A 115,343-nucleotide genomic window follows, 5' to 3' on the forward strand; every position below is an offset into this window, starting at 1 on the left:
TTACGTATCGAAATCAAAGCCGTGGCCTACGCCCCCCTCAACGCTTAAGGACGACTCAATGGACAAGCATCACTTCAGTCCACCCCTGAACTTCAATCGCTGGATCGAGGAACACGCACACCTGCTCAAGCCGCCGGTAGGCAATCGGCAGTTGTGGAAAGACAGCGACACCATGGTCACGGTGGTCGGCGGTCCTAACCAGCGCACCGACTTTCACGACGATCCGGTGGAGGAATTCTTCTACCAGTTCAAAGGCAACGCGTACCTGAACATCTGGGACCGTGGTCAATACGAGCGCATCGATTTGCGCGAGGGCGACATGTACCTGATGGCCCCCCATGTAATTCATTCACCACAGCGCCCAGAGCCGGGCAGCCTGTGCCTGGTGATCGAAAAAGCCCGGCCTCCAGGCCAGTTCGACGCCCTGCAGTGGTCATGCGCGCATTGCGGCACGCTGGTCAGACGCTATGAGCTGCAGCTGCAGAGCATCGTCAACGACCTGCCGCCAGTCTATGAACAGTTTTATGCCACCAGCGAAGCCGAACGACGCTGTAACGGCTGCGGGGAAATCCATCCCGGGCGTGACTGGCAGACTTGGCACCGAACTCTGGAGGCAGTCAAACGCCCATGAAAATCGACATGCATTCGCATTTTTTCCCCACCATCAGCCAGGCCGAAGCCGCCCGCCTGAGCCGCGATCGTGGCCCGTGGCTGCACGCCAGTGGGCGCACCGGCCAGATCATGGTCGGCGACAAACCGTTTCGCCCAGTACACGACGTGTTGTGGGACATGAACCGGCGGATAGAACACCTCGACGAGCAGGGCCTGGACGTGCAGGTGATGTGCGCCACGCCGGTGATGTTCGCCTACGACGCGCCCATCGAACGTGCCCTGCCCTGGGCGCAATTGATGAACGACCGTGCATTGGAAATGACCGCCGTGTCGCCGAAGCGCCTCAAAGTCCTGGCTCAGGTGCCATTACAGGACATCGACGCCGCCTGCCGCGAAGCAAGCCGCGCCAAGGCTGCCGGCCACGTGGGTGTACAAATCGGCAACCACGTGGGCAATCTTGACCTCGACCATGAAGGCCTGGTCACGTTTTTCACCCACTGTGCGCAGGACGACATTCCGGTGCTGGTGCACCCCTGGGACATGATGGGTGGCGAGCGCATGCGCAAGTGGATGCTGCCGTGGCTGGTGGCGATGCCGGCGGAAACCCAGCTGGGCATTTTGTCGTTGATCCTGTCTGGCGCCTTCGAACGCATTCCGCCATCGCTGCGCTTGTGTTTTGCCCACGGCGGTGGTGGGTTTGCCTTTCTGCTCGGGCGCGTGGACAACGCCTGGCTGCACCGCGACATCGTCCGTGAAGACTGCCCAAACCTGCCGTCGAGCTACGTCAAACGTTTCTTCGTCGACTCCGCCGTGTTCGATCCGCGCTCTTTGAAATTGCTGGTGGACGTGATGGGCGCCGACCGGGTGATGCTCGGCTCCGACGCACCGTTCCCGTTGGGCGAGCAAAGCATTGGTGCCGGTGTCATCGAACACCCTGAACTGGATGACGCGACCAAGGCGCGAATTCTGGGCAGCAACGCCCAGGCGTTCTTCGGGCTCTGAATACTACAGCGGTAAAAAGCCCCGCTGCGAGCGATCGCAGCGGGGCTTTGTCATTTAGCTATCTATCAAAACTTGTAGCGCACACCCATCTGCAACCCTTCGGGGTTTTCGTTGCGCAGCGGGCTTTCCAGGTTCCAGCTGACCGGATAACGCACTTCCGAATCGCGGTTGTGGTGGACATAGCCATACACCGCGTAGAGGTCGGTCTGTTTGTTGAAGTTGTAGATGTACGCCAGGTTGATGCCACTGGCGTCGCTCAATGCCTGGTTCTTGCGGTCATCTTTGTAGACCACACTGACCGCAATATTCTGGGTGTCCCAGAAGTTGTGCCGAACGCCCAGTTGCAGGTCACTTCCGTTGGACTCGAAATCCACCCAGGGCGCATAGGCGTAGTAACCGACGTAACGGTGATAGACCGCTGTCAGGTCAGTGGTGCCCATGGTGTAGACCACAGTGAAGTACGCGTCGGTGGCCTGCTCCATGGTGTGTTTATCCCACAGATTGCGCTGGTATTTACGGTCCACGGCGGCGGCGAAGTACCACGGGCTGTCCGCCCAATAATCGATGCTGGTGCTATAGACCACGCCGTCGCGGCTGCCGTCGTTTTCCCCCAGGGTCGCCATGCCGCGAAACTGATAACCCGCGTATCGCGGGCTGATGTACATCAGCGAATCGTTCTCCCGCCACGGTGCGTAAAACACCTGGACGTTGTTGATCAGGCTGTAGTCGTTGCCGTACAGCGGATCGGCGTAGCCATAGCTGTTGGCAGAGGGAGTGTCCTGGCGACCGGCGCTGAGAGTCCCCCAACGCTCGGAAATCACCTGGTAATAGACTTCGCGTTTACCGGTCGAGTCGTCGGAATGAGGGTTGTACATGGCTTCGTAGACAGCATTGAGTTTGATGTCATCGGTCACCTCCTGCGTCCACTTGAACTGGATGCGGTTGGCGCTCAGGCCCGCTCCCGTCAACCGATCAACGGTGTCGCCTCCCGAATGGGCGACTTCGTACGTCAGGTCGACCACCCCGGACACCTTGAACTCGGCGTAGCAAGCACCACTCATCAATGGAATGGCGAACAATAGGTTGCGCATGAAAAACTCCGGACACTGCGAAAGTGCTGGTCGGTGGCCTGTCACCAGGCCACCTCCAGACTTTTCTTATTTATTGTTATGGTGAGTCGTCAGTCACTGCGTGTTCAGTCGCGGGCTGGCCACGGTTTGCCCGGGGCGTCGAAACTCGGCTTGCCCAGCAACGGCGTCGACAATGCGTAGAAGCCATGGTTGGTGAAGACCCAGATCAAGTTGCGGTCGTACTCGGTATAGGTACCGTGGGTCAGGTTGCCCATGGCGTAACTCGCCACATTCTTGGTATCGAACGGCGGCACGAAGTACGCGCCAATAGTCGGTTTACCGGGCTGGCGCACATCGAACACCTGCACCCCGGCGTTGTAGAACGCGTACGGCAGGATGCCCTCACGGGAGATACCCGGTTGGGTGTAGTAACCCGAGCGTTTAGGCCCGAAGCTGCCTTTGCGTTGGCAGTAGTCGGTAAACGCAGCCTCCTTCGGCGGCGTCGGCCGCGGCAGCACATACTCGATGGACGGCTTTTGCGGGTTGCTGACGTTGACCGCAAAAATGTCCTTTTTGGCCTCGAAGCAATCTTCCGACAGCGGGTAGCCACTGAAATAAATGATCCCGGTTTTCTCAACCTGAGAGACGTCGATGTTGTCGCCCTCAGTACCCGCCACGCTGACCGGAAACTCCAGGTGACCGACCACTTTCATGTTGTCGGCCTGGGTGATATCCACTACGTAGAGGCCCATGCCGCCCATCGCGGCGTAGCCATATTTACCGCCCTGCTCGACGGTTTTCGGAATAAACAGCGACATGCGTGCGCCCATCCACGAAGCCCTGTTGCCAGCACGCGGGTTGGCCTTGAACACGGCTTCGTGCTGCGGGTCGCCGACGATTTGCCCTGGCACGGTGAGCATCTGCAATAGTTTCGGGTTGCCTGGGTCCGACATGTCCCAGGACTGGTAACCGGCGTTGTACAGGTCGTTGGGGTATTCGGTGAGTGCGTACTTGTCGCTGGGTGCTGCGGCCACGTACATCACATCGCCACCGAAGTAGGCAGGGATGTCCCGTACGCCGGAGCCCTGCTGCTCGCCAATCGGCGCATCCGGATGCTCGATATCCGTGGTGCGGGTGGCGATCAGTTTCCAGTCGGCCGGTAGCGGACCGTTCATCTCGTAGACCTTGAACCCCTTGAGGTGCTTGGACTTGCGGATGGCTTCAACTTTGTCCGGCTCGCGGTATTTGTCATTCAACACGCCAAAGCGCCGTACTTCGAAGGACTGGACCATGATGTTTTTGCCCAGCTTCTTGTTCCATTGAACCGTGGCCGCGCCGAACATATCGTCGGGGGCGTACGGGTTTTCTTCCGCACCCGGACCGTCCGGGCCCCAGGTCGACCCCTTGGTGAACACCAGCTTTACATCCTTGGGATGGGTGATATCGAACACCTTGAGATTGCGGCGCACGTACTGGTAGAGGTAACGCTTGCCGTCGAAGTCGACGATGTTTTGCCAGGTGTGAAACGGCTCGACCGTGATCGGGTAATACGCCTCGACGGTCATGTTCTTGATGTAGCTTTTGGTATCCCAGTAATCCAGTTCCCCTGCAAACGGCTCGCCCTCGTGACTGAATGGAGTGGCCGCCGGGTGGGTGAATTTGCCTGTCGCCTTGTCCATGCCATAGCTGCCTGGGGCGGGCATGGGTGGGGTCTTGTCCACGGACAACGCGGTCTGCTGTTTGACGAACGGGTCAGTGATGTTGACCGGGGCCGAGCTGTCCGCGTAGACGCTGCTCCACAGCCCCAGCATTACGCAGGTGGTCAGCGCGCTTTTGAGGAACGGCGCACGGGGTTTGTTGGGGAGTCGCATTGTTTTCATTGTTCACTCCAGGGGTGGTGCCCGGTTGGGCAGTAAGGTCATTGCAAATGGTTGTGCTGAGTTGAAAAAGCGCATGCCGGTGGCGCTTACCGGCCCTACAAAATGTCGATGGGGTAATCAGTGATCAGCCGGAAATCATCCAGGTCGCCGGAGCCCTGGTCGCTGTTCGCCCGATGCCAGGCCTGGCGAGCGCGCACGCTCAAGCCTTTGGCGGGCCCGGACTGGACCACGTAGCGGACTTCCAGATTGGTCTCGTGATGTTTGCCGTGACCGCCGTAGCGTCCGGAATAAGGGCCGGTGGCTGCGATGCCACTGCCATCGATGCCCCACCCGCGCACGTAGCGACTCATGAAGGTCAGCCCAGGCACGCCGTAAGGCGCCAGGGACAGGTCGTAGCGCACTTGCCAGGACTTTTCCTGCGGGCCGTTGAAGTCGGAAAACTGCGCCGCGTTCGGCAGCTGAATCGAGGCGCCCTGATCGTTGCCGTTGCGACCATTGCGGTCTTTGTCACCCACGCCCAGGTAATCGAACGGGGTGTCACCGTCTATCTTCTGCAATCCCAGGAGCCAGCGGTGCGCGCCGTGGCGCCAGAAGGTCGACAGACCGACACTGGTGTTATTGATCTCACCGGCCCTGGCTTGACCCTCGTCGAGCGTGCGGTAGGTCGTCAGGCCGAGCCCGAACTGATTCACCGCACCGACATCGATGCGGCTTTCGAGATTGGCGTAGTACTGGTTCCAGAGGTCTTCGAAACGCGAGCCATACAGGCTGATGGACAGCCCCGGCGCCAGTTGATAACTGCCACCCAAGTAGTCGGCAGTTGGCGTGGTGACGCCGGCCATCACCGCCCACAGGTCGCCATCGGCGTTGGTAGTGACCGGGCTGGTGCCAGAGGTGAAATGCCCGGCTTGTACTTCGAGCCCCTCGACCTCGCGACTGACCAGCGACAAACCAGTGGCCGTCTGCGGCACGATACGGAAATGGCTGACGCCAAACACCGGTGTTTCCGGCCGTTGTTCGCCGTACTTCAGAATGCTGTTGGACAGACGCAGCTTCAGCGCCGCACCAGCCTTGGAATAATTATCTGCAGGTTGCCCATCATCGTGCACCGGCAAATTACCGGTGCCGGATTTGTCGGCGGGCGCATCCAGTTTTAAACCCAGATACGCAAACGCATCCACGCCAACGCCTAAATCGCCTTGGGTAAAACCGGAGGTGTATTGGCCGAGCAGGCCCTGGGTCCAGTCGCGTGCATCGCGACGCCCCTCTTCCTTGCTGCGGTTGAAGTAGGAATTGCGCAGTAATAACTCGACTGCGCTGTCCGGGACGAACCCGCGCCCAGGTGCTGTCAGCTGAGCCGCGAACGAAGGCAACGCGCACGCGCTGGCCAACAACAGAACAGTGGTTCTGGTGTGATTCATGACAACCCCATGTGTAAGGCGAGCCGAAGGTGTTTTATCGGTGCGCGCAATCGGCCGGGGCACGCAGGTGCCCGGTCGATGCATCAGCCGGAGAAAAGTGCCCGACCTCCCTGGTCAGGCGTAGCCACTTAGCGTCGCAGTGGCAAAGGCTTGGGCGCGTCCGTCAGGACGGGGGCCTTTTGCCGAAAACGCAGGAAGTAGATCAGCAGGATTACCGCAAGGAACGGCACCCCGCAGAGCAGCGTTGGGGCAAACTCTTCGGTGAACAGGGTGGTCGTCATCACCGCGAGCATCAGCAGCAATCCGCCGAGGCTGGTCCACGGGTAGCCCCACAGTTTGAAAGCCAAAGGTTGCCCGGCCTGACGGCGACGGAAAAACAGGTGCGTGAGGAATATACCTGCCCAGGTGAACATGGCCCCGAACATCGCGATGGACATCATCAAGGTGAAGGCTTTTTCCGGGTAGGCCAGGTACAACAGCGTCGCCAGGCCGATCCCTACCGATGACAGCAACAACGCAGGCAACGGCACGCCTTTACTGTTCAGACGACCAAACAATGTAGGAGCCTGGCCGGCCCGCGACAAACTGAACATCAATCGCGTGGTGATGTAGAGCTGGCTGTTCATCGCTGACAGCGCCGCGATCAGAATGACTGCGTTAAACACCGCGCCCGCATAAGGCACGCCGGTCGCCGCCATGACTGTGACGAACGGGCTCTGACCCCCGCTGTTCTGGCCCCAAGGCACAATCGCCAATACCAGAGCGATGGTCAGCAGATAAAACACCACCAGGCGCACCACAGTGATACGGAACGCACGGGTCACCGCGCGCTGCGGATCCTTGGCCTCCCCGGCCGCCACCGCGATCATCTCGATGCTGAGGTAACTGAAGAACGCGACGATCACCGCCACCCAAGTCCCCCACCAGCCGTTGGGGAAAAAACCTCGGTCATTGGTGTAGTTGGCAAAGCCGATGCTGGTATCTGCAGGAGCACCGTATACCACGTAGGCGCCCAACAGAATGAACACCACAATCGCGCAGAGCTTGATCAGCGAGAACACATATTCAATGGCACCAAACACCTTGACGCTGAATGCGTTGGCGACAATCAGCGCCATGGAAAACGCGACCATCCAGTAACCGCCGGGCACGTCCGGGTACCAGTACTTCATGTACATGGCAGCGGCGGTGATTTCCGTGCCGACCGCAAACACGATCGACGACCAATAGGCATAGCGAATCGCGAAGCCAAACCATGGGGCGACGTAGAACTCGGCGAAAGATCCGAACGATCCCGAGGTTGGGTGGCGCACGGTCATCTCCGCCAGGCAGCCCATCAACAACAAGGCAATCAGGGCGCCGATGCCATAGCTCACCAGAACACTGGGGCCGGCAAAACCAATGGCGAAACCGCTGCCCAGAAACAGCCCGGTGCCGATGGCGCCACCAATGGCGATCATCGACAGCTGACCGCTGGTGAGGCTTTGCTTCAAGCCTTTTTCGCGGTCTATCAAGTGTTCGAAGGTGCTGGTTGTTTTTGTCATTGCACTATTGCTCCGAATCGGTGGGAGGGGCTCAGGTCACTGACTTGCGGGCCAGGAACTCCGGGCGATCCCATTCTTTTTGTTCGAGGATTTCACGCAAGGCGACCACGCTGTCCCAGATATCCACATAGCGGATGTACAGCGGAGCAAAACCAAACCGCAGGATGTCGGGCGCACGGAAATCGCCGACGATGCCGCGAGCGATCAATGCCTGCATCACTGCGTAAGCCTGGTCGTGGGCGAGCGACACCTGACTGCCCCGCTGTTCGCCGTCACGCGGGGAGCGCAACTCGATGCCCAGGCCGGCCAGCTGCTGATCGCACAGGGAAATGAACAGGTCGCCCAAGGCCACGCTTTTTTCTCGAAGCATTTTCAGGTCGACGCCGTCGAACACTTCCAGTGCCGCTTCCAGGGCCAACACACCCAGTTGCGGCGCAGTGCCCGTGAGCATCCGGTCGATGGTGGGATGAGGGCGGAAGTGATGGTCGAAATCGAACGGCTTGGCATGGCCATGCCAGCCTGTGAGCGGTTGGCGAATATGCGGGATATGGCGCTCGGCGACGAACACAAACGCTGGCGCACCCGGGCCACCATTGAGGTACTTGTAGCCGCAACCCACGGCGAAGTCGGCATTGACCTCGTTCAGCGCGATGGGCATGGCGCCAGCCGAATGGCAAAGATCCCAGACCACCAGAGCGCCGACTGCTTGGGCCCGTTCGGTGATACGCGCCATGTCGTAGCGCTTGCCGGATTTGAAGTTGACATGGGTCAGCGAAACAATCGCCACCTCTTCATCCAGGGCATCGAGAATGTCGTCCGGCTCGACGCAGCGCAATTGACTGCCCGTGAGCTCGGCCACACCATCAGCGATGTAAACGTCAGTTGGAAAGTTGCCGCGCTCGGCCAGAATAACGCTGCGTCCGGGACGCAGGCGGATGGCCGCGACCAGCACCTTGAACAGATTGATCGAAGTCGAGTCGGCAACAATCACTTCGTGGCCCTGCGCGCCGATCAACCCAGCAATCTTTGCCCCAGCACGCTGTGGCGCGGGGTACCAGTCGGCATCGTTCCAGGAGCGAATCAGGCCTTGAGCCCATTCCTGCTTGAGAACTTTCTCGATCCGCGCCGGAATGTGCCGCGGCATTGCGCCCAAGGAGTTGCCATCAAGGTAGATTTCGCCCTCGGGCAAGTCGAAACGCTCACGGGAGTTACGCAATTCATCTATCTGATCGAGGTGTTCAAAGTCCGCTCGGGTGGCGGGGGTGGACGTGGACATAAACGCTCCTTCTGAGTTTTTCTTCTTCTTGTGGGGCTGACGGGCCGCCTGCTGATCGGACCCGCGACGGGGGGCGATCCTCATGGCATTGCAAACGGACCTGTAAGCCACTGCGAAGTGTCCTGATGCTAACCGCACAGGCCATTACCCGAAAATAGAAAAGCCCGCGCCAAGTATTCTCGACTGTTATAGCTGGCGGCGTCGGGCGGGGAGCTGGGGGGATGCTAGATAGGAAAGAGGCACAAATCCGTAGGAGCCTGGCTTGCCGGCGATGGCGAATGTTCCGCCGCCATCGCTGGCAAGCCAGGCTCCTACACTTGAACGGGGTGTTCGCGGGGGTTGGGGGACGGCACAAATCCGTAGGAGCCCGGCTTGCCGGCGATGGCGGTGTTATGCCGGGGGGGATGCCGCTATTTCCACACAACCCGCCTCATGCGCACAAAAAGCAGGCAAAAAAAAGGGGCGGTTTGACCCGCCCACATTTTTTTCCCTAGTCCCTGTGTTCCTTTTCATCATCCTGATGAATCGCTCCTGCGATATCCTTTCCCCTTCATCCTGAGGGGCGTGTCTATCCGTCGACACAACCCAGATACTAGACCTTACCCAGCCATGAGCAACGCATGGAAAATGCTCAAGCGCCTGAATAACCAACTCCCCAAAAAAAATATAGGCATATAAATCATATGCTTACGAAAGCCCTCAAGCGAACGCAGCCAAACATTCACCTGTAAAAATAACGAACACTTACGACAGAGTAAGCAAAGACTTACGCCACCTGACTACAAACCCGAGTCTCCCCCGCCGACTCAAATCCCGCCCACAAAAAACCCCGAACCAGTCGGGGTTCTTCGCTGCCTGCCTGCAATACGCTTATTGGAACAGCGACTCGCTCGACAAACCGTTCTTCTCCAGGATCTCCCGAAGACGCTTGAGACCTTCAACCTGGATCTGCCTGACCCGCTCCCGAGTCAGACCAATTTCCAGGCCTACATCTTCCAACGTGCTGCTCTCATGACCGCGCAGGCCGAAGCGGCGAATCACCACCTCGCGCTGCTTGTCGGTCAGCTCGGACAGCCACTGGTCAATGCTCTGGGACAGGTCGTCGTCTTGCAGCAGCTCACAGGGATCGGTTGGACGATCATCGGTAAGGGTGTCCAGCAGGGTTTTATCCGAATCCGGACCCAGCGAGACATCGACCGAAGAAACCCGCTCGTTCAAGCCCAGCATGCGCTTGACCTCTCCTACCGGTTTTTCCAGCAGGTTGGCGATTTCTTCGGGTGAGGGTTCATGATCAAGTTTTTGCGTCAGTTCCCGGGCTGCCCGCAAGTACACATTCAGCTCTTTGACCACATGGATCGGCAACCGGATTGTCCGGGTCTGATTCATGATCGCGCGCTCGATGGTCTGACGAATCCACCAGGTTGCGTAGGTCGAAAAGCGGAAGCCGCGTTCAGGGTCGAACTTCTCTACCGCCCGAATGAGTCCGAGGTTGCCCTCTTCGATCAGGTCCAGCAGCGACAGGCCACGATTGACGTAGCGCCGGGCGATTTTCACCACCAGCCGCAGGTTGCTTTCAATCATGCGCTTGCGCCCAGCCGGATCCCCACTTTGCGACAAACGCGCAAAATGCACTTCTTCTTCGGGGGATAACAGAGGGGAAAAGCCGATTTCATTGAGATACAGCTGCGTGGCATCGAGTGCGCGCGTGTAGTCAATGTACTTGTGTTGCTTCAACGACGCGGAGTGTTTGGATTTAGTACGAACGGAAGGTGGAGCTGCCCCTTCATCATTCGACACCGAATCCGTCCCGATGTCGGTCTCCATAAGGAGAACCTCATCGTCGATGTCAAACTCCGGCACTTCTTTACTGAGAGCCATTGTTATAGTCCTTTGGTGAGTTCGACCTCAAGCTCAAGCGACGCCTTTATCCTTGGCAACGCTGGAGCCTGTTCCCTCTACGCGACGGAACAGGCTGGTAACAAATCAACGACGTGGCAGGAACTGCAGTGGATCTACAGGTTTACCTTGGCGGCGAATCTCAAAATGCAGTTTCACCCGGTCTGTACCCGTTGACCCCATTTCGGCAATTGTCTGTCCGACCTTGACCTGCTGCCCCTCCCGAACCAACAGCCTGCGGTTATGTCCGTAGGCACTGACGTAGGTGTCGCTGTGTTTGATGATGACTAATTCACCGTAGCCCCTTAAGCCACTCCCGGCGTATACCACCGTCCCATCAGACGCAGCTAAAACAGGCTGTCCCAAATCTCCGGCGATATCAATTCCTTTATTCAAACTCCCGTTTGAAGAGAATTTTCCAATAAGAATGCCATTAGAAGGCCATCCCCAGCCGGTCGGGGCTGGACCTGCTGGAGGCAGTGAAGCGGGTGCCGGTTTGTTCGCGACGGACGGTACAACCACTGCAGTCGTTGGCCCCGACCCGTTAACCGGACGCTTGAACACCGTGGTTTTACTCGACGATGAAGGCGTTGAACTGGATGAACTGGAAACCGTTGAAGGCGTTGAACCGGTGCGCCCGTCGAAGCGAATCGTCTGACCCGGATGAATGGTGTAGGGCGCCGGAATATTGTTACGGGCTGCCAGTGCCTTGTAGTCCCAGCCGTAGCGGAAGGCAATGGAAAACATGGTGTCCTTGGGTCGCACGACATACTGACCCGTGGTCACTGCCGGCCGTTGAGCCACGGCCTTGTTGCGATCGACGACGCGCACGTCACTCGATTTGTTGCTGGAACATCCAACCAGCAAGGTGCTCAAGACAAGGCCAGTCACCAGGCGCTGAAAGCTCGTGATACCAATTCGCTGCGCAATGACTTTGAGACTCACCCGCCGCTCCCTTTGTGGTGGCTGAAAATTTGAAGTGCCAAGTATCGGCAGGAAATGACGCAAGTATAACGGGCCGTGCCGGCTTTACCTTAGTGAACTACCGCACACGTTTGCTGACTGACGATGAATCTGTTTAACCCGATGTTGCCGCTGTAAGACAGGAGCAATCGAATAGAATTCAGCGCGTTTAAACAAATGCTCAGGCCAGCGGCCCATTCAACAGTGGGACGAACCGGACGGCGCCCAGCACATGCCTGGAAAAACCCTGTTCTTCGCGGATGATCAGCATCAGTTGCTGGACCTCTCCCGAGCCGACCGGAATCACCAGGCGTCCACCCGGCGCCAACTGGTCGAGCAGCGCCTGGGGTACGTCCGTTGCGACCGCCGTGACGATAATGCCGTTGTATGGCGCCAGCGCCGGCCAACCTTCCCAGCCGTCGCCCCAACGAAACACCACGTTGCGCAGGTTCAATTCGACCAGGCGCTCCTTGGCCCGGTCCTGCAGGACCTTGATGCGTTCGACCGAGAACACCCGCTCCACCAACTGCGACAGCACCGCCGTCTGGTAGCCCGAGCCCGTGCCAATCTCGAGGACCTTGTCCAACGGCCCCGCCTCCAGCAGCAGCTCGCTCATGCGCGCCACCATATAGGGTTGGGAAATGGTCTGGTTATGGCCGATCGGCAATGCCGTGTCTTCGTAAGCGCGGTGCGCCAGCGCCTCATCGACGAACAAATGACGCGGAGTACGGCGAATCACCTCCAACACTTTGGCGTTGGAGAGCCCTTCGTCATACAGGCGCTGGATCAGGCGTTCGCGGGTACGCTGAGAAGTCATCCCGATGCCGCGTCGCAGAATATCGTCGTGCTCACGAGCCATTAGCGCAGGCCCTCCAGCCAGCCATCAAGACTTCTGAAGGCATCATTGAAGGTTCGGTCCAGCTGCAGCGGAGTAATCGACACATAGCCTTGCACCACCGCATGAAAATCCGTCCCCGGACCGCCGTCCTCGGCGTCTCCGGCAGCTGCAATCCAGTACCCGGATTTGCCGCGTGGGTCGACTACTTTCATCGGCGCGGCAGCCCTGGCGCGATGGCCGAGGCGTGTCAGCTGGATGCCGCGAATATGATCCAGGGGCAAATTTGGAATGTTCACGTTCAGCACCGTGCGCGGGGGCAGCTCGAGGTCAGCGTGGGCTTCTACCAGTTTGCGCGCAAAGTAAGCCGCTGTGGGAAGGTTCTCTACTTGCCGTGAGACCAGCGAGAACGCGAACGAAGGCCGCTCCAGGAAACGCCCTTCCAGGGCTGCGGCAACCGTACCGGAATACAGCACGTCGTCCCCCAGGTTGGCACCGAGGTTGATGCCCGAGACCACCATATCCGGTTGGCGCTCCAGCAGGCCATTGAGGCCCAGATGCACGCAATCGGTAGGGGTGCCATTGAGGCTGACAAAACCATTGGCCAGGGTTTGCGGGTGCAACGGACGGTCGAGCGTCAGCGAGCTGCTGGCGCCGCTTTTGTCCTGGTCAGGGGCGATAACCACGCACTCGGTGTAATCCGCCAGCGCAGCATAAAGCGCGGCGAGTCCGGGCGCAGTTACCCCATCGTCGTTAGAAATCAGAATACGCATGGGCTGTCCGTCTGCCCCACCGGCACCAGATCGACTAGCTCGCGCACCAATACGGTGGCAAAGCATCCGGCCGGCAGGACGAATTCCAGTTGCAGAATGTCAGGCTCCGGATAATGCCACGTCAACCCACCAATGGGCAGTCGCAGGATGCGACGTTCGTGGCTCATTCCGGCGTTAACCAGCCAATCGCGCAAGTCTGCTTCGCGAGTGGCGATCGCCTGCTCCAGTTCATGGACAACCCCAGCGGCCGGTGAGTCACCTTCGCCCCACTGCGGGCCGGTCGGATGCAGGTCAAGAATATCCAGGCGCGGGTCGCTGCATTCAGCTTCGCCGGCCGGGAAAAAGCTGCGGCTGTCGGTAAACGCCAGCAGATCGCCGACCTGGGCACGCTGCCAGCTGCCGTCGGCAACCCGCGCCGCCAGGACCTGGTTGAACAGAAAACTGCGGGCGGTCGAGAGCAGGCGCGAACGCACGTTGCGCTGTTCCGGCAAGGCCTTGCGCGCGGCCCAGGCACGGGCATCGACTACGTTACCGCCGTCGAAGCCGAAACGCTGGGCACCAAAATAATTGGGCACGCCTTGCTTGCTGATCAATTGCAGTCGTTCTTCAATTGCCGCCTTGTCGCCGGCGAACTGGGTCAGGCGCAAGGTGAAACCATTGGCCGAGTGAGCGCCGCGTTGCAGCTTGCGTTTATGGCGGCCGGTCTTGAGGATTTTCAACGTGTCGTTTTCTGCGGCCGACAAATCCGGATCGGCCTTGCCTGGCAATTGCACGCTGAACCATTGGCGAGTCAGCGCCTGACGGTCCTTCAGCCCTGCGTAACTGACGGTGCGCAACGAAACGCCCGCAGCCTTGGCGATCCGCCGTGCCGCTTCCTCCGTGTTCAGGCCGCGCTTTTCGACCCAGATCCAAAGATGCTCGCCATCGCCGCTCAAGGGGATGTCGAGCACTTCATCGACCTGGAAGTCTTCGGCGGTGGCTTTGAGCACTGCAGTGCCGAGCGCGTCACCATAGGCCCGGGGGCCAAGCAGTTGCAGTTCGTTCATGCGCGCAGCAACAAGGCAACGGAATGCACGGCAATACCCTCTTCGCGCCCGACAAAGCCGAGCTTTTCGGTAGTGGTGGCTTTCACGTTCACCTGATCCAGTTCAACTTGAAGATCCGCAGCGATCAGCGCGCGCATCGATTCGATATGCGGGGCCATTTTCGGCGCCTGGGCGACGATGGTGTTGTCGACGTTGCCGACTCTCCAGCCCTTGGCGTGGATCAGACCGACGACGTGACGCAACAGCACGCGGCTGTCGGCGCCCTTGAAAGTAGGGTCGGTGTCGGGAAAGTGCTTGCCGATATCGCCCAGCGCTGCCGCGCCGAGCAAGGCATCGCTCAAGGCGTGCAGCAGGACGTCACCGTCGGAGTGAGCGAGCAGCCCGAAGCCGTGTGCGATACGCACGCCGCCCAGAGTAATGAAATCGCCTTCAGCGAAACGGTGCACATCATAGCCGTGGCCAATACGCATAAAAAAACGCCCCGAATTTTGTCAGGGCGTGATTCTACCTGCATTACACGCCTAGGGCGCGTCCGTGATGCCGCAAGTGGTCATCGATGAAACTGGCGATGAAAAAATAGCTGTGGTCGTAGCCCGGTTGCAGGCGCAACGTCAGTGGATGAGCAGCCAGCTTGGCCGCCTGCTGCAGGGCTTCAGGCTTGAGTTGGGTGGCGAGGAAGTCGTCGCGGTCACCTTGGTCAACCAGCAACGGCAGCTTTTCGTCAGCCTCGGCAAGCAACGCGCAGGCATCCCATTCGCGCCACTTTGACCGGTCCTCTCCCAGGTAACGGGAAAAGGCTTTCTGGCCCCACGGGCAGTCCATCGGATTGTTGATCGGCGAGAACGCCGACACCGACTGGTAGCGTCCCGGGTTGCGCAAAGCGCAGACCAGCGCACCGTGGCCACCCATGGAGTGACCGCTGATCCCGCGCTTGTCCGACGCCGGAAAATGCGCCTCGACCAGTGCCGGCAGCTCCTTTACCACGTAGTCATGCATGCGGTAATGCCGGGACCAGGGTTCCTGGGTGGCATTCAGGTAAAACCCCGCGCCCAGGCCGAAGTCCCAGGCGCCATCCGGATCCCCCGGTACATCGAGGCCGCGAGGGCTGGTGTCCGGCGCGACGATGATCAACCCGAGCTCGGCGGCCATGCGCATCGCGCCGGCCTTGTGCATGAAGTTCTCGTCGGTGCAGGTCAGGCCGGACAGCCAGTACAGCACGGGCAGCTTGCCGCCCTGCTCCGCTTGTGGCGGCAGGTACACCGCAAACACCATGTCGCAGCCGAGCACATCGGAACGATGGCGGTAGCGTTTGTGCCAGCCGCCGAAGCTTTTCTGGCAGGAGATATTTTCCAGGCTCATGAGCGACCTCAGAAATGAATGACGCTGCGGATGCTTTTGCCTTCGTGCATCAGGTCGAATGCCTTGTTGATATCTTCCAGGCCCATGGTGTGGGTGATGAAAGTATCCAACGGGATTTCCCCGGTTTCAGCCATTTCGACATAGCTTGGCAGCTCGGTACGACCACGCACCCCACCGAACGCCGAACCGCGCCAGACTCGACCGGTCACCAGCTGGAATGGACGGGTGGCGATTTCCTGGCCTGCACCGGCGACGCCGATGATCACCGACTCGCCCCAGCCCTTGTGGCAGCACTCAAGTGCGGCGCGCATCAGTTGCACGTTGCCGATGCATTCAAAGGAAAAGTCCACTCCGCCATCGGTCATGTCGACGATGACTTCCTGGATCGGCCGGTCGAAATCTTTCGGATTCACGCAGTCGGTTGCGCCCAGCTGCTTGGCGATCTCGAACTTGGCCGGGTTGATATCAATGGCAATGATGCGCCCTGCCTTGGCCTTGACCGCGCCGATGATCGCAGACAGACCAATACCGCCGAGGCCGAAGATGGCGACGGTATCACCAGGTTTCACTTTAGCCGTATTGAGTACTGCGCCGATCCCGGTGGTAACCCCGCAACCCAGCAGGCAGACCTTTTCCAGGGGCGCTTCCTTGGCGATCTTGGCGACAGAGATTTCCGGCAGCACGGTGTACTCGGAAAAAGTCGAAGTCCCCATGTAGTGGAAAATTTGCTGGCCCTTGTAGGAGAAGCGCGACGTGCCGTCAGGCATCAGGCCTTTGCCCTGGGTTGCACGAATGGCCTGGCACAGGTTGGTTTTGCCCGACAGGCAGAATTTGCACTGACGGCATTCCGGCGTATACAGCGGAATCACGTGATCGCCAACTGCAACCGAAGTCACGCCCTCGCCGATCGCTTCAACCACTGCGCCACCTTCGTGCCCCAGGATCGACGGGAAGATGCCTTCCGGATCGGCGCCCGACAGGGTGTAGGCATCGGTATGGCAGACCCCGGAGGCCACTACGCGCAGCAGGACTTCACCAGCCTTGGGCATGGCGACGTCGACTTCAACGATCTCAAGAGGTTTCTTGGCCTCAAAGGCAACGGCAGCGCGCGACTTGATCATGGGGATACTCCAGTGAATAAACGAGACGAGCAGTGTAATACATCCATTTACAGTGAATAATCCGGACAAAAGCAAAACATTATTGCCACACAGGGATAATCTTCAATGTCCGAAAATCGTTGGGAAGGCATAGACGAGTTTGTTGCCGTGGCCGAATGCAGCCAGTTCACCGCAGCGGCAGAGCGTCTTGGTGTTTCCTCCTCGCACGTCAGCCGACAGATTGTCCGCCTCGAGGAGCGCCTGCAGACCCGCCTGCTCTACCGCAGTACTCGACGGGTCACGCTGACCGAAGCCGGGCAGACGTTTTTGCAACATTGCCAGCGCCTGCAGGATGGTCGCGAGGAAGCCTTGCGCGCAGTCGGTGACCTGAGCAGCGAGCCCAAGGGCATGCTGCGCATGACCTGCGCTGTAGCCTACGGCGAACGGTTTATCGTGCCGCTGGTGACCCGATTCATGGCGTTGTATCCGCAACTGCGCATTGATATCGAACTGAGCAACCGTCAACTCGACCTGGTGCATGACGGTATCGACCTGGCCATCCGCCTCGGCCGACTTCAGGACTCGCGACTGGTGGCCACGCGCCTAGCACCACGGCGCATGTACCTATGCGCCTCGCCTTCCTACGTGGAACGTTATGGTCGCCCGCACAGCCTGTCCGAGTTGAGCCGCCATAACTGCCTGATCGGCAGTTCGGACCTGTGGCAACTGGAGCAGAACGGACGGGAGTTTTCCCAGCGGGTGCAGGGAAACTGGCGCTGTAACAGTGGCCAAGCGGTGTTGGATGCGGCGTTGCAAGGGGTCGGGTTATGCCAGTTGCCGGATTATTACGTGCTGGAACATCTGCAAAGCGGCGAGCTGATTTCGCTGCTGGAAGCGCATCAACCGCCGAATACGGCGGTGTGGGCGCTTTATCCACAACAACGGCATCTGTCGCCGAAGGTGCGCAAGTTGGTGGATTATTTGAGGGAAGGGTTGGCGTTGCGGCCGGAGTACCGGGTTTGAGAGTGGTGTTGCCTGATCCACCGCTATCGCGAGCAGGCTCACTCCTACATTGGATCGGTGGCGCAAACGGAAATCGTAAACGACACCAACCACTGTAGGAGCTGTCGAGTGCAACGAGGCTGCGATCTTTTAGCGGCGGTTAGCCCAACGCAGCCGTAACCACTCAAGGTCTTCAGGTCGAGTGACCTTCAGGTTGTCCGACCGCCCTTCGATCAACCGCGGCGCCAACCCCGCCCACTCCATGGCCGAAGCTTCATCCGTAATAATCGCATCCGCCACCAGGCTGTCCGCCAGCGCCCGATGCAATGCACCAAGGCGAAACATCTGCGGTGTATACGCCTGCCAGATCACACTGCGATCCACGGTTTCAACCACCCGGCCGTTTTTGTCGACCCGCTTCAACGTATCCCGCGCCGGCACCGCCAGCAGCCCGCCGACCGGATCATCCGCCAGTTCACTCAGCAACTTATCGAGATCATCACGACTCAGGTTGGGCCGGGCAGCATCGTGCACCAGCACCCAGTCTTCGTCGTTCGCTCCCAGTGCATGCAAGTGCAGCAAGGCGTTCAACACCGAACCGGAACGCTCGGCACCGCCGTCGACTCGCTGGATTCGCGCATCGCTTGCGCAGGCGAGGTTCGGCCAATAGGGATCATCTGCAGCAAGACTGACCACCAGCCCCTTCAGGGATGGATGATCAAGGAAACAGCCAAGGCTGTGTTCGAGAATAGTGCGCCCGCCCAGTTGCAAGTATTGCTTGGGACGGTCTGCGGCCATACGGGCACCGACGCCCGCGGCAGGAATCACGGCCCAGAAGGCCGGGATCGAGGAATTCATTGAGCCAACTGGTAAAGGGTTTCACCGTCCTTGACCATGCCCAACTCATGACGAGCCCGCTCTTCAACGGTCTCCATGCCTTTTTTCAACTCACTGACTTCGGCGTCCATGACCCGATTGCGTTCCAGCAAGCCCTCATTCTCAGCGTGTTGATCAGCGATCTGCTGAGTCAGCTCGGCCACTTGCGCCAGGCTGCCATTACCCACCCAAAGGCGGTATTGCAGGCCAGCCAGCAACAGGAGCAAGACGAGAAACAACCAATTGGGACTGCGCATCGAATATCGGGTTTCCAGTGAAAAAGACAGCCATGCCAAAACTTGAAGCATCTGATAGCACGAAGCCTGGAAGACCCAGGCTTGTGCTGATAAGGCATCAGATTAGTGGCAAATCCATCGCCGTTGCGATTTTTTAAGCACTATCCGCTGACTTTATATCAGTAGACGATCAACCGCGGAATTCGCTGCGACCGTTGTACTTGGCTTTGCCGTTCAACTGCTCTTCGATTCGCAGCAGTTGGTTGTACTTGGATACTCGATCCGAACGGCACAGGGAGCCGGTCTTGATCTGGCCAGCCGAAGTGCCCACGGCCAGGTCGGCAATGGTCGAATCTTCGGTTTCGCCCGAACGGTGCGAGATCACTGCAGTGTAACCAGCGGCCTTGGCCATCTGGATGGCTTCCAGGGTTTCGGTCAGGGTGCCGATCTGGTTGAACTTGATCAGGATCGAGTTGGCGATCTTTTTATCGATGCCTTCTTTCAGGATCTTGGTGTTGGTCACGAACAGGTCGTCGCCTACCAGCTGGGTCTTCTCGCCGATCTTGTCGGTGAGGATTTTCCAACCAGCCCAGTCGGACTCGTCCAGGCCGTCTTCGATCGAGATGATCGGGTAACGCTCGGTCAGGCCTTTCAGGTAATCAGCGAAACCTTCAGCGGTGAACACCTGGCCTTCGCCGGACAGGTTGTACTTGCCGTCTTCGTAGAATTCGCTGGCCGCACAGTCCAGGGCCAGGGTCACGTCAGTGCCCAGCTTGTAGCCGGCGTTGGCCACGGCTTCGGAGATCACTTTCAAAGCGTCTTCGTTGGAAGCCAGGTTCGGTGCGAAACCACCTTCGTCACCGACTGCAGTGCTCAGGCCACGGGCCTTCAGCACAGCTTTGAGGTGATGGAAAATCTCGGTGCCCATGCGCAGGCCTTCCGAGAAAGACTTGGCGCCAACCGGCTGAACCATGAATTCCTGGATGTCGACGTTGTTATCGGCGTGCTCGCCACCGTTGATGATGTTCATCATCGGAACCGGCATCGAGTAAACACCCGGGGTGCCGTTCAGGTTGGCGATGTGAGCGTACAGCGGCAGGTCCTGGTCCTGTGCTGCTGCCTTGGCTGCTGCCAGGGAAACGGCGAGGATCGCGTTGGCGCCCAGGGAACCTTTGTTTTCAGTACCGTCAAGCTTGATCATCGCGTGATCCAGCGCTTTCTGGTCGCTTGGATCTGTGCCTTTCAACAGGTCGCGGATCGGACCGTTGATGTTGGCGACGGCTTTGAGTACGCCTTTGCCCAGGTAACGGCTCTTGTCGCCATCACGCAGCTCGAGCGCTTCGCGCGAGCCAGTGGAAGCACCGGACGGCGCGCAAGCGCTACCGATGATGCCGTTATCGAGAAGCACGTCCGCTTCCACGGTGGGATTGCCACGGGAGTCGAGAACTTCACGACCTTTGATGTCGACGATTTTTGCCATTGTTGTAAACACTCCAAAGTTGACGAAAACGACGCAGCTAGAGGAAATCTTTTACCGTCGGCAAGTGGTGTGCAGCGGGCAGACTTGCGGACGATAAGGCTCAGGCCCGAGGGCCTGAGCAACAAATCGTGCGGTACTTTACCGGAGAAATGAGGTTTACGCGGTTTCTACCGTCGGAAAACTCTTCACCAGTTCGTCCAAAGCTTTGAGCTGGGCCAGGAATGGCTCCAGTTTGTCCAGGCGCAAGGCGCAAGGGCCGTCGCACTTGGCGTTGTCCGGGTCCGGGTGGGCTTCAAGGAACAGACCAGCCAGCGACTGGCTAATGCCAGCCTTGGCCAGGTCGAGGACCTGGGCGCGACGACCGCCGGCGGAATCGGAGCGACCGCCGGGCATTTGCAGCGCATGGGTCACGTCGAAGAACACCGGGTATTCGAACTGCTTCATGATGCCGAAGCCGAGCATGTCGACGACCAGGTTGTTGTAGCCGAAGCTCGAACCGCGTTCGCAGAGGATCAACTGATCGTTACCCGCTTCCACGCATTTGTTCAGGATGTGTTTCATTTCCTGAGGTGCGAGAAACTGGGCCTTCTTGATGTTGATCACCGCACCGGTCTTGGCCATCGCGACCACCAGGTCGGTCTGGCGCGACAGGAAGGCCGGCAGCTGGATGATGTCGCAGACTTCAGCAACGACCGCAGCCTGCTCAGGCTCGTGGACGTCGGTGATGATCGGCACGCCAAAGGCTTGCTTGATGTCCTGGAAGATGCGCATGCCCTCTTCCAGGCCGGGGCCACGGTAAGAGGTCACGGAGGAACGGTTGGCCTTGTCGAAGCTGGCCTTGAACACGTAAGGGATACCGAGTTTCTCGGTGACCTTTACGTATTCTTCGCAGACCTGCATCGCCATGTCGCGGCTTTCCAGCACGTTCATGCCACCGAAAAGCACCATTGGCTTGTCGTTGGCAATCTCGATATCGCCTACGCGGATGATCTTCTGCGCCATTGGAGTTACGCCTTCTTCTGGTGTTGAACCAAAGCTGCTTTGACGAAACCGCTGAACAACGGGTGACCGTCGCGCGGCGTCGAGGTGAACTCAGGGTGGAACTGGCAAGCGACGAACCATGGATGATCCGGAGCTTCGACCACTTCAACCAGCGCGCCATCACCGGAGCGACCGGAGATTTTCAGACCGGCTTCCATGATTTGCGGCAGCAGGTTGTTGTTCACTTCGTAGCGATGACGGTGACGCTCGACAATCACGTCCTTGGCGTAGCAATCGTGCACCAGGGAACCTGGCTCGAGCAGGCAATCCTGTGCGCCAAGACGCATGGTGCCGCCCAGGTCGGAGCTTTCGGTACGGGTTTCGACCGCGCCGGTGGCATCTTCCCACTCGGTGATCAAGCCCACGACCGGATGACCACTGGCACGATCGAACTCGGTGGAGTTGGCGTCTTTCCAGCCCAGCACATTACGTGCGAACTCGATCACGGCCACTTGCATGCCCAGGCAGATGCCCAGGTACGGAACCTTGTTTTCGCGAGCGTACTGAACGGCGGTGATCTTGCCTTCCACGCCACGCAGACCGAAGCCGCCTGGCACCAGAATCGCGTCGACTCCTTCCAGCAGCGCGGTGCCCTGGTTTTCGATGTCTTCGGAATCGATATAACGCAGGTTGACCTTGGTGCGGTTGCTGATGCCGGCGTGACTCATCGCTTCGATCAGCGATTTGTAGGCGTCCAGCAATTCCATGTACTTGCCGACCATGGCGATGGTGACTTCGTGTTCCGGGTTCAGCTTGGCGTCAACCACGGCTTCCCACTCGGACAGGTCGGCACCGCCGCACTGCAGGCCGAAACGCTCGACGACAAAATCATCCAGGCCCTGGGAGTGCAGGATGCCCGGGATCTTGTAGATGGTGTCGGCGTCTTCCAGCGCGATCACCGCACGTTCTTCAACGTTGGTGAACTGCGCGATCTTGCGACGCGACGAGATGTCGATCGGGTGATCGGAGCGGCATACCAGCACGTCTGGCTGCAGGCCGATGGAACGCAGTTCCTTCACCGAGTGCTGGGTTGGCTTGGTCTTGGTTTCGCCGGCAGTGGCGATGTACGGAACCAGCGTCAGGTGCATCAGCATCGCGCGCTTGGCGCCGACTTCGAAACGCAATTGACGGATGGCTTCGAGGAACGGTTGCGACTCGATGTCACCCACGGTACCGCCGATCTCGACCATGGCTACATCGGCATCGCCGGCGCCCTTGATGATCCGGCGCTTGATTTCGTCGGTGATGTGCGGGATCACCTGGATGGTTGCACCCAGGTAGTCACCACGGCGCTCTTTGCGCAGCACGTGCTCGTAGACACGGCCGGTGGTGAAGTTGTTGTTCTGGGTCATGGTCGTGCGGATGAACCGCTCGTAGTGGCCCAGGTCCAGGTCGGTCTCGGCGCCGTCGTGGGTGACGAACACTTCACCGTGCTGGAACGGGCTCATGGTGCCCGGGTCGACGTTGATGTACGGGTCCAGCTTCAGCATGGTGACCTTAAGTCCCCGCGCCTCCAGGATCGCCGCCAATGAAGCCGATGCAATGCCTTTCCCCAATGAAGAAACAACACCGCCCGTGACGAATATGTAGCGCGTCATGAAAAACCCTAGAAGTCTGCGTTAAAGCGGTCCGAGCCGCCGGGGAAAGCGAAGGAAGGCCGAAGCCCCCGATCACCTGCATTAATCACAGTGCACCTTTCAAAAAAACCGCCGCGTTGGGACAGACCGGCAGGTGAAACACCGGTACGTTGCTCGCTACACATTTTTTGGAATCGCCCAGCAAAGACTGCTTGGTAATCGGCAACTCCTGCAATTCAGGCGAATCCACAGAAGTTGTATCAAGAAGGGAGCGTAGTCTACCGGAAAGCCCCTTTCAGCTCAAACCTTGATCTTCGCTCAGTGGAGCCCAATGCAAATGCCAGCCGTCTTGCTCGTTGCCACTCAAGTCCCGCAGGTTGGCCACCCCGAGCAATTGCGCGCCTCGGTACAGCAGCGGCAATCTGCCACGGACGAAGCCTGGAACACTGCGCTCGTTGAGCAATCGCTTGAGGTCGCGATGACCGCGATCGCCCACAGCCATCACTTCGCCCCCCTGACGATAGCGGATTTGCAACGGCCCATCGGCAATCTGGCCGCTGAAGCTGAGCACTCCGTTATCCGGCAGCACCAGCGGTTGTGAGGGATCGCTCCAGGCAACGGCTGCGGTTGCTGGACGTAACCAGCTGCCGGTAACCCACCAGATCCGGCCGCCCGCCCGCTGCAATTCGCCCCGGGCCAGGCGCCAGATTGGCCGGGCATCCGGGGCGGCATCGCGAAGATTTTCCCAACCCGACCAATGGTCGCTGTCCGGCAGCTGGGTGAGTGCCGCCAGCCAATGACTCAAAGCGTTGCGCTGGCGTGCGGCGGACAGTCCGGTGAGCGCCGCCAGTTCCAGGGAGGGCACGCCCAGCCAATCGAACTCGCTGACCGTGCGGGCACTGGCGAGGTCGATTTGCGCCAGCTCATCAAGCAACTCCCGCGCTTCGCCCAGATGCGTGGCGCTGCGGGCCATGGTGGTCACTGCTTGCGGCCAGCGCTCGAGCATCACGGGTAACACTTGATGGCGCAGATAGTTGCGCGAGAACTGACAGTCCTGGTTCGAAGGGTCCTCGATCCAGTGCAACTGATGCTCGGCCGCGTAAGCCTCAAGCTCGGCGCGACTGACGTCGAGCAGCGGCCGCAGCAGATGACCGCGACCCAGGGCGCGTTCGCGAGGCATTCCGGCCAAGCCACGCACCCCTGCCCCGCGCATCAGCCGAAACAACAGGGTTTCTGCCTGATCGTCTCTGTGTTGTGCGGTCAGCAGTACTTCATTTGTTTGAGTGGCTTCAACGAAGGCGCCATAGCGCGCATCCCGGGCGGCGCGCTCAAGACTGGCGCCAGGCTGAACCTGAACGTGAACCACCTGCAGCGGCACACCCAGCGCGTCACAGACCGACTGGCAATGTTGCGGCCACGCATCAGCCGCAGCTTGAAGACAGTGATGGATGTGGATGGCGCTGAGCGCTGGAAGAGCTTGGGTGTTTGCGAGGTGTGCGAGGAGGTGCAGCAGGACGGTGGAGTCGAGACCGCTGGAGAAAGCGATTCGCCAGGTCGTGGCGTTGCGCCAAGGCGCAAGGTTCAGCAGAAGCCTTGCAGGCAGATCAGTCATGGGCTGACTCATATCGTTCAAACCACACAAATCAACTGTAGGAGTGAGCCTGCTCGCGATGGCGACCTTGCATTCAACACATAGGCTGAATGTCAGTCCGCTATCGCGAGCAGGCTCGCTCCTACAGGGGTTTCCATCATCTGCCGAATCGGCGTCGAATCAGAGACCGTAGCTCATCAGGCGCTCGTAACGACGGGCCAGCAGCGCTTCGTTGTCGAATTTCTTCAGCATCGCGAGTTGCGAACTCAGCTCAGCACGGATGGACGCGGCCGCCGCGGCTGGATCGCGGTGAGCGCCGCCCAACGGCTCGCCGATCACCTTGTCGACGATACCCAGGCCTTTAAGGCGCTCGGCAGTGATGCCCATGGCTTCAGCAGCATCTGGAGCCTTTTCTGCGGTTTTCCACAGAATCGAGGCGCAGCCTTCTGGCGAAATCACCGCGTAGGTCGAGTACTGCAGCATGTTCAGCTGATCGCATACGCCAATCGCCAGCGCACCACCAGAACCACCTTCACCGATCACGGTGGCGATGATTGGGGTTTTCAGGCGCGCCATGACTCGCAGGTTCCAGGCGATCGCTTCGCTCTGGTTACGCTCTTCAGCGTCAATACCCGGGTATGCACCTGGAGTATCGATGAACGTCAGGATCGGCATCTTGAAGCGTTCGGCCATTTCCATCAGGCGGCACGCCTTGCGGTAGCCTTCAGGGCGCGGCATGCCGAAGTTACGGCGAACCTTCTCGCGCACTTCACGGCCTTTCTGGTGACCGATGATCATCACCGGCTGGTCATCCAGGCGGGCAATGCCGCCCACGATGGCCGCGTCGTCGGAGAAGTGACGATCACCGTGCAATTCGTCGAACTCGGTGAAGATGTGCTCGATGTAATCGAGGGTGTACGGACGTTTCGGATGACGCGCGAGACGTGCGATCTGCCAGCTGGTCAGCTTGCCGAAGATGTCCTCGGTCAGGGTGCTGCTCTTGTCCTGAAGGCGGGAGATCTCATCGCCGATATTCAGCGAATTGTCGTTACCGACCAAGCGCAACTCTTCGATCTTGGCTTGCAGGTCGGCGATCGGCTGTTCGAAATCTAGAAAATTCGGGTTCATAGGCGTCCGTCTTGGGGCGACGTCCAAGTGAGCTTGGGTCGGCCGATTGTCTATTCGCGCCCTACCTTAAGGGAGAGGCGCGTTCAGGTCGAGATTAAAAAGTTTGGTCGAGATCAGGGCCATCTGCCAGATGGCAATAATGGCCCCTGACCGTCAACGGTATTGGAGGAAGACGTTGTCTCGCCCGAACTGGTCACGCAAGGCTTGAATCAACGCATCCGCCGGGTCGATTCGCCAGGTCTCGCCAAACTGCAGCAGGGCCTTGGCGTCAGGGCTCGTGTACTCCATGGTGATCGGACAGGCGCCACGATGGCGTTTGAACAATTCCCCCAGCCAGCGTAGCTGATCGCCCTTCAAATCCTTGGTCTGCAGCTTCAGGCGCAGGCTTTCGGCCAGATTGGTGCGCGCATCTTCCATGCTCATCACCCGCTTGACCCGCAGGCGCAAGCCGCCGGAGAAGTCATCGTTGCTGACTTCACCTTCGACCACCACCATCGCGTCAGTCTGCAACAGCGACTGCGCAGAATGGAACGCGTCAGCGAACAGCGAGGCTTCGATGCGTCCGGAGCGGTCGTCCAGGGTGATGAACCCCATCTTGTCGCCCTTTTTATTCTTCATCACTCGCAGCGCGATGATCATGCCGGCCACCGTCTGGGTATCCCGTGCCGGTTTCAGGTCAATGATGCGCTGCCGGGCAAACCGGCGGATCTCGCCTTCGTACTCGTCAATCGGGTGCCCGGTCAGGTACAGGCCCAGGGTATCTTTCTCGCCTTTGAGGCGTTCCTTGAGGGTCAGCTCCTTGGCCTTGCGGTGGTTGGCGTAGACGTCCGCATCCTCTTCGACGAACAAGCCGCCAAACAGGTCGGCGTGGCCGCTGTCGTGGGTGCGAGCGGTCTGCTCCGCCGCCTTGATCGCCCCTTCCATCGCATTGAGCAACACCGCGCGATTCTGGTCGATGCTCGCCTGATAGGCTTTCGGCTCATCGTGAAAATAGGGGCCCAAGCGATCCAGCGCACCACTGCGGATCAAACCGTCCAGGGTGCGTTTGTTGATACGCTTGAGGTCGACACGGGCGCAGAAATCGAACAAGTCCTTGAATGGCCCGTCCTGGCGCGCCTCGGTGATTGCCTCCACCGGACCTTCACCTACCCCCTTGATCGCGCCAAGGCCATAGATGATCCGACCTTCGTCGTTCACCGTGAACTTGAACTCCGAAGTATTCACATCCGGTGCGTCGAGACGCAGCTTCATGGTGCGAATTTCTTCGATCAAGGTCACGACCTTGTCGGTGTTGTGCATATCCGCCGACAGTACAGCGGCCATGAACGGCGCCGGGTAGTGCGTTTTCAGCCAGGCGGTCTGGTACGACACCAGCCCATACGCTGCGGAGTGGGACTTGTTGAAACCGTAACCGGCGAATTTTTCCACTAGGTCGAAAATGTTACCTGCCAGGTCCGCGTCAATATTGTTGGTCGCGCAACCTTCGATGAAACCGCCGCGCTGCTTGGCCATTTCCTCGGGCTTTTTCTTACCCATCGCCCGACGCAGCATGTCCGCACCACCGAGGGTGTAGCCGGCCATGACCTGGGCAATCTGCATCACCTGTTCCTGATACAGGATGATGCCGTAAGTCGGTGCCAATACCGGCTTGAGGCCTTCGTACTGGTAGTCCGAGTGCGGGTACGCCAGTTCGGCGCGACCGTGCTTACGGTTGATAAAGTCGTCAACCATGCCTGACTGCAGCGGGCCGGGACGGAACAGGGCCACCAGTGCGATCAAATCTTCCAGGCAGTCGGGCTTGAGCTTCTTGATCAGCTCCTTCATGCCCCGGGACTCAAGCTGGAACACCGCAGTGGTCTCGGCTTTTTGCAGTAACTGGTAAGTCGGCTTGTCATCCAGCGGAATGAAGGCGATATCCAGGGGCGGCTCATCGACCTTGGCCCGGTCGCGGTTAATCGTTTTCAGCGCCCAGTCGATAACCGTCAGGGTCCGCAGCCCCAGGAAGTCGAACTTCACCAGGCCAGCGGCCTCGACGTCGTCCTTGTCGAACTGGGTAACCAGGCCATCGCCGGCTTCGTCGCAGTAGATCGGCGAGAAGTCCGTCAGCTTGGTCGGGGCGATAACCACACCGCCGGCGTGTTTGCCGACGTTACGCACCACGCCTTCGAGCTTGCGTGCCATCTCCCAGATTTCTGCGGCCTCTTCATCGACCTTGATGAAGTCGCGCAGGATTTCTTCCTGCTCGTAGGCCTTTTCCAGGGTCATGCCGACTTCGAACGGGATCATCTTCGACAGGCGATCCGCCAGCCCGTAGGACTTGCCCTGCACCCGCGCCACGTCGCGGACCACAGCCTTGGCCGCCATGGAACCGAAGGTGATGATCTGGCTTACCGCATTGCGTCCGTATTTTTCGGCCACATACTCAATTACCCGGTCACGCCCGTCCATGCAGAAGTCGACGTCGAAGTCGGGCATGGAGACCCGTTCCGGGTTGAGGAAACGTTCGAACAGCAGGTCGTATTCCAGTGGGTCGAGGTCGGTGATCTTCTGCACATAAGCCACCAGCGAGCCGGCACCCGACCCCCGGCCAGGACCTACCGGCACGCCATTGCTCTTGGCCCACTGGATGAAGTCCATAACGATCAGGAAGTAACCGGGGAAGCCCATCTGGATAATGATATCCAGCTCGAAATTCAGCCGGTCGACATACACCTGGCGTTTGGCTTCGTAGTCCTCGGTAGTGTCCCGGGGCAACAGGACCGTGAGGCGGTCTTCCAGGCCGTCAAAGGACACCTTGCGGAAATACTCGTCGATGGTCATGCCATCGGGGATCGGGAAGTTGGGCAGGAAGTGCTTGCCCAGCTTCACTTCAATGTTGCAGCGCCGGGCGATCTCGACGGTGTTTTCCAGCGCTTCGGGAATGTCGCTGAACAGCTCGGCCATTTCCTCGGCACTTTTGAGGTACTGCTGGTCGCTGTAGTTCTTCGAGCGCCGGGGATCGTCGAGAGCCCGGCCTTCACCGATGCAGACCCGGGTTTCGTGGGCAGCGAAATCTTCCTGCTTGATAAACCGTACATCGTTGGTCGCCACCAGCGGCGCGCCGATTTTCTCGGCCAGGGCCACGGCCCCGTGCAGCTGCTCTTCATCGTTGGGACGGTTGGTGCGCTGGATTTCCAGGTAGAAGCGGTCCGGAAACACCTTCATCCATTCGCGCGCGAGGGTTTCCGCTTCCGCCGGATTGCCGCTGAGCATGGCCAGGCCAATTTCCCCCTCCTTGGCCGCCGACAGCATGATCAGGCCTTCGCTGGCCTCGGCTACCCACTCGCGCTCGATGATGATCGAACCATTCCGCTGACCATCGATAAAGCCTCGGGAGATCAACTCAGTCAGGTTGCGATAGCCGACCGCGTTCATCGCCAGCAGGCTGATCCGGCTCAGGGCGTTGTCCGGGTCCTTGTTGGACAGCCACAGGTCGGCGCCGCAGATCGGCTTGATACCTGCGCCCATCGAGGCTTTGTAGAATTTGACCAGGGAACACATGTTGTTCTGGTCGGTGACCGCCACGGCGGGCATGTTCATGCCGACCAGGGTCTTGACCAGCGGCTTGATCCGCACCAGACCGTCGACCAGGGAATATTCAGTGTGCAGGCGTAGATGAACGAATGAAGCCGGCATGGTGATCCTGTCTGTGAGCTCGAAAACAACAAGGCCCGGATTGTACCGGGCCTTGGCGAAAACATCAGCCTTGCACTAACTCTCGATCAGGCTCTCCCGAGCCTCATAAGCCAGGCGTACCGGGGCGAACGAGCGTCGGTGAATCGGCGTCGGGCCCAGGCGGGCCAAGGCTTCCAGATGAACGGGGGTCGGATAGCCCTTGTGACCGCCGATGCCGTAACCCGGGTAGATCAATTCGAAAGCAGCCATTTCACGATCGCGACTGACCTTGGCCAGAATCGACGCGGCGGCAATAGCCGGCACCTTGCCATCACCCTGCACCACCGCTTCGGCGCGCATGGACAGCTTGGGGCAGCGGTTGCCGTCGATCATCGCCAGCTTGGGCTGGATGTGCAGGCCCTCGATGGCGCGCTGCATGGCCAGCATGGTCGCGTGAAGAATATTCAGCTCGTCGATTTCCTCGACCTCGGCTCGCGCGATGCACCAGCTCAGGGCCTTCTCGCAGATTTCGTCGTAGAGCTTTTCCCGCCGCGCCTCGGTGAGTTTCTTCGAGTCGTTGAGGCCGAGGATCGGACGATTCGGATCGAGGATTACCGCAGCAGTCACTACGGCACCGCAGAGTGGACCGCGACCGACTTCATCGACTCCGGCAACCAGTTCTTCGACTTCTGCGACCAAGGTGAAATCCAGTCCCATCTGCATGCTTGTCTTGCTCATTGTACTTGGCCAATCAATTTCAGCACGGCGTCTGCCGCCTGGTTGGAAGCGTCCAGACGCAAGGTGCGGTGAATTTCGTCGAAACCACGGGTCTGCTCTTCACCGCCTTCGATCAAGGGGGACAGGGTCTGGGCCAGGGCCTCGACCGTCGCATCATCCTGCAGCAACTCGGGCACCAGCAGACGCTGGGCCAACAGGTTCGGCAGGGACACATAGGGGCTTTTGACCATGCGCTTGAGAATCCAGAACGTCAGCGGCGCCAAGCGATAGGCGACCACCATCGGCCGTTTGTACAACAGTGCTTCCAGCGTAGCTGTTCCGGACGCAATCAACACCGCGTTGCAAGCGGCCAGGGCGAGATGGGATTTGCCATCGAGCAGAGTCAGCGGCAGGTCACGCCCGGCCAACATCGCCTCCAGTTGGGCCCGCCGCTGCGGGCTGGCGCACGGCATGACAAAGCGCACGCCCGGGCGCATGGCGCGCAGGCGCTGGGCGGTATCGAGGAACAACTCGCCGAGACGCCCGACCTCACCGCCTCGACTACCCGGCATCAACGCCACCAGAGGTCCGTCCGGCAGGCCGAGCTCGGCCCGCGCGGCGGCGCGATCGGCTTCAAGCGGGATTGCGTCGGCCAGGGAATGCCCGACAAAGCGCACCGGCACGCCCTTCTCTTCATAGAATTTGGCTTCGAACGGGAAGAGCGTGAGCATCAGGTCACAGCCTTCGCGAATCTTCAGCACGCGCTTCTGGCGCCAGGCCCAGACCGACGGGCTGACGTAATGCACGGTCTTGATCCCGGCCTGACGCAACCTGAGTTCGATATTGAGGTTGAAATCCGGAGCATCGATACCGATGAACACGTTCGGTTTTTCCGCGATCAGGTCGGCAACCAGTTTCTTGCGCCGGCCGAGCAGCTCACGCAACCGGCCCAGCACTTCCACCAGGCCCATGACCGACAGGCGCTCCATGGGGAAATACGAGACGAGACCTTCGGCCTCCATCAACGGCCCGCCGACGCCAATGAACTCGACTGCCGGATGTTGAACCTTGAGCGCGCGCATCAGACCCGCGCCCAGGATGTCACCGGAAGCCTCACCCGCTACCAGCGCAATACGCAAATTAGCCATGATTAACGGGTAATGCCGCGGGTCGAGGACTGGATCGAGTCACGGAACACCGCGACTTCGGGGAACTGCGCCGAGGCCTCGCCGAGTTCGGTCAGCGCCTGCTCGACGGTCAGGCCCTGGCGGTACACGACCTTGTAGGCGCGACGCAGGGCGTGAATGGCGTCTTCGCTGAAACCACGCCGGCGCATGCCTTCGAAGTTCATGCTGCGGGCTTCGGCGGGGTTACCGAACACCGTGACGTACGCTGGAACATCCTTGCCGATGGCGGTACCCATGCCGGAAAAGCTGTGGGCGCCGATGTGGCAATACTGGTGCACCAGGGTAAAACCGGACAGGATCGCCCAGTCTTCGACGTGCACGTGCCCGGCCAGCGCGGTGTTGTTGACCAGGATGCAGTGATTGCCGATGACGCTGTCGTGACCGATGTGGGCGTAGGCCATGATCAGGTTGTGATCACCCAGGGTCGTTTCCGACCGATCCTGGACAGTCCCACGGTGAATCGTCACCCCTTCGCGAATGACGTTGTGGTCGCCGATCACCAGGCGAGTTTCTTCGCCCTTGTATTTCAGGTCCGGCGTGTCCTCGCCTACCGAAGAAAACTGGTAGATGCGATTGTGTTTACCAATACGGGTCGGGCCCTTGAGAATTACATGCGGCCCGATCACTGTCCCCTCGCCGATTTCCACACCAGCGCCGACGATCGACCAAGGGCCGACCTCGACGTCGTCGGCCAGTACGGCCGTCGGATCGATGATTGCGCGAGGGTCAATCAAACTCATAGTTTGCGTTCCGCGCAGATGATTTCAGCGGAGCACACTGGCTTGCCGTCAACCGAAGCCTGGCACTCGAACTTCCAGATCTGGCGCTTGCAGCTCAGGAACTTGGCTTCGAGGATCAACTGGTCGCCCGGCAGCACAGGCTGGCGGAAACGCAGTTTGTCCGAGCCGACGAAGTAATAGAGGGTGCCGTCGGCCGGTTTCACGTCAAGCATTTTGAAACCAAGGATCCCGGCAGCCTGAGCCATGGCTTCGATGATCAGTACGCCGGGCATGATTGGATGCGCCGGGAAGTGACCATTGAAGAACGGTTCGTTGATGCTGACATTCTTGTAGGCGCGAATGCGCTTGCCTTCCACATCCAGATCCACGACCCGGTCCACCAGCAGGAACGGGTAACGGTGAGGCAGGTATTCGCGAATCTCGTTGATGTCCATCATTTCGGGGGGAAGCCTATGTAAAGATTGGGAGCGCGCGACTGAAAGCGCACCCCTCTAGCAAATCAAGGAGGCAGTCTAGCGGCTGTGCACACTTGATATGGAAATGGTATCAGCCATCTGATGAAGCATTACCGTCAGGGGTCACTTCCCCTGCACGCTTTTCCAGCTGGCGCAGACGCCGCGCGATGTCATCGAGCTGACGGATGCGCGCCGCGCTTTTGCGCCACTCGGCTGCCGGCTGCATCGCCGTACCGGAAGAATAGGCACCCTTTTCGGTAATCGAATGGGTCACCATGGTCATCCCGGTGATGAAAACGTTGTCGCAAATTTCGATATGCCCCACCAGCCCCACGCCACCGGCGAGCATGCAATGCTTACCGATCTTGGTGCTGCCGGAGATCCCCACGCACGCCGCCATGGCGGTGTGATCACCCACCTGGACGTTGTGGGCGATCTGAATCTGATTGTCGAGCTTCACGCCATTGCCCAGCACGGTATCGGCCAACGCACCACGGTCGATCGCGGTATTGACCCCGATCTCCACGTCGTCGCCCACCAGCACACCGCCGATCTGGGCGATTTTCTGCCACACGCCTTTCTCGTTGGCGAAACCGAAACCTTCGCCACCCAGCACTGCACCCGACTGGATCACCACCCGTTTGCCGATGCGAACGTCGTGGTACAGCGTCACTCGCGGAGCCAACCAGCCACCTTCGCCAATCTCGCAACGCGCGCCAATGAAGCAATGTGCGCCAACAGTCACGCCAGCGGCAATACGCGCCGCACTCTCGATAACTGCAAATGCACCAATGCTCGCTGCTGGATCGACCACCGCATCGGCCGCAATCACGGCTGTCGGATGAATGCCGGCAGGCGCCTTCGGCTTGGGATCGAACAGATGCGAAATCCGCGCGTAGGCCAGGTATGGATCCGGCACTACCAGCACGTTACCGGCGAAGCCATCAGCGTCAGCGGTTTTCAGCAGCAACGCGGCAGCCCGGCAATCCGCCAGGTACTTGCGATATTGAGGATTTGCCAGAAAGCTCAACTGAGCTGGGCCAGCCTCTTGCAAAGTGGCTAGCCCAGTAATTTCTTTCTCCGGGTCGCCACGCAGTGTGGCGCCGAGGAACTCGGCCAATTGGCCGAGCTTCATAGTCGCTGTCATGGATTACTTCAGCTGATTCATGCGCTCGATAACCTGGCGAGTGATGTCGTACTGAGGTTTGACATCAATCACTGCGCCACGCTCGAAGACCAGGTCAAAAGCACCTTTCTTGATGACTTCTTCCACAGCGCTGTCCAGCTTTGGCTTCAGCTGCTTGAGCATTTCACGGTCGGCAACGGCTTTGGCTTCGTTCAGCTCCTTGGACTGGAACTGGAAATCACGGGCCTTTTGCTTGAATTCAAGCTCCAGACGCTCGCGCTCGCCTTGCTGCATCTTGTCGCCGCCAGCCATCAGGCGGTCCTGGATACCCTTGGCACTGCTTTCCAGTGTCTTGAGCTTGGACAGCTGAGGGCCGAATTTCTTCTCGGCATCCACGGCGTATTTCTTGGCCGCGTCGGATTCCAGCAGGGCCATCTGATAGTTCAGGACGGCGATTTTCATGTCGGCAAAAGCCGGGCCTGCTACCAGTACGGTCGCCAGGAGAACCAATTGAGTCAACTTACGCACGATGCACTCCTACAAAATCCATTGTCGTTATCTTGGGTCAGACGCTTAGAACGTCTGGCCGAGGGAGAATTGGAACACTTGAGTCTCAGCGTCATCCGGTTTCTTCACTGGCATTGCCAGGGCGAAGCTCAACGGACCCAGTGCTGTGACCCAGGTCACACCGACACCGACGGAACTGGCCATGTTGCTCAGGCTGATGTCGTTGCACTTGGTGCGGGACTCAGAGCCGTCAGCATTGGTGGTGTCCTTGCACTTCGAGTCGAACACGTTACCCACGTCCCAGAAGACCGAAGTACGCAGGGAACGTTGATCCTTGACGAACGGCAGTGGAAACAGCAGCTCCACACCGCCCTGGATCAGGACGTTACCACCGAACGGCAGTGGATCCTGGTCCGGATCTTCCGCGGTGCCCGGGTTGTTGCCACGACTTGGCGTACTGCGAGGACCCAAGGTGCTGTCCTTGAAGCCACGAACCGAGTTGAAACCACCAGCATAGTAGTTTTCATAGAATGGCAAGCCATCGGTCGAACCGTAACCGTCGCCATAACCCAATTCGGTGTGCAGGCGCATGGTGTAGTTTTCGCTCAGCGGCTGGAACAACTGGCCGCGGTAATCGAGCTTGAAGAACGACAGGTCGCTGCCCGGCGTAGTGGTTTCCAGGGTCAGGCTCTGGGAACGACCACGGGTAGCCAGCACGCCCTTGTTCAGGGTCGATTCGGACCAGCCGGCAGACGCCTTGAAGTTCAGGTATTTGTCGCCTTCCTTGTTCACGAAGTCGAAGATTTCATCAACGGTGTAGACACCGGTCTTGATGGTGTCCTGCTGCGCGGTCAGGCCGAAGGTCAGACGCGAAGTCTCGCTGATCGGGTAACCCACGCTCACGCCGGCACCCAGGCTGTCTACCGCATAGCTGGCGATATCGGTTTCGAGATCGTCATAGTCGGTGGTGCGATAGAAAGCGTTGTAACCCAGGCTCACGCCATCAGCAGTCCAGTACGGGTCGACATAACCGAAGTTATAGCGGCTCTGGTATTCACTGCGGGTCAGGCCGATGCTGACCTTATTACCGGTACCCAGGAAGTTGTTCTGGGTAATCGAACCACCCAGGATCAGACCGGCACTCTGGGCAAAACCGACGCTGGCGGTGATGGAACCGGAGGCCTGCTCTTCCACGCTGTAGTTCACGTCTACCTGGTCGTCGACGCCCGGTACGGCCGGGGTTTCAACGTTGACTTCCTTGAAGAAGCCCAGGCGTTCAAGACGGGTCTTGGACTGGTCGATCAGGTAGGTCGAAGCCCAGCCACCTTCCATCTGGCGCATCTCACGGCGCAGCACTTCGTCTTCAGACTTGGTGTTGCCACGGAAGTTGATGCGGTTGACGTAGGCACGCTTGCCCGGATCTACGGCAAAAGTGATGTCGACAGTGTGGTCGTCATCATGCGGCTGAGGCACGCCGTTGACGTTGGCGAAGGTGTAGCCTTCGTTACCCAGGCGGCGGGTGATCAGTTCGGACGTGGTGGTCATCAGCTTGCGCGAGAACACCTGGCCTTTCTGCACCAGCAGCAGGGACTTGACCTGGTCTTCAGGAACTTTCAGGTCGCCGCTCAGCTTGACGTCACGAACGGTGTACTTCTCGCCTTCGTTGACGTTGACAGTGATGTAGACGTGCTTCTTGTCCGGGGTGATCGACACCTGGGTCGAAGCGATGTCCATGTTGATGTAGCCGCGGTCCAGGTAGTAGGAACGCAGACGCTCCAGGTCACCGGAGAGTTTTTCACGGGCGTACTTGTCATCGTTCTTGAAGAACGACAACCAGTTGGTGGTCTTGAGTTCGAACAGGTCGATCAGGTCTTCATCAGGGAAGACGGTATTACCCACCACGTTGATGTGCTGGATAGCGGCAACGGTGCCTTCGTTGATGTTGACCTTCAGCGCGACGCGGTTGCGCGGCTGCGACACCACTTCGGTGTCGACGGTTGCGGAGTAGCGCCCCTGGGCGACATATTGGCGCTGCAGCTCGTTACGAACACCTTCGAGGGTGGCGCGCTGGAAGATTTCACCTTCGGCCAGACCGGACTGTTTAAGGCCCTTCATCAGGTCTTCAGTGGAAATCGCCTTGTTACCTTCGATTTCGATACTGGCGACCGAAGGACGCTCGACTACCGTGATGACCAGGACGTTGCCATCGCGGCCCAGCTGGATATCTTGAAAGAAACCAGTTTTGAACAACGCACGAGTGGATTCAACCAGGCGACGATCGTCAGCCTGCTCGCCGACGTTCAACGGCAAGGCACCAAAGACACTACCCGCGGAGACCCGCTGGAGGCCATTGACGCGAATATCAGAGATAGTGAAGGACTCGGCGTGAACTTCGGCGATCATCAATACGGTGAGAACCGCAGTTAGCAGCAGACGTTTCATGAAGTCCTTTCTTATTCCAACTGGCAATAAACAAACTGCCGCAAAATGCGGCAGATTCGCAATTCAGCGAAGTGTTACAGACGGCCCAAATCATTGACCAGAGCAAGCAACATCACCCCGACCACCAAACTGATACCGATCTGTATCCCCCAACCCTGCACCCGATCCGACAAGGGGCGACCACGCACCCACTCGATCAGATAAAACAACAAATGCCCCCCATCCAGTACTGGAATGGGCAACAAATTCAGAACACCCAAGCTAATACTCAGATAAGCAAGGAAATTCAGGAAATCAGCGACGCCCGACTGGGCAGAAGCGCCCGCCACTTTAGCAATGGTTATCGGTCCACTCAAGTTTTTTACCGATAGCTCGCCGAACAACATTTTCTTCAGCGAATCGAGGGTCAGAATGCTCATGGTCCAGGTGCGTCGAGCCCCCTCCCCGATTGCCGCCACCGGACCGTAACTGATCTCGCGAATCATCTCTGGTGGCCAATCGACAGCTTTAACCCCCGCCCCCAGGTAGCCGTTGGGTGCCTTGCTCTCGCCGCGAGCAGCGAGGGTCACCGGAACGTCTATTTGCGCGCCATCACGCTCGACTCGCAGCACGATTTTGCTGTCCGGACGCAGGCGAACCGTATCCACCACCTGCTGCCAGTCATCGAGGGACTTGCCATCAAGGGCCAGCAGGCGGTCGCCGGTTTTCAGCCCGGCAGCCTGGGCCGGTCCCTTCGGATCGAGTTCAGCCAATACCGGCGGCAGCGCCGGGCGCCATGGGCGAATGCCCAGGGAACGGATCGGATCGGGCTCGTCTGCGCCCTTGAGCCACTCGTCCAGCACCAGTTCACGCGTGGTATCGGTGGTGGAACCCTGATCTCGCACAACCAGCTGCAACGCTCCGGTTTCGCCCAAACGACGCACGAGCTGCAGATTCACCGCACCCCAGCCGGAAGTCGGCTCGCCATCTATTGCAACAATTTCCTGCCCCGCCGTCAGCCCGGCCTTGGCCGCAATACTGGCAGGCTCGACTCCACCGATGACCGGGCGTACCTGGTCGCTGCCCAGCATGGCCAGCACCCAGAAGAAAAACATTGCCAGAAGGAAGTTGGCGATAGGGCCCGCAGAGACGATAGCGATACGCTGGCGCACGGACTTGCGATTGAATGACTGATCGAGCTGATCCACCGGCACTTCGCCTTCGCGCTCGTCCAGCATCTTCACGTAGCCGCCCAATGGGATGGCGGCGACCACAAACTCGGTGCCTTGCTTGTCGTGCCAACGCAGCAACGGCATGCCAAAGCCTACGGAGAAACGCAGCACTTTAACCCCACAGCGACGCGCGACCCAGAAATGGCCGAACTCGTGGAAGGTGACCAGCACGCCCAACGCAATCAGGGTGCCGACAATCATGTAAAGCGCGCTCATCTACTCTCTCCGCAATACTTTCCAGTGCTGCATGGGCTTGCGTATTGCAACACGTGCTACCGCCCGTGGCGACTCAACCATTGCCCGGCCAGTTCGCGAGCCTTGGCATCTGCCGTAAATACGGCATCGAGATCATCCACCGCGACCACCGGTTCAAGATTCAACACTTCCTCGATGATACTCGCGATTTCCAGATAACGAACCCGCCCGTCGAGAAACGCGGCTACCGCCACTTCATTTGCTGCATTGAGCATGGCCGGAGCACTGTTGCCAGCCTCGGCCGCCTGCCGCGCCAGGCGCAGGCATGGGAATCGCTCTTCATCAGGCGCCTGGAAATCCAGGCGCGCGATCGCGAACAGGTCCAGGGGCGCCACGCCCGAGTCGATACGTTCCGGCCAGGCCAGCGCATTGGCGATCGGTGTGCGCATATCGGGGTTACCCAACTGCGCCAGCACCGACCCGTCAATGTAATCAACCAGGGAATGTATGACACTTTGCGAGTGGATCACCACCTCGACTTGGGACGGCTTGGCATCGAACAGCCAGCAGGCTTCGATCAACTCAAGCCCCTTGTTCATCATGCTGGCCGAATCGACCGAAATCTTGCGCCCCATGGACCAGTTCGGATGGGCACAGGCCTGCTCTGGAGTGACGTGCACGAGCTCAGCCATGGGCGTCTGGCGAAACGGACCACCCGAAGCCGTGAGCAGGATACGACGCACCCCGACGGAGCCCAGGCCCCGGGCGAAATCCCGCGGCATGCACTGGAAAATCGCATTGTGCTCACTGTCGATCGGCAACAATACCGAGCCGCTCTTGCGCACCGCCTGCATGAACAAGGCGCCGGACATGACCAGCGCTTCCTTGTTGGCCAACAGGATCTTTTTGCCGGCCTCGACCGCCGCCAGGGTCGGACGCAAGCCCGCAGCGCCGACGATGGCCGCCATGACGGCATCCACTTCGGGATCAGCGGCAACCTGGCACAAGCCCGCCTCACCGACCAGCACCTGGGTCGACAGGCCCGCAGAACGCAACTGATCCTGCAGGCGTCGACCGGCGTCGACTTCAGGCACCACGGCAAAACGTGGCGCATGGCGTACACACAGGGCCAGTAGTTCGCTCAGGCGGGTGAACCCGCTGAGGGCGAACACCTGGAAGCGCTCGGGATGCCGGGCGATGACATCGAGGGTGCTCAGGCCAATCGAGCCCGTAGCCCCCAGCACGGTAATCTGCTGTGGACGACTCACGGTGCCGCCATCCACAACAACACCGCAAAGACCGGAATCGCCGCGGTCAGGCTATCGATGCGATCCAGCACTCCGCCGTGACCAGGCAGCAGGTTGCTGCTGTCCTTGATGCCGGACTGACGCTTGAACATGCTCTCGGTGAGGTCGCCCACGACCGAGATGAACACGATCACTGCCGCACCGATCAAGCCCTTGAGCAACTCTGCCACCGTCCAGTCGCGAACCAGCCCGACGACAAACGTAATGACCAGCGCCAATGCCAGGCCGCCATACACCCCTTCCCAACTCTTGCCGGGACTGACCTGCGGCGCCAGCTTGCGCTTGCCGAAGGCTCGCCCGGAGAAGTAAGCCCCGATGTCCGCGCCCCAGACCAGCACCATCACCGCCATGATCAGCCAGTTACCCAGGGGCTCCTGCTTGATCAGGATCAGGCCTTGCCAGGCTGGAAGCAGCACCAGCAGACCGATCACCAGCTTGCAGGCAGCACTCGACCAATGGCCGCTTGAACGTGGATACGTCAGCACCAGATAGGTCGCAACGCCCCACCACAGTACTGCCGCGCCCAACACCCAAGGCGCAAGCCCGGGCAAGATATGCATGAAAAACAGCATCACCGCTACCGCCAGCGCATAGCCGACGCGCACTGGCTGGGCGGTAAAGCCCGCCAGGCGAGCCCATTCCCATGCGCCCAAGGTCACGACCAGGCCAATGAACAGCGCAAAGCCGGAGCCCTCCAGCAGGAAAAAGCCGCACAGGGCTATCGGCAGCAGGATCAGTGCAGTGATGATTCGTTGTTTAAGCATTAAGCCCGGGCTCCAGCTTCGACCTGCTCGCTCGTTTTACCGAAGCGGCGCTGGCGCGAAGCGTAATCGGCCAGCGCTTTGCGCATGGCGTCGTGTTTGAAGTCCGGCCAGAACAGGTCGGAGAAGTACAACTCGGCGTAAGCCAGTTGCCACAGCAGGAAGTTGCTGATGCGGTGCTCGCCACCGGTGCGGATGCACAGGTCCGGCAACGGCAGGTCGCCCGTCGACAGACAGGTCTGCAGCAGCTCTGGCGTGATGTCCTCCGGGCGCAGGTGCCCGGCCTGGACTTCACGAGCCAGGCGTTGCGCGGCCTGCGCGATGTCCCACTGGCCGCCGTAATTGGCGGCGATCTGCAGGACCAGGCGATTGGCGCCCACCGTCATGGCTTCAGCCTCGCGCATGGCGGCCTGAAGCTCGGGGTGGAAGCGCGAACGATCGCCGATGATGCGCAAACTGATGTTGTTGTCGTTCAGGCGCTTGGCCTCGCGACGCAGCGCCTTGAAGAACAATTCCATCAACGCACTGACCTCATCGGCCGGGCGCTGCCAGTTTTCACTGGAGAACGCGAACAGGGTCAATACCTCGACCCCGGCCTCGGCGCACACTTCAATCACCGCGCGCACCGCATCTACGCCCGCTTTATGACCGGCGACACCGGGCAAAAAGCGTTTTTTCGCCCAGCGGTTGTTACCATCCATGATAATCGCGACATGGCGCGGCACCGCGAAGGGTGCAGTCTGCTTAGTCTTTTCCATGAAAACGTGACCCTTATACGGCCATCAGGTCCGCTTCTTTCTGCTTGGTCGCCGCGTCGATATCCGCCTCTGCCTTGTCGGTGAGCTTCTGGATATCGGCTGCCGCACGACGCTCTTCGTCTTCGCTGATTTCCTTGTCCTTCACCAGCTTCTTCAGGTCGCCCAGTGCATCGCGACGAATGTTGCGCACGGCAACACGAGCGTCTTCAGCAGCACTGCGCGCCTGCTTGGTGAAGCCCTTGCGGGTCTCTTCGGTCAGGGCCGGCATGGAAATCAGCAGCAACTCGCCCAGGTTGGTCGGGTTGAGGTTCAGGCCAGCACTCTGGATGGCCTTGTCGACTGCCGCGAGCATGTTGCGCTCAAACGCCACGACCTGCAGGGTACGGGAGTCTTTTACCGTGATGTTGGCCACTTGGGTGATGGAGGTGTCCGTGCCGTAGTACGGCACCATCACGCTACCCAGAATGCTTGGGTGAGCCTTGCCGGTACGGATCTGACCAAATGCATGGTTCAGGGAGTCCAGGGATTTCTGCATGCGCTCTTGAGCGTCTTTCTTGATTTCGTTGATCATTGTTGGCCTTCCTCGATCAGGGTCCCTTCAGCGCCGCCATGCACGATATTCAGCAGGGCGCCGGGTTTGTTCATGTTAAAGACGCGCAATGGCATCTTGTGGTCGCGGCACAGGCAAATGGCCGTCAGATCCATCACACCCAGCTTGCGATCCAGCACTTCATCGTAAGTCAGATGATCGAACTTCTCGGCATGCGGGTCTTTGAATGGGTCGGCAGTGTAGACGCCATCGACCTTGGTCGCCTTGAGCACGACATCGGCATCGATTTCGATTGCACGCAGGCAGGCTGCGGAATCCGTGGTAAAGAACGGATTACCGGTACCGGCTGCGAAAATCACCACTTCCTTGGAATTCAGGTGGCGCATGGCCTTGCGACGATCGTAATGATCAGTCACGCCTACCATGGAAATGGCCGACATTACGATGGCCGAGATATTGGCACGTTCCAGCGCGTCGCGCATGGCCAAGGCGTTCATCACAGTGGCCAGCATGCCCATGTGGTCGCCAGTCACCCGATCCATGCCGGCTGCGCTCAGCGCTGCACCGCGGAACAGGTTGCCACCGCCGATCACCAGACCGACCTGGACACCGATGCCAACCAGTTGGCCGACTTCCAGTGCCATGCGATCCAGAACTTTCGGGTCGATCCCGAACTCTTCCGAGCCCATCAGGGCCTCGCCGCTAAGCTTGAGTAGAATGCGTTTATAGCGAGCCTGATAACCACTGCCCTGCTGAGCCATTGCGAATCTCTCCTGCGGCGTATTTTAAAAATTCTTTGCGAGCTGTTTACAGCTGGCGTTCACTCTAGCTTGGCGCTGCTTCAGCGCCATCGGAACATGGCTTTGTAAGCCAGTTCCAAAGGGAAACCAAATAAAAATTTGGCAGCCCATCTGAAAAGAGGCTGCGCGCGTAAGCGGGCAGCCTCTTCTGGGCGACAGTTGAGAACTGTCTTATTGCTTGGCGGCAGCCAGCTGGGCAGCAACTTCTTCAGCGAAGTTGTCGACCGGCTTCTCGATGCCTTCGCCTACTTTGAAGTAGGTGAAGGAAACGATTTCAGCACCGGCTTTCTTGGCCAGTTCGCCAACCTTGATTTCAGGGTTCTTGACGAACGCCTGCTCAACCAGGCTCGCTTCAGCCAGGAACTTGCTGATACGGCCTTTGACCATGTTTTCAACAATGTTTTCCGGCTTGCCGGCGATCTTGTCAGCGTTCAGGGTCAGGAACACGCCCTTCTCACGCTCTACCGCTTCAGCGGAAACTTCCGATGGCAGCAGGAATTCAGGGTTGGTCGCTGCTACGTGCATCGCGATGTCTTTGGCCAGCTCAACGTCGCCGCCCTTCAGAACAACTGCAACACCGATTTTGTTGCCGTGCAGGTAGCCACCAACAACATCACCTTCAACGCGAGCCAGGCGACGGATGTTGACGTTTTCGCCAACCTTGCCGACCAGTACCAGGCGATCAGCTTCTTGAGCTTCGATCAGCGGAGCGACGTCAGTCAGTTTGTCAGCGAACGCTTTTTCAACGCTGCTGGCAACGAATGCCTTGAAGTCGTCCTGCAGAGCCAGGAAGTCGGTCTGCGAGTTCACTTCCAGCAGAACGGCGGATTTACCGTCTTCCTTCAGAGCGATAGCGCCTTCAGCAGCTACGTTGCCTGCTTTCTTGGCAGCCTTGATGGCGCCCGAAGCACGCATGTCATCAATGGCTTTTTCGATGTCGCCGCCGGCCTTGGTCAAGGCCTTTTTGCAATCCATCATGCCTTCGCCGGTACGCTCGCGCAGTTCTTTGACCAACGCTGCAGTAATCTCTGCCATTTCAAAATCCTCTTGGATAGGTTTTCAACCATTCCACCCGATCAAACGGGCGTTCAATTCTTCCCGAAGCTTCTTTGATAGCGGCTGCACGTTACAAGGTTGCAACTGCGCTGCACACAAATGGTTTTCGAGGTGGCAAAAAGGGGGCCAAGCCCCCTTTTTGCTTACTGAGTCAACGCCAAGGCGTCAATTACTCAGCTGCAGCTACCGGAGCTTCTTCAACGAACTGCTCGGTGCCACCAGCAACGTGGTTGCGGCCACGGATTACAGCGTCAGCCATCGAACCCATGTACAGCTGGATCGCGCGGATTGCGTCATCGTTGCCTGGGATGATGTAGTCAACGCCTTCCGGGCTGCTGTTGGTATCGACTACGCCGATAACCGGGATGCCCAGCTTGTTGGCTTCGGTGATCGCGATGCGCTCGTGATCAACGTCGATAACGAACAGAGCGTCTGGCAGACCGCCCATGTCCTTGATACCACCCAGGGAACGATCGAGCTTCTCAAGATCGCGAGTGCGCATCAGCGCTTCTTTCTTGGTCAGCTTGGCGAAAGTACCGTCTTCGGCTTGCACTTCAAGGTCACGCAGACGCTTGATGGAAGCACGGATGGTTTTGAAGTTGGTCAGCATGCCGCCCAACCAGCGGTGATCGACGTACGGCGAACCGCAACGTGCTGCTTCTTCAGCAACGATCTTGCCAGCGGAACGCTTGGTGCCGACGAACAGAATCTTGTTTTTGCCCTGGGCCAGGCGCTCTACGAAAGTCAGAGCTTCGTTGAACATTGGCAGGGTTTTTTCAAGGTTGATAATGTGGATCTTGTTACGCGCGCCGAAAATGTACTTGCCCATTTTCGGGTTCCAGTAACGGGTCTGGTGACCGAAGTGCACACCGGCCTTCAGCATATCGCGCATGTTGACTTGGGACATGATAGTTCCTTAATAAGTCGGGTTTGGCCTCCACGTATCCCAATGACCAACCAGCAGCATCAGCTGAAGGCACCCAGGTCATCGTGTCGACACGTGTGTGGATTTAAGCCTTTCGGGGTATCCCCGGAAAGCGGCGCATTTTATACCATAAGGCTCGGAAAAACGGAACCCGGATTCTCAATTGCTGATGCACGTCTTCATCCACGCCCTTGGAATCGCCCGGGAATGCGCCCATCTATAGGAAGAAGCGATGCACAGGGCCTCAGATTTGCCCTGATCGTCTGGTAGAATCGCGTTTTTCAGGGCAGCGAAGAACGTTTGCGCACCGCCCATTTTGACTTAGTGAAGCGCCATCGAGCGCAGAGAGAGCCTGTATGACCGTCAACCTCAAGACTCCAGAGGACATCGCAAAAATGCGTGTCGCCGGCAAACTGGCCGCCGATGTGCTGGAAATGATTGCTGAACATGTCAAACCGGGCGTCACCACTGAAGAGCTGGACCGCATCTGCCATGACTACATCGTCAATGTGCAACAGGCCATTCCTGCTCCGCTCAATTATAAAGGCTACCCGAAGTCGATCTGCACCTCGATCAACCACGTGGTCTGCCATGGTATTCCGAACGAGAAACCATTAAAGAATGGCGACACGCTGAACATCGACGTGACCGTGATCAAGGATGGCTACCACGGCGACACCAGCCGCATGTTCCACGTCGGCACCGTGCCGGTCTGGGCCGAGCGCCTGTCGCAGGTCACCCAGGAATGCATGTACAAGGCCATCGAAATCGTTAAGCCAGGCTGCCGCCTGGGCGATATCGGCGAAGTGATCCAGAAGCACGCGGAAAAGAACGGCTTCTCGGTGGTTCGCGAGTTCTGCGGCCACGGCATTGGCAAAGTGTTCCACGAAGAACCGCAGATCCTGCATTACGGCCGTGCCGGTACCGGTATGGAGCTGCAAGCGGGCATGACGTTCACCATCGAGCCGATGATCAACCAGGGCAAGGCCGACACCAAGGTGCTGGGCGACGGCTGGACCGCCATTACCAAGGACCGCAAGCTCTCCGCCCAGTGGGAACACACCCTGGTCGTGACCGAGACCGGCTACGAGATCTTCACCCTGCGCAGCGATGACACCATCCCTCGCGTTTCGGCCTGATTCAACCAGCGCAGCTCCCAGCCTATAGAAAGGAAAGCCAATCGATGCCGCAGGTGGATCCAGAACTCTTCGACCGCGGCCAGTTCCAGGCTGAACTGGCCCTGAAGGCAAGCCCTATCGCCGCCTTCAAGAAGGCGATCCGCCAGGCCCGCGAGGTGCTCGACGGGCGCTTTCGCAGCGGCCGCGACATTCGCCGCCTGATCGAGGATCGCGCCTGGTTCGTCGACAACATCCTGCAAAAGGCCTGGGAGCAGTTCGACTGGAGCGAAGACGCCGACATCGCGCTGGTCGCGGTCGGTGGCTACGGTCGCGGCGAGTTGCACCCCTATTCCGACATCGATCTGCTGATCCTGCTCGACAGTGCCGATCACGAAGTTTTCCGCGATTCCATCGAGCGTTTTCTCACGTTGCTGTGGGACATCGGCCTGGAAGTTGGCCAAAGCGTGCGCTCGGTGGACGAATGCGCCATCGAGGCCCGCGCCGACCTGACGGTCGTTACCAACCTGATGGAGAGCCGCACCATCTGTGGCCCCGAGCGCTTGCGCCAGCGCATGCTCGACGTCACCAGCACTGCGCACATGTGGCCCAGCAAGGAGTTCTTCCTGGCCAAGCGCGCGGAGCAAAAGGCCCGGCACCACAAATACAACGATACCGAATACAATCTGGAACCCAACGTCAAAGGCTCGCCCGGTGGCCTGCGGGATATCCAGACGATTCTGTGGGTAGCGCGGCGCGAGTACGGCACCCTGAACCTGCGCGCCCTGGCTGGCGAAGGTTTCCTGGTTGAAAGCGAAAACGCCCTGCTGGCCTCCTCGCAGGAATTTTTGTGGAAGGTTCGTTACGCCCTGCACATGCTCGCCGGCCGTTCCGAAGACCGCCTGTTGTTCGATCACCAGCGCTCGATTGCCGGGCTGCTGGGGTTCGAAGGCGATGACGCCAAGCAGGCCATCGAAAACTTCATGCAGCAGTACTACCGGGTGGTCATGAGCATTGCCCAGCTCAGCGACCTGATCATCCAGCATTTCGAAGAAGTCATCCTCGCCCCGGAAGATGAAGCGCCGCCGCAGCCGATCAACTCGCGATTCCAGCTCCACGACGGCTACATCGAGGCGCGCAACGACAATGTGTTCCGGCGGACGCCGTTCGCCATGCTCGAGATCTTCGTGCTGATGGCCCAGCAGCCGGAAATCAAGGGCGTGCGTGCCGATACCATTCGCCTGCTGCGCGAGCATCGGCACCTGATCGACGATGACTTTCGCCACGACATTCGCAACACCAGCCTGTTCATCGAGCTGTTCAAGTGCAAGATCGGCATCCACCGCAACCTGCGCCGGATGAACCGCTACGGTATTCTTGGGCGTTATCTGCCGGAGTTCGGCTTCATCGTCGGGCAGATGCAGCACGACCTGTTTCACATCTATACGGTCGATGCTCACACCCTGAACCTGATCAAACATCTACGTAAGTTGCAGTACACCCAGGTGTCGGAAAAATTCCCACTGGCCAGCAAGCTCATGGCCAAGCTGCCGAAGCCCGAATTGATCTACCTGGCCGGCCTGTACCACGATATCGGCAAGGGCAGGCATGGCGACCACTCGGAAATCGGCGCAGTCGATGCCGAGGCGTTCTGCCAGCGCCACCAACTGCCGGTATGGGATAGTCGGCTGATCGTCTGGCTGGTACAGAATCACCTGGTGATGTCGACTACGGCCCAGCGCAAAGACCTGTCGGACCCGCAAGTGATCCACGACTTCGCGCAGATCATCGGTGACGAGACCCATCTCGACTATTTGTACGTGCTGACAGTGGCGGACATCAACGCCACCAACCCGACGCTTTGGAACTCGTGGCGCGCCAGCCTGCTGCGCCAGCTCTACACCGAGACCAAGCGTGCCTTGCGTCGCGGCCTGGAAAATCCGGTAGACCGCGAAGAACAGATTCGCCAGACCCAAAGCGCCGCCCTCGACATTCTGGTACGTGGCGGCACCGACCCCGACGACGTCGAGCAGCTGTGGGCCCAACTGGGTGATGACTACTTCCTGCGCCATACCGCTGGCGACGTGGCCTGGCACAGTGACGCGATACTCCAGCAGCCGGCAGACGGCGGCCCCCTGGTGCTGATCAAGGAAACCACCCAGCGCGAGTTCGAGGGCGGCACCCAGATCTTTATCTATGCACCCGACCAACATGATTTTTTTGCCGTGACCGTAGCGGCGATGGACCAGCTCAACCTGAACATTCATGACGCGCGGGTCATTACCTCGAGCAGCCAGTTCACCCTCGACACCTACATCGTGCTCGATACCGACGGCGACTCGATCGGCGACAACCCCACCCGGGTCAAGCAGATCCGCGAGGGCCTGACCGACGCCCTGCGCAACCCGGACGACTACCCGACCATCATTCAGCGTCGAGTGCCGCGCCAGCTCAAACACTTCGCGTTTGCGCCCCAAGTGACCATTCACAACGACGCCCAGCGCCCGGTGACCGTGCTGGAACTCAGTGCCCCGGACCGCCCTGGCCTGCTGGCGCGCATTGGCACGATCTTCCTGGAATTCGACCTGTCGTTGCAGAACGCCAAGATTGCGACCCTCGGCGAGCGCGTGGAAGACGTGTTCTTCATCACCGATGCGAACAATCAGCCGCTGTCCGACCCGCTGCTGTGCAGCCGTTTGCAGGATGCCATCGTCGAGCAGTTGACCGTCAGCCAGGAACCCGGAATCGCGCTGTCGCGCATCAGCATCTGAATCAACAAATTTCCCCCTGTGGGAAAGCCCGGCTCCCACAAAAACCGGCTCCCACATTAGAAGAGGCCCCCGATGAACAACGCTCTGAACCAGTTGCAGCCCTACCCCTTCGAAAAGCTCCGCGCCCTGCTCGGCAGCGTCACGCCAAACCCGGACAAGCGCGCTATCGCCCTGTCCATTGGCGAGCCCAAGCACCGTTCGCCCAGCTTCGTGGCCGAAGCCCTGGCCAGCAATCTGGATCAGATGGCTGTGTACCCGACCACCCTCGGCATACCGGCCCTGCGCGAAGCCATCGCCGCCTGGTGTGAACGTCGCTTCAACGTTCCGAACGGCTGGCTCGACCCGGCGCGCAACGTGCTGCCGGTCAACGGCACTCGGGAAGCGCTGTTCGCCTTCACCCAGACCGTAGTTAATCGCGGCGATGACGCGCTGGTCGTCAGCCCGAATCCGTTCTACCAGATCTACGAAGGTGCGGCGTTCCTCGCTGGCGCCAAACCCCACTACCTGCCGTGCCTGGATGAAAACGGCTTCAACCCGGACTTCGATGCCGTTTCCCCGGACATCTGGAAACGCTGCCAGATCCTGTTCCTGTGCTCCCCAGGCAACCCGACTGGCGCACTGATTCCGGTTGAAACCCTGAAGAAGCTGATCGCTCTGGCCGACGAATACGATTTCGTGATCGCTGCCGACGAGTGCTACAGCGAGCTGTACTTCGACGAACAGACCCCGCCAGCCGGCCTGCTCAGCGCCTGCGTGGAACTGGGTCGCCAGGACTTCAAGCGCTGCGTGGTGTTCCACAGCCTGTCCAAGCGCTCCAATCTGCCCGGCCTGCGTTCGGGTTTTGTGGCCGGTGATGCCGATATTCTCAAAGGCTTTCTGCTCTACCGCACGTATCACGGCTGCGCGATGCCGGTGCAAACCCAGCTGGCGAGCGTTGCAGCATGGAATGACGAAGCCCACGTACGCGCCAACCGTGACCTGTACCGCGAGAAATACGACGCGGTGCTGGCGATCCTCAGCCCGGTACTGGACGTGCAGCGTCCGGACGGCGGTTTTTACCTGTGGCCAAACGTCGAAGGCGATGACGAGGCGTTCTGCCGCGACCTGTTCGTTGAGGAACATGTGACGGTGGTGCCGGGCTCGTACCTGTCACGCGAAGTCGATGGGTTCAATCCCGGGGCTGGCCGTGTGCGCCTGGCGCTGGTCGCGCCGCTGGCAGAGTGCGTCGAGGCCGCTGAACGCATTCGCGCTTTTATTATTGCCAAACGCTGAACATATAAGTCCCGCCCTGCACAATACAGCGGCGGGACTACAATTCATCCTGAAGTCATAACAACGTTCACACCGAAACTTTACGGCTGAGATTGCCCGCTAAACAAACTGCAAAACTAACAAGCTCGACACAACCCCCTCAACTATCTAATTTCAGGCCTCCTTAACAAACCAGAGGCCACAACCACATGCATCAATATAAATATTGTAAAGCCATTACATCTTCCGACCCGACCGCCGCTTATCATGCCGCTATCAATGAGCGGCCTAGTAATGGCGCGAGTCCCGGCAACCGCAACAAACGCAGCGTCGGCGAGCACACCAAATATTGGCAACCCGGAAAAACCCTGAAAATTGTTATTGTTGAATATAACGAGCATTCTTTTGCGACCATCAAGAACAGCGCGAGTAAATGGCTGCCGTACATCAATCTGCAGTTCGAATTCATTGAACTGGACGAGCAAACCATGTTGGCTGCGACGGAGTTCCTGGGGGACATTCGTGTTGATTTTCAGCCAGGATTAGGCAGTAGCGGTAGTTCATTAATCGGTACCGACTCGCGTACGGGCAGCCCCGACCTTCCTTCCATGGTGCTGGGCACCGACTTCTCCTCGCCCTATTACGAATCCTTGGTTGTTCATGAGTTTGGGCATGCTCTCGGACTGGGACATGAACATCAACATCCGGACGCCGGAATACCATGGAACCGAGCAAAAACATATTTGCACATGGCTAACACCACGAGGTTTTCCAAGGCTGAAGTTGATGCCAATGTATTCCCACTAGAACGGAGCGCTTCTCGGGTCTATACGCCCTATGACCGGCATTCAATCATGCATTATCAAGTTCTCGACGAACTTACCCTGGGTGACTGGCATCAGCCTGTGAATTTGCATATCAGCCAAGGTGACATTGCGGCCGTGCGCGCGATTTACCCGTAACCGCGTCACCTGCGATGCTACCTCCTTACTTCACCGCCCCAAGATTAGCTTCGCTCAAATCCAGCTCCGCCAATACCTCACGCAGTACGTCATCGCCAATCTGGTGATGACGGCTAAGGCTATACAATTCCAGCCGCTGCGCCCGCAATGCCTTCAAGCGCATCCGCCGCTCCAGCAAATCCATCTGGAATGCCAGCGCCTGGGCTTCCGCCGAGTCGTTGAACACCTCCAGCTGATGCCGATATTCGGACATGATCCGCGCCTTGAGCTCTGCGGCAAGCGCCGCCTGCGCCGCGTCCTGCGGATTGACTTCTTCCGTTTCGAGAGCATGAATCGCCGCCTCGGCGGTCTTGCGCCAGGCCTCACGCACTTCATTGCGGCGCTTGTCGTCGGGACTCTTCTCGATTCCGCGCAACAACAACGGCAGTGCAATACAGGCCGCAATCAGCGACAGCAGGATTACCCCTGCCGCGATGAAAATCAGCAAATCACGCTCGGGAAATGCCGCGCCTCCCATCAATATCGGCACTGACAACACCCCCGCCAGCGTCACTGCCCCACGCACGCCGCCAACGGTCAGCAACCAGCAGGAACGCGCGGTCGGGACCTGCGTCATTTCACCCTTGCCACGCCAGCGCCGCAGCAGGCCCGACAACCGCCAGATGCTCTGCACCCAGACAAACCGCAGCACCAACAGCACGAGGAAGATCGCCACCACATCCAGGCAGCGGTAGAGCAAGGTCGGCCACAGCGAGGTTTCATGACTGGCAACCGCCTTGATGATGTCCGGTAGCTGCAAGCCCAGCAGCAGGAAGATCAAGCCGTTGAACGCAAACTCCAGCAGCGACCAGACGCTGCGATTGAGCAGCCGGGTACTGGTCTGGCGTGGCAGCAGGTCGAGCCAGCTCTGCATCATCCCGGCCGCCACCGCTGACAGGATGCCCGACGCCCCCAGGCGCTCGGCCAGCACGTAAGCAGCAAATGGCAGCAAGAGCATGAACACCACGTGGGTCGCCGGGTCATCCCAGCCCCGCGCGATCATCCAGGAGCGCAAACGCCCGACCAGCCAGCTCAGCGCAACGCCCACCGCCAACCCGCCGATGGCCACCAGGACAAAAGTCAGGCTGGCATTGGCCAGGGAGAACACACCGGTCACGGCGGCGGCCAGCGCAAATTTGAAGGTGACCAGGCCCGAGGCGTCATTCATCAGCGCCTCGCCCTGCAACATGTGCATCAATGGCGTCGGCAGCCTGTTCTGTGAAATCGCGGAAACCGCCACAGCATCCGTCGGCGACAAGACTGCCGCCAACGCGAACGCCACCGGCAAGGGAATGCTCGGCAATAGCCAATGAATGAAATAACCGGCGCCCACTACGGTGAACAACACCAGGCCCACCGCCAATGTCAGGATCGGCCCGCGCAGTCGCCACAGCTCGCGCTTGGGCATCCGCCAGCCATCGGAGAACAGCAAAGGCGGCAAAAACAAAAATAGAAACAATTCAGGGTCGAGTGCCACATGCAACCCCAGCGTCGGCCAGGCCAGCAACGCCCCGGCGCAAATCTGCACCAGCGGCAGGGGCAGCGGGATCACCCGCCCGACCAGGCGAGACACGCTGACCAACATCAGCAGGATCAGAACGGTGTAGGCGGTTTGCATAAAGCGTTTCCCAGGCAATCAACAGCATTGAAGTGCCATATTAGCGGTTTAGACTGCGGACCGACCGTTACACCAATGTCGCATCGCGGTCATCAGACTCCCACAGGGTTTTGGGTTTTAACCCAAGGGTCATGGCATAATCCTTCACCTTTTTTTTCCAGCACCTGTGAAGGGGGCAATTCCTTGACCGTTTCAAGTAAAACGTTGCACCTTTTCGGCATCAAGGCCTGCGACACCATGAAAAAGGCGCGCACCTGGCTTGATGAACACGCTGTCAGCTATGACTTCCACGATTACAAGACGGCCGGAATCGACCGTGAGCACCTGACCCAGTGGTGTGACGAGCACGGCTGGCAAGTGGTGTTGAACCGCGCAGGCACAACCTTTCGCAAACTCGAAGACGAACGCAAAGCCGATCTCGACCAATCGAAAGCCATCGAACTGATGCTCGCGCAACCCTCGATGATCAAGCGCCCGGTGCTCGATCTCGGTAACCGAACCCTGATTGGCTTCAAGCCAGATATCTACGCGGCCGCTATCAAATAAGCAGCCCGTCATTCTTTGTAGAGGTATTTACATGTCCAATTCCCTGTTCAGCATTGCCTTTGGTGTCGGCACCCAGAACCGTCAAGGCGCATGGCTGGAAGTGTTTTACCCTCAGCCACTGTTGAATCCATCGGCCGAACTGGTCGCTGCCGTTGCGCCAATTCTCGGTTACAGCGAAGGCAACCAGGCCATCACCTTCACCACTGCACAAGCCGCGCAACTGGCTGAAGCCGTGAAAGGCATCGACGCGGTACAAGGCAAGCTGCTGACCCGCCTGGCTGAAAGCCACAAGCCGCTGGTCGCCACCCTGCTCGCCGAAGACGCGCAGCTGAGCTCCACCCCCGAGGCGTACCTCAAGCTGCACCTGCTGTCCCATCGCCTGGTCAAGCCACACGGTGTAAGCCTGGCCGGAATCTTCCCGCTGCTGCCAAACGTGGCCTGGACCAGCCAGGGTGCAATCGACCTGAGCGAACTGGCCGAGATGCAACTCGAAGCCCGTCTGCGCGGTGAGCTGCTGGAAGTGTTCTCGGTGGACAAGTTCCCGAAAATGACCGACTACGTGGTACCGGCCGGCGTGCGTATCGCTGATGCCGCGCGTCTGCGCCTGGGTGCCTACGTAGGCGAAGGCACCACCGTGATGCACGAAGGTTTCATCAACTTCAACGCCGGCACCGAAGGCCCGGGCATGATCGAAGGTCGTGTCTCGGCAGGCGTATTCGTTGGCAAGGGTTCGGACCTGGGCGGCGGTTGCTCCACCATGGGCACCCTGTCGGGCGGCGGCAACATCGTGATCAAGGTGGGCGAAGGCTGCCTGATCGGCGCCAATGCCGGTATCGGTTTCCCACTGGGCGATCGCAATACCGTTGAATCCGGCCTGTATGTCACCGCTGGCACCAAGGTTGCGCTGCTGGACGAGAAAAATCAGCTGGTGAAAGTGGTCAAGGCCCGTGAACTGGCCGGTCAATCCGACCTGCTGTTCCGCCGCAATTCGGAAACCGGTGCAGTGGAGTGCAAGACGCACAAATCGGCCATCGAACTGAACGAAGCGCTGCACGCTCACAACTAGTAGCAGCCAAGCTTGCTCGCGATGGGGCCCTTAAGGCCACCGAAAACATCGCGAGCATGCTTCGCAATACCTGTGGGAGCAAAGCTTGCTCGCGATGAGGCCCTCCAAGCCACCGAAACCGTCACCAGCCAGCCATGCTCCACCAGAGCCTGGCGTTTCCCCGCCCATGTTTTGCAGGGCCAATGTGCATGATGATCCCCTCCCCGTGGCGTGCCGATTTCCCGGCCATCGCCGCACTGCAACGGCAAGACCAGACTTACCTGGACAACGCCGCCACCACACAGAAACCCCAGGCCCTGCTGGATGCGCTGGCGCATTACTACGCCAACGGCGCAGCCAACGTGCATCGGGCGCAACACCTGCCGGGCGCCCACGCGACCCAGGCCTTCGAGGACAGTCGCAGCAAGGTCGGGCAATGGTTGAATGTCGGCGAGAGCGGGCAGATCATCTTCACCCACGGCGCGACCTCCGCGCTTAACCTACTGGCCTATGGCCTCGAACACTCATTCAATCCGGGCGACGAGATCGTCATCAGCGCCCTGGAGCATCACGCCAACCTGCTGCCATGGCAGCAACTTGCCCAGCGGCGCGAGCTGCAGCTGGTGATCCTGCCGCTGGACGCCGACGGCCTGATCGACCTCGACACCGCTGCCCGACTGATCGGCCCGCGCACCCGCCTCCTCGCCGTCAGCCAGTTGTCCAACGTGCTGGGCGCGTGGCAACCGCTACCTGCCCTGCTCGCCATGGCCCGCAGCCACGGAGCCTTGACCGTGGTCGATGGCGCGCAGGGAGTGGTTCACGGTCGCCACGATGTACAGGCCCTGGGTTGCGACTTCTATGTGTTTTCCAGCCACAAGCTGTACGGCCCAGATGGCCTCGGCGTGCTGTTTGGGCGATCTGAAGCACTGGCACAACTGCGGCACTGGCAGTACGGCGGCGAGATGGTGCTCGATGCCAATTACCACGACGCTCGATTCCGTCCCGCGCCCCTGGGTTTCGAGGCCGGCACCCCGCCGATCGCCAGCGTCATCGGCCTTGGCGCCACCCTGGATTATCTGTCCGGGCTGGACCAGGACGCCGTATCGGCCCATGAAGCGGCACTGCACGACTATTTGCTCAAGGGCCTGCAAGCGCGCAACGGCATTCGCCTGCTGGGCAAGCCGCAACTGGCGTTGGCCAGCTTTGTGGTCGAGGGTGTGCATAACTCGGATCTGGCCCACCTGCTGACCGAACAGGGGATTGCCGTGCGTGCCGGGCATCACTGCGCCATGCCGCTGCTGAAAAGCCTTGAACTGGCCGGGGCGATTCGGGTGTCGTTGGCGTTGTACAACGACTCCGACGATCTGGAACGGTTCTTCGAAGCGCTGGACCAGGCCCTGGAGTTGCTGCGATGACCCTGCCAGCGGATGCCGTCACGGCGCTGGAGACTTTCCACCAGGCGGCGGGCTGGGAACAACGCGCACGTCTGCTGATGCAATGGGGCGACCGCCTGCCCGCACTGAACGACGAGGACAAGGTCGATGCCAATCGCGTGCATGGCTGTGAAAGTCAGGTGTGGCTGGTGGGGGCGCTGCAGGACGGTCATTGGCAGTTTACCGCGAGCAGCGACGCGCGATTGATCCGCGGACTGGTGGCGTTGCTGCTGGCGCGGGTCAACGGACTTTCGGCCAGTGAATTGAAGCAGGTCGATTTACCCGACTGGTTCAATCAGCTGGGCCTGAGCCGGCAGCTCTCCCCTTCGCGCAGTAATGGCCTCAATGCAGTTCTCCAGCGAATGCAGGAACTTGCTCTGTAGGAGCCTGCTTGCTGGCGATGCAGGCGGCGCGTATCCCCCGTAGGGTCTATGCCTCGGGCTTTATGCGATCCGCCGGCCGCCGCACTCCCGCCACAATCTTGTCCACCGCCTTGGTCGCCGCGACCATGCCAAAAGTCGCCGTCACCATCATCACCGCACCAAATCCACCCGCGCAGTCCAGCTTCACCCCGTCGCCCACAAAACTCTTCTGCAGGCAGATGCTGCCATCCGGTTTCGGGTAGCGCAGTTGCTCGGTGGAAAACACACACGGCACGCTGTAATGCCGGGTCACGGTGCGCGAGAAGTTGTAATCGCGGCGCAGCGTGGAACGCACTTTCGAAGCCAGCGGGTCATTGAAGGTACGGTTCAGGTCGCAGACCTGGATCAGCGTCGGATCGATCTGCCCGCCGGCGCCACCGGTGGTGATGATCTGGATCTTGCGGCGCTTGCACCAGGCAATCAGCGCTGCCTTGGCATTCACACTGTCGATACAGTCGATGACGCAGTCGATGTTCGGCGTAATGTATTCGGCCATGGTCTCGCGGGTGACGAAATCCGCCACCGCGTGCACGGTGCAATCCGGGTTGATCCCGCGCAAACGCTCGGCCATTACCTCGACCTTCGGTTTGCCCACTGTGCTATCCAGCGCGTGCAGCTGACGGTTGGCGTTGCTGACGCAAACGTCATCCAGGTCGAACAGCGAGATCTCGCCCACGCCGCACCGCGCGATGGCTTCCGCCGCCCAGGAACCGACGCCGCCGACGCCGACGATTGCCACATGCGCCGCGCGCAGGCGCTGAAGCCCTTCAATGCCATATAGGCGGGCGATGCCGGCGAACCGCGGATCTTCTGTACTCATGACCATCACCCCAAAAACCGGGGCGCATTATAGGGCCAAGTGCAATATTCAGCGACTAGTGTAAGAACTTATGTGAAACCTGGGTGCCCAATGTCAGGCATTTCCCTGTTAGCTGTACGGTCAGAGAACCTCCAGTGTAGGATGCGCGGCCCTGCCCTGGCAGTCAGTCGCCAACCGCTCCTTCGTTCCACAGCCTTTGGAACCCGAAAAAGCTATGTCATCGCGTAAATTTGGACTCAACCTGGTCGTGGTGCTCGCCATCGCAGCCTTGTTTACCGGCTTCTGGGCACTGATAAATCGCCCGGTCACCGCTCCCAACTGGCCCGAACAGATCTCCGGCTTCTCCTATTCGCCATTCCAGCAAGGCCAGTACCCGCAAAAAGATCAATATCCAAGCGACGATGAAATGCGCCGTGACCTGGAGATCATGAGCAAGCTGACGGACAACATCCGCACTTACTCGGTCGACGGTACGTTGGGCGACATCCCCAAGTTGGCGGAAGAATTTGGCCTGCGCGTGACCCTCGGGATCTGGATCAGCCCGGATGAGGAGCGCAACGAGCGGGAAATCCTGCGCGCCATTGAAATCGCCAACACGTCGCGCAGCGTAGTGCGGGTGGTTGTAGGCAACGAGGCAATCTTCCGTAAGGAAATTACCGCTGCCGAGCTCGGCATGATCCTCGACCGCGTGCGCGCGGCGGTGAAAGTGCCCGTTACCACATCTGAACAATGGCACGTCTGGGAAGAACACCCGGAACTGGCTAAACATGTCGACCTGATCGCCGCTCACGTGCTGCCCTACTGGGAGTTCATCCCGGTGGACAAGGCCGGGCAGTTCGTCCTGGACCGTGCCCGCGACCTGAAAAAAATGTTCCCCAAGAAACCCCTGCTGCTTTCGGAGGTTGGCTGGCCGAGTAACGGCCGCATGCGCGGCGGCGCCGACGCGTCGCCGGCAGACCAGGCGATCTATTTGCGTACGCTGGTCAACAAGCTCAACCGCCAGGGCTTCAACTACTTTGTGATCGAGGCCTTCGACCAGCCGTGGAAGGCCAGTGATGAAGGCTCGGTGGGCGCTTATTGGGGTGTGTTCAACGCCGCGCGCCAGCAGAAATTCAACTTTGAAGGCCCGGTGGTCGCGATCCCGCAATGGCGTGTGCTGGCGGTCGGCTCGGTGGTATTGGCGTTGCTCTCCCTGACGCTGCTGATGATCGACGGCTCGGCATTGCGCCAGCGTGGTCGGACCTTCCTGACCTTCATCGCGTTCCTGTGCGGTTCGGTGCTGGTGTGGATCGGTTACGACTACAGCCTGCAATACAGCACCTGGTTCAGCCTGACGGTGGGCATCCTGCTCGCCCTCGGTGCGTTCGGGGTGTTTATCGTGCTGCTGACCGAGGCCCATGAACTGGCTGAAGCGGTCTGGACGCACAAACGCCGGCGAGAATTCCTGCCGGTCGTGGGGGATTCGGACTACAGGCCGAAGGTCTCGATCCACGTGCCTTGCTATAACGAGCCGCCGGAGATGGTTAAACAGACCCTCAACGCCCTGGCCAACCTCGACTATCCGGACTTCGAAGTCCTGATTATCGACAACAACACCAAGGACCCGGCAGTCTGGGAACCGGTGCGCGATTATTGCGCAACCCTGGGGCCGCGCTTCAAGTTCTTCCACGTCGCGCCCCTGGCAGGCTTCAAGGGTGGCGCGCTGAACTACCTGATCCCGCACACCGCCAAGGATGCCGAAGTCATCGCGGTAATCGACTCCGATTACTGCGTCGACCCGAACTGGCTCAAGCACATGGTGCCGCACTTCGCCGACCCGAAAATCGCCGTGGTGCAATCGCCACAGGATTATCGCGACCAGAACGAAAGCACCTTCAAGAAGCTCTGCTATGCGGAATACAAAGGCTTCTTCCACATCGGCATGGTCACCCGCAACGACCGTGACGCGATTATCCAGCACGGCACCATGACCATGACCCGTCGCTCAGTGCTCGAAGAGCTCGGCTGGGCTGACTGGTGCATCTGTGAAGACGCCGAGCTGGGCCTGCGCGTATTCGAAAAAGGCCTGTCGGCGGCGTATTACCACACCAGCTACGGCAAAGGACTGATGCCCGATACCTTTATCGACTTCAAGAAACAGCGTTTCCGCTGGGCCTATGGCGCGATTCAGATCATCAAGCGACACACTGCCAGCCTGCTGCGCGGCAAGGGCACCGAGCTGACACGGGGCCAGCGTTACCACTTCCTCGCGGGCTGGCTGCCGTGGGTGGCGGATGGCATGAACATCTTCTTCACTGTCGGCGCCCTGCTCTGGTCGGCTGCGATGATCATCGTGCCGCAGCGGGTCGATCCACCGTTGCTGATCTTCGCGATTCCGCCGCTGGCGCTGTTCGTGTTCAAGGTCGGCAAGATCATCTTCCTGTACCGCCGCGCGGTGGGCGTGAACCTGAAGGATGCGTTTTGCGCGGCGTTGGCCGGGCTGGCGTTGTCACACACCATCGCCAAAGCGGTGCTGTACGGGTTCTTCACCAGCAGCATTCCGTTCTTCCGCACGCCGAAGAATGCCGACAACCACGGCTTCTGGGTGGCGATTTCGGAAGCTCGGGAAGAGGTGTTCATCATGTTGCTGTTGTGGGGCGCGGCGCTGGGGATTTACCTGGTGAACGGCATGCCGAGCAACGACATGCGCTTCTGGGTGATCATGTTGCTGGTGCAATCGCTGCCCTACCTGGCCGCGTTGATCATGGCATTCCTCTCCTCGCTGCCTAAACCTGCCGCCGAGCCGGAGACGGCGCCGGCAGTCTAAATCTTTGCCGATGCACTAAACGGCGGCCAATGGCCGCCGTTTTGCTTTAAGATAACCGCCATTTTGCAGGGCCCAGCCCATCTCCTGTGGGAGCAAAGCTTGCTCGCGATTGCCGTGACGCGGTGTAACACAAAGACCGCATCATCATTCATCGCGAGCAAGCTTTGCTCCCACAAATCAAGCTTCTGGAGTTTCCCATGACGGCCCACGCCGACCTTTCGCCGACCCTTCAACTCGCCATCGACCTGATCCGCCGTCCGTCCGTGACGCCGCTTGATGCCGATTGCCAGAAGCAGATGATGCAGCGCCTGGGCGATGCCGGCTTCACGCTGGAGCCGATGCGCATCGAGGATGTGGATAACTTCTGGGCCACCCACGGTCAGGAAGAAGGCCCGGTGTTGTGTTTCGCCGGCCACACCGACGTCGTGCCAACCGGCCCGGTGGCCGCGTGGCAGATCGACCCGTTCAACGCGCTGATCGATGAACACGGCATGCTCTGCGGCCGCGGCGCGGCGGACATGAAGGGCAGCCTGGCGTCCATGACCGTGGCCGCCGAGCGTTTTGTTGCCGACTACCCGAATCACAAGGGCAAGGTCGCGTTCCTGATTACCAGCGACGAAGAAGGTCCGGCGCATCACGGCACCAAAGCCGTGGTCGAGCGCCTGGCGGCACGCAAGGAGCGCCTGGACTGGTGCATCGTCGGCGAACCGTCGAGCACTACTTTAGTGGGTGACGTAGTCAAGAATGGTCGCCGTGGCTCCCTCGGCGCCAAGTTGACCGTGCGCGGCGTACAAGGTCACGTGGCCTACCCGCACCTGGCGAAGAACCCGATCCACCTGGCCGCCCCGGCACTGGCCGAGCTGGCCGCCGAGCACTGGGACAACGGCAACGACTTCTTCCCGCCGACCAGCTTCCAGATTTCCAACGTGAATTCCGGCACCGGCGCGACCAACGTGATCCCGGGCGACCTGGTGGCGGTGTTCAACTTCCGTTTCTCCACTGAATCCACGGTTGAAGGCCTGCAGAAGCGCGTGGCCGACATTCTCGATCAGCATGGCCTGGACTGGCACATCGACTGGGCGCTGTCCGGCCTGCCGTTCCTCACCGAGCCGGGCGCCCTGCTGGATGCCGTGGCATCGAGCATCAAGGACATCACTGGTCGCGAGACCAAGGCGTCCACCAGCGGTGGCACCTCCGACGGGCGTTTCATCGCAACCATGGGCACCCAGGTCGTTGAGCTCGGGCCGGTCAACGCGACCATTCACCAGGTTAACGAACGTGTGCTGGCCGCCGATCTCGACGTGCTGACCGAAATTTACTACCAGACCCTGATCAAGTTGCTCGCCTGATGCTCGCCTGTCCGATTTGCAGCGAACCGCTGAATGCGGTGGACAACGGCGTAGCCTGCCCCGCCGGGCACCGGTTCGACCGTGCACGCCAGGGTTATCTCAACCTGCTGCCGGTACAGCACAAGAACAGCCGTGACCCTGGGGATAACCTGGCGATGGTCGAGGCGCGCCGCGACTTCCTCAATGCTGGTCATTACGCCCCGGTCGCCCGGCGCCTGGCCCAGCTGGCGGCGCAATACGCACCGCAACGCTGGCTGGACATCGGTTGTGGCGAGGGCTACTACACCGCACAGATCGCCCAGGCCCTGCCCAATGCCGACGGCTACGCGCTGGACATCTCCCGGGAAGCGGTCAAACGCGCCTGCAAGCGCAACCCGCAGCTGACGTGGTTGATTGCCAGTATGGCGCGGGTGCCACTGGCTTCCGGCAGCTGCCAATTCCTCGCCAGCGTCTTCAGCCCTCTGGACTGGGAAGAGGCCAAGCGCCTGCTCAGCCCCGGTGGCGGCCTGATGAAGGTCGGGCCGACCAGCGGCCACCTGATGGAATTACGCGAACGCCTGTACGATGAAGTCCGTGAATACACTGACGACAAGCACCTGGCCCTGGTGCCGGACGGCATGGTGCTGCAACACAGTGAAACCCTGGAATTTCGCCTGACGCTGGAAAGTGGCCAGGACCGTGCCAACCTGTTGGCCATGACCCCCCATGGCTGGCGCGCCAGTGCCGAACGCCGCACGGCGGTCATCGAGCAGGTTGAACCGTTCGAGGTCACGGTTTCAATGCGTTACGATTACTTCGTACTTCAATAATTTTTGGTCTCGAGCAAACAGCTTGAGGCCGGCTAAATCCGCGAATGGATTTTTCAGACCCGCAGTGAGGACATCCATGCGCCAACCCGATATCGAGATTTACCTGAAAGACGCCGACGTCGACTACAAGGCTGTAGCAGCCTGGCTCAGTCAGGCGTTGGGCCCGTGCACCGACTGGGTCCAGAAGGGCCAGACCTACAAGTGCAAGGCCGGCAATGTGCCGGTGACCTGGCTGCCAAAGGCTGTAGGAAAATGGAACAGCCTGTACCTGGAAAGCGACCAGACTCCGTGGGAAGACGACATCGCCTGCGCCCGCGCTGCATTTGCTGCGCTGAACGTCGAAGTGCGCTGCGCGCCGGGGAGTTGGGTCGAGGAAGAAGGTGAAGAGTCGGCGGATCGCTGGATGCGGATCAGCGCGGATGGTGAAGAAGAGATCACCTGGAAAACAGCATAAGCGACGCCGATCAAATGTGGGAGCGGGCTTGCTCGCGAATGCGGTGTGTCAGTCGACATCAACTTTGACTGATACGCCGCATTCGCGAGCAAGCCCGCTCCCACAGTGGTTTTGGGTGATCCGTAAGATAAGCTTTACAACCCAACAACATCCTCAGCCTGCAACCCCTTCTCCCCCGTCACCACCGCATATTCAACCTGCTGACCTTCAGCCAGCGAGCGATGCCCCTCGCCACGGATCGCGCGGTAGTGCACGAACACGTCCACCCCGTCCTCGCGTTGAATGAAGCCATAACCCTTGGCGTCGTTGAACCATTTCACATTGCCGGTCTCGCGCGTTGCCATGAATCGTACCTCTTCTTTTTATTGTTGAGGGGCGAGTATATGACAGCCCGGAAAACTCTCAACTCAACTTTACTTACCCGCTTTTTTGCCGATTTTCGATGAATCCGGCACACTATCGGCCGCCCGAGCAAACGCTCGGTCTCACTCACTCACGCAGAAGCCGTATGACCCGCTCCCCGTTTCGCCGTCTAGTGTTTGGCACCCTGCGTCGACTGCTGTATCTCTGGGTACGCTCGGAGACGATCAACCAGTCGTCGTTCACTCTCAACCTCGACCGCAGTCGGCCGGTGTTCTACGTCCTGCAAAATCCATCGCTGACCGACCTGGCCGTGGTCGATACCGAATGCACCAAGGCTGGCCTGCCACGCCCGGTCCTGCCGGTATCGGTGGGTAACCTGTTGGAGCCGGCGGCGTTTTTCTACCTGACGCCCGACCCCGACTGGCTCGGCCGCCAGGACAAGCGTGGCGCACCGCCGACGCTGACCCGCCTGGTCAGCGCGCTGAGCCAGAATGCCGCCGAAGACGCGCAGATCATCCCGGTCAGCGTGTTCTGGGGGCAGTCGCCGGACAGCGAATCGAGCCCGTGGAAACTGCTGTTCGCCGACAGCTGGGCGGTCACCGGGCGCCTGCGCCGGCTACTCAGCATCGTCGTGCTGGGGCGCAAGACCCGCGTGCAGTTTTCCGCACCGATCCACCTGCGTGAGCTGATCGACCATAACAAGGGCCATGAACGCACCGTGCGCATGGCGCAGCGCATCCTGCGGGTGCACTTTCGCAACCTGAAAGCCGCAGTGATCGGTCCGGACATTTCCCACCGGCGCAATCTGGTCAAGGGTCTGCTCAACCAGCCACTGGTCAAGCAGGCGATCCTCGACGAAGCCGAGCGCGAAAACATCTCCCCGGAAAAAGCCAAGGCCCAGGCCCTGCGCTACGGCAACGAGATCGCCTCGGACTACACCTACACCGCGATCCGCTTCCTGGAAGTGGTACTGAGCTGGTTCTGGAACAAGATCTACGACGGGATCAAGGTCAACCACATCGAAGGCGTGCAGAAGGTCGCCCAAGGTCACGAAGTCATCTACGTGCCGTGCCATCGCAGCCATATTGACTACCTGCTGCTGTCCTACCTGCTGTTTCGCAACGGCCTGACTCCGCCGCACATCGCCGCCGGGATCAACCTCAACATGCCGGTGATCGGCAGCCTGCTGCGCCGCGGCGGGGCGTTTTTCATGCGCCGCACGTTCAAGGGCAACCCGCTCTACACCTCGGTGTTCAACGAATATCTGCACACCCTGTTCACCAAAGGTTTCCCGGTCGAATATTTCGTCGAGGGTGGCCGTTCACGCACCGGGCGCATGCTGCAACCGAAAACCGGGATGCTGGCCATCACCTTGCGCAGCTTCCTGCGCTCCTCGCGCATGCCCATCGTTTTCGTCCCGGTGTACATCGGTTACGAGCGAGTGCTGGAAGGCCGCACCTACCTCGGCGAGCTGCGCGGCGCCACCAAGAAGAAGGAGTCGATCTTCGACATCTTCAAGGTCATCGGCGCCCTCAAGCAACGCTTCGGCCAGGTGGCCGTCAACTTCGGCGAACCGATCAAGCTGGCGGAGTTCCTCGACAGCGAGCAGCCAGACTGGCGCCAGCAGGAGCTCGGCCCGCAGTACAAGCCAGCGTGGCTCAACGAAACCACCAACCGCCTTGGAGAGAAGGTCGCGCAACACCTGAACGAAGCGGCGGCCATCAACCCGGTCAACCTGGTAGCGCTCGCGCTGCTCTCCACCAGCCGCCTGGCCCTGGATGATCGTGCCATGGCGCGAGTACTCGACCTGTATCTGGCGCTGCTGCGCAAAGTGCCGTACTCGCCGCATACCACCTTGCCGGAAGGCGATGGCCGAGCGCTGATCGAGCATGTGAAGGATATGGACCTGCTCTCCGAGCAGAGCGATGCCCTGGGCAAAATCCTGTATCTGGATGAGCAGAACGCCGTCCTGATGACCTACTACCGCAACAACGTGCTGCACATTTTCGCATTGCCCGCGCTCTTGGCCAGTTTCTTCCAGAGCGCATCGCGCATGAGCCGGGAGCAGATCCTGCGTTATACCCGTGCGTTGTATCCGTACCTGCAGTCGGAGCTGTTCATCCGCTGGTCCCTGGACGACCTTGATGCGGTGGTCGATCAATGGCTCGAAGCGTTCGTCGAACAGGGCCTGTTGCGATTCGAAAACAATGTCTACCTGCGCCCGGCACCCAGCTCGCGGCACTTCGTGTTGCTGACCCTGTTGTCCAAAAGCATTGCGCAGACCCTGCAGCGTTTCTACATGACCGTGTCCCTGCTACTAAACAGCGGCCAACACAGCATCAGCGCCGAAGAACTGGAAGACCTGTGCACCGTCATGGCCCAGCGCCTGTCTATCCTGCACGGCCTGAACGCGCCGGAGTTCTTCGACAAGAGCCTGTTCCGACATTTCATCCAGACCATGCTGGACCTTGACGTGTTGCGCCGCGACGAAGCCGGCAAGCTCAGTTATCACGAGCTGCTCGGTGAGCTGGCCGAAGGTGCAGCGAAGCGGGTGTTGCCGGCGGAAATTCGCCTGTCGATCCGTCAAGTCGCCTTGCATCGCAGTGAAGATGCGGCGGAGTTGGTAACGCCGGTCTGACGCTATTAATGTTTGGCAGGAACAAGGACGTTTCTGCCGTACCCAGCAAACTATTCGCCTCGGATCGAAGGAATTACCCTACATAGAAATGACGAAACTCTCTTTATGGTGAGTACTCGTCAACTCCGACGAGTCATTGATATGGAAATCAGCATGAATAACAAAACCGTCAAAACAATCAGTGGCCGCGTGCATTACCTCGCAAGGATGGGTCTGCCACCTGACTCGATACTGGAGGTCAGCCTGCTGGATGTTTCCCTGGCAGATGCACCTGCCAAGGTTCTGGACGTACAAGTGACACCCAATGCTCGCGACGCCGGGTTGCACTTCAACCTGACGTACGACCTTGCGGATGTCTTCAGCAATCACACGTACGCAATCAGTGCGCGCATTACCCACAATGACCACTTGATCTTCTACACCACCACGCAACATCAAGTGGTCCTGGGCGTCGATCACTTGCAAGGGCAAGAAGTGCTGGTCGACCCCGTCTGAGAATCACCAACTGAGTACCCGGCGCGTTTCCTGAAACTACATAGATCTATGTTTGCATGGGATCTCGCCCGCAAAATCCGGTAGATTGCAGTTGGCGCCGAGCTTTCACCGGCGTCAACTTCAAGGATTAGTCATGAAAAAACTCGCATTCCTGGGACTGGCAGTATTGCTCAGTGCCTGTCAAACCCCGAAACCTCACGCCACCACCAGCCTCGACGGCGAAGTCTTTTATCTGCAGCGCATCGCACTGCCGCCAACCGCCACCCTGAGCGTCAGCTTGCAGGACGTATCCCTGGCCGACGCGCCAGCAGTAGTCCTCGACGAGCACAAAGGCCCGGTGAAAGGCCAGGTGCCGCTGCCGTTTCACCTGAGCTACGATCCGGCGCAGGTCAAACCCGGCCATCGTTATTCGGTCAGCGCGCGCATTGAAGATAATGGCCAGCTGCTGTTCATCACCACCGAAAATCACGCCGTGCAACTGGATGGCAGCGACCCGCAGCCGTTGAAAATCCGCGTCGACGCCGCCCGCTGACACTCTTTGCTCTACAAGGAAGCCGCCATGCTCCGCACCACCCTTCGCTTCACCGGCCTCTGCGCAGGATTGCTGATCAGCGCCAACGCCCTGGCGTTGTCGCTGAACGACCTGTCACAAAAAGACGCTACCGGTGGCCTCAAGGACGCCCTGACCCAGGGTGCTCAGCTCGCCGTCAAACAACTCGGCACTCCGGGTGGCTTCAGCAACAATCCGGAAGTGAAAATCGAGCTGCCGGGCAAACTGGGCAAAGTCGCCAGCAAAATGAAACAGTTCGGCATGGGAGCCCAGGTCGATCAACTGGAGACCAGCATGAACAAGGCTGCGGAAGCTGCCGTGGTCCAGGCCCAGCCGATCCTTGTGGATGCGGTGAAGAAGATGACAGTCGACGATGCCAAGGGCATTCTCAGCGGCGGTGATGAATCGGCCACGCAGTACCTGAGCAAAACCAGCCGCGAACAGATCCGTGTGAAATTCCTGCCCATCGTCAAGCAAGCCACCGACCAGGTTGGCCTGGCCAAGCAATACAACTCCTTCGCCGGCCAGGCGGCCACGCTGGGTGTATTGGATGCCAAGAACGCCAACATCGAAGGTTACGTGACCGAACAGGCACTGAACGGTCTGTTCGAGATGATCGGCAAGCAGGAACAAACCATCCGTAATAATCCGGCAGCTGCGGCGACCAGCCTGGCCAAGAAGGTGTTCGGCACCCTGTAACTTTTCCTACATCAATCTCAAAACTGTCCGATATTGAGATAGCGGCTTCCAGATGCTGTACTCGCGTCTCAAATTTATGAGTTTTTGAGACTGCAGCGATGAAAAAGCCACCCGCGCTGAGCGGTCGAACCGATCCGGTATTCGATCTCTTGGCGCGTTCTCCCCACAAAAATCGCCTCGCAGATTACCTGACGCTGCTCAAGCCCCTCGACGGCCAAGGTCGGTATCTGCCTTTCGAGGAGCTACGCTACCGCTGGGCGCCAGGGCTGGACGCTCACTCCAGGCCGGAGTGGAAGGCATTGACGACGCGCAGTATTCGCCCGGTACTCTGAGGAGCAATGACGAAGTGGTAGTTCAGGATGGCGAGGGCAATGTCGTCCACACCCCGCCCCCTGCGGCCGGGCTGGCTTCACGCCTGCAGATGTTGTGCAAATGCATTGAACGGGCTGGTTGCTCTGAACCTGTTCGAGAAAAGAAAGATCGGGCGCGAATGGGTGTTCTTTCTACGCGCCCAGAATATTGCCCGATAGGACTCAGGCAGGATCCTTCCTGATACGAAACCACGCCGCATACAAAGCCGGCAGGAACAATAGCGTCAACGCTGTTGCCACGATCAGGCCGCCCATGATGGCAACCGCCATCGGCCCGAAGAATACGCTGCGTGACAGCGGGATCATCGCCAGCACTGCCGCCAGCGCCGTCAGCACGATCGGCCGGAAGCGCCGCACGGTCGCTTCGATGATCGCTTGCCATGGCGTCAGCCCGCTGGCGATATCCTGTTCGATCTGGTCCACCAGGATCACCGAGTTGCGCATGATCATCCCTGACAGGGCAATGGTTCCGAGCATCGCGACGAAACCGAACGGTTGACGGAATATCAGCAGGAACAGCGTCACGCCGATCAGCCCCAGGGGCGCGGTCAGGAATACCATGACCGTGCGCGAGAAGCTGCGCAGTTGCAGCATCAGCAGGGTCAGCACAACCACGATAAACAGTGGTACGCCGGCCTTCACCGAGTTCTGACCGCGGGCCGAATCTTCGACAGTGCCACCGACATCCAGCAGGTAGCCGTCCGGCAGTTCGGCGCGAATCGGGTCGAGGGTCGGCATGATCTGCGCCACCAGGGTCGCCGGTTGCTCCTTGCCGTAGATATCGGCCCGAACCGTGACGTTCGGCAGGCGATTGCGATGCCAGATGATGCCCTCTTCGAAGCCGTACTCCAGAGTGGCGATCTGCGACAGTGCCACGCTGCGCCCGTTATCGGTCGGCACCGCCAGGCTCGGCAGCAACGACAGCTCGGTGCGTTCGTGCAAGGTGCCGCGCAGCAGGATCTCGATCAACTCGTTGTCTTCGCGATACTGGCTGACGCTGGAACCGGTGAGCGAACTCTGGAGGAATTTAGACAGATTCGCCGTGCTCACCCCAAGCGCCCGCGCCCGGTCCTGATCGATGTTCAGGTACACCACCTTGCTCGGCTCTTCCCAGTCCAGGTGCACGTTGACCACATGCGGATTTTCGCGAACTTTCGCCGCGACTTTGCGCGCCAGGGCACGCACTTCCTCGATATGTTCGCCGGTTACCCGGAACTGCACGGGATACCCCACAGGAGGGCCGTTTTCCAGGCGTGTCACCCGCGAGCGCAGCGCCGGGAATTGTTCGTTGAGGGTCTCGATCAGCCAGGTGCGCAGGGGTTCGCGGTCCTCGATGGTCTTGGCCAGCACCACAAACTGGGCGAAGCTGGCGGCTGGCAACTGCTGGTCCAGGGGCAGGTAAAAGCGCGGCGAGCCGGTGCCCACGTAGGCCACATAATTATCGATACCGGCGTGATCCTTGAGCAGTGCTTCGAGGCGCTTGACCTCTTCGGCGGTGTTGCTCAGGGACGCGCCCTCGGCCAGCTTCAGGTCGACCATCAACTCCAGGCGACCGGACGCCGGGAAAAACTGCTGCGGCACGAAGCGGAACAGCGCAATCGAGGCAATGAACAACACCACGGTCAGCACGATCACCGTCTTGCGCCAGCGCACGCACCACTCCACCAGGCGCCGCACGCGCTGGTAGAAAGGCGTGCCGTAAGGATCCGGCTGTCCGCTGCCGTGTTTGGCTGCGTGAATTTTCGCCAGATCCGGCAGGAGTTTTTCCCCCAGGTACGGCACGAAGACGACGGCAGCGACCCAGGACGCCAGCAACGCGATAGTCACTACCTGGAAGATCGAGCGGGTGTACTCGCCAGTACCCGATTGCGCCGTGGCAATTGGCAGGAAGCCCGCAGCGGTGATCAGCGTGCCGGTGAGCATGGGGAACGCGGTGCTGGTCCAGGCATAGCTCGCCGCCTTAACCCGGTCGAAGCCCTGCTCCATTTTGATCGCCATCATTTCCACGGCGATGATTGCATCGTCCACCAGCAAGCCCAGCGCCAGCACCAAAGCGCCGAGCGAGATCTTGTGCAAGCCGATGCCGAGGTAATACATGCAGGCGAATGTCATCGCCAGTACCAAGGGAATCGCCAGCGCCACGACCATGCCGGTGCGCACGCCAAGGGAAAAGAAGCTCACCAGCAACACGATCGCCAGGGCTTCCACCAGCACCTGGATGAATTCGCCGACCCCCGTTTTCACTGCCGCCGGCTGGTCCGAGACCTTGCGCAACTGCATGCCGGCCGGAAGGTTCTTCTGGATCCGATCAAACTCGATTTCCAGGGCCTTGCCCAGCACCAGGATGTCGCCGCCGTCCTTCATTGCAACGGCCAGGCCGATGGCATCCTGCGCCATGAACCGCATGCGTGGCGCGGGAGGATCGTTGAAGCCGCGACGCACGTTGGCCACATCGGAAATGCGGAATGTACGATCGCCCACCCGGATCGGAAAGTTCTTTATCTCGTCGACTGTCTGAAAATTCCCCGAGACCCGTAGCTGCAACCGCTCGCTGGTGGTTTCAAAGAATCCCGCCGTCGAGACCGCGTTCTGTTCCTGCAAGGCCTGCTGTACCGCGGCCAGGGGCAACCCGAGTGTGGCGAGCTTGACGTTGGACAGCTCGACCCAGATCTTCTCGTCTTGCAGGCCAAGCAGCTCGACCTTGCCCACATCCTTGACGCGCTGCAGCTGGATCTGGATGCGATCGGCGTAATCCTTGAGTACCGCGTAGTCGAAGCCATCGCCGGTCAGGGCGTAGATATTGCCGAAGGTGGTGCCAAATTCATCGTTGAAGAACGGCCCCTGGATGCCTGGGGGCAGAGTGTGGCGAATGTCGCTGATCTTCTTGCGTACCTGATACCACAGCTCGGGAATCTGCACCGAGTGCATGGAATCGCGGGCGATAAACGTGACCTGGGACTCACCCGGGCGGGAGAACGACACGATGCGTTCATACTCCCCGGTTTCCATCAGTTTCTTTTCAACGCGCTCGGTGACCTGCCGCGAGACTTCCTCGGCCGTGGCGCCCGGCCAGTTGGTGCGAATCACCATGGCCTTGAAAGTGAACGGCGGATCTTCGCTCTGCCCGAGCTTGGTGTAGGAAAGCGCTCCAACCACCGCCAGCAACAACATCAGGAACAGTACGATCTGGCGGTTACGCAACGCCCATTCGGAAAGATTGAAGCCCATCGGGTTTACTCCTTGTCCGCCAGATTGATCACGCGGTTGGAGCGGTCCACCGGACGCACCTGCTGCCCGTCATGCAACACATGCACACCGGCGGCGACTACCCAATCACTGGCAGTCAGGCCTTCGAGCACCGGCACGCTCTTCTCGCCGAAGGCGCCGACCCGCACCGGGGCTTTTTTCAGGGTGTTGTTGGCGCCGAGTATCCAGACATAGGTAGCGCCGTTTTCTGCGGTCACTGCCGAGAGCGGCACCGACAGCGATACCACTTCAGCCGCCTGGATAAACACCCGGGCACTCTGGCCGAGCTCGGCGGGGACCTTACCGGCAGTGAAGGCAATACGCGCGGCGAAGGTGCGCGACTTCGGATCGGCCGCCGGCGACAGCTCGCGGATGCGCCCGGCGAAACGCTGGTCAGGTTGGGTCCAGAGCTCCACGGACACCGGCTGGCCCACTTTGAACCGGCCAACACTTTGCTCCGGCAGGCTGATCAATACTTCGCGCTCACCATCGGTGGCCAAGGTAAACACGGTTTGTCCGGCGGCGACCACCTGCCCGACTTCCACCGCACGCTTGGCCACCACGCCGTCCTGGGGAGCCCGCAATACTGCATAGCTGGCCTGGTTGGTCGACACGTTAAATTCGGCTCTGATTTGCTTGAGACGCGCTTCACCGGAGCGGAAGAGATTTTCGGCATTGTCGTACGCCGAACGGCTGACCATCTGACGGTCCATCAGGGTCTTGTAGCGATCACGCTCGGCTCGCACCAGGTTGAGATTGGCTTCAGCCGCCGCGACCTGGGCACGGGTGGCCTCCAGTTGCAGGCGTACGTCCTGAGGATCGAGTTCGGCCAGCGGCTGATCGGCCTTGACCCGTTGCCCCTCCTCGACCAGTCGTCGAATGACCTTGCCGCCAATACGGAAACCCAGCTCCGGCTCGTAACGGGCCCGCACCTCCCCGGGATAACTGTCCATTGCCTGCGCCGAAGGCTCTGGCTGCACCATCATGGCCGGTCGTACAGTGACCTTGGGCGCCTCCTCGTGACCACACGCGGACAATAAAAAAGCCAGACCGACTGGCAACGCGAGGGGCAAGGCATAGCGGAACATGGTGAAGGACCTTTCGCTAATGGTGCTTGGAATAATTATACTGGCCAGTATGTTATTAATAGCAAACTCACCAGTCCAGTATTAAAGCGAAGAATGTCCAACAATCTTTCAGCCCCCAACGGCCCTGGCCGCCCCAAGGATCTGGCCAAGCGCCAGGCGATCCTCGATGCAGCAAAAATCCTCTTCCTCAGCAACGGCTACGCGAGCACCAGCATGGACGCGGTGGCAGCCGAAGCCGGGGTTTCCAAGCTCACGGTGTACAGCCATTTCAACGACAAAGAGACGCTGTTTTCCGCGGCCGTGGTGGCCAAATGCGAAGAGCAACTGCCGCCGTTGTTCTTTGAACTCCCCGACGGCATTGCGGTGGAAACGGTGCTACTGAACATTGCCCGGGGATTTCACCAGCTGATCAACAGCGATGAGTCGGTGAACCTGCATCGCCTGATGATGACCCTGGGCAGCCAGGATCCGAAGCTGTCCCTGATCTTTTTCGAAGCAGGGCCGGAGCGCATGCTGCATGGCATGGAGCGATTGCTGGGCAGGATCAATCAGAGCGGCGCGCTGAGCATCGACAAACCGCGCAACGCGGCCGAGCATTTCTTTTGCCTGCTCAAGGGTGCGGGGAATTTTCGCCTGCTGTATGGCTGCGGCGAGCCGCTGGCCGGCGAGGCTGCGGAGAGTCATGTGCGCGAAGTGGTGGGGTTGTTTATGCGGGCTTACCGGCCGGATTAGCCTGCTGGATTGTTGGTGTCAGCACCGGCGCCATCGCGAGCAGGCTCACTCCTACATTGGGATTGATCCCTGTAGGAGTGAGCCTGCTCGCGATGGGTGCGACTCGGTCTCAGGACTTGAGCGCCTTCTTCGGATAAATATCATACCGACTCGATTTCCCATCCAGTGCATAGCTCGGCTTCGGCCCCTCGATGCACGGTGCCTTGCGCGGGCGCTTGACCACCACCCGATGGCTGGCCAGGGCTAAGGCAGCAGCGAGCAAGGCCGGGGCATCCAGGTCATCGCCCACCAGCGGCCGAAACAGGCGCATCTCCTTCTTCACCAGCGCGGTTTTCTCTCGGTGCGGGAACATTGGGTCCAGGTAGATCACCTGCGGCGGCTCACCTTGCCAATTGCGCATCACCTCGATCGAGTTGCCCTTGAGCAAGCGCATGCGCGCCACGATCGGTGCCACGTCAAAATCCTCCGCTGCCCGCAGCAGGCCATCTTCCAGCAAGGCGCCAATCAATGGCTGACGTTCGATCAGGCTCATCTCGCAGCCAAGACTCGCCAGCACGAACGCATCCTTGCCCAGACCCGCCGTGGCATCCAGCACCCGCGGGCGCACGCCTTGGCCGATGCCTACCGCCTTGGCAATCATCTGTCCGGTACCGCCGCCGAACAAGCGCCTGTGGGCGGCGCCGCCTTCGACAAAATCCACCCGCACCGGGCCGGGCGCATCCGGCCCCAGCTGTTGCAGCTGCAACCCCTGCTCGCCTACCTGCAGCGCGAACTCGGCGTCGGCCACCAGCAACGGCAAACCCAGGCGCTCGGCCCATTGTTCGGCCTGTGACTGGAAAGTCGTGCCCAGGGCTTCGACATGGATGCGGCAGGCCGCCGGTTGCTCAATCATGGAAAACACTCAAAAAATTAATGATCGGCAAAAACGGCCGATAACAAAAGTATCGAGCATTTTGCCAGAGCTGAGCGTCGACCGAGAAAAATGTCAGCCATTCAACCCATCATCACCGGCTTTATCTCGCCCTACGGCGATTACAGCCTGCGAAATTCCCAAGCACTGAGCGGTGTCAGTCACCTGTGGCAGGATTTTTTTGCCCGGGCCCTGGCCGATCAGTCGAAGGAAGATGTGCTGCCGGCTTCGCTGGATTTCCCACCGGTCGATCTCGATAGCCCGGTCGAACCCACCGTCGGTAGCGACCTGTTGGCGCATATCGTTTCCCAGCGCGAATGTAACGTGCAGGACACCGAAATCCGCCCGCCCGAGCCGCTGTTCCTGCCGATTGCCGAATTCGAGCTGCACTTGGCCGACAAACCCTTCCCGCCGTTCCCGGAAGAAGAAATCGTCGCCCAGCAAAAACAGCAGGACTTCGAAAGCGCCTGGGTTCGCCCGATTGTGCTCAATGCTGTCCCGCCACTCGCAGACGCCGGCCCGGCGCCACAACCGCGTCCGCTGCACCTGCCGATTGCCGAATTCGAACTCGAGTTGCTGGACAAACCATTCCCGCCCTTCTCGCCTGAAGAGCTGGTGGATCAGCAGAAAAACTTCGACTTCGACATCGGCTGGGCTCGCCCGATCGTCCTGCACAACCTGCGCATCGCCGCCTGACCCTCAGCGGCACACCGACCACGGCCCGACATCCACATGAAAGTGATTGCGATGGGCGGCGTTGTAATCCGGGCTCAAGACCACGCTGAACAATTCGCAGGCACCATCGCGCACCTGTCGTAGGAACTGCGCGTCGCGGTTCTCCCGTGGCCAATCCTTGAGCACGCTGATCGATCGCCCATCCGCCAGGCGAAAACCGGCAATGTCCAGCGCGTCGGCGGACGCATGCTGGCTGCGCCGGGCATTTTCGCGCCCATAAACGTTACGACAGGCGAAGCTGCCGAGATGATCGACCCGCGTCACCGCCTGACCGTAGGCCGCCTGAGCTGCCGGCTGCAGCGCGTGGCGTGCAAATAGCGCGAAGGATACGGCCAGTGGGCAACTGGCCAGGAAGCTGCTGCTCAGGGCCACCTCGCCACCCTGCACGCGCAAGGTATTGATCAACGGACAGGTTGCGTCGCGACTGTCGGCCTGGCGGCTGGTGCGCAAGCCGGAACTGGCCAGGGCCTGGTCACACAACTGCGGATCGGCGCGCAAACGCATGAGCTTGTAGCGAGTGAGGAAATTCGGCGCAGCGGCAACGTCCAGCGGCGCCCAGGGGTTCCATTGCGGCGGCAGGGCAATCCAGCCACGCCAGACGCCCGCTGCGCTTATGCCGATAATCAATAGCAGCAACCACAGCCACCAGCGCATCGTCAGCCCTTGAACAATTGATTGGCCTGGGCGTACGGCATGGACCTAGCGGTGAAGCCAAACGTGCCGGCTTCCTTGATCTCCTGGGCTGCGCGGAAAAACTCGCCATAGGCCGCCAGGGCCAGGGCCGAACCAACACTGATGCGCTTGACGCCCATGTCGTTCAACTGCGCGACCGTGAGCTTTAGCCCGCCGGACATCAATACATTGATCGGCTTGGGCGCGACCGCACGAACCACCGCCAGCACGTCCTCGGCACTGCGCAAACCGGGTGCATACAGCACGTCGGCGCCGGCTTCGGCAAACGCCTGCAAGCGGCGAATGGTGTCATCCAGGTCGGGATTGCCATGCAGGAAGTTTTCCGCCCGGGCCGTCAGCGTGAAGGCAAAGGGCAGGCTGCGAGCGGCGGTCACCGCCGCTTCGATGCGCGCCACGGCATGCTCGAAGCAATAGATTGGAGCGTCTTCGCGGCCCGTCGCGTCTTCGATCGAACCGCCGACAGCCCCGGCCTCTGCCGCACGCAGAATACTCTGCGCACATTCGGCGGGATCGTCGGCAAAGCCGTTCTCCAGATCGACCGCTACTGGCAGATCCGTGGCGGCGACGATCGCCCGGACATTGGCCAGGGTGTCCTCCAGGCTCAGCCCGCCGTCAGGGCGAGCATTGGAAAAAGCGTAACCGGCGCTGGTGGTGGCAAGTGCCTGGAACCCCAGGCTGGCGAGCATTTTCGCCGAACCGGCGTCCCAAGGATTGGGGATAACAAAGGCCTCGTCGCGTTCATGCAGCGCTCTGAACGCCTGGGCTCGAAGGGTTTGCGCATCCATTGGCAGGCTCCTGAAAAAGACCAATCGCAGCTCAGAGCAGACCAAGTTGCTCGGCGGCGGGCTCTCTGTATAGCTCAGGCAGCGGCGGCAGGCCAGGTAAACGCAGCATCAGTTGGGTATGGAAGCGTTGCGCGAGCTTCGCCGCCAGCAGGTTGTCGGCGGTGTGCAGGAAGATATAGGGCGTGCGCCCCTCCTCTATCCACTGGGCGATTTTTCCCACCCACGGCACCAGGAACGGATCATTCGCCTCCAGTTGCGGATGACCAATGAAGCGCACCTGGGGATGTTGCGTGAACGCGGCCGGGCGGGTCGCCACGTTGGGCTTTTTCGCCTGGGCGTCGAGCACTGCAGGATCGGTCGAGGTGCAACTGAACAGTGCCCGGGGGTCGAGGCAGATTCGTTCGACTGCGCGATCGCGCAACAATCGATTGAGCATCCGCTCGCTGTCGCCCTTGGCAAAAAATTCGCGATGACGCACTTCCACCGCCAGCGGCCGCTCCAGCGCATCAATGAACCCGGCCAGTTCCGGCAGGCGCTGCGGCGTGAAGCTCTTCGACAGTTGCAGCCATAGTGGCGAAACCCTTTGCCCGAGCGGGCTGAGCAGCTGCATGAAAGTCTCGGCGGCGGTCAGCTGTTCACGCAGGTCGCCATTGTGGCTGATGTCGCCAGGGAATTTGGCAGTGAAGCGAAAGTGTTCGGGCATGGTCTCGGCCCAGCGCTGCACAGTACTGGCAGCGGGGCTCGCGTAGAAGGTGGTGTTACCTTCGACGGCGTTGAACACCTGGGAATACAGCGAGAGAAATTCGCTGGGTTTAGCGTCTTGTGGATAGAAGTAATCGCGCCAGGCGTTCTCACTCCAGGACGGGCAGCCGAGGTAATACGGCAGCAGCATCAGATGTACAGGTCGAGACCCAGCACATCTGCATCCCAATCGACGAAACCGGCAGTGCTGAGGTAGCTGGCCAGGGCCATCGCGACGCTCTTGCTCATGGCACGATGGTAGATCATGTCTTGCTGACGAGCAGGGAGATTGCTCAGGCGCTGCGCAGCAGCTTTGGCGGTGCGGGCAGCCAGTTGCTCTTCGGACGGATATTCCAGCTCACCGTCGATATCGACCGGTTCGTCTTCCACCACAGTGCTCTTACGCTGTTGGCGCTTGATGGGGTAGGACTGAGAGGGGAAGCCGTCTATACGCATAAAGTCATGCTCGGTATCGATGATGGCAGTTTAGTGGCGCGCGAGGCTCTTCGCAAACTGCCGAGTGATAACTAGAACACAGAAAGGGCAAAAGGTTTAAATGCTGGGGGAATAAATCGACGATTGGCTGGGCCCGTCAGGTGGCTATCGCGGGCAAGCCTTGCTCCCACAGAGGGTGGGTTGTCCAGAAAAAGTCAGCAGCACAACCCTTGTGGGAGCAAGGCTTGCCCGCGATTGGGCTCACCCTGATTCAAGCCTTACCGCGCTTTAGGCGTCGCCACCTTATCGCGCAAATAAACCGGCTGTGCCTCATCCGCCACGATTGCCTCGCCGCGTTCCCAGGCAAATCGCGCCAGCGTCAGCAGGTCTTCAGCGTGCGGCAACATGCCCGCATCCTGCCCGGCGAGCTCGACAGCAATGCGCTCGGCATAACCCCAACCGGTACCGGCACCGAACCATTCGCCACTGGCATCGGCAGGCAATGCCGCGGATTCCGGCGCCAACACCGCCTCGGCCCCCACCAGGCGCATTTCCCCCGCCGTCTCGCGGTAACAGCCCCAGTACACTTCATCCATGCGCGCATCGATCGCTGCGGCTACCTGGGTTACGCCATGCTCGCGCAAGGCCCGCTGCGCCAGCACCGCCAGGTTGGACACTGGCAGCACCGGGCGATCCAGGGCAAACGCCAGCCCCTGGACCACGCCAATGGCAATCCGTACTCCGGTAAACGCCCCTGGCCCACGGCCGAAAGCAATGGCGTCGACCGCCTGCAAGGTGGTCCCGGCGTCTGCCAGCAACTGCTGGATCATCGGTAACAGCTTTTGCGCGTGCAGGCGCGGGATCACCTCGTAATGGCTCGTGACCTTGCCGTCATGCAGCAGGGCAACAGAGCAAGCTTCAGTCGCGGTGTCCAGGGCCAGCAAGGTGCTCATCGATGTATCCGTCAGAGATTCAGAAAAAGTGCGCCAGTATAAACAACTACGGCCCGCAAGCGGGCCGTAGAACAGCAAGCAGCTATCAGCTCAGTGCTTCAAGCACCTTGCCGGTGATCGCTTCAACCGAACCGACGCCAGCAATGTGGCTGTACTTCGGCTTGCCGTCGGTTTCAGCCGACAGCTTCTGGTAGAAAGCCACCAGCGGTTTGGTCTGGGAATGGTAGACCGACAGGCGATGACGCACGGTTTCTTCGGTGTCGTCCTTGCGCTGCACCAGGTCTTCACCGGTGATGTCGTCTTTACCAGCAGTTTTCGGCGGGTTGTAGACGGTGTGGTACACGCGGCCGCTGGCCTCGTGAACCCGGCGGCCGGCGATGCGCTGAACGATTTCTTCGTCGTCAACGGCGATCTCGACTACGTGATCCAGTTCCACGCCGGCTTTGACCAGTGCTTCAGCCTGCGGAATGGTGCGCGGGAAACCGTCGAACAGGAATCCATTGGCGCAGTCAGCCTGGCTGATGCGTTCCTTGACCAGGTTGATGATCAGGTCGTCGGAGACCAGGCCACCGCTGTCCATGACGCTCTTGGCGATCAGGCCCAGCTCGGTGCCGGCCTTGACCGCTGCACGCAGCATGTCGCCAGTGGAGATTTGCGGAATGCCGAATTTTTCGGTGATGAACTTCGCCTGAGTACCTTTACCGGCCCCGGGAGCTCCCAGCAGAATGACGCGCATCGATGTGCTCCTCAATTTTTTATATGGATAACGTCAGATTCGCCTCATGGGGCCAATCTCAAAAATAGGGTCGTGACCGCCCAAACGGCCAAAGGCTGATCAAGATACACAGCAGTTCCTGCCCACACAAGCCGCCGAAAGTCGGAGAAACCCGCGCCTTGCGTGACTTTGCGAAGGGGTACCCCAAGTCGCAACCCCATCACTAACTGTCGCCTGACCGCACTTTAGCGCGACTCGCCGGCAGGCAGCCGACACCTGACGCAGGTGTCGGACGCCACCGGGAAAATGTTAGCCGGTGTTACGCAAGCCGGCGGCAATCCCCGCCACAGACACCAGCAGCGCCTGTTCTACCGGGCTGCCTTGCGTGACTTCCTGCTGCCGCGAGCGCGCCAGCAACTCCGCCTGCAATAGATGCAGCGGGTCAAGGTAAGTGTTACGCAGGCGGATGAATTCGAGGGTCGCCGGACTATGCGCCAGCAGTTGCGACTGACCGGTCAGCCCAAGGACCACAGTGCAGGCCTGCGACAATAGGTCGCGTAAATGCGCGCCCAATGGCAGCAGATCCGGCTCGACCAGACGCTCGTCATAGGAGCGGGCGATGTCGGCGTCCGCCTTGGCCAAGACCATCTCCAGCATATCGATGCGCGTGCGGAAGAACGGCCACTGTTCGCGCATCTGTCCCAGCAGGTCACCTTCGCCGCGCTCCAGGGCCTTGCTCAACGCTGCTTCCCAGCCGAGCCAGGCCGGCAACATCAGGCGGGTCTGGGTCCAGCCGAAAATCCACGGAATGGCCCGCAGGCTTTCAATACCACCGGCACGTCGCTTCGCCGGGCGACTGCCCAGCGGCAGACGACCGAGCTCCTGTTCCGGAGTGGACTGGCGGAAATACTCGACGAACTGCGGATTTTCCCGCACCACTGCGCGATAGGCTTTGACCCCATCGGCGGCCAGCTCGTCCATCAGATCGCGCCAGGCCGGCTCCGGGGGCGGCGGTGGCAACAACGTTGCCTCGAGCACGGCCGCCAGATACAGGTTGAGGTTCTGTTCGGCGATGTCCGGTAGGCCGAACTTGAAGCGGATCATTTCTCCCTGCTCGGTGGTGCGGAATCGTCCAGCGACCGACCCCGGCGGTTGCGAGAGGATGGCCGCGTGGGCCGGGCCGCCGCCACGTCCGACGGTGCCACCGCGACCGTGGAACAACAGCAGCTCCACTTGCTGCTCGCGGCAAATGTCGACCAGGCGTTCCTGCGCTCGATACTGCGCCCAGGCCGCTGCCGTGGTGCCCGCGTCCTTGGCCGAGTCGGAGTAGCCGATCATTACTTCCTGCGGGCCTTGCAGGCGCGAACGATAGCCAGGCAGGAGCAACAGTTTTTCGATCACCGGGCCGGCGTTATCCAGGTCGGCGAGAGTCTCGAACAGCGGCACTACCCGCATCGGCCGCAACACTCCGGCCTCCTTGAGCAGCAGTTGCACGGCCAGCACGTCCGAGGCGGCGCCGGCCATGGAGATCACATATGAGCCCAGTGAAGCGCCCGGCGCCGCAGCGATTTCCCGGCAGGTGGCGAGCACTTCGGCGGTGTCGGCGGAAGGTTTGAAGTACGCCGGCAGCAGTGGCCGCCGGTTGCCCAGCTCGCGCATCAGGAACTCGATGCGCTCTTCCTCGCTCCAGTCTTCGTAACGCCCCAGGCCCAGGTAATCAGTGATTTCGGTCATGGCCGACGAATGCCGCGAAGAGTCCTGACGCACATCCAGACGCACCAGGAACAATCCGAACGTCACCGCCCGGCGCAGGCAATCGAGCAGCGGCCCATCGGCAATCACGCCCATGCCGCACTCGTGCAGCGACTGATAACACAGCTGCAGCGGGTCCAGCAGGTCGCGGTTGTTTTGCAGTACATCCGCGGTTGCCGGCGTGCTGGCGGTGAGGGATGCATGCGCCCAGTTACGCGTCGCGCGCAGGCGTTCACGCAGTTGCTTGAGCACTGCGCGATAAGGTTCGGCGCTGTCGCCAGCCTTGGCCTTGAGTGCGTCGCTGGCCTGCTGCATCGACAATTCCGCCGCCAACTGATCGATATCTCGAACGTACAGATCGGCAGCCATCCAGCGCGCCAGCAGCAGCACTTCGCGGGTGACCGTCGCCGTGACATTCGGGTTGCCGTCGCGATCGCCGCCCATCCAGGAGGCAAAGCGAATGGGCGCCGCTTCCAGCGCAAGGTGTAAACCGGTGGCGTCGTACAGGGCCTTGTCGGCCTTGCGCAGATAATTCGGGATGGCGTGCCACAGCGAATGTTCGATGACCGCAAAACCCCACTTCGCCTCGTCCACGGGCGTCGGTCGGGTGCGGCGGATTTCTTCGGTGTGCCAGGCCTCGGCGATCAGACGCTGCAATTTGACCTGGATCTGTTCGCGCTCGGCACTCGTGAGGTCGCGATGGTCCTGAGCGGCCAGTTGCGCGGCGATGGCGTCGTATTTCTGGATCAGGGTGCGGCGAGCCACCTCAGTCGGGTGCGCGGTCAACACCAGTTCGATTTCCAGGCGTCCCAGCTGGCGTGCCAACGCTTCAGCGCCGTGGCCTTCGGCGAGCAAGCGAGCCAGCAGTTCCGGCAGTACTCGGGTTTCGAATGGTGCGGGTTGGGACTCGTCACGCCGGTGGATCAACTGGTACTGCTCGGCGATATTGGCCAGATTGAGAAACTGGTTGAACGCCCGCGCAACCGGGAGCAATTCGTCTTCGCTCAACTGGTTGAGGCTGGCGCTCAGCTCGGCGTCCATCGAACCACGACGGTCGGCCTTGGCGCCTTTGCGAATCTGCTCGATCTTGTCGAGAAAGCCATCGCCATACTGCTCGCGGATGGTGTTGCCCAACAGCTCACCCAGCAGGTGAACATCCTCGCGCAAGCGTGCATCAATATCGGTCATCAGCAGTTCTCCAGCAGAAAATCCGGGCGGCCATGAACCTCAAGAGTGCCGCTCCAGACCGTTTCTTACAAGCAGACGACGAAGGGACTTTAAACCTTGAGGGTTAAAGCTAGTCTGAAGAGTAAGCCGTACAACGGCTTGCCGCCGCGCACCGGCGGATACTCTCCGGCCTGCCACGAGCAGGCGCGCAATGAGGTTCACATGAAAATTCGCGAACTCGCCCAGCATTGGGAAGAAAATGCCAAAGGTCGCCTGACCGACACCGGCTACAAGATTCACCTGGACATGGAAGCGGCTGCCAGGCTGGCAGCGATCACCGAAATGTACCCCAAACGTCAGCCCGAGGAACTGCTCGGAGAGCTGATCGGCGCGGCGCTGGAAGAGCTCGAGAAAAGCTTCCCGTATGTGAAGGGCTCGACCGTGGTGGCGACTGATGAGGAAGGTGATCCGCTGTATGAAGACATTGGCGCGACCCCGCGGTTTCTGGCGCTGTCGCGCAGGCATTTGCATGATTTGGCGAGTGGTGGCGACAAGCCTAAACACTGATCCATCAGGCATAACTCTGTAGGAGTGAGCACGGAGCAGGCTCACTCCTACAGTGGCAGCCAAAAATCCCGCGCGTACCCCCACGAAACCTCAAAGTTCCCCCTCCAAAACCATGACCGATCGGTCAGATATTTTTTCGGGCGATAGGCCATCTCTTCTGAACTTTTGAAAAAACGCTCGGGTCGTACCCTGTAACCACGCCTGGGACGGCCGTTTCAAAAACGTCTGCAAAGTATCGATGGTACGGCTCCTTGCCCAGGATGGATTTTCAAGTTTTTCAGGAGTATTTCCAATGGAGTTGAAGACCATGAAGACCAGCATCGCCAAATCCCCGTCTACCCACCTGCGCGGTCTGAAAATGGCTGCACTGGCAATCGGCACCAGCTTCGTCCTGGCCGGTTGTGCCGGCAATCCGCCGACCGAGCAATTCGCCGTGACTGAATCGGCCGTTAACAGCGCCGTGAGCGCTGGCGGTACTGAGTTCGCAGCCGTGGAAATGAAGTCCGCTCAGGACAAACTCAAGCAAGCCGAACTGGCCATGCACGACAAGAAGTACGACGAAGCCAAGGTTCTGGCTGAACAAGCCGAGTGGGACGCCCGCGTAGCGGAACGTAAAGCCCAGGCAATGAAAGCCGAACAGGCAGTCAAGGACTCTCAGAAAGGTGTTCAGGAACTGCGTCAGGAAAGTCAGCGCACCGTGCAGTAAGCGCGCATCCAGACCCCAGACCTGAAGCTCTAATCGATAGAAAGGACGACTTATTATGCGTAAACAATTGATGATCCCCGCTCTCCTGGCCGCAAGCGTTGCACTGGCAGCCTGCTCCACTCCGCCAAACGCGAACCTGGAAAACGCCCGCACCAACTACACCGGCCTGCAGACCAACCCGCAGGCCAGCAAAGTGGCTGCGCTGGAAACCAAGGAAGCCAGTGACTACCTGGACAAGGCTGACAAGGCTTACCTGAACAAGGAAGACGCGTCGAAAGTGGATCAGCTGGCTTACCTGACCAACCAGCGCGTCGAAGTGGCGAAGCAGACCATCGCCCTGCGCACCGCTGAAGCCAACCTGAAAAACGCTTCGGCGCAACGTGCCCAGGCTCGCCTGGATGCTCGTGACGCGCAAATCAAGCAGCTGCAGGACAGCCTGAACGCCAAGCAGACCGATCGCGGTACGCTGGTGACCTTCGGTGACGTGCTGTTCGCCACCGACCGTGCCGACCTGAAATCCAGCGGCCTGGTCAACATCAACAAACTGGCGCAGTTCCTCCAGGAAAACCCGGACCGTAAGGTGATCGTCGAAGGCTACACCGACAGCACCGGTACCGCGTCGCACAACCAGTCGCTGTCCGAGCGTCGTGCTGGCTCCGTGCGCACCGCCCTGGTGAAAATGGGCGTTGATCCAGCGCGCATCGTTGCCCAGGGTTACGGCAAGGAATACCCGGTTGCCGAGAACGGCAGCGCTTCGGGTCGTGCCATGAACCGTCGAGTTGAAGTGACCATTTCCAATGACAACCAGCCGGTCATCCCGCGCTCGGCTGTCAGCTCGAACTAAGCTTCACTCAGTAACGCAAAAAGCCCGCCTGATTTGATCAGGCGGGGCTTTTTTTTAAGATCAAAAGATCGCAGCCTCGTTGCACTCGACAGCTCCTACATTGGAATGCGTTGCCCTGTAGGAGCTGTCGAGTGCAACGAGGCTGCGATCATTTCGGCCGCGCTACGGTTGCAATTTCTGCGGCGTTTCCTGGCCCACGCAACGCACCGCCTTCTTCTTGTTATCCACAAGCACGCCCGTCAGGCCTTTCTGCTCGGTATCGAACATCACCAGCACGCCATCGATGCACTGGGCCACTTGTGCGGCGGGCTGCAGGGAGACCTTGTAGTCTTCGCCGGGCACAGTCTTGAGCATGGTGAACTCGCTCAGCAGCAGCGCGTCCTCGGGCTTGGCGAAGTGCAGGTAGCCGTACCACCACAGGGCGGCGACGGTGCCGAGGATGCTGCAGATACCGGTGATGATCAGCGGGATGGCGTTACGTTCTTCACTCATTGCGGACTCTCTGGTGGTTCATCTTCAGAATTCGGGGGTGCCGGGTAATTCGGGATCTCGCCCAGGCGGCGCAGGCCGTCGAAATGTTGCGGATCGTCGAGGTAGCGCAGCATGACCTTGCGCCAGACCGGATCGGCAAAAGTCTGCACGTGCCCACCCCGAGTCAGTTGCAGCACCCGTGGTGGCGGCGCAGCTTGATACAGACGGATGCCGTTGGAAAGAGGCACGATCGGATCGTCGATGCTGTGGTAGATCAATTTGGGTACACCGTCGAGCTGCGCCATGGAGTTGATTGCGCTGTCGCCGTCCGGCACCAGCCACGACAACGGCACCTGCAAGGGCCAGGTCAGCCAGGAAGTGCTGAGGGCAAACTGCCCGACGCTGCGGTAGCTGGCCGGTACACCGTCGAGGACAAATGCCTTGAGCTTTTTCTGGCGTTCCGGGTGCTGGACCAGGTAGTGCACGGCCATCGAACCACCGAGGCTCTGCCCCAGCAGGATCAACGGCTTGCCCTGGACCTCGGGCGCCTGGTCGAGCCATTTGAAGGCGGCGTCGATGTCCTGATAGATCGCCGGCAGGCTCGGTTCGCCCTCGGACAGGCCATAACCTCGATAGTCCACCAGCAATACCTGATAACCCTCTTCCGGCAACCACCAGCTACCCCCCAAGTGCATCGGCAGGTTGCCGCCGTTGCCGTGCAGGTGCAGCACCGTGCCCTTGACCTCGACGCCTTGCTTTACGGGGAGCCACCAGGCATTCAGCTTGAGGCCGTCGGCAGTCACCAGGGTGACTTCGCGGTATTCGAGCTTGGCTTTGGCCGGGGTGAACAGCTGACCGGGCTCCGGGTAGAAGAGCAGCGAGCTGCAACCGCTCAGGGTCAGGAGAAGACAGATGATGCCGAGGATTCTCATCCGGTGAAGCCTCGCGATAGGAATAAGTAACGACGCAATCCTGTAGGAGCTGGCTTGCCAGCGATGGCCGCGCTGCGGTCGATCAGGCATACCGCGTTATCCTTTATCGCCGGCAAGCCAGCTCCTACAGGGAGATTTGTTGATTACAGGATATTGGAGTAATCCGCTTCGATCCGATCCAGGCTCAGGTGATTGAGGAAGTTGGAGAAGCACATCCACGCCGACAACGCGTTCATATCCCTGAACTGCTCCGGCAAATACTTCGGCGGCACCACCAGCCCCTCATCCACCAGCTGGCGCAAGGTACGCATGTCTTCCAGGGTGGTCTTGCCGCAGAACAGCAAGGGAATCTGCTCCAGTTTGCCCTTACGCACGGCCAACTGAATGTAGTTGTAAACCATGATAAAGCCCTTGAGATAGGACAAGTCTTTGGTAAATGGCAGGCCGTTTGGCACCGAGCCGCGGAAAACCCGGCTGGCGTTACCGTAGCTTTCGGCCATTTCGAAGCCCTGCTCGCGGAAGAACTCGAAGATCTGCAGGAAGTCGGCACCCTCCTCCACCATGTGGATGGCGCGAGTGCGGTTGGTCAGTTTACGCAGGCGACTCGGGTAGGAGGCGAAGGTGATGATCTCCATGAGAATCGCCAGGCCCTCCTGGGTCACCGTCGACGAAGGCGGGCCCTTGGAGAGGAAGGTGCAGATCGGCTGGTTCAGGCCATTGAGGGTGGTGCCGACATGCACCAGCCCTTCGTGGACTTCCAGCGCGCGCACGTCGCGCTCGTTGAACATCGCATCGGTGCGGATCTTGATGTAGTCCGCGCCCGCCGCCGCGTCCGCGACGATGCCGTCGGACTCGAACACCCGGATGGTTTCCTCGGCTTCGCCGAACACCTTGCTCAGGCGGGTCTGCAGCAGGTTCACGGCATCCTTGGCGGTGAGGACTTTCGGTTCGTCCTTGAGATCGCCACGGCCATCGATGTTGTTCAGATAGTCGGACAGCATCAGACCCAGGTCGGACAAGGTCGGGTCGCCGGCGTGAAACGCATCGGACGCGGCGCCGTAGAGTTCCTGGGAGATCAAGCCGAAGTCTTCGGTGCCGCGCGCTTCGAGCATGCGCACCACCATGCGGTATTCCTTGCACATGCGCCGCATGATCTGGCCGACCGGGTTGAACTGGCCAAGCTGGCGGGTGATGTCGCGTTCGATGTTCTGGAATTCCAGTTTCACTTTGCTGGAGTCGAAAGACAGTGGCCGGTTGAGGTAGTAGTCACGGTCTACCGCCGGCATTTCCTTGCCCTTGGCCTTGAGGAAACCCTTGCGGATGCCGTCGTCCCACTTCACCGCGTCGAGGACGCGAATCGGCGTCTGGGCCAGCACAATGCGATCGGACAAAATGCGTATCGTCTGCTGGTAATCGTCCACCCGAAACTCCTGTAGTAAAACCGTTCAGTACTGGATTTATTTGGCCTGGGCCAGGCGCTGATAGCGCACGGCCTCGACAAACACGTCGGAATTGGCCGGATCGTCCAGGTAGGTGAAAACCTCGGGCATGCTGTTGTTGATCAGCACGCCCTCGCCATCATCGGTCTGGAAGCCCTGGCCGCTGAGGGATTTGTGCCCCAGCGCCTGGTTGATCTGCTCGAGGTCGAGGTTGTAGACCACCAGCTCACGCTGCTCGTTGAGTTCGAAACCGGCGATGATGAAGTGGCCGCCAAACTGCGCCGGCACCTTCGCCGACAGGTACCAGCGATCGCCATGCCGCGACACGGTAAAAGGATAGGCCTCGCGAGTCTTCGGCCTGGCCTTGAAGTAGCTGACCGCCTGGTAACGATTATTGCCGATGCGCGTCAGCTCCAGGTTCATCGGCTCACCCCAGGCATTGGTGCTGGTCCATTTGCCCAGCAGGCCCTTTGGCGCGGGATCGCTCTGCGGCAGCGGCTCCTTGAAGGACACCAGGCAACCACTTAGCAACAGGAACGACAAGGCGATCACAACGACACGCCAGGTTTTCATTCAATACTCCCTATCGATACACCACATCTCGTGTTAATCCCCGGTCTCTGTAGGAGTGAGCCTGCTCGCGATCGCGGTGTGCCAGACAACGTTAATGTCGAATGTTCGACCGCCATCGCGAGCAGGCTCACTCCTACAAGTGTTGAGTATCGACCAGAAAAATCATGCCGACGCCAACACCAGGTGCATGTAGCGATTGAGGATACCGAGCATTTCAGCTTCCGCGGCAGGCTCGGCGTCGTTCAGCAGGCCCTGATATTCCATCCGTCCGATAATCGCCGTCAACACCTTGGCGTCCTGTTGGGGCTCGCGGGAGCCCAATACCTGGAACAGTTGGCAGGTCCCCTGCAGCAGAATCTGCTGATGGGAGCGCACCAGTTCCGCCAGGCGCGGGTTCAGCAGCGCCTCCTGACGGAACGCCTGCTCGGCCATCAGGTGCTCGCGACGGTTCACCAGTTGACGATGCACATAGTCCGCCATCAGGCGCGCGATATCATCGGCCAGCTGCGAGCGCGACTCCGGACTGCCGTCGCCACTGACCACCATCTCACGCAACAACCCTTCGTTGTTCACCCACAGTTTGGCCATGAACGCCGCGCTGCGCTCCACGTACTGGGCGAAGGTGTCGGTGAGCAGGTCGTCGATGTCCTTGAAGTAGTAAGTGGTCGCCGACAACGGTACGCCCGCTTCAGCTGCCACCGCGCGATGACGCACAGCCCGCACGCCATCGCGCACCACAATGCGCATCGCTGCATCGAGAATGTCCTGTCGCCGCTGTTCGCTGCCCTGTCGGCTGGCCTTGCGACCCTGGTACTGAACACTTTCAGCAACCGCAGTGGCGATACCCGCTGCACCTTCTTGAGCCATTGCACGATTCACGACAGGTCTTTCCTCTCAGATGAAAGCAATAAATTGATACGTTTGTACCAGACAGGCAATAAAAAGCCGCCCTTGAAGGCGGCTTTTTAATTGAAACACTTACGCTTGCGGCCGCATGTGCGGGAACAGGATCACGTCGCGGATCGACGGGGAGTTGGTCAACAACATCACCAGGCGGTCGATGCCGATACCTTCACCCGCCGTCGGCGGCATGCCGTACTCCAGCGCACGCACGAAGTCGGCGTCGTAGTGCATGGCTTCGTCGTCGCCAGCGTCCTTGTCGGCCACCTGCGCCATGAAACGCTCGGCCTGGTCTTCCGCGTCGTTCAACTCGGAGTAGGCGTTGGCGATTTCACGACCACCGATGAACAGCTCAAAACGGTCGGTGACGTTCGGGTTGTCGTCGTTGCGACGGGCCAGCGGCGACACTTCGAACGGGTATTGGGTAATGAAGTGCGGCTGCTCCAGCTTGTGCTCGACCAGCTCTTCGAAAATCATCACCTGCAGCTTGCCCAGGCCTTCGAAGCCCAGCACCTTGGCGCCGGCTTTTTTGGCAATGGCACGAGCCTTGTCGATGTCGTTCAGGTCATCGGCAGTCAGCTCAGGGTTGTACTTGAGGATCGAGTCGAACACCGACAGACGCGCAAATGGCTCGCCGAAGTGGAACACCTTGTCGCCATAAGGCACGTCGGTGCTGCCCAGAACCAGCTGCGCCAGTTCGCGGAACAGTTCTTCGGTCAGGTCCATGTTGTCTTCGTAGTCGGCGTACGCCTGGTAGAACTCCAACATGGTGAATTCAGGGTTGTGACGGGTCGAGACGCCTTCGTTACGGAAGTTGCGGTTGATCTCGAAGACCTTTTCAAAACCACCGACCACCAGGCGCTTGAGGTACAGCTCCGGCGCGATGCGCAGGTACATGTCCATGTCGAGGGCATTGTGGTGGGTTTCGAACGGTTTGGCTGCCGCGCCGCCAGGGATGGTTTGCAGCATCGGCGTTTCGACTTCGAGGAAATCGCGTTTCATCAGGAAGCTGCGGATGTGCGCGATGACTTGCGAACGAATGCGGAAAGTCTGGCGCACTTCGTCGTTGACGATCAGGTCAACGTAGCGCTGACGGTAGCGCGACTCGGTGTCGGTGAGGCCATGGTGCTTGTCCGGCAGCGGGCGCAGGGATTTGGTCAGCAGGCGCACGCTGGTCATTTCGACGTACAGGTCGCCCTTGCCGGAACGCGCCAGGGTGCCTTCGGCGGCAATGATGTCGCCCAGGTCCCAGGTCTTGACTGCGGCCAGGGTGTCTTCGGACAGGGTTTTACGGTTGACGTAGACCTGGATGCGTCCGGACATGTCCTGGATAACCATGAACGAGCCACGGTTGAGCATGATGCGACCGGCAACCTTGACCGGGATTGCAGCCTCTGCGAGCTCTTCCTTGGTCTTGTCCGCGTACTGTTTCTGCAAGTCTTCGCAGTAGTTGTCGCGGCGGAAGTCGTTCGGGAAGGCATTGCCCTTGGCGCGCTCGGCAGCCAGCTTTTCCTTGCGCAGGGCGATCAGGGAGTTTTCTTCCTGTTGCAGGGCTTGCGGGTCGAGTTCTTGGTCGCTCATGTCTTTAGATATTCCATCACGGGTTCATTGCCCCCGGCCTTCGGGCCGGGGATCGCCGGCAAGCCGGCTCCTACAGGGGATCGAGTGTGTCAGCGATCCGTGTTACAGGCCTTGCTTCAGGCTTGCTACCAGATACTCGTCGATGTCGCCGTCGAGCACCTTGTCGCAGTCGCTGCGTTCGATGTTAGTGCGCAAATCCTTGATTCGCGACGCATCGAGCACGTAAGAGCGAATCTGGTGACCCCAGCCGATGTCCGACTTGGTGTCTTCCAGGGCTTGCGAGGCGGCGTTGCGTTTCTGCACTTCCTGCTCGTACAAGCGCGCCCGCAACATTTTCATCGCGGTGTCTTTGTTCGCGTGCTGGGAACGTTCGTTCTGGCAGCTGACCACGGTGTTGGACGGTACGTGGGTGATACGTACGGCCGAGTCGGTGGTGTTTACGTGCTGACCACCGGCACCGGAGGAGCGGTAGGTATCGATGCGCAGGTCCGACGGGTTGATGTCGATTTCGATGTTGTCATCGATTTCCGGCGACACGAATACGGCCGAGAACGAGGTGTGGCGACGGTTGCCGGAGTCGAAAGGACTCTTGCGCACCAGGCGATGCACGCCGATTTCGGTACGCAGCCAGCCAAAGGCGTATTCACCCTTGATATGCACGGTCGCGCCCTTGATTCCGGCGACTTCACCGGCGGACAGCTCCATGATGGTCGCATCGAAACCGCGTTTGTCAGCCCAGCGCAGGTACATGCGCAGCAGGATGTTGGCCCAGTCCTGGGCTTCGGTGCCACCGGAGCCGGCCTGGATGTCCAGGTAGGCGTTGTTGGCATCCATCTCACCGCTGAACATGCGGCGGAATTCGAGTTTTTCCAGGGACTCGCGCAGGCGCTCGACTTCGGCGGCTACGTCATCGACGGCGGCCTGGTCTTCTTCCTCGGCAGACATCAGCAGCAGGTCCTTGGCGTCGGCCAGGCCCGAGTGCATCTCGTCGAGGGTTTCTACGATCTGCGCCAGCAGGGAGCGCTCGCGCCCCAGTTCCTGGGCGTAGGTAGGGTTGTTCCAGACACTCGGATCTTCAAGCTCGCGATTGACTTCGGTCAGACGCTCATGCTTTTGATCGTAGTCAAAGATACCCCCGAATAGTTTCGGAGCGCTCGGACAGGTCCTTGATACTGTTAAGGATCGGGTTGATTTCCATGGCGGGCAGCACTCGTTGGCGAACTTTTGAAAGCCGGCGAGTATACCGTAAACAGGCTGTCACGGCAGCCCGCCTGGCGGCTTTAGGAGGGAATGATTGCGCAAACCACCCAGTACTTGTAGCAGCTGCCGAGCCTGCGAGGCTGCGTCCGGCTGCGAAGCAGTCGTAGAACCTCATGACGCGGTTCCCTTGGCAGACCGCATGCGCAGGATTTGCGAGGACTGCGTCCTCGAACGCAGCCTCGCAGGCTCAGCAGCTGCTACAAGGGATCAGCAGTCCTGCAACAGAGTTGCGTTACGAAATGCCGACCTGATTGCGCCCATTGTGCTTGGCCTGGTACAGCCCCTTGTCCGCCGCCAGGATCAATTGCCGGCAGTCGCTGCCCTGCTGCGGGGTGATGGTCGACAAGCCGATGCTGATGGTCAGGCTTGAGCCTTCGGCCGGCGCAATGTGCGGGATCTTCAGGGCCGCGACGGTCTGGCGCAGTTTTTCCGCGACCAGCCGGGCGCCGCCGGGCGAGGTGTTGGGCAACACCAGGGCGAATTCTTCGCCACCGTAGCGCGCCGGCAGGTCGGAAGGCCGCGAGCTGGCATCGCGGATCGCCAGGGCGACCTTGCGCAGGGCTTCATCGCCTTCCAGGTGGCCGAAGCTGTCGTTGTAGGACTTGAAGTAGTCGACGTCGATCATCAGCAACGACAGCTGGGTCTGATCACGCAGCGACCTTCTCCACTCCAGTTCCAGGTATTCATCGAAATGCCGGCGGTTGGACAGCCCGGTGAGGCCATCGGAGTTCATCAGGCGTTGCAGCACCAGGTTGGTGTCGAGCAACTGTTGCTGACTCACGCGCAAGGCCCGATAGGCCGCGTCCCGCTGTAACAGGGTCATGTAGGAGCGCGAGTGGTAGCGGATGCGCGCCACCAGCTCGATGTTGTCCGGCAGCTTGACCAGATAATCGTTGGCGCCGGCGGCAAACGCAGCGCTCTTGATTAAAGGGTCTTCCTTGGTCGACAGGACGATGATCGGAATGTCCTTGGTCGCCGGATGGTTGCGGTATTCGCGCACCAGGCTCAGGCCATCGAGGCCGGGCATCACCAGGTCCTGCAGGATGACCGTCGGCTTGATGCGGATCGCCTGGGCAATGGCCTGGTGTGGATCGGCGCAAAAGTGGAAGTCGATGTTTTCTTCGTGCGACAACCCGCGCCGCACTGCCTCGCCGATCATCGCCTGATCGTCCACCAGCAACACCATGGCGGCGTTTTCATCGGTCTTGAATTCGTCGAGCTGTAATTCATTCATGTGCGATCACCTGAGTACTACTTGGGCCCGGATTGCTGATAAGGATCTTCATTGGGCGAAAATCTCCAGCAATCGGGGCGCTATCTTTTCCAGCGAACGAATTTCCACCGCCGCGTCGATGGCTGCAGCCGCCTTGGGCATGCCGTACACCGCACTGCTCTGCTGGTCCTGCGCAATCGTCAGGTAGCCCTGCTGGCGCATGAGTTTAAGCCCCTGCGCACCATCGCGCCCCATGCCGGTGAGCAAAACTCCCACGGCATCGCCATTCCAGTAATTGGCCACGCTTTCGAAAAACACATCGATCGAGGGCCGATAGATCTCGTTGACCGGTTCGGCGGTGTACGCCAGCGTGCCGTTCTTCAACAAGCGAATATGGTGGTTGGTGCCAGCCAGCAATACCGTGCCGCTTTGCGGCGGCTCGCCTTCCTGGGCCAGGCGCACGTTGAGGCCGCTGGCACTGCCGAGCCATTCGGCCATGCCTGCGGCGAACACCTGGTCGACATGCTGCACCAGTACGATGGCCGCCGAAAAATTCCGCGGCAGGCCCTTCAGCAGCACTTCCAGCGCAGCGGGTCCGCCAGCCGAAGAACCAATGGCGATCAATTGCTGGCGCGAGCCGGAGCTGCGCAGCGGGCCGGGGACCGGGCGTTCGCGGTTGCCCTTGTCGCCGATCAGCCAGCCGATGTTCATGATCTTGCGTAACAGCGGTGCCGCCGCTTCGTGGGCATTGCCAGCGCCGAGCGCCGGGGTGTCGACCACGTCCAGCGCGCCGTGGCCCATGGCCTCGAACACTCGATGCACGTTCTGCTGGCGGTCGACGGTGACGATCACGATGGCGCAAGGAGTCTCGGCCATGATCCGGCGAGTGGCTTCGACGCCATCCATCACCGGCATGATCAGGTCCATCAGGATCAGGTCCGGCGTCTGCTCGGCACAGCGTTGCACCGCTTCGGCGCCATTGCTGGCGACCCAGATCACCTGGTGTGCCGGATCGAAGGCCACAGCGCGGCGCAAGGCCTCTACCGCCATGGGCATGTCGTTGACGATTGCGATTTTCATGCCCGTGCTCCTCCGATGAGCTCAACCACTGCATCAAGCAGGGCATCGTCATGAAAACTGGCCTTGGCTAGATAGTAGTCGGCTCCGGCGTCCAGTCCACGACGGCGATCTTCCTCGCGGTCCTTGTAGGACACCACCATCACCGGCAGCGATTGCAAGCGGTTGTCGCGCCGCAGCAGCGACACCAGCTCGATGCCGTCCATGCGTGGCATGTCGATATCGGTAATCAGCAGATCGAAATCCTCCGAACGCAGGGCATTCCAGCCATCCATGCCGTCGACCGCGACGGCCACATCGTAGCCACGATTGAGCAGCAACTTGCGCTGCAACTCGCGCACGGTCAGGGAATCGTCGACCACCAGAATGCGCTTGCGAGCGACTTCGACGACTTGACTGCCTTGGCGCGCAATCCGCTCCAGGCGCCCGGTATTGAGCAGTTTGTCCACCGAGCGCAGCATATCCTCGACGTCGACAATCAGCACCACCGATCCGTCATCAAGCAGGGCTCCGGCGGAAATGTCCTGCACTTTGCCCAATCGCTCATCCAACGGCAGCACCACCAGGGTCCGCTCGCCAATGAAACGCTCGACAGCCACCCCGTAGATCGCCTCGCGCTCACGGATGACCACCACCTTGAGCGTCTCCTGGTGGCCCTGGCTCGCCGGGCGCTGCAACAGCTGGCTGGCCGCCACCAGCCCGACGTGCCGCCCCTCATACCAGAAGTGCTGGCGCCCCTCGACCTGCACGATATCGGCGGGTTCGAGGTCGCACATGCGTTCGATGTGCGCCAGTGGAAAGGCATAAGCCTCGTCACCGACTTCCACCACCAGGCTGCGGACTACGGACAACGTCAGCGGCACTTCAAGATGGAAGTGACTGCCCTCACCCGCCGTCTGCTCCAGCACCACCGCGCCGCGCAGCTGGCGAACCATGTGCTGCACCGCGTCCAGGCCGACTCCACGACCGGAAACCTCAGTGACCTTGTCGCGCAGGCTGAAACCCGGGAGGAACAGGAAGGTCAGCAGCTCCTCTTCGCTCAACTGGGCGGCGGTTTCGGCCGGAGCCAACTGGCGTTCGATGATGCTGCGCCGGACTTTTTCCAGGTCGACGCCATTGCCGTCATCGCTCAGCTCCAGCACCAATAGGCCGGCCTGGTGGGAGGCGCGCAGGCGAATCAGCCCTTCAGCAGGCTTGCCCGCCAGCAGGCGCTGCTCGGGGGATTCGATGCCGTGGTCGACGGCGTTGCGTAGCAGGTGCGTAAGCGGCGCTTCGAGTTTTTCCAGGACATCGCGGTCGACCTGGGTCTTCTCCCCTTCGATTTCCAGGCGCACCTGTTTGCCGAGGCTGCGCCCAAGGTCGCGGACCATTCGCACCTGTCCGGCCAGCACATCGGCGAACGGGCGCATGCGGCAGGCCAGTGCGGTGTCGTACAAGACCTGGGCGCGCTGGCTGGCCTGCCAGGCGAACTCGTCCAGCTCGGCATTTTTTTCCACCAGCAGTTGCTGGGATTCCGCCAGGAGCCGGCGTGCATCGTCGAGGGCTTCCTGGGCTTCCAGGCTCAAGGTCTGATCCTTGAGCAGCGCATTGAGGTTTTCCAGCGCGCGCAAGCCGTTGCCCTGCACGCGTTTGAGGCGTTGCATGGTGGCCAGGTGCGGCTTCAGACGCAGGGTCTCCACGAGGGATTTGCTCGACAGGTCGAGCAGGCTGTTCAAGCGCTCCGCCGTGACCCGCAGGACTCGCTCGCCAGTGTCGGTGGTGCGGCGATTTCTCAACGGCGGCTCGGCGGGAGCCGCGGGCAACGGCTCCAATACCGGGACCGGCACCTCGATCAGCGGCGCCGGGGCTTCAGGTTCCGGCTCGGCCATGAACGGTGCAATCGGCGTGCTGATCGGCGCGGCCAGGGCCATCGGGTCGAGCAATAGCGCCATCAACGCGACGTAAGCCTCGATGTCCGCAATGCCTGGTGCATTGTCGGGCGTGGCGATGCGCATCAACAGGTCAGTGCCTTGCAGCAAGGCGTCGATATGCTCAGGCCGCAGGTACAGGCGGCCTTCCTGGGCACTCACCAGGCAGTCTTCCATCACATGCGCGACGCTGACCCCGGCATCGACTCCGACGATTCGCGCAGCACCCTTGAGCGAGTGGGCGGCGCGCATGCACGACTCAAGGTGATCGGCCTGGGTCGGGTCGCGCTCAAGGGCCAGCAGGCCGGCGCTCAGCACCTGGGTCTGGGCTTCGGCTTCCAGGCTGAACAGTTCCAGCAACGAGGCGTCGCGCATTTGTTCGGGGGTCATGTAAGGCTCCGGGTCACGGCGGACAGCAACTGCTCTTCATCCAGCCAACGCAGGCTGCGACCCTTGAATTGCAAGACGCCATGGGTGTACTTGCTGCTGGCGTGGGCGCCGGAACGGGACGCCGCCTCCAGGACTCGCTCGTCGATGGCGTGAATCCCGTCCACTTCGTCCACCGGCACCACCACCGGCCCACCCCGGGCGGCAATGATCAACATGCGCGGCATGACCCGCGCCCCGGAGGCCGCACCTCCCGCCGCCTCGAGCCCGAGCAACTCCACCAGCGACAGGCAGGCCACAAGTGCGCCGCGCACATTTGCCACGCCTAGCAAGGCTCGGGAGCGCTGGTGCGGCAACGAGTGAATCGGCTGCAACGGAGCGACCTCCACCAGTGTTCGGGTAGCCAGCCCCAGCCATTCTTCGCCGAGGCGAAACATCAGCAGAGAACGGGTTTTCACGTCGCTCTCGACGCTGCTCGAAACCTGCGCGCGATCGTCCTGCTGCAGCGCGTAGCGATCGAGCAAGCGCGTGGCGGCAGCGGAATACACCGCGCAATTGCGGCAGTGAATGTGTTCGCTCAGCAGCGGGCAGGACTTGTCGCCGTGGACACCAATGCGGTTCCAGCAGTCGTCGATGGCCTGGGCATCTTCATGAGTGACGCTCAAGGTGTCGGAGGCGTTCATCGTTTGCGCTCACTGTCTGCGGCGCGCTCGCTGCGAGCGGCGCGGTCCTGCAATCGTCTGGCACCCACCGTGTCGCCCTGGGATTGCAGCAAGGCTGCCAGGTGCATCAACGCGTCGGCATGTTGCGGTTCGAGGTACAACGCCTTGCGATAGAAGCCCTGGGCTTCGAGGGCGCTGCCGGCAATATCACTGAGCAGACCCAGCCAGTAGAACACCTGGGCCACCGGTTCGTGGCTGCGCAGATAGCGGTCACACGCGGCGCGCGCCTCGGCACTTTTGCCCTCGTTGGCCAGGGCGGCAATGTTCGCCAACAAGGCGGCGGCGTCCGACGGCGGTGCTTTCACCGGCACCGGCAACGGGGCCACGCTCGCAAATGGCCGGGGGCGCGCTGGCGCCTCATTCCGCACCGGCTGGCGCTGGGGCTGCGGGATTGCCAGGGTTGTCGGCAGGACGGTCGGAACCGGCTCGGGCGTCGCCTGGCGACTGAAGGCAAATGATTGCGCGATGCCGATCGAGCGCATGCCGAAACGTCCCAGCAGACTGCCTTCGGCGGGGCCGATAAACAGCACGCCGTCGAGGTGAGTCAGGCGCTTGAGCACTTCGAAGACTTGCTGCTGGGTCGGCAGGTCGAAATAAATCAGCAGGTTGCGGCAAAACACGAAATCGTAGGCGGGTTCATTGGCCAGCAGCGTCGGATCGAGCAGATTGCCGACCTGCAGGCGCACCTGCTCCAACACTCGCTCATCGAGGCGATAACCATCGTTTTCAGCGGTGAAAAAACGCTCGCGAAATTCGATGTCCTGGCCGCGAAATGAATTCTTGCCGAACACCGCGCGCCGGGCTTTCTCCACCGACAGCGGGCTGACGTCCATGCCCTCGACCTTGAACTGATGCGGCTTGAGCCCTGCGTCGAGCAGCGCCATGGCGATCGAGTACGGCTCTTCGCCGGTTGAGCACGGCAAGCTGAGAATCCGCAGGGCGCGCATGTTGTTGATCTCAGCCAGGCGCTTGGCCGCCAGCTTGGCCAGGGTGGCAAAGGATTCCGGGTAACGAAAGAACCAGGTCTCGGGCACGATCACGGCTTCGATCAGCGCCTGCTGCTCGTCGCGCGAACCTTGCAGCCGGTGCCAGTATTCGTCGGCGGTCAGCGCATTGTTCGCGCTGCTGCGCTGGCGCACGGCGCGCTCGATGATCGCCGGCCCGACCGACGTCACGTCGAGGCCGATACGCTCCTTGAGGAAATCAAAAAACCGCTGGTCGCTGCTCATGAGCGCTCCTCAAGCAGCGCGGGATCCAGGGGCGGTGATGGAAACAGCAGCGCGCGCACCGAGTCGTCCAGCAGATCGGCAACCCGCACCCATTGCAGCAGACCCTGGGCGTCTTCACGCACCGGCCCGAGATACGGCGCCTGTCGATTGTCCAGGCCATACGGCTGGAACTCCGAAGGGTGGCAGCGCAGGGTGTCGGTGGCCTGTTCGAGGATCAGCCCGAGCAGTTGCGTCGGCGCCGTTTCATCCGCACGGTAGTTCACCAGCACCAACCGGGTGCTGGTGCGCGCCTGCGCCGGTTGGCCGAAGGTCAGCGCGCTGAGATCGATCACCGGAACGACCGCGCCGCGATAGGCAAACACTCCGGCCACCCAGTCCGGTGCCTTGGCAATTGGCTTCAACGGCACGCGCGGCAGCACTTCCGCCACTTCGATCGCCTGGACGGCATAACGCTCGTCACCGATGCGAAACACCAGGAACAACGACTGCTTTGCCGGCGCCACGGTGGCGCGTCTGCCCGCGAGTTCGCTCATCAGACTTTGAATCGCGACACGCCGCCGCGCAGGCCCACGGCCACCTGGCTCAGTTCGTCGATGGCAAAACTGGCCTGGCGCAGGGACTCGACGGTCTGGCTGCTGGCATCACCCAGCTGCACCAGCGCATGGTTGATCTGTTCGGCACCGGTGGCCTGGGCCTGCATGCCTTCGTTAACCATCAGCACCCGCGGTGCCAGCGCCTGCACCTGATGGATGATCTGCGACAACTGTTCGCCGACCTGCTGCACCTCGGACATGCCGCGACGCACTTCCTCGGAGAATTTGTCCATGCCCATGACGCCCGCCGATACGGCTGACTGGATCTCGCGCACCATCTGCTCGATGTCGTAAGTGGCCACGGCAGTCTGGTCCGCCAGGCGCCGGACTTCGGTGGCCACCACGGCAAATCCGCGACCATATTCCCCGGCCTTTTCCGCTTCGATGGCGGCGTTGAGCGACAGCAGGTTGGTCTGGTCGGCCACTTTGACGATGGTCACCACCACCTGATTGATGTTGCCGGCTTTCTCATTGAGGATCGCCAGTTTGGCGTTGACTAGGTCCGCAGCGCCCATTACCGAATGCATGGTGTCTTCCATGCGCGCCAGGCCTTGCTGGCCGGAGCCTGCCAATACCGAGGCCTGGTCGGCAGCGGTGGATACTTCGGTCATGGTGCGCACCAGGTCCCGGGACGTCGCGGCAATCTCCCGGGAGGTCGCACCGATCTCGGTGGTGGTGGCCGCTGTTTCAGTGGCCGTGGCCTGCTGTTGCTTGGAGGTGGCGGCGATCTCGGTCACCGACGTAGTCACTTGCACCGACGAGCGCTGGGCTTGCGATACCAGCGCGGTGAGTTCGGTCATCATGTCGTTGAAGCCGGTTTCGACTGCGCCAAACTCATCCTTGCGATCCAGGTTGAGACGGTTGCTGAGATCACCGGTACGCATGATTTCGAGGATGTTCACGATGCGATTCATCGGCGCCATGATGGCGCGCATCAGGAGCAGGCCACACAGGCCGGCGGCCAGTACCGCGATCAGCAGCGAGATGCCCATGATGATCTTGGCCGTGAGCACCGCGTTATCGATGGCGATGATGTCCTGGTCGGCCACGGCCTTGTTCTGGCGGATAATATCGTTGAGCTTGACCCGGCCGGCCTTCCACGCCGGAGTCAATTGCTCATCGAACATGCGGATCGCCTCGACCTCCTGATTGCGCTTGTGCAAGTCGAGTACCGCGACCAGGATCTTGTTGTAGTCCTGATGCAGTTTTTCGAAGGTGGCGTATTCGAGCTTGTCCTCTTCTGTGGTGACCGTGCCGCGGTAGTTGCTCATCTGCTCCTGCAAACGGGCTTCGAAGGCATTGAACTCGGCTTGGTCTGTGGCACTGACGCCCTGGCCTTCCTTTAGCCCGAGCATGTGCTGGATCTGCAGATAACTGTCGGACCAGGCCCCGCGAATCATCGAGCTGTAGTACACCCCTGGCAAGGCATCCTCACGAACGCTGGCCTCACTTTCCTCGATCTTGAGCAAACGGGAATAGGAGACGATGACCATCAGCAGCATGATGGCGATGATTACCGCAAAGCTCGCCAAAATGCGTTGGCGCAACGTCCAGTTCTTCACAGTCAGTCCTCGGGGCCGGATCAAATGCTGCCGAGTATAGCTGAGGGTGGTGTTTCATTTATAAGACGGATGCGTACCAGTTCGCATATCGACGAATGATGACTGCGGGTGTGGTGCGAGCTTGCTGGCGCTGGCGGACCCGAAAGCAATGCGCCTTGAAGATTTTTCGCCGGCAAGCCAGGCTCCTACAGGTTGCGCGGCGGACACAGGAAATGCATACGTCGAATACCTTGTAGGAGCCCGGCTTGCCGGCGATGGCGGACCTGAGAACGATGCGTCCGGGCGATGTTTCGCCGACAAGCCTGCCCTTACAAGGCCGCCTGGCGCACCTGCTTCTCCAGCTCGGCCTTCAACCCCGGTTCAAGCTTGAGCTGGCGGGCCAGTTCGTCCAGGTAGGATTTCTCCATGAAGTTCTCCTCATCCACCAGCATCACGCTGGCGATGTACATCTCTGCGGCTATTTCCGGTGAGCTGGCGGCACGGGCGACGTCGGTCGGGTCCAGTGGCTTGTTTAGCTCGGCATGCAGCCAGTGCTGCAATTCCTGATCGTTATCGAGTTTGGTGAATTCGCCTTCGATCAGCTCACGCTCGCGCTCATCGACATGCCCGTCCGCCTTGGCCGCCGCCACCAGCGCCTTGAGAATCGCCTGGCTGTGCTGCTCGACCTGGGCGGCCGGCACACGATCCACGGTTTGCGGTTCTTGCTTGGGTGCAGTGCCCTGCTGCGCCTGCCAGTTGCCGTAGGCCTTGTAGGCAATCACGCCCAGCGCCGCGAGGCCGCCGTAGATGGCGACTTTGCCACCGACCTTGCGCACTTTCTTGTTGCCCATCAGCAGGCCCATCGCGCCAGCCGCCAAGGCCCCGCCACCAGCGCCGGACAACAGCCCGCCGAGGCCGGCAGATTTTCCGGAACCACCGAGCAGGCCGCCCAAGCCGCTGCTGGATGACTTGTTGTGCGAGCCCCCGGCCTTGTTTTGCAGCAAATCCTGGCCGGACTTAAGCAGTTGGTCGAGTAATCCACGGGTAATCATGTGCGCCTCCAACATTCGGTCTATGGACCAATAAGGCCATCAGCCTAGATCGAAAGTGCCGCAAGCCCCCTTGAGAGAGTGCTTCCGGATGTTGCATGGATTCACAGACGGCCCCCCAGCCCATGAGAAAAAAAGATATACACTGGCATTAATCTAAAAATAGCGCCCACCGGGTAATCCTTCATGATGACCTTGCGTCAAATCCGTCATTTCATCGCAGTGGCCGAAACCGGCTCGATCTCTGCCGCTGCGCAGACTGCGTTCATCTCCCAGTCAACCCTGACCCTGGCAATCCAGCAATTGGAGCAGGAGATTGGTGTCGGCCTGTTCAACCGCCACGCCAAGGGTATGACCCTGACCCACCAGGGCCATCAGTTCCTGCGCCAGGCACATTTGATCCTGGCCACCGTGGACAACGCCAAGCGCAGCTTGCAACAGAGCACCGACCAGGTCGCCGGGCAGCTGATCGTCGGCGTGACCAGCCTCGTCGCCGGTTATTACCTGGCCGATCTGCTGACTCGATTTCAGCGCGCGTACCCCAATGTCGAAATTCGCGTGATGGAAGACGAACGGCCCTACATCGAGCACCTGCTGGTCAGTGGCGAAATTGATGTCGGGGTGCTGATTCTCTCCAACCTCGAAGATCGCCACGCCTTGCAGACCGAGGTCCTGACCCACTCGCCGCACCGCCTGTGGCTGCCCGCCCAGCATCCGCTGCTGGAACACGACAGCATCAACCTGGCCGACGTCGCGCGCGAGCCACTGATCCAGCTGAACGTCGACGAAATGGACCGCAACGCCCATCGCATGTGGTGCAGCGCCGGCCTGCAACCGCGCATCACCCTGAAAACCGCTTCGACCGAAGCGGTGCGTAGCCTGGTAGCTGCCGGGCTGGGCGTTTCGATCCAGCCCGACATGACTTATCGCCCTTGGTCGCTGGAGGGCGACATTATCGAGGCGCGCCCCATCGCCGACCTCAGCCAGACCCTCGATGTCGGCCTGGCTTGGCGTCGCGGCACCGCTCGCCCGCGCCTGGTGGACCCGTTCCTGACCGTTGCCCGCGAGCAACCCCACGGCGGACGCAAGCCATCTATTTAATCGAACGCCACCTTCAGTATTTAGTATTTGTCGACCTCGGGGCCTCGGACTAGTCTTGTTACATCTATATAAGACGGCCGGGCTCCAGTCACTGGGAGCACCATGGCCACACAAGAAAAGAGAACCCGAAAAATGGCTGGCGCGCAGACTCCGTTGTTCACCGCGTTGTTGATCGATGGCGAACTCGTCGCTGGGCAAGGCTTTGTCGAACCGATCATCAATCCCGCCACCGGTGAAGTGCTGACGCATATTGCCGAAGCCAGCACCGAGCAGGTCGAAGCCGCCATCCTTGCGGCTCATCGCGCATTTACCAGCTGGTCGCGGACCACGCCGCAGCAACGTTCGGCGCTGCTGCTGGACATCGCCAATGCCATCGAGGAAAACGCTGACCTGCTGGCCCGCCTGGAATCGCTGAACTGCGGCAAGCCCTTGCACCTGGCCCGCCAGGATGACCTGAGCGCGACGGTTGATGTGTTCCGCTTCTTCGCCGGCGCCGTACGCTGCCAGACCGGTCAGCTCAGCGGCGAATACCTGCCGGGCTACACCAGCATGGTGCGGCGCGATCCGATCGGCGTAGTGGCCTCGATTGCGCCCTGGAACTACCCGATCATGATGGCCGCGTGGAAAATCGCCCCGGCCCTCGCCGCCGGCAACACCCTGGTGTTCAAGCCTTCCGAACACACGCCACTGTCGATCCTGGCGCTGGCGCCTGCCCTGGCCGAGATTCTGCCACGGGGCGTGATCAACATTGTGTGCGGCGGTGGTGAAGGCGTTGGCAGTCACCTCGTCAGTCACCCGAAAGTGCGCATGGTGTCGCTGACCGGCGATATCGTCACCGGGCAGAAAATCCTCCAGGCCGCCTCGAAAACCTTGAAGCGCACGCACCTTGAACTGGGCGGCAAGGCGCCGGTAATCGTCTGCAACGACGCCGACATCCAGGCCGTGGTCGAAGGCGTGCGCACCTATGGTTATTACAACGCCGGGCAGGATTGCACTGCGGCTTGCCGGATTTATGCACAGGCCGGCATCCATGACCGGCTGGTGGCCGAGCTCGGCGCTGCCGTCAGCAGCCTGCGCTTCGCCGGCAAGCGCGATGCCGACAACGAGATCGGCCCGCTGATCAGCACCCGCCAGCGTGACCGCGTGGCCAGTTTTGTCGAACGCGCCCTCGGCCAGCCGCACATCGAGCGAGTGACCGGCGCGGCCGTGCATTCCGGCGCCGGCTTCTACTACCAGCCAACCCTGCTCGCGGGCTGCAAACAGACCGATGAAATCGTCCAGCGCGAAGTGTTCGGCCCGGTAGTCACCGTGACCCGCTTCGATGAACTGGAACAGGCAGTGGACTGGGCCAACGACTCGGAATACGGCCTCGCCTCTTCGGTCTGGACGCAGAACCTCGACAAGGCCATGCAAGTTGCGGCACGCCTGCAATACGGCTGCACCTGGATCAACAGCCATTTCATGCTGGTCAGCGAAATGCCCCATGGCGGCCTGAAACGTTCGGGCTACGGCAAGGACCTGTCCAGCGATTCGCTTCAGGACTACAGCGTGGTGCGGCACATCATGGCCCGCCACGGACAGCATTTATAAAAAGCGCACTACGCTGACAATTAGCCGTAAAGGCATTGATGTTGAAACGTGAGAACACCGCGAACCTGTAGGCGGGTTCGCAACGTTAGACCGTATTGAAAAACTGCCCCGACCATAATTAAAGAAGAGGGAAACCCCATGTTCGTGCACAAGACCGCACTCCTCAGTGCAATCACCACAGCGCTGTTGGCCAGTGCCAGCATCCAGGCCGCCGAACCGCTGAAAGCCCTTGGCGCCGGCGAAGGCCAGCTGGATATCGTGGCCTGGCCCGGCTACATCGAACGGGGCGAAAGCGACAAGGCTTACGACTGGGTCACCGGTTTCGAGAAGGAAACCGGCTGCAAGGTCAATGTGAAAACCGCCGCTACCTCCGATGAGATGGTCAGCCTGATGGCCAAGGGCGGATACGACCTGGTGACCGCGTCGGGCGATGCGTCGCTGCGCCTGATCGTCGGCAAGCGCGTGCAGCCGATCAACACTGACCTGATCCCGAACTGGAAAAGCCTCGACCCGCGCCTGAAAGACGCGCCGTGGTACGTGGTCAACAAGCAGACTTATGGCACCCCGTATCAGTGGGGCCCGAACGTGCTGATGTACAACACCAACGTCTTCAAGACCGCCCCCACCAGCTGGAACGTGGTGTTCGACGCGCAGAACCTGCCCGACGGCAAGCCGAACAAGGGCCGCGTGCAAGCCTATGACGGCCCGATCTACATCGCCGATGCCGCGCTGTACCTGAAAACCGCCAAGCCGGAACTGGGCATCCAGAGCCCTTACGAACTCACCGAAACTCAGTACAAGGCCGTCCTCGACCTGCTTCGCGCCCAACAGCCACTGATCCACCGCTACTGGCACGACACCACCGTGCAGATGAGTGACTTCAAGAACGAAGGCGTGGTCGCGTCCAGTGCCTGGCCGTATCAGGTCAACGGCCTGATGAACGAGAAACAGCCGATCGCTTCGACTATCCCGCAAGAGGGCGCTACCGGTTGGGCCGACACCACCATGTTGCATACCGAGGCCAAGCACCCGAACTGCGCCTACAAGTGGATGGATTGGTCGCTGCAGCCAAAAGTCCAGGGCGATGTAGCCGCATGGTTCGGTTCGTTGCCAGCAGTGCCGGCCGCCTGCCAGGGCAGCGAGCTGCTGGGCGCCGAGGGCTGCAAGACCAACGGTTTTGACCAGTTCGAGAAAATCGCCTTCTGGAAAACCCCGCAGGCTGAAGGCGGCAAGTTCGTGCCGTACAGCCGCTGGACCCAGGACTACATCGCGATCATGGGCGGTCGCTAATACCGGCGTAGCCCGTGTAGCCGGTGTAGCAGCTGCCGAGGCACGAGGCTGCGTTGGGCTGCGCAGCGGCCCCCGAGGTCGTCCTGCGGACTCGCAACGCAGCCTCGTACCTCGGCAGCTGCTACAGGTAATTCATCGATATTCAGATTTTTCAGAAGTCCAGGCAGGGCCGCTGTGACGGCCCGCGCCTTTTCGGAGCACCGCACCATGACGCTTGCAGTCCAATTCACCAACGTTTCCCGTCTATTCGGCGAAGTGAAAGCCGTAGACCGGGTTTCCATCGACATCCAGGACGGCGAGTTCTTCTCCATGCTGGGCCCTTCCGGCTCGGGCAAAACCACCTGTCTGCGCCTGATCGCCGGCTTCGAACAACCGAGCGCAGGCTCCATCCGTATTCATGGCCAAGAAGCCGCCGGGCTGCCGCCGTATCAACGCGACGTCAACACCGTATTCCAGGACTACGCGCTGTTCCCGCACATGAACGTGCGCGACAACGTCGCCTACGGCCTCAAGGTCAAGGGCGTGGGCAAGGCCGAGCGCCTCAAACGGGCTGAAGAAGCCCTCGACATGGTCGCCCTTGGCGGCTATGGCGAGCGCAAGCCAGTGCAACTGTCCGGCGGCCAGCGCCAGCGCGTGGCCCTGGCTCGCGCCCTGGTCAATCGCCCGCGGGTACTGCTGCTCGACGAACCGCTTGGCGCGCTCGACCTGAAGCTGCGCGAACAAATGCAAAGTGAGCTGAAGAAGCTGCAACGCCAGCTCGGCATCACCTTCATTTTCGTCACTCACGACCAGACCGAAGCCCTGTCGATGTCCGATCGCGTGGCGGTGTTCAACAAGGGTCGCATCGAACAGGTCGACACCCCGCGCAACCTCTACATGAAGCCGGCGACCACTTTCGTCGCCGAATTTGTCGGCACCTCGAACGTGATTCGTGGCGACCTGGCGCAACAGTTGAGCGGCAATCCACAACCTTTTTCGATTCGCCCGGAACACGTACGTTTCGCCGAAGGCCCGCTGGCCAGCCATGAAATCGAAGTCAGCGGCCTGCTCCACGACATCCAGTACCAAGGCAGCGCCACGCGTTATGAACTGAAGCTGGAAAACGGCCAGACCCTGAACATCAGCCAGGCCAACAACCAATGGCTGGACACCAGCGCCCGGCACCAGACCGGTCAGCGGATCACCGCGCGCTGGGCCCGGGAAGCGATGATCGCGCTGCAAGACCACGCAGTCGGCGGGGTGTGAGATGAACACCTTGGCTATCTCGCAAACTCCGTCGGGCGGCTCGCCGTTGCGCCGGTTCGCCAACCTGCTGTATCGCCGGCCCAACCTGTACCTGTCGATGCTGCTGGTGCCGCCGCTGATCTGGTTCGGTGCGATCTACCTCGGCTCGTTGCTGACCCTGCTGTGGCAAGGCTTCTACACCTTTGACGATTTCACCATGGCGGTCACCCCCGACCTGACCCTGGCGAACTTCGCTGCCCTGTTCCAGCCGTCGAACTTCGATATCATCCTGCGCACCCTGGGCATGGCCATCGTCGTGTCGATTGCCAGCGCCATCGTGGCCTTCCCGATCGCCTACTACATGGCGCGCTACACCACCGGCAAGACCAAGGCGTTTTTCTACATCGCGGTGATGATGCCGATGTGGGCCAGCTACATCGTCAAGGCGTATGCCTGGACATTGCTGCTGGCCAAGGGCGGCGTGGCGCAGTGGTTCGTCCAGCACCTGGGACTGGAGCCAGTCCTGCAATTCGTGCTGGGCATTCCGGGGGTGGGCGGCAGCACCTTGTCGACCTCGCACCTGGGTCGCTTCATGGTGTTCGTCTACATCTGGCTGCCGTTCATGATCCTGCCGATCCAGGCTTCCCTGGAGCGCCTGCCGCCCTCGCTGCTGCAAGCCTCCGCCGACCTCGGTGCCAAGCCCCGGCAGACGTTCATGCAGGTGATCCTGCCGTTGTCGATCCCGGGCATTGCCGCTGGCTCGATCTTCACCTTCTCCCTGACTCTGGGCGACTTCATCGTGCCGCAACTGGTGGGTCCGCCGGGGTACTTCGTCGGCAGCATGGTTTATGCCCAACAAGGGGCGATCGGCAACATGCCGATGGCTGCAGCGTTCACCTTGGTGCCGATTGTGTTGATTGCCATCTACCTGACTATCGTTAAACGACTGGGGGCCTTCGATGCACTCTGAGCGAGCTTCTTTAGGCCTGAAAATTGCGGCCTGGGGCGGGTTGGTGTTTCTGCACTTCCCAATCCTGATCATCTTCATGTACGCCTTCAACACCGAAGACGCAGCGTTCAGCTTCCCGCCCAAGGGCTTCACCCTGAAGTGGATCGGCGTCGCGTTCTCGCGCCCCGACGTGCTGGAGGCAATCAAGCTGTCGGCGCAAATCGCGGCCATTGCGACCTTGATTGCGATGGTCCTCGGTACGCTGGCGTCAGCGGCCCTGTACCGCCGGGATTTTTTCGGCAAGCAAGGTATCTCGCTGATGCTGATCCTGCCGATCGCATTGCCGGGGATCATCACCGGGATCGCCTTGCTGGCGACTTTCAAGACGCTGGGGATCGAGCCGGGGATGTTCACCATCATCGTCGGCCACGCGACCTTCTGCGTGGTGATCGTCTACAACAACGTCATCGCCCGCTTGCGCCGTACTTCCCACAGCCTGATCGAAGCCTCGATGGACCTCGGTGCCGATGGCTGGCAGACCTTCCGCTACATCGTCCTGCCGAACCTCGGCTCGGCGTTGCTGGCCGGCGGCATGCTCGCGTTCGCGCTGTCGTTCGACGAAATCATCGTGACCACCTTTACCGCAGGCCATGAACGCACCTTGCCGCTGTGGCTGCTCAACCAGCTCAGCCGCCCACGGGACGTGCCGGTGACCAACGTAGTCGCGATGCTGGTGATGATAGTGACCATGCTGCCGATCCTCGGCGCGTACTACCTGACGCGCGGCGGCGAGAGTGTTGCGGGTAGTGGCGGGAAATAACTGAATCCACTGAAGGAACCGAATCTCTGTAGGAGTGAGCCTACTCGCGATGACTGACTTTCATTCAACAGTTATGTCGACCGTGAGACCGCTATCGCGAGCAGGCTCACTCCTACATTCGAATCCGGTTTCGGCAGAAAAATAACAAGCTGTAATGAGGACAACCCCATGCAAACCAAACTCCTGATCAACGGCCAGCTAATCACCGGCGAAGGCCCCGCCCAAGCCGTGTTCAACCCGGCCCTTGGCCGAGTCCTGGTGGAAATCAACGAAGCCAGCGAAGCCCAGGTCGATGCCGCCGTGCGCGCCGCCGATGCGGCGTTCGACAGCTGGTCGCAAACGCCGCCGAAAGATCGCTCGCTGCTGCTGCTCAAGCTCGCCGACGCCATCGAGGCCCATGGCGAAGAGCTGGCCAAGCTGGAATCGGACAACTGCGGCAAGCCCTACAGCGCCGCGCTGAACGACGAGATCCCGGCGATTGCCGACGTGTTCCGCTTCTTCGCCGGCGCTAGCCGCTGCATGAGCGGCTCGGCGGGCGGTGAGTACCTGCCGGGCCACACCTCGATGATCCGCCGCGATCCAGTGGGCGTGATCGCCTCCATCGCACCGTGGAACTACCCGCTGATGATGGTCGCCTGGAAAATCGCCCCGGCCCTGGCCGCCGGTAATACCGTGGTGCTCAAGCCGTCGGAGCAAACCCCGCTGACCGCGTTGCGCCTGGCCGAACTGGCGTCGGAAATCTTCCCGGCCGGTGTGCTCAACCTGGTGTTCGGTCGTGGTCCTACGGTGGGCAGCCCGCTGGTTACCCACCCCAAAGTGCGCATGGTCTCGCTGACCGGCTCGATCGCCACCGGCTCGAACATCATTTCCAGCACCGCCGACAGCGTCAAGCGCATGCACATGGAGCTGGGCGGCAAGGCCCCGGTGATCATCTTCGACGACGCCGACATCGACGCCGCCGTGGAAGGCATCCGCACCTTCGGTTTCTACAACGCCGGCCAGGATTGCACTGCAGCCTGCCGCATCTACGCCCAGGCCGGGATCTACGAGCAGTTCGTCGAGAAACTCGGTGCCGCGGTCAGCAGCATCAAGTACGGCTTGCAGGATGATCCGGCGACCGAGCTCGGCCCGCTGATCACCGCGCAACACCGCGACCGCGTGGCCGGGTTCGTCGAACGCGCCGTGGCGCAGTCGCACATCCGCCTGATCACGGGCGGCAAGGCGGTGGAAGGCAACGGTTTCTTCTTCGAGCCGACGGTCCTGGCGGACGCGCAGCAGGATGACGAAATCGTCCGCCGCGAGGTGTTCGGGCCAGTGGTCTCGGTGACCAAGTTCAGCGATGAAGCCCAGGTGCTGGGTTGGGCCAACGACTCGGACTACGGCCTGGCGTCCTCGGTATGGACCACCGACGTCGGCCGCGCGAATCGCCTGGCGGCGCGCCTGCAATATGGCTGCACCTGGGTCAACACGCACTTCATGCTCGTCAGCGAAATGCCCCATGGCGGTCAGAAATTGTCCGGGTATGGCAAGGACATGTCGATGTATGGGCTGGAGGACTACACCGTTGTGCGGCATGTGATGTTCAAGCACTAAAGAGCAAAAGCATCGCGAGCAGGCTCACTCCTACAGGGGCAAGGTGACCACAAAACCTGTAGGAGTGAGCCTGCTCGCGATGGCGTCCCCCGGATTCAAGGCAGAAACCGGCACTCAGTACCACCAGGTCTCACATCAGAAAAACCAAAACAACAACCACCGAACCGGGCTGAATCATCGCAACCCCGCCACGGTTTCGGACATCCGAAATCTGCCGATTTTCCGGAGCTAACAGACCATGAGTGCATCACCCGATCTCTCCACAGCCGCCGTCGACAGCGATGCCGAGCAGCTACGCAAACTGGGTTACACCTCCAACTTCAATCGCAGCATGAGCCTGTGGGAAAACTTCGCCCTGGGCTTCACCTACCTGTCCCCGGTCGTAGGGGTTTATACCCTGTTCGGCCTGTGCCTGGCTGCCGGCGGGCCCCCGATGTTCTGGGCCTACCTGCTGGTCGGCTGCGGCCAGTTGCTGGTGTGCCTGATCTTCGGTGAAGTGGTCTCGCAGTTTCCGATTTCCGGCGGCGTCTACCCCTGGGCGCGTCGCCTGGTGGGCAAGCGCTGGGCGTGGATGGTCGGCTGGATCTACTCTATCGCGCTGTGCGTCACCATCGCCGCAGTGGCAGTCGGTGCCGGCCCGTACCTGGCAGCCATGCTCGGGTTTGAACCCAGCAACAACACCAACATCATCATCGCACTGGTGCTGACGCTGTTCGCCACCCTGGTCAACCTCAGCGGCACCAAGGTGCTGGCGCGCATCGCCATGTTCGGCTTCCTGTGCGAGCTGGTCGGCGCGGTAATCGTTGGGGTGTACCTGCTGGTGTTCGAGCGCCATCAACCGCTCAGCGTGTTGTTCAATACTTTCGACATCAGCATCAACGGCTCTTACCTGCCGGCCTTCCTGACCGCCTCGCTGGCGGGCATGTTCCTGTACTACGGCTTCGAAGCCTGCGGCGATGTCGCCGAAGAAACCCCGAACCCGAGCAAGCAGATCCCGGTGGCCATGCGCATGACCATCTACATCGGTGGCATCGCCGCAATGTTTGCCTGCCTGGCGCTGATACTCGCGGTGCCCGACATGCAGGCGGTCATCGACGGCACCGACAAGGACCCGGTGACTACCATCCTCAATAACGCCTTCGGCCCTGTCGGCTCGAAAATGGTCATGGGCGTGGTGATGATTTCCTTCATCTCCTGCGTCATCAGCCTGCAAGCAGCGGCGAGTCGCCTGCTGTATTCCTATGCGCGGGATGAAATGGTCATCGGCAGTTCGCTGCTGAAGAAGATTTCTCCTACCACCCAGGTTCCGGTTGCTGCACTGTTCGTGTCCGGTGTCCTGCCGGCGCTTATCATTGTGCTGGGCTTTTTCCTGCAGGATGCGGTGGCGACCATCGTCAGCTTCGCCGCCATCGGTATCTACCTGGCGTTCCAGATGATCGTGCTGGCGGCGCTGTACGCACGCATGAAGGGCTGGAAGCCGAGCGGCAAATTCACCCTGGGCGCCTGGGGCTGGGCGGTCAATATCGGCGCGCTGGTCTATGGTGTCGCGGCCATTATCAACATGGCCTGGCCGCGCACGCCGGATGCGGCGTGGTACGTCAACTACGCCATGGTCTTGAGCACCGCCATCGTCATCGGCCTGGGCCTGCTGTACATGTGGCTCGCCAAACCCTACGACCACGGCACCGCGCCTGCAGGCGATGCCTGGAAAGTCAGCCGGTAACGGCTCTCGCCCCGGCATCTATGTGGATGCCGGGGCGATTTATCAAAACCAACAAGGATTGAACATGGACATCACCCGCCGCGACTTCCTCAACGGCGTTGCAGTCACCATTGCTGCTGGCATGACGCCACTGCAGATTCTCCAGGCCGCTCCCGATGGCCGCTATTACCCACCGGCCCTGACCGGCCTGCGCGGCAGCCACGTCGGCTCCTTCGAAATTGCCCACCAGATGGGCTGGGAGAAAAAGGTCTTCGACACCGACAAGCTGCCCATCACCGAGGAATACGATCTGGTGGTGGTAGGCGGCGGCCTTAGCGGCCTGTCAGCTGCCTGGTTCTACCGTGAGAAACATCCGACAGCGCGCATCCTGATTCTGGAAAACCATGATGACTTTGGCGGTCACGCCAAGCGCAATGAATTTTCGGCCGGCGGCCGCACGATCATCGGCTACGGCGGCAGCGAAGCCTTCCAGTCGCCTAATCATCTGTACAGCAAGGAAGTGAACGGCCTGCTGAAAAAACTCGGCGTCGACATCAAGCGCTTCGAGACCGCCTTCGACCGCCAGTTCTATCCCGACCTGGGCTTGTCCCGCGCGGTGTTCTTCGACAAGGAAAACTTCGGCGAAGACAAACTGGTCAGCGGCGATCCAACGCCGATGGTGGCAGACGACATCGCCCCTGATCAGCTCCACGCCCGTTCCATCAGCGATTTCATCAACGACTTCCCGCTGCCCCAAGCCGATCGCCAGGCGCTGATCGCGCTGCACACGACACCCAAGGACTATCTGGCCGGCAAGACCACCGAGGAAAAAACCGCGCACCTGGAAACCACCAGTTACCAGGACTTCCTGCTCAAGGACGTAGGGCTGTCAGCCCAGGCGGTGAAATACTTCCAGAGTCGCACCAACGATTTCATGGCGCTGAGCATCGACGCTGTCGCCGCTTCCGACGCCTACTCGGTCGGTTTCCCAGGCTTTGGCGCGATGAATCTGGAGCCCATCAGCGAAGAAGCCCAGGCAGAAATGGAAGAGCCCTACATCTACCATTTCCCCGACGGCAACGCCTCGCTCGCCCGCCTGCTGGTGCGCAGCCTGATCCCCTCAGTGGCACCGGGACACACGATGGACGACGTGGTCCTTGCTTCGTTCGACTACGCCAGGCTCGATCAACCCAAGGCCCCCGTGCGAATTCGCCTCAACAGCACAGCGGTCAGCGTGCGCAACGTCGGCAGTGGCGTGAACGTCGGCTACAGCCGGGGCGGTCAGCTCAGCCAGGTGCGGGGCAAGCACTGCATCATGGCCTGCTACAACATGGTCATCCCCTACCTGCTGCGCGACCTGTCGGCCGAGCAGTCTCATGCACTGAGCCAGAACGTGAAGTTCCCGCTGGTGTACACCAAGGTGGTGATCCGCAACTGGGAGTCGTTCCAGAAACTGGGCGTGCATGAAATCTACGCCGCGACCCAACCCTACAGCCGCATCAAGCTCGACTATCCGGTGAGCATGGGCGGCTACGATCACCCTCGCGACCCGAAACAACCCATCGGCCTGCACATGGTCTACGTTCCCACTAGCCCCAACAGCGGCATGAACGCCCGCGACCAGGCACGTGCCGGCCGCGGTCGACTGTACGGCCAGTCGTTCGAACAACTGGAAGCGCAGCTGCGCGATCAGCTGCAACGCATGCTCGGCCCAGGCGGCTTCAACCACCAGACCGACATCCTGGCAATCACGGTCAATCGCTGGTCCCACGGCTACGCCTATTTCTCCAATAGCCTGTACGACGATGCGGATGAGAGCGAAAAACTGATGAACCTGGCACGTCAGCCAGTAGGTCGAGTCAGCATCGCCAACTCGGACGCGGCATGGAGCGCTTATGCGCATGCGGCGATTGATGAGGCGTATCGAGCGGTGGGGGAAGTCGGGTAGGCGAAAAAGATTCGGCCGTAACTAGACGTTACGGCCGATCCCTGCTTCATCAAAACCGCGATACAGTCCGCATCGCGTCCACCAGGTAGCGCATGGCGATCCGGTCGCTCTCCGAGAGGTCGCGGTATTGCTCCACCAATTTCATTTCATCCGAACTCAATCGACGCCTTCGACGACTGACATTGAAGCAAGGAAATAATCCCAACATTTCGGTAATGCCTTGTACTTTCGCCATGGACGATGTCCTTCCATATGTCAGAGAAACCTAAATGCCCATCGCCCCTATCCAATTGTGCAGCCACCGGCCTGAAGGGCAGAAACCGGTCATGCCCATAGAATAGAAAGTTAATCGGCGCTGAAAAGGGGTTTTTAGAGTAATTAGTCGAAAAAAGCAGAAATGCCCTCAAATTCAGAACGGCCTGTAAGAAAAGTTAACCGACATTTCTTGTTTCATTGCCGGGCTGTCCTAATGCCATCAATCAATTTTGCTCTGCTACCGAACGGTTTAAGCTAATTGGCATCTGTTTAGAGTCCGTTGCGTTTGGCCGAAGGCATGTCCGAACCCCATTTTTGATCCAGCACGTGCCAGGAACGGCGCGGGATTGTTCACGACAGGTTTACTTATGCACCGCAGGAATTTGCTCAAAGCGTCCATGGCCATTGCGGCTTACACAGGCTTGTCCGCTACCGGACTGCTGGCGTCCCGGGCTTGGGCCGCCAATGGCACGGCCGATGGCGACGCCCAGGCTTTCGACTTCGAATCACTGAAGATCCAGGCCAAGCAACTTGCCGGCAACCGTTACCAGGACACCAAGCAGGTGCTGCCGCCGACCCTGGCCACCATGACGCCGCAAAATTTCAACGCGATCCGCTACGACGCCGAGCATTCCCTGTGGAATGACCTGAACGGCCAGCTCGACGTGCAGTTCTTCCACGTGGGCATGGGGTTCAAGCAGCCCGTGCGCATGTACAGCGTTGATCCCAAGACCCGCCAGGCTCGCGAAGTGCATTTCCGCCCTTCCCTGTTCAACTACGAGAAAACCACGGTCGACACCCAGCAGCTCAAGGGTGACCTGGGTTTCTCCGGATTCAAGCTGTTCAAGGCACCCGAGCTGGACCGCCACGACGTACTGTCATTCCTCGGCGCCAGCTATTTCCGGGCAGTCGACGCCACAGGCCAGTACGGCCTCTCGGCACGTGGCCTGGCGGTGGATACCTACGCGAAAAAGCGTGAGGAATTTCCTGATTTCACCAAGTTCTGGTTCGAGACCCCGGACAAGAACAGCACCCGCTTCGTGGTCTATGCCCTGCTGGACTCGCCGAGCGCCACCGGTGCCTATCGGTTCGACATCGACTGCCAGGCCAGCCAGGTGGTCATGGCCGTCGACGCGCACATCAATGCGCGCACGGCCATCGAACAACTGGGTATCGCACCGATGACCAGCATGTTCAGCTGTGGCACCCACGAACGGCGCATGTGCGACACCATCCATCCGCAAATTCACGACTCCGATCGCCTGGCCATGTGGCGCGGCAACGGCGAGTGGATCTGCCGGCCGCTGAACAACCCGGCGACCCTGCAGTTCAACGCGTTTGCCGACACGGATCCCAAGGGTTTCGGCCTGGTACAGACCGATCACGAATTCGCCAGTTATCAGGACACTGTCGACTGGTACAGCAAGCGTCCAAGCCTGTGGGTAGAACCTACAACCGCATGGGGCGAAGGCTCCATCGATTTGCTGGAAATTCCTACGACCGGCGAGACCCTGGATAACATTGTCGCGTTCTGGACGCCGAAAAAACCGGTGGCCGCCGGGGACTCGCTGAATTACGGCTACAAGCTCTACTGGAGCGCCCTGCCACCGGTAGGCACGCCACTGGCGCGAGTCAACGCGACGCGTTCCGGCATGGGCGGCTTCACCGAGGGTTGGGCGCCGGGTGAACATTATCCGCCAGTCTGGGCGCGGCGATTTGCCGTGGACTTCAATGGTGGCGGTCTGGATCGCTTGCCGGAGGGCACCGGAATCGAGCCAGTGGTGACCTGTTCGCACGGCGAGGTGAAGGATTTCAGCGTGCTGGTGCTGGATGACATCAAGGGTTATCGCATTCTCTTCGACTGGTACCCGACCAGCGACAGCGTGGAGCCGGTGGAGCTGCGGTTGTTTATCCGCACCAATGACCGCACCTTGAGCGAAACCTGGCTGTATCAGTACTTCCCGCCTGCGCCGGACAAGCGTAAATACGTGTGACCGTATGACACCACTGATGTAAGGCACGATCACTGTGGTGGCGCACCCTGTGGGAGCAAAGCTTGCTCGCGATGGCAGTCTGATGTTCAGCATCCATGCTGAATGTTACTCAGTAATCGCGAGCAAGCTTTGCTCCCACAGACATCACCGCGTTATAGGGCCGGCGTGACTTCAGTCACGCAAATCCGACTCATGGATCGGCTGATCCCGATGCGTCGCCCGCTGATACTGCGCAGGCCATACAGCTTTGCGCCCGCCCAAATCATCATCGGCATGCAACGGCCAGTACGGATCACGCAACAGTTCTCGCGCCAGGAAGATGATATCCGCCTGGCACGTGCGCAGGATGTGCTCGGCTTGCGCAGGTTCGGTAATCATTCCTACTGTGCCCGTGGCGATGCCTGACTCCTTGCGCACCCTTTCGGCGAAGCGAGTCTGGTAACCCGGCCCGGTTGGAATTTCCGCATTGACCGCCGTACCGCCCGAGGACACGTCAATCAGGTCCACGCCCATTGCTTGCAGGCGCCGCGCCAGCTCAACGGTTTCATCCGGGTTCCAGCCATCTTCCACCCAGTCCGTCGCCGACACTCGCACAAACAGCGGCAGCTCTTCGGGCCACACGGCCCTCACCGCTTCCGTGACCTGCAGGACCAGGCGGATGCGATTCTCGAACGAACCGCCATACTGATCCCGGCGCTGATTACTCAGCGGCGAGAGGAACTGATGCAGCAGGTAACCGTGGGCAGCATGCACCTCCACCACTTTAAAACCGGCCACCAGCGCGCGTTTTGCCGAGTCGACAAATGCCTGGATGATCTCGGCGATGGCGCCTTCATCCAGTTGCGTGGGCTGGGTATGTTGCGGGTCGAAAGCGATCGGCGACGGGCCCACCGGCACCCAGCCGCCATCCTCAACCTTGACGCTGCCATGCTTGCCAAGCCACGGCCGAAACGTGCTGGCCTTGCGCCCGGCATGCGCCAGCTGAATGCCCGCGACCGCGCCTTGGGCGGCGATGAAGCGAGTGATGCGTTGCAGGGGTTCGATCTGTTCGTCATTCCACAGGCCGAGGTCCTCGGCGGTGATGCGACCATCGGCGGTAACGGCCGTGGCTTCAGTAAAAATCAGGCCCGCGCCGCCAACCGCGCGGCTGCCAAGGTGGACCAGATGCCAGTCATTGGCCAGGCCATCGACGCTGGAATACTGGCACATGGGTGATACCGCGATGCGGTTGAGCAGGGTTAGCTGGCGCAGAGTGTAGGGTTCAAGCAGCAGACTCATG

At 60.3% G+C, this 115,343-nt stretch carries 101 protein-coding genes and 1 pseudogene (1 of these 102 cut by a window edge); 36 read left to right on the forward strand and 66 right to left on the reverse strand.

All coding sequences use genetic code 11. The features are described from left to right. The 3 genes in view from ORL50_RS03595 to ORL50_RS03605 are tightly spaced (at most 10 nt apart) and all read left to right on the forward strand, a layout consistent with a single transcriptional unit that may run on beyond the window. Positions 1–48, forward strand: partial view of a RidA family protein gene (locus ORL50_RS03595; RefSeq protein ID WP_266009875.1) — the 3' portion only. The gene continues 378 nt to the left of window position 1, outside the view; only the last 48 of its 426 coding nucleotides appear in the window; its start codon lies beyond the left edge, outside the window; it ends in the stop codon at positions 46–48. Positions 49–58: 10 nt separating this feature from the next. Further along, entirely contained in the window at positions 59–631 is a 573-nt protein-coding gene (locus ORL50_RS03600; protein WP_266009876.1) for a 3-hydroxyanthranilate 3,4-dioxygenase, read from the forward strand. 8 nt (positions 632–639) lie between these two features. Next, a complete protein-coding gene (locus tag ORL50_RS03605) occupies positions 640–1,614 on the forward strand; it encodes an amidohydrolase family protein (RefSeq protein WP_266009877.1) in 975 nt (324 codons plus the stop codon). A gap of 65 nt (positions 1,615–1,679) precedes the next feature. On the opposite strand, the gene ORL50_RS03610 is transcribed toward ORL50_RS03605, so the two are convergent. From ORL50_RS03610 to ORL50_RS03670, 13 genes are all read right to left on the reverse strand, one after another. Next, entirely contained in the window at positions 1,680–2,705 is a 1,026-nt protein-coding gene (locus tag ORL50_RS03610; protein WP_266009878.1) for a porin, read from the reverse strand. A 104-nt stretch (positions 2,706–2,809) separates the two neighbouring features. Beyond that, positions 2,810–4,564 carry an LVIVD repeat-containing protein gene (locus ORL50_RS03615; RefSeq protein WP_266009879.1) on the reverse strand — a complete coding sequence of 585 codons (1,755 nt, stop codon included), beginning with the start codon at positions 4,562–4,564 and terminating at the stop codon, positions 2,810–2,812. Positions 4,565–4,659: 95 nt separating this feature from the next. Then, positions 4,660–5,985, reverse strand: a complete 1,326-nt coding sequence (locus tag ORL50_RS03620; RefSeq protein ID WP_266009880.1) for an OprD family porin — start codon at positions 5,983–5,985, stop codon at positions 4,660–4,662. 128 nt (positions 5,986–6,113) lie between these two features. Further along, complete coding sequence (locus tag ORL50_RS03625; protein WP_266009881.1) at positions 6,114–7,529, reverse strand: amino acid permease; 1,416 nt, start codon at positions 7,527–7,529, stop codon at positions 6,114–6,116. A gap of 31 nt (positions 7,530–7,560) precedes the next feature. Continuing rightward, positions 7,561–8,805, reverse strand: coding sequence for a kynureninase (gene kynU, locus ORL50_RS03630; RefSeq protein ID WP_266009882.1), 1,245 nt, complete (start codon positions 8,803–8,805; stop codon positions 7,561–7,563). 870 nt (positions 8,806–9,675) lie between these two features. Beyond that, positions 9,676–10,683, reverse strand: a complete 1,008-nt coding sequence (rpoS, locus tag ORL50_RS03635) for an RNA polymerase sigma factor RpoS (RefSeq protein WP_266009883.1) — start codon at positions 10,681–10,683, stop codon at positions 9,676–9,678. 105 nt (positions 10,684–10,788) lie between these two features. Then, positions 10,789–11,646, reverse strand: a complete 858-nt coding sequence (locus ORL50_RS03640) for a peptidoglycan DD-metalloendopeptidase family protein (RefSeq protein ID WP_266009884.1) — start codon at positions 11,644–11,646, stop codon at positions 10,789–10,791. Between the two features lie 199 nt (positions 11,647–11,845). Continuing rightward, positions 11,846–12,481 carry a protein-L-isoaspartate(D-aspartate) O-methyltransferase gene (locus ORL50_RS03645; protein WP_247289450.1) on the reverse strand — a complete coding sequence of 212 codons (636 nt, stop codon included), beginning with the start codon at positions 12,479–12,481 and terminating at the stop codon, positions 11,846–11,848. A gap of 41 nt (positions 12,482–12,522) precedes the next feature. After that, complete coding sequence (gene surE, locus ORL50_RS03650) at positions 12,523–13,272, reverse strand: 5'/3'-nucleotidase SurE (protein WP_266009885.1); 750 nt, start codon at positions 13,270–13,272, stop codon at positions 12,523–12,525. Then, positions 13,260–14,318, reverse strand: a complete 1,059-nt coding sequence (gene truD, locus ORL50_RS03655; RefSeq protein WP_266009886.1) for a tRNA pseudouridine(13) synthase TruD — start codon at positions 14,316–14,318, stop codon at positions 13,260–13,262. The genes surE and truD overlap by 13 nt, the downstream gene beginning before the upstream one ends. Beyond that, a complete protein-coding gene (ispF, locus tag ORL50_RS03660) occupies positions 14,315–14,788 on the reverse strand; it encodes a 2-C-methyl-D-erythritol 2,4-cyclodiphosphate synthase (protein ID WP_266009887.1) in 474 nt (157 codons plus the stop codon). Before ispF ends, truD begins: the two co-directional genes overlap by 4 nt. Positions 14,789–14,831: 43 nt before the next feature. Further along, complete coding sequence (gene fghA / locus ORL50_RS03665; RefSeq protein ID WP_266009888.1) at positions 14,832–15,677, reverse strand: S-formylglutathione hydrolase; 846 nt, start codon at positions 15,675–15,677, stop codon at positions 14,832–14,834. Positions 15,678–15,685: 8 nt separating this feature from the next. Then, positions 15,686–16,798: an S-(hydroxymethyl)glutathione dehydrogenase/class III alcohol dehydrogenase gene (locus ORL50_RS03670; RefSeq protein WP_266009889.1), complete on the reverse strand. Its 1,113-nt coding sequence runs from the start codon at positions 16,796–16,798 to the stop codon at positions 15,686–15,688. A 105-nt stretch (positions 16,799–16,903) separates the two neighbouring features. Here ORL50_RS03670 and ORL50_RS03675 point away from each other — a divergent pair, with 105 nt between their 5' ends. Then, a complete protein-coding gene (locus ORL50_RS03675) occupies positions 16,904–17,800 on the forward strand; it encodes a LysR family transcriptional regulator (RefSeq protein WP_266009890.1) in 897 nt (298 codons plus the stop codon). Between the two features lie 129 nt (positions 17,801–17,929). Here ORL50_RS03675 and ispD read toward each other — a convergent pair whose 3' ends face one another. The 23 genes from ispD to rpsB all read right to left on the reverse strand — a co-directional run bounded on the left by ispD (position 17,930) and on the right by rpsB (position 44,081). Beyond that, a complete protein-coding gene (gene ispD / locus ORL50_RS03680) occupies positions 17,930–18,637 on the reverse strand; it encodes a 2-C-methyl-D-erythritol 4-phosphate cytidylyltransferase (protein WP_266009891.1) in 708 nt (235 codons plus the stop codon). Next, complete coding sequence (ftsB, locus tag ORL50_RS03685; protein WP_008028992.1) at positions 18,634–18,912, reverse strand: cell division protein FtsB; 279 nt, start codon at positions 18,910–18,912, stop codon at positions 18,634–18,636. Before ftsB ends, ispD begins: the two co-directional genes overlap by 4 nt. 169 nt (positions 18,913–19,081) lie before the next feature. After that, entirely contained in the window at positions 19,082–20,371 is a 1,290-nt protein-coding gene (gene eno / locus ORL50_RS03690; RefSeq protein ID WP_008039408.1) for a phosphopyruvate hydratase, read from the reverse strand. A 156-nt stretch (positions 20,372–20,527) separates the two neighbouring features. Beyond that, positions 20,528–21,373 (reverse strand): 3-deoxy-8-phosphooctulonate synthase, encoded by an 846-nt coding sequence (kdsA, locus tag ORL50_RS03695; protein ID WP_266009892.1) that lies wholly within the window; start codon positions 21,371–21,373, stop codon positions 20,528–20,530. Positions 21,374–21,378: 5 nt separating this feature from the next. After that, on the reverse strand, positions 21,379–23,010 hold the full coding sequence (gene pyrG / locus ORL50_RS03700) for a CTP synthase (RefSeq protein WP_266009893.1): 1,632 nt from the start codon (positions 23,008–23,010) through the stop codon (positions 21,379–21,381). A gap of 274 nt (positions 23,011–23,284) precedes the next feature. Next, positions 23,285–24,613 carry a tRNA lysidine(34) synthetase TilS gene (gene tilS / locus ORL50_RS03705; protein WP_266009894.1) on the reverse strand — a complete coding sequence of 443 codons (1,329 nt, stop codon included), beginning with the start codon at positions 24,611–24,613 and terminating at the stop codon, positions 23,285–23,287. Positions 24,614–24,760: 147 nt separating this feature from the next. Next, positions 24,761–25,708, reverse strand: a complete 948-nt coding sequence (locus tag ORL50_RS03710; protein ID WP_010462799.1) for an acetyl-CoA carboxylase carboxyltransferase subunit alpha — start codon at positions 25,706–25,708, stop codon at positions 24,761–24,763. A gap of 153 nt (positions 25,709–25,861) precedes the next feature. Continuing rightward, positions 25,862–29,383, reverse strand: coding sequence for a DNA polymerase III subunit alpha (dnaE, locus tag ORL50_RS03715; protein ID WP_266009895.1), 3,522 nt, complete (start codon positions 29,381–29,383; stop codon positions 25,862–25,864). A 75-nt stretch (positions 29,384–29,458) separates the two neighbouring features. Continuing rightward, complete coding sequence (gene rnhB, locus ORL50_RS03720; RefSeq protein ID WP_045060138.1) at positions 29,459–30,085, reverse strand: ribonuclease HII; 627 nt, start codon at positions 30,083–30,085, stop codon at positions 29,459–29,461. An 11-nt stretch (positions 30,086–30,096) separates the two neighbouring features. Continuing rightward, a complete protein-coding gene (gene lpxB / locus ORL50_RS03725; protein ID WP_266009896.1) occupies positions 30,097–31,227 on the reverse strand; it encodes a lipid-A-disaccharide synthase in 1,131 nt (376 codons plus the stop codon). Positions 31,228–31,229: 2 nt separating this feature from the next. Beyond that, the gene (lpxA, locus tag ORL50_RS03730; RefSeq protein WP_266009897.1) at positions 31,230–32,006 is read right to left on the reverse strand and encodes an acyl-ACP--UDP-N-acetylglucosamine O-acyltransferase; all 777 of its coding nucleotides are present in this window, start codon (positions 32,004–32,006) and stop codon (positions 31,230–31,232) included. Beyond that, complete coding sequence (gene fabZ / locus ORL50_RS03735; protein ID WP_007907157.1) at positions 32,003–32,443, reverse strand: 3-hydroxyacyl-ACP dehydratase FabZ; 441 nt, start codon at positions 32,441–32,443, stop codon at positions 32,003–32,005. Before fabZ ends, lpxA begins: the two co-directional genes overlap by 4 nt. A gap of 109 nt (positions 32,444–32,552) precedes the next feature. Then, complete coding sequence (gene lpxD / locus ORL50_RS03740; RefSeq protein ID WP_266009898.1) at positions 32,553–33,608, reverse strand: UDP-3-O-(3-hydroxymyristoyl)glucosamine N-acyltransferase; 1,056 nt, start codon at positions 33,606–33,608, stop codon at positions 32,553–32,555. Positions 33,609–33,611: 3 nt separating this feature from the next. Then, positions 33,612–34,115 carry an OmpH/Skp family outer membrane protein gene (locus tag ORL50_RS03745; RefSeq protein ID WP_010462812.1) on the reverse strand — a complete coding sequence of 168 codons (504 nt, stop codon included), beginning with the start codon at positions 34,113–34,115 and terminating at the stop codon, positions 33,612–33,614. A 45-nt stretch (positions 34,116–34,160) separates the two neighbouring features. Then, on the reverse strand, positions 34,161–36,536 hold the full coding sequence (gene bamA / locus ORL50_RS03750) for an outer membrane protein assembly factor BamA (protein ID WP_266009902.1): 2,376 nt from the start codon (positions 36,534–36,536) through the stop codon (positions 34,161–34,163). Between the two features lie 74 nt (positions 36,537–36,610). Further along, positions 36,611–37,963 carry a sigma E protease regulator RseP gene (rseP, locus tag ORL50_RS03755; protein ID WP_266009904.1) on the reverse strand — a complete coding sequence of 451 codons (1,353 nt, stop codon included), beginning with the start codon at positions 37,961–37,963 and terminating at the stop codon, positions 36,611–36,613. A 56-nt stretch (positions 37,964–38,019) separates the two neighbouring features. Further along, positions 38,020–39,210: a 1-deoxy-D-xylulose-5-phosphate reductoisomerase gene (ispC, locus tag ORL50_RS03760; protein WP_266009906.1), complete on the reverse strand. Its 1,191-nt coding sequence runs from the start codon at positions 39,208–39,210 to the stop codon at positions 38,020–38,022. Then, positions 39,207–40,013, reverse strand: a complete 807-nt coding sequence (locus ORL50_RS03765) for a phosphatidate cytidylyltransferase (protein WP_266009908.1) — start codon at positions 40,011–40,013, stop codon at positions 39,207–39,209. The genes ispC and ORL50_RS03765 overlap by 4 nt, the downstream gene beginning before the upstream one ends. Beyond that, positions 40,013–40,768, reverse strand: coding sequence for a polyprenyl diphosphate synthase (uppS, locus tag ORL50_RS03770; RefSeq protein ID WP_266009910.1), 756 nt, complete (start codon positions 40,766–40,768; stop codon positions 40,013–40,015). The genes ORL50_RS03765 and uppS overlap by 1 nt, the downstream gene beginning before the upstream one ends. Before the next feature lie 13 nt (positions 40,769–40,781). Continuing rightward, a complete protein-coding gene (gene frr / locus ORL50_RS03775) occupies positions 40,782–41,339 on the reverse strand; it encodes a ribosome recycling factor (RefSeq protein WP_007949335.1) in 558 nt (185 codons plus the stop codon). Then, positions 41,336–42,079: a UMP kinase gene (gene pyrH, locus ORL50_RS03780; RefSeq protein WP_003189161.1), complete on the reverse strand. Its 744-nt coding sequence runs from the start codon at positions 42,077–42,079 to the stop codon at positions 41,336–41,338. The genes frr and pyrH overlap by 4 nt, the downstream gene beginning before the upstream one ends. A 210-nt stretch (positions 42,080–42,289) precedes the next feature. Continuing rightward, entirely contained in the window at positions 42,290–43,153 is an 864-nt protein-coding gene (gene tsf / locus ORL50_RS03785) for a translation elongation factor Ts (RefSeq protein ID WP_028622556.1), read from the reverse strand. A gap of 190 nt (positions 43,154–43,343) precedes the next feature. Then, entirely contained in the window at positions 43,344–44,081 is a 738-nt protein-coding gene (rpsB, locus tag ORL50_RS03790; RefSeq protein WP_003219330.1) for a 30S ribosomal protein S2, read from the reverse strand. Positions 44,082–44,455: 374 nt separating this feature from the next. Between rpsB and map the strand changes: the two genes are divergently transcribed. The 4 genes from map (at position 44,456) to ORL50_RS03810 (ending at position 50,198) form a co-directional block, all read left to right on the forward strand. Next, positions 44,456–45,238: a type I methionyl aminopeptidase gene (gene map / locus ORL50_RS03795; RefSeq protein WP_266009937.1), complete on the forward strand. Its 783-nt coding sequence runs from the start codon at positions 44,456–44,458 to the stop codon at positions 45,236–45,238. A gap of 44 nt (positions 45,239–45,282) precedes the next feature. Continuing rightward, entirely contained in the window at positions 45,283–47,985 is a 2,703-nt protein-coding gene (locus tag ORL50_RS03800) for a [protein-PII] uridylyltransferase (RefSeq protein ID WP_266009939.1), read from the forward strand. Positions 47,986–48,057: 72 nt separating this feature from the next. Further along, entirely contained in the window at positions 48,058–49,257 is a 1,200-nt protein-coding gene (dapC, locus tag ORL50_RS03805; RefSeq protein WP_266009941.1) for a succinyldiaminopimelate transaminase, read from the forward strand. Between the two features lie 188 nt (positions 49,258–49,445). After that, a complete protein-coding gene (locus ORL50_RS03810; protein WP_266009944.1) occupies positions 49,446–50,198 on the forward strand; it encodes a M12 family metallopeptidase in 753 nt (250 codons plus the stop codon). Positions 50,199–50,223: 25 nt separating this feature from the next. Here the strand turns inward: ORL50_RS03810 and ORL50_RS03815 are convergent, their stop codons facing one another. After that, positions 50,224–51,855, reverse strand: coding sequence for a Na+/H+ antiporter (locus ORL50_RS03815; protein ID WP_266009946.1), 1,632 nt, complete (start codon positions 51,853–51,855; stop codon positions 50,224–50,226). Between the two features lie 183 nt (positions 51,856–52,038). Here ORL50_RS03815 and ORL50_RS03820 point away from each other — a divergent pair, with 183 nt between their 5' ends. From ORL50_RS03820 to ORL50_RS03835, 4 genes are all read left to right on the forward strand, one after another. Then, complete coding sequence (locus ORL50_RS03820; RefSeq protein ID WP_266009948.1) at positions 52,039–52,401, forward strand: ArsC family reductase; 363 nt, start codon at positions 52,039–52,041, stop codon at positions 52,399–52,401. 31 nt (positions 52,402–52,432) lie between these two features. Continuing rightward, positions 52,433–53,467 (forward strand): 2,3,4,5-tetrahydropyridine-2,6-dicarboxylate N-succinyltransferase, encoded by a 1,035-nt coding sequence (dapD, locus tag ORL50_RS03825; protein WP_266009951.1) that lies wholly within the window; start codon positions 52,433–52,435, stop codon positions 53,465–53,467. 188 nt (positions 53,468–53,655) lie between these two features. After that, the gene (locus ORL50_RS03830; protein WP_266009952.1) at positions 53,656–54,861 is read left to right on the forward strand and encodes an aminotransferase class V-fold PLP-dependent enzyme; all 1,206 of its coding nucleotides are present in this window, start codon (positions 53,656–53,658) and stop codon (positions 54,859–54,861) included. Continuing rightward, a complete protein-coding gene (locus ORL50_RS03835) occupies positions 54,858–55,262 on the forward strand; it encodes a SufE family protein (RefSeq protein WP_266009954.1) in 405 nt (134 codons plus the stop codon). Before ORL50_RS03830 ends, ORL50_RS03835 begins: the two co-directional genes overlap by 4 nt. A gap of 46 nt (positions 55,263–55,308) precedes the next feature. Here the strand turns inward: ORL50_RS03835 and tcdA are convergent, their stop codons facing one another. After that, on the reverse strand, positions 55,309–56,121 hold the full coding sequence (gene tcdA / locus ORL50_RS03840) for a tRNA cyclic N6-threonylcarbamoyladenosine(37) synthase TcdA (protein WP_266009956.1): 813 nt from the start codon (positions 56,119–56,121) through the stop codon (positions 55,309–55,311). 214 nt (positions 56,122–56,335) lie between these two features. Between tcdA and ORL50_RS03845 the strand changes: the two genes are divergently transcribed. From ORL50_RS03845 to ORL50_RS03860, 4 genes are all read left to right on the forward strand, one after another. Continuing rightward, on the forward strand, positions 56,336–58,927 hold the full coding sequence (locus tag ORL50_RS03845) for a glycosyltransferase (RefSeq protein WP_266009958.1): 2,592 nt from the start codon (positions 56,336–56,338) through the stop codon (positions 58,925–58,927). Between the two features lie 197 nt (positions 58,928–59,124). Next, entirely contained in the window at positions 59,125–60,276 is a 1,152-nt protein-coding gene (gene dapE / locus ORL50_RS03850) for a succinyl-diaminopimelate desuccinylase (protein ID WP_266009960.1), read from the forward strand. Then, a complete protein-coding gene (locus ORL50_RS03855; protein WP_266009962.1) occupies positions 60,276–61,085 on the forward strand; it encodes a putative RNA methyltransferase in 810 nt (269 codons plus the stop codon). The genes dapE and ORL50_RS03855 overlap by 1 nt, the downstream gene beginning before the upstream one ends. Before the next feature lie 76 nt (positions 61,086–61,161). Continuing rightward, complete coding sequence (locus tag ORL50_RS03860) at positions 61,162–61,539, forward strand: hypothetical protein (protein ID WP_266009964.1); 378 nt, start codon at positions 61,162–61,164, stop codon at positions 61,537–61,539. Between the two features lie 134 nt (positions 61,540–61,673). Here the strand turns inward: ORL50_RS03860 and ORL50_RS03865 are convergent, their stop codons facing one another. Then, complete coding sequence (locus tag ORL50_RS03865; protein ID WP_010462862.1) at positions 61,674–61,883, reverse strand: cold-shock protein; 210 nt, start codon at positions 61,881–61,883, stop codon at positions 61,674–61,676. A 164-nt stretch (positions 61,884–62,047) separates the two neighbouring features. Between ORL50_RS03865 and plsB the strand changes: the two genes are divergently transcribed. The 5 genes and pseudogenes from plsB to ORL50_RS03890 form a co-directional block, all read left to right on the forward strand. Beyond that, entirely contained in the window at positions 62,048–64,540 is a 2,493-nt protein-coding gene (plsB, locus tag ORL50_RS03870) for a glycerol-3-phosphate 1-O-acyltransferase PlsB (protein ID WP_266009974.1), read from the forward strand. A gap of 153 nt (positions 64,541–64,693) precedes the next feature. Beyond that, entirely contained in the window at positions 64,694–65,035 is a 342-nt protein-coding gene (locus ORL50_RS03875) for a YbaY family lipoprotein (RefSeq protein ID WP_266009976.1), read from the forward strand. A gap of 133 nt (positions 65,036–65,168) precedes the next feature. Continuing rightward, positions 65,169–65,567 carry a YbaY family lipoprotein gene (locus tag ORL50_RS03880; protein ID WP_266009978.1) on the forward strand — a complete coding sequence of 133 codons (399 nt, stop codon included), beginning with the start codon at positions 65,169–65,171 and terminating at the stop codon, positions 65,565–65,567. A gap of 27 nt (positions 65,568–65,594) precedes the next feature. Continuing rightward, complete coding sequence (locus ORL50_RS03885; RefSeq protein ID WP_266009980.1) at positions 65,595–66,284, forward strand: DUF4197 domain-containing protein; 690 nt, start codon at positions 65,595–65,597, stop codon at positions 66,282–66,284. Between the two features lie 98 nt (positions 66,285–66,382). Then, positions 66,383–66,732: pseudogene (locus tag ORL50_RS03890) on the forward strand (hypothetical protein); the annotation flags it as partial. Positions 66,733–66,817: 85 nt separating this feature from the next. Here the strand turns inward: ORL50_RS03890 and ORL50_RS03895 are convergent. Both ORL50_RS03895 and ORL50_RS03900 read right to left on the reverse strand, forming a co-directional pair. Beyond that, positions 66,818–69,883 (reverse strand): efflux RND transporter permease subunit, encoded by a 3,066-nt coding sequence (locus tag ORL50_RS03895; RefSeq protein WP_266009982.1) that lies wholly within the window; start codon positions 69,881–69,883, stop codon positions 66,818–66,820. A 5-nt stretch (positions 69,884–69,888) separates the two neighbouring features. Further along, the gene (locus ORL50_RS03900) at positions 69,889–70,989 is read right to left on the reverse strand and encodes an efflux RND transporter periplasmic adaptor subunit (RefSeq protein WP_266009984.1); all 1,101 of its coding nucleotides are present in this window, start codon (positions 70,987–70,989) and stop codon (positions 69,889–69,891) included. A gap of 93 nt (positions 70,990–71,082) precedes the next feature. On the opposite strand from ORL50_RS03900, the gene ORL50_RS03905 reads away from it, so the two are divergent. Beyond that, a complete protein-coding gene (locus tag ORL50_RS03905; RefSeq protein ID WP_266009986.1) occupies positions 71,083–71,721 on the forward strand; it encodes a TetR/AcrR family transcriptional regulator in 639 nt (212 codons plus the stop codon). Positions 71,722–71,830: 109 nt separating this feature from the next. On the opposite strand, the gene ORL50_RS03910 is transcribed toward ORL50_RS03905, so the two are convergent. After that, positions 71,831–72,613: a class I SAM-dependent methyltransferase gene (locus ORL50_RS03910; RefSeq protein WP_416236003.1), complete on the reverse strand. Its 783-nt coding sequence runs from the start codon at positions 72,611–72,613 to the stop codon at positions 71,831–71,833. Positions 72,614–72,703: 90 nt separating this feature from the next. Here ORL50_RS03910 and ORL50_RS03915 point away from each other — a divergent pair, with 90 nt between their 5' ends. After that, complete coding sequence (locus ORL50_RS03915) at positions 72,704–73,327, forward strand: energy transducer TonB (protein WP_266009987.1); 624 nt, start codon at positions 72,704–72,706, stop codon at positions 73,325–73,327. A 3-nt stretch (positions 73,328–73,330) separates the two neighbouring features. On the opposite strand, the gene ORL50_RS03920 is transcribed toward ORL50_RS03915, so the two are convergent. The 7 genes from ORL50_RS03920 to ppc all read right to left on the reverse strand — a co-directional run bounded on the left by ORL50_RS03920 (position 73,331) and on the right by ppc (position 80,628). After that, the gene (locus ORL50_RS03920) at positions 73,331–74,020 is read right to left on the reverse strand and encodes an extensin-like domain-containing protein (RefSeq protein ID WP_266009989.1); all 690 of its coding nucleotides are present in this window, start codon (positions 74,018–74,020) and stop codon (positions 73,331–73,333) included. A 2-nt stretch (positions 74,021–74,022) separates the two neighbouring features. Beyond that, the gene (locus ORL50_RS03925) at positions 74,023–74,844 is read right to left on the reverse strand and encodes an isocitrate lyase/PEP mutase family protein (protein WP_266009991.1); all 822 of its coding nucleotides are present in this window, start codon (positions 74,842–74,844) and stop codon (positions 74,023–74,025) included. Between the two features lie 31 nt (positions 74,845–74,875). Next, a complete protein-coding gene (locus tag ORL50_RS03930; protein WP_266009993.1) occupies positions 74,876–75,736 on the reverse strand; it encodes a DUF72 domain-containing protein in 861 nt (286 codons plus the stop codon). Then, on the reverse strand, positions 75,736–76,041 hold the full coding sequence (locus ORL50_RS03935; protein ID WP_266009995.1) for a hypothetical protein: 306 nt from the start codon (positions 76,039–76,041) through the stop codon (positions 75,736–75,738). Before ORL50_RS03935 ends, ORL50_RS03930 begins: the two co-directional genes overlap by 1 nt. Before the next feature lie 257 nt (positions 76,042–76,298). Then, a complete protein-coding gene (tsaB, locus tag ORL50_RS03940; protein ID WP_266009997.1) occupies positions 76,299–76,973 on the reverse strand; it encodes a tRNA (adenosine(37)-N6)-threonylcarbamoyltransferase complex dimerization subunit type 1 TsaB in 675 nt (224 codons plus the stop codon). Between the two features lie 85 nt (positions 76,974–77,058). Then, entirely contained in the window at positions 77,059–77,709 is a 651-nt protein-coding gene (gene adk, locus ORL50_RS03945; RefSeq protein WP_266009999.1) for an adenylate kinase, read from the reverse strand. 288 nt (positions 77,710–77,997) lie between these two features. Continuing rightward, positions 77,998–80,628, reverse strand: a complete 2,631-nt coding sequence (ppc, locus tag ORL50_RS03950; protein WP_266010001.1) for a phosphoenolpyruvate carboxylase — start codon at positions 80,626–80,628, stop codon at positions 77,998–78,000. Positions 80,629–80,829: 201 nt separating this feature from the next. Here ppc and ORL50_RS03955 point away from each other — a divergent pair, with 201 nt between their 5' ends. From ORL50_RS03955 to lptF, 3 genes are all read left to right on the forward strand, one after another. Further along, positions 80,830–81,174: a pilin assembly protein gene (locus ORL50_RS03955; protein ID WP_266010003.1), complete on the forward strand. Its 345-nt coding sequence runs from the start codon at positions 80,830–80,832 to the stop codon at positions 81,172–81,174. Between the two features lie 292 nt (positions 81,175–81,466). Beyond that, a complete protein-coding gene (locus tag ORL50_RS03960; RefSeq protein ID WP_247288361.1) occupies positions 81,467–81,880 on the forward strand; it encodes a DUF4398 domain-containing protein in 414 nt (137 codons plus the stop codon). Between the two features lie 55 nt (positions 81,881–81,935). Then, positions 81,936–82,724, forward strand: a complete 789-nt coding sequence (gene lptF, locus ORL50_RS03965) for a lipotoxin F family OmpA-related lipoprotein LptF (protein WP_266010007.1) — start codon at positions 81,936–81,938, stop codon at positions 82,722–82,724. Positions 82,725–82,886: 162 nt separating this feature from the next. Here the strand turns inward: lptF and ORL50_RS03970 are convergent, their stop codons facing one another. The 15 genes from ORL50_RS03970 to ORL50_RS04040 form a co-directional block, all read right to left on the reverse strand. Then, positions 82,887–83,216 carry a PA3694 family proteiin gene (locus ORL50_RS03970; RefSeq protein WP_266010009.1) on the reverse strand — a complete coding sequence of 110 codons (330 nt, stop codon included), beginning with the start codon at positions 83,214–83,216 and terminating at the stop codon, positions 82,887–82,889. Then, positions 83,213–84,127 carry an alpha/beta hydrolase gene (locus ORL50_RS03975; protein WP_266010011.1) on the reverse strand — a complete coding sequence of 305 codons (915 nt, stop codon included), beginning with the start codon at positions 84,125–84,127 and terminating at the stop codon, positions 83,213–83,215. Before ORL50_RS03975 ends, ORL50_RS03970 begins: the two co-directional genes overlap by 4 nt. Before the next feature lie 143 nt (positions 84,128–84,270). Beyond that, on the reverse strand, positions 84,271–85,548 hold the full coding sequence (locus tag ORL50_RS03980; protein ID WP_266010013.1) for a flavohemoglobin expression-modulating QEGLA motif protein: 1,278 nt from the start codon (positions 85,546–85,548) through the stop codon (positions 84,271–84,273). A 36-nt stretch (positions 85,549–85,584) separates the two neighbouring features. Next, positions 85,585–86,139 carry a hypothetical protein gene (locus tag ORL50_RS03985; RefSeq protein WP_266010015.1) on the reverse strand — a complete coding sequence of 185 codons (555 nt, stop codon included), beginning with the start codon at positions 86,137–86,139 and terminating at the stop codon, positions 85,585–85,587. A 162-nt stretch (positions 86,140–86,301) separates the two neighbouring features. Then, the gene (locus ORL50_RS03990; RefSeq protein ID WP_266010017.1) at positions 86,302–87,018 is read right to left on the reverse strand and encodes a TetR/AcrR family transcriptional regulator; all 717 of its coding nucleotides are present in this window, start codon (positions 87,016–87,018) and stop codon (positions 86,302–86,304) included. A 99-nt stretch (positions 87,019–87,117) separates the two neighbouring features. Continuing rightward, positions 87,118–88,620, reverse strand: coding sequence for a lysine--tRNA ligase (lysS, locus tag ORL50_RS03995; protein WP_266010019.1), 1,503 nt, complete (start codon positions 88,618–88,620; stop codon positions 87,118–87,120). A 102-nt stretch (positions 88,621–88,722) separates the two neighbouring features. Beyond that, a protein-coding gene (prfB, locus tag ORL50_RS04000) for a peptide chain release factor 2 (RefSeq protein ID WP_266010021.1) occupies positions 88,723–89,818 on the reverse strand; the annotation gives its coding sequence in 2 pieces (ribosomal slippage) (positions 88,723–89,745 and positions 89,747–89,818; 1,095 coding nt in all). A gap of 294 nt (positions 89,819–90,112) precedes the next feature. Beyond that, positions 90,113–91,114, reverse strand: coding sequence for a response regulator (locus tag ORL50_RS04005; RefSeq protein ID WP_266010023.1), 1,002 nt, complete (start codon positions 91,112–91,114; stop codon positions 90,113–90,115). A 48-nt stretch (positions 91,115–91,162) separates the two neighbouring features. Further along, the gene (locus tag ORL50_RS04010) at positions 91,163–92,173 is read right to left on the reverse strand and encodes a chemotaxis response regulator protein-glutamate methylesterase (protein WP_266010025.1); all 1,011 of its coding nucleotides are present in this window, start codon (positions 92,171–92,173) and stop codon (positions 91,163–91,165) included. Next, positions 92,170–94,467 carry a hybrid sensor histidine kinase/response regulator gene (locus tag ORL50_RS04015; protein ID WP_266010027.1) on the reverse strand — a complete coding sequence of 766 codons (2,298 nt, stop codon included), beginning with the start codon at positions 94,465–94,467 and terminating at the stop codon, positions 92,170–92,172. The genes ORL50_RS04010 and ORL50_RS04015 overlap by 4 nt, the downstream gene beginning before the upstream one ends. Then, a complete protein-coding gene (locus ORL50_RS04020) occupies positions 94,464–95,147 on the reverse strand; it encodes a chemotaxis protein CheW (protein ID WP_266010029.1) in 684 nt (227 codons plus the stop codon). Before ORL50_RS04020 ends, ORL50_RS04015 begins: the two co-directional genes overlap by 4 nt. After that, on the reverse strand, positions 95,144–96,415 hold the full coding sequence (locus ORL50_RS04025; RefSeq protein ID WP_266010031.1) for a CheR family methyltransferase: 1,272 nt from the start codon (positions 96,413–96,415) through the stop codon (positions 95,144–95,146). Before ORL50_RS04025 ends, ORL50_RS04020 begins: the two co-directional genes overlap by 4 nt. Continuing rightward, positions 96,412–96,948 carry a chemotaxis protein CheW gene (locus ORL50_RS04030; RefSeq protein ID WP_266010032.1) on the reverse strand — a complete coding sequence of 179 codons (537 nt, stop codon included), beginning with the start codon at positions 96,946–96,948 and terminating at the stop codon, positions 96,412–96,414. Before ORL50_RS04030 ends, ORL50_RS04025 begins: the two co-directional genes overlap by 4 nt. Further along, positions 96,948–98,570, reverse strand: a complete 1,623-nt coding sequence (locus ORL50_RS04035) for a methyl-accepting chemotaxis protein (RefSeq protein ID WP_266010034.1) — start codon at positions 98,568–98,570, stop codon at positions 96,948–96,950. The genes ORL50_RS04030 and ORL50_RS04035 overlap by 1 nt, the downstream gene beginning before the upstream one ends. Before the next feature lie 308 nt (positions 98,571–98,878). Continuing rightward, complete coding sequence (locus ORL50_RS04040) at positions 98,879–99,601, reverse strand: tellurite resistance TerB family protein (protein WP_266010036.1); 723 nt, start codon at positions 99,599–99,601, stop codon at positions 98,879–98,881. Positions 99,602–99,784: 183 nt separating this feature from the next. Between ORL50_RS04040 and ORL50_RS04045 the strand changes: the two genes are divergently transcribed. The 9 genes from ORL50_RS04045 to ORL50_RS04085 all read left to right on the forward strand — a co-directional run bounded on the left by ORL50_RS04045 (position 99,785) and on the right by ORL50_RS04085 (position 111,815). Then, the gene (locus tag ORL50_RS04045; protein ID WP_266010038.1) at positions 99,785–100,699 is read left to right on the forward strand and encodes a LysR family transcriptional regulator; all 915 of its coding nucleotides are present in this window, start codon (positions 99,785–99,787) and stop codon (positions 100,697–100,699) included. Positions 100,700–100,801: 102 nt separating this feature from the next. Next, positions 100,802–102,289, forward strand: a complete 1,488-nt coding sequence (locus tag ORL50_RS04050; RefSeq protein ID WP_266010040.1) for a gamma-aminobutyraldehyde dehydrogenase — start codon at positions 100,802–100,804, stop codon at positions 102,287–102,289. A 138-nt stretch (positions 102,290–102,427) separates the two neighbouring features. After that, the gene (gene ydcS / locus ORL50_RS04055) at positions 102,428–103,579 is read left to right on the forward strand and encodes a putative ABC transporter substrate-binding protein YdcS (RefSeq protein WP_266010042.1); all 1,152 of its coding nucleotides are present in this window, start codon (positions 102,428–102,430) and stop codon (positions 103,577–103,579) included. Between the two features lie 207 nt (positions 103,580–103,786). Beyond that, on the forward strand, positions 103,787–104,824 hold the full coding sequence (locus tag ORL50_RS04060) for an ABC transporter ATP-binding protein (protein ID WP_266010043.1): 1,038 nt from the start codon (positions 103,787–103,789) through the stop codon (positions 104,822–104,824). 1 nt (position 104,825) lies between these two features. Then, on the forward strand, positions 104,826–105,773 hold the full coding sequence (locus ORL50_RS04065; protein ID WP_266010045.1) for an ABC transporter permease: 948 nt from the start codon (positions 104,826–104,828) through the stop codon (positions 105,771–105,773). Further along, positions 105,763–106,572 (forward strand): ABC transporter permease, encoded by an 810-nt coding sequence (locus tag ORL50_RS04070; protein ID WP_266010047.1) that lies wholly within the window; start codon positions 105,763–105,765, stop codon positions 106,570–106,572. The genes ORL50_RS04065 and ORL50_RS04070 overlap by 11 nt, the downstream gene beginning before the upstream one ends. Before the next feature lie 168 nt (positions 106,573–106,740). After that, positions 106,741–108,165, forward strand: a complete 1,425-nt coding sequence (locus tag ORL50_RS04075) for a gamma-aminobutyraldehyde dehydrogenase (protein ID WP_266010049.1) — start codon at positions 106,741–106,743, stop codon at positions 108,163–108,165. 238 nt (positions 108,166–108,403) lie between these two features. Then, positions 108,404–109,888 (forward strand): APC family permease, encoded by a 1,485-nt coding sequence (locus tag ORL50_RS04080; RefSeq protein WP_266010053.1) that lies wholly within the window; start codon positions 108,404–108,406, stop codon positions 109,886–109,888. A gap of 64 nt (positions 109,889–109,952) precedes the next feature. Continuing rightward, entirely contained in the window at positions 109,953–111,815 is a 1,863-nt protein-coding gene (locus tag ORL50_RS04085; protein ID WP_266010055.1) for an NAD(P)-binding protein, read from the forward strand. A gap of 49 nt (positions 111,816–111,864) precedes the next feature. On the opposite strand, the gene ORL50_RS04090 is transcribed toward ORL50_RS04085, so the two are convergent. Next, entirely contained in the window at positions 111,865–112,050 is a 186-nt protein-coding gene (locus ORL50_RS04090) for a hypothetical protein (protein ID WP_266010057.1), read from the reverse strand. Between the two features lie 388 nt (positions 112,051–112,438). On the opposite strand from ORL50_RS04090, the gene ORL50_RS04095 reads away from it, so the two are divergent. After that, positions 112,439–114,064, forward strand: a complete 1,626-nt coding sequence (locus tag ORL50_RS04095; protein WP_266010059.1) for a glucan biosynthesis protein D — start codon at positions 112,439–112,441, stop codon at positions 114,062–114,064. Between the two features lie 171 nt (positions 114,065–114,235). Here the strand turns inward: ORL50_RS04095 and ORL50_RS04100 are convergent, their stop codons facing one another. Continuing rightward, entirely contained in the window at positions 114,236–115,342 is a 1,107-nt protein-coding gene (locus ORL50_RS04100; protein WP_266010062.1) for an NADH:flavin oxidoreductase/NADH oxidase, read from the reverse strand. Between the last annotated feature and the right edge of the window lies 1 nt (position 115,343).

The sequence above is a fragment of the Pseudomonas sp. RIT-562 genome (assembly GCF_026241895.1).
Taxonomy (GTDB): domain Bacteria; phylum Pseudomonadota; class Gammaproteobacteria; order Pseudomonadales; family Pseudomonadaceae; genus Aquipseudomonas; species Aquipseudomonas mandelii_F.

What these genes read in the sequence shown, in the direction of transcription:
- ORL50_RS03600 (WP_266009876.1), top strand. Translation starts at nt 59, where the DNA reads ATGGACAAGCATCACTTCAGTCCACCCCTGAACTTCAATCGCTGGATC.
- ORL50_RS03605 (WP_266009877.1), top strand. Translation starts at nt 640, where the DNA reads ATGCATTCGCATTTTTTCCCCACCATCAGCCAGGCCGAAGCCGCCCGC.
- ORL50_RS03610 (WP_266009878.1), bottom strand. Translation starts at nt 2,705, where the DNA reads ATGCGCAACCTATTGTTCGCCATTCCATTGATGAGTGGTGCTTGCTAC.
- ORL50_RS03615 (WP_266009879.1), bottom strand. Translation starts at nt 4,564, where the DNA reads ATGAAAACAATGCGACTCCCCAACAAACCCCGTGCGCCGTTCCTCAAA.
- ORL50_RS03620 (WP_266009880.1), bottom strand. Translation starts at nt 5,985, where the DNA reads ATGAATCACACCAGAACCACTGTTCTGTTGTTGGCCAGCGCGTGCGCG.
- ORL50_RS03625 (WP_266009881.1), bottom strand. Translation starts at nt 7,529, where the DNA reads ATGACAAAAACAACCAGCACCTTCGAACACTTGATAGACCGCGAAAAA.
- kynU (WP_266009882.1), bottom strand. Translation starts at nt 8,805, where the DNA reads ATGTCCACGTCCACCCCCGCCACCCGAGCGGACTTTGAACACCTCGAT.
- rpoS (WP_266009883.1), bottom strand. Translation starts at nt 10,683, where the DNA reads ATGGCTCTCAGTAAAGAAGTGCCGGAGTTTGACATCGACGATGAGGTT.
- ORL50_RS03645 (WP_247289450.1), bottom strand. Translation starts at nt 12,481, where the DNA reads ATGACTTCTCAGCGTACCCGCGAACGCCTGATCCAGCGCCTGTATGAC.
- surE (WP_266009885.1), bottom strand. Translation starts at nt 13,272, where the DNA reads ATGCGTATTCTGATTTCTAACGACGATGGGGTAACTGCGCCCGGACTC.
- truD (WP_266009886.1), bottom strand. Translation starts at nt 14,318, where the DNA reads ATGAACGAACTGCAACTGCTTGGCCCCCGGGCCTATGGTGACGCGCTC.
- ispF (WP_266009887.1), bottom strand. Translation starts at nt 14,788, where the DNA reads ATGCGTATTGGCCACGGCTATGATGTGCACCGTTTCGCTGAAGGCGAT.
- fghA (WP_266009888.1), bottom strand. Translation starts at nt 15,677, where the DNA reads ATGAGCCTGGAAAATATCTCCTGCCAGAAAAGCTTCGGCGGCTGGCAC.
- ORL50_RS03670 (WP_266009889.1), bottom strand. Translation starts at nt 16,798, where the DNA reads ATGATCAAGTCGCGCGCTGCCGTTGCCTTTGAGGCCAAGAAACCTCTT.
- ORL50_RS03675 (WP_266009890.1), top strand. Translation starts at nt 16,904, where the DNA reads ATGTCCGAAAATCGTTGGGAAGGCATAGACGAGTTTGTTGCCGTGGCC.
- ispD (WP_266009891.1), bottom strand. Translation starts at nt 18,637, where the DNA reads ATGAATTCCTCGATCCCGGCCTTCTGGGCCGTGATTCCTGCCGCGGGC.
- ftsB (WP_008028992.1), bottom strand. Translation starts at nt 18,912, where the DNA reads ATGCGCAGTCCCAATTGGTTGTTTCTCGTCTTGCTCCTGTTGCTGGCT.
- eno (WP_008039408.1), bottom strand. Translation starts at nt 20,371, where the DNA reads ATGGCAAAAATCGTCGACATCAAAGGTCGTGAAGTTCTCGACTCCCGT.
- kdsA (WP_266009892.1), bottom strand. Translation starts at nt 21,373, where the DNA reads ATGGCGCAGAAGATCATCCGCGTAGGCGATATCGAGATTGCCAACGAC.
- pyrG (WP_266009893.1), bottom strand. Translation starts at nt 23,010, where the DNA reads ATGACGCGCTACATATTCGTCACGGGCGGTGTTGTTTCTTCATTGGGG.
- tilS (WP_266009894.1), bottom strand. Translation starts at nt 24,613, where the DNA reads ATGAGTCAGCCCATGACTGATCTGCCTGCAAGGCTTCTGCTGAACCTT.
- ORL50_RS03710 (WP_010462799.1), bottom strand. Translation starts at nt 25,708, where the DNA reads ATGAACCCGAATTTTCTAGATTTCGAACAGCCGATCGCCGACCTGCAA.
- dnaE (WP_266009895.1), bottom strand. Translation starts at nt 29,383, where the DNA reads ATGCCGGCTTCATTCGTTCATCTACGCCTGCACACTGAATATTCCCTG.
- rnhB (WP_045060138.1), bottom strand. Translation starts at nt 30,085, where the DNA reads ATGCAGATGGGACTGGATTTCACCTTGGTCGCAGAAGTCGAAGAACTG.
- lpxB (WP_266009896.1), bottom strand. Translation starts at nt 31,227, where the DNA reads ATGGCTAATTTGCGTATTGCGCTGGTAGCGGGTGAGGCTTCCGGTGAC.
- lpxA (WP_266009897.1), bottom strand. Translation starts at nt 32,006, where the DNA reads ATGAGTTTGATTGACCCTCGCGCAATCATCGATCCGACGGCCGTACTG.
- fabZ (WP_007907157.1), bottom strand. Translation starts at nt 32,443, where the DNA reads ATGATGGACATCAACGAGATTCGCGAATACCTGCCTCACCGTTACCCG.
- lpxD (WP_266009898.1), bottom strand. Translation starts at nt 33,608, where the DNA reads ATGACAGCGACTATGAAGCTCGGCCAATTGGCCGAGTTCCTCGGCGCC.
- bamA (WP_266009902.1), bottom strand. Translation starts at nt 36,536, where the DNA reads ATGAAACGTCTGCTGCTAACTGCGGTTCTCACCGTATTGATGATCGCC.
- rseP (WP_266009904.1), bottom strand. Translation starts at nt 37,963, where the DNA reads ATGAGCGCGCTTTACATGATTGTCGGCACCCTGATTGCGTTGGGCGTG.
- ORL50_RS03765 (WP_266009908.1), bottom strand. Translation starts at nt 40,013, where the DNA reads ATGCTTAAACAACGAATCATCACTGCACTGATCCTGCTGCCGATAGCC.
- uppS (WP_266009910.1), bottom strand. Translation starts at nt 40,768, where the DNA reads ATGGAAAAGACTAAGCAGACTGCACCCTTCGCGGTGCCGCGCCATGTC.
- frr (WP_007949335.1), bottom strand. Translation starts at nt 41,339, where the DNA reads ATGATCAACGAAATCAAGAAAGACGCTCAAGAGCGCATGCAGAAATCC.
- pyrH (WP_003189161.1), bottom strand. Translation starts at nt 42,079, where the DNA reads ATGGCTCAGCAGGGCAGTGGTTATCAGGCTCGCTATAAACGCATTCTA.
- tsf (WP_028622556.1), bottom strand. Translation starts at nt 43,153, where the DNA reads ATGGCAGAGATTACTGCAGCGTTGGTCAAAGAACTGCGCGAGCGTACC.
- rpsB (WP_003219330.1), bottom strand. Translation starts at nt 44,081, where the DNA reads ATGTCCCAAGTCAACATGCGCGATATGCTGAAGGCCGGTGTGCACTTC.
- map (WP_266009937.1), top strand. Translation starts at nt 44,456, where the DNA reads ATGACCGTCAACCTCAAGACTCCAGAGGACATCGCAAAAATGCGTGTC.
- ORL50_RS03800 (WP_266009939.1), top strand. Translation starts at nt 45,283, where the DNA reads ATGCCGCAGGTGGATCCAGAACTCTTCGACCGCGGCCAGTTCCAGGCT.
- dapC (WP_266009941.1), top strand. Translation starts at nt 48,058, where the DNA reads ATGAACAACGCTCTGAACCAGTTGCAGCCCTACCCCTTCGAAAAGCTC.
- ORL50_RS03810 (WP_266009944.1), top strand. Translation starts at nt 49,446, where the DNA reads ATGCATCAATATAAATATTGTAAAGCCATTACATCTTCCGACCCGACC.
- ORL50_RS03815 (WP_266009946.1), bottom strand. Translation starts at nt 51,855, where the DNA reads ATGCAAACCGCCTACACCGTTCTGATCCTGCTGATGTTGGTCAGCGTG.
- dapD (WP_266009951.1), top strand. Translation starts at nt 52,433, where the DNA reads ATGTCCAATTCCCTGTTCAGCATTGCCTTTGGTGTCGGCACCCAGAAC.
- ORL50_RS03830 (WP_266009952.1), top strand. Translation starts at nt 53,656, where the DNA reads ATGATGATCCCCTCCCCGTGGCGTGCCGATTTCCCGGCCATCGCCGCA.
- ORL50_RS03835 (WP_266009954.1), top strand. Translation starts at nt 54,858, where the DNA reads ATGACCCTGCCAGCGGATGCCGTCACGGCGCTGGAGACTTTCCACCAG.
- tcdA (WP_266009956.1), bottom strand. Translation starts at nt 56,121, where the DNA reads ATGAGTACAGAAGATCCGCGGTTCGCCGGCATCGCCCGCCTATATGGC.
- ORL50_RS03845 (WP_266009958.1), top strand. Translation starts at nt 56,336, where the DNA reads ATGTCATCGCGTAAATTTGGACTCAACCTGGTCGTGGTGCTCGCCATC.
- dapE (WP_266009960.1), top strand. Translation starts at nt 59,125, where the DNA reads ATGACGGCCCACGCCGACCTTTCGCCGACCCTTCAACTCGCCATCGAC.
- ORL50_RS03855 (WP_266009962.1), top strand. Translation starts at nt 60,276, where the DNA reads ATGCTCGCCTGTCCGATTTGCAGCGAACCGCTGAATGCGGTGGACAAC.
- ORL50_RS03860 (WP_266009964.1), top strand. Translation starts at nt 61,162, where the DNA reads ATGCGCCAACCCGATATCGAGATTTACCTGAAAGACGCCGACGTCGAC.
- ORL50_RS03865 (WP_010462862.1), bottom strand. Translation starts at nt 61,883, where the DNA reads ATGGCAACGCGCGAGACCGGCAATGTGAAATGGTTCAACGACGCCAAG.
- plsB (WP_266009974.1), top strand. Translation starts at nt 62,048, where the DNA reads ATGACCCGCTCCCCGTTTCGCCGTCTAGTGTTTGGCACCCTGCGTCGA.
- ORL50_RS03875 (WP_266009976.1), top strand. Translation starts at nt 64,694, where the DNA reads ATGAATAACAAAACCGTCAAAACAATCAGTGGCCGCGTGCATTACCTC.
- ORL50_RS03880 (WP_266009978.1), top strand. Translation starts at nt 65,169, where the DNA reads ATGAAAAAACTCGCATTCCTGGGACTGGCAGTATTGCTCAGTGCCTGT.
- ORL50_RS03885 (WP_266009980.1), top strand. Translation starts at nt 65,595, where the DNA reads ATGCTCCGCACCACCCTTCGCTTCACCGGCCTCTGCGCAGGATTGCTG.
- ORL50_RS03895 (WP_266009982.1), bottom strand. Translation starts at nt 69,883, where the DNA reads ATGGGCTTCAATCTTTCCGAATGGGCGTTGCGTAACCGCCAGATCGTA.
- ORL50_RS03900 (WP_266009984.1), bottom strand. Translation starts at nt 70,989, where the DNA reads ATGTTCCGCTATGCCTTGCCCCTCGCGTTGCCAGTCGGTCTGGCTTTT.
- ORL50_RS03905 (WP_266009986.1), top strand. Translation starts at nt 71,083, where the DNA reads ATGTCCAACAATCTTTCAGCCCCCAACGGCCCTGGCCGCCCCAAGGAT.
- ORL50_RS03910 (WP_416236003.1), bottom strand. Translation starts at nt 72,613, where the DNA reads ATGATTGAGCAACCGGCGGCCTGCCGCATCCATGTCGAAGCCCTGGGC.
- ORL50_RS03915 (WP_266009987.1), top strand. Translation starts at nt 72,704, where the DNA reads ATGTCAGCCATTCAACCCATCATCACCGGCTTTATCTCGCCCTACGGC.
- ORL50_RS03920 (WP_266009989.1), bottom strand. Translation starts at nt 74,020, where the DNA reads ATGCGCTGGTGGCTGTGGTTGCTGCTATTGATTATCGGCATAAGCGCA.
- ORL50_RS03925 (WP_266009991.1), bottom strand. Translation starts at nt 74,844, where the DNA reads ATGGATGCGCAAACCCTTCGAGCCCAGGCGTTCAGAGCGCTGCATGAA.
- ORL50_RS03930 (WP_266009993.1), bottom strand. Translation starts at nt 75,736, where the DNA reads ATGCTGCTGCCGTATTACCTCGGCTGCCCGTCCTGGAGTGAGAACGCC.
- ORL50_RS03935 (WP_266009995.1), bottom strand. Translation starts at nt 76,041, where the DNA reads ATGCGTATAGACGGCTTCCCCTCTCAGTCCTACCCCATCAAGCGCCAA.
- tsaB (WP_266009997.1), bottom strand. Translation starts at nt 76,973, where the DNA reads ATGAGCACCTTGCTGGCCCTGGACACCGCGACTGAAGCTTGCTCTGTT.
- adk (WP_266009999.1), bottom strand. Translation starts at nt 77,709, where the DNA reads ATGCGCGTCATTCTGCTGGGAGCTCCCGGGGCCGGTAAAGGTACTCAG.
- ppc (WP_266010001.1), bottom strand. Translation starts at nt 80,628, where the DNA reads ATGACCGATATTGATGCACGCTTGCGCGAGGATGTTCACCTGCTGGGT.
- ORL50_RS03955 (WP_266010003.1), top strand. Translation starts at nt 80,830, where the DNA reads ATGAAAATTCGCGAACTCGCCCAGCATTGGGAAGAAAATGCCAAAGGT.
- ORL50_RS03960 (WP_247288361.1), top strand. Translation starts at nt 81,467, where the DNA reads ATGGAGTTGAAGACCATGAAGACCAGCATCGCCAAATCCCCGTCTACC.
- lptF (WP_266010007.1), top strand. Translation starts at nt 81,936, where the DNA reads ATGCGTAAACAATTGATGATCCCCGCTCTCCTGGCCGCAAGCGTTGCA.
- ORL50_RS03970 (WP_266010009.1), bottom strand. Translation starts at nt 83,216, where the DNA reads ATGAGTGAAGAACGTAACGCCATCCCGCTGATCATCACCGGTATCTGC.
- ORL50_RS03975 (WP_266010011.1), bottom strand. Translation starts at nt 84,127, where the DNA reads ATGAGAATCCTCGGCATCATCTGTCTTCTCCTGACCCTGAGCGGTTGC.
- ORL50_RS03985 (WP_266010015.1), bottom strand. Translation starts at nt 86,139, where the DNA reads ATGAAAACCTGGCGTGTCGTTGTGATCGCCTTGTCGTTCCTGTTGCTA.
- lysS (WP_266010019.1), bottom strand. Translation starts at nt 88,620, where the DNA reads ATGAGCGACCAAGAACTCGACCCGCAAGCCCTGCAACAGGAAGAAAAC.
- ORL50_RS04005 (WP_266010023.1), bottom strand. Translation starts at nt 91,114, where the DNA reads ATGAATGAATTACAGCTCGACGAATTCAAGACCGATGAAAACGCCGCC.
- ORL50_RS04010 (WP_266010025.1), bottom strand. Translation starts at nt 92,173, where the DNA reads ATGAAAATCGCAATCGTCAACGACATGCCCATGGCGGTAGAGGCCTTG.
- ORL50_RS04015 (WP_266010027.1), bottom strand. Translation starts at nt 94,467, where the DNA reads ATGACCCCCGAACAAATGCGCGACGCCTCGTTGCTGGAACTGTTCAGC.
- ORL50_RS04020 (WP_266010029.1), bottom strand. Translation starts at nt 95,147, where the DNA reads ATGAACGCCTCCGACACCTTGAGCGTCACTCATGAAGATGCCCAGGCC.
- ORL50_RS04025 (WP_266010031.1), bottom strand. Translation starts at nt 96,415, where the DNA reads ATGAGCAGCGACCAGCGGTTTTTTGATTTCCTCAAGGAGCGTATCGGC.
- ORL50_RS04030 (WP_266010032.1), bottom strand. Translation starts at nt 96,948, where the DNA reads ATGAGCGAACTCGCGGGCAGACGCGCCACCGTGGCGCCGGCAAAGCAG.
- ORL50_RS04040 (WP_266010036.1), bottom strand. Translation starts at nt 99,601, where the DNA reads ATGATTACCCGTGGATTACTCGACCAACTGCTTAAGTCCGGCCAGGAT.
- ORL50_RS04045 (WP_266010038.1), top strand. Translation starts at nt 99,785, where the DNA reads ATGATGACCTTGCGTCAAATCCGTCATTTCATCGCAGTGGCCGAAACC.
- ORL50_RS04050 (WP_266010040.1), top strand. Translation starts at nt 100,802, where the DNA reads ATGGCCACACAAGAAAAGAGAACCCGAAAAATGGCTGGCGCGCAGACT.
- ydcS (WP_266010042.1), top strand. Translation starts at nt 102,428, where the DNA reads ATGTTCGTGCACAAGACCGCACTCCTCAGTGCAATCACCACAGCGCTG.
- ORL50_RS04060 (WP_266010043.1), top strand. Translation starts at nt 103,787, where the DNA reads ATGACGCTTGCAGTCCAATTCACCAACGTTTCCCGTCTATTCGGCGAA.
- ORL50_RS04065 (WP_266010045.1), top strand. Translation starts at nt 104,826, where the DNA reads ATGAACACCTTGGCTATCTCGCAAACTCCGTCGGGCGGCTCGCCGTTG.
- ORL50_RS04070 (WP_266010047.1), top strand. Translation starts at nt 105,763, where the DNA reads ATGCACTCTGAGCGAGCTTCTTTAGGCCTGAAAATTGCGGCCTGGGGC.
- ORL50_RS04075 (WP_266010049.1), top strand. Translation starts at nt 106,741, where the DNA reads ATGCAAACCAAACTCCTGATCAACGGCCAGCTAATCACCGGCGAAGGC.
- ORL50_RS04080 (WP_266010053.1), top strand. Translation starts at nt 108,404, where the DNA reads ATGAGTGCATCACCCGATCTCTCCACAGCCGCCGTCGACAGCGATGCC.
- ORL50_RS04085 (WP_266010055.1), top strand. Translation starts at nt 109,953, where the DNA reads ATGGACATCACCCGCCGCGACTTCCTCAACGGCGTTGCAGTCACCATT.
- ORL50_RS04090 (WP_266010057.1), bottom strand. Translation starts at nt 112,050, where the DNA reads ATGGCGAAAGTACAAGGCATTACCGAAATGTTGGGATTATTTCCTTGC.
- ORL50_RS04095 (WP_266010059.1), top strand. Translation starts at nt 112,439, where the DNA reads ATGCACCGCAGGAATTTGCTCAAAGCGTCCATGGCCATTGCGGCTTAC.
- ORL50_RS04100 (WP_266010062.1), bottom strand. Translation starts at nt 115,342, where the DNA reads ATGAGTCTGCTGCTTGAACCCTACACTCTGCGCCAGCTAACCCTGCTC.